General features: G+C 59.5%; 118 protein-coding genes, 1 tRNA gene and 1 riboswitch (2 of these 120 running past the window's edge). Of the genes, 59 read left to right on the plus strand and 60 right to left on the minus strand.

Translation table 11 applies throughout. The features are described from left to right. Positions 1-401, minus strand: partial view of an enoyl-CoA hydratase/isomerase family protein gene (locus tag KUW67_RS01605; protein ID WP_224823807.1) — the 5' portion only. It extends 628 nt beyond the left edge of the window; only the first 401 of its 1,029 coding nucleotides appear in the window; it begins with the start codon at positions 399-401; its stop codon lies beyond the left edge, outside the window. After that, entirely contained in the window at positions 401-1,540 is a 1,140-nt protein-coding gene (locus KUW67_RS01610) for an acyl-CoA dehydrogenase family protein (RefSeq protein ID WP_224823513.1), read from the minus strand. The genes KUW67_RS01605 and KUW67_RS01610 overlap by 1 nt, the downstream gene beginning before the upstream one ends. Positions 1,541-1,647: 107 nt before the next feature. On the opposite strand from KUW67_RS01610, the gene KUW67_RS01615 reads away from it, so the two are divergent. Continuing rightward, complete coding sequence (locus KUW67_RS01615; RefSeq protein WP_224823514.1) at positions 1,648-2,616, plus strand: glycosyltransferase family 2 protein; 969 nt, start codon at positions 1,648-1,650, stop codon at positions 2,614-2,616. Here the strand turns inward: KUW67_RS01615 and KUW67_RS01620 are convergent. Further along, complete coding sequence (locus KUW67_RS01620) at positions 2,606-4,105, minus strand: CoA-acylating methylmalonate-semialdehyde dehydrogenase (protein ID WP_224823515.1); 1,500 nt, start codon at positions 4,103-4,105, stop codon at positions 2,606-2,608. The two genes, KUW67_RS01615 and KUW67_RS01620, sit on opposite strands and share 11 nt — an antisense overlap. A gap of 102 nt (positions 4,106-4,207) precedes the next feature. On the opposite strand from KUW67_RS01620, the gene KUW67_RS01625 reads away from it, so the two are divergent. The 3 genes from KUW67_RS01625 (at position 4,208) to coaD (ending at position 6,169) form a co-directional block, all read left to right on the plus strand. Then, positions 4,208-5,104, plus strand: coding sequence for a LysR family transcriptional regulator (locus tag KUW67_RS01625; RefSeq protein ID WP_224823516.1), 897 nt, complete (start codon positions 4,208-4,210; stop codon positions 5,102-5,104). A gap of 63 nt (positions 5,105-5,167) precedes the next feature. Then, a complete protein-coding gene (locus KUW67_RS01630) occupies positions 5,168-5,602 on the plus strand; it encodes a CBS domain-containing protein (RefSeq protein WP_224823517.1) in 435 nt (144 codons plus the stop codon). Positions 5,603-5,674: 72 nt separating this feature from the next. After that, positions 5,675-6,169 carry a pantetheine-phosphate adenylyltransferase gene (gene coaD, locus KUW67_RS01635; protein WP_224823518.1) on the plus strand — a complete coding sequence of 165 codons (495 nt, stop codon included), beginning with the start codon at positions 5,675-5,677 and terminating at the stop codon, positions 6,167-6,169. On the opposite strand, the gene KUW67_RS01640 is transcribed toward coaD, so the two are convergent. From KUW67_RS01640 to gap (KUW67_RS01675), 8 genes are all read right to left on the minus strand, one after another. Next, positions 6,166-6,330 (minus strand): hypothetical protein, encoded by a 165-nt coding sequence (locus tag KUW67_RS01640; RefSeq protein WP_224823519.1) that lies wholly within the window; start codon positions 6,328-6,330, stop codon positions 6,166-6,168. The genes coaD and KUW67_RS01640 overlap by 4 nt on opposite strands. Positions 6,331-6,484: 154 nt before the next feature. Beyond that, a complete protein-coding gene (locus tag KUW67_RS01645; protein WP_224823808.1) occupies positions 6,485-7,477 on the minus strand; it encodes an iron ABC transporter permease in 993 nt (330 codons plus the stop codon). 69 nt (positions 7,478-7,546) lie between these two features. Beyond that, on the minus strand, positions 7,547-8,482 hold the full coding sequence (locus KUW67_RS01650) for an ABC transporter substrate-binding protein (RefSeq protein ID WP_224823520.1): 936 nt from the start codon (positions 8,480-8,482) through the stop codon (positions 7,547-7,549). Positions 8,483-8,494: 12 nt separating this feature from the next. Beyond that, a complete protein-coding gene (locus tag KUW67_RS01655; protein WP_224823521.1) occupies positions 8,495-9,277 on the minus strand; it encodes an ABC transporter ATP-binding protein in 783 nt (260 codons plus the stop codon). Continuing rightward, entirely contained in the window at positions 9,274-9,681 is a 408-nt protein-coding gene (locus KUW67_RS01660) for a DUF1636 domain-containing protein (RefSeq protein WP_224823522.1), read from the minus strand. Before KUW67_RS01660 ends, KUW67_RS01655 begins: the two co-directional genes overlap by 4 nt. Positions 9,682-9,784: 103 nt before the next feature. Further along, a riboswitch (cobalamin riboswitch) is annotated at positions 9,785-10,003 on the minus strand. A gap of 53 nt (positions 10,004-10,056) precedes the next feature. Continuing rightward, the gene (gene gap / locus KUW67_RS01665) at positions 10,057-11,058 is read right to left on the minus strand and encodes a type I glyceraldehyde-3-phosphate dehydrogenase (RefSeq protein ID WP_224823523.1); all 1,002 of its coding nucleotides are present in this window, start codon (positions 11,056-11,058) and stop codon (positions 10,057-10,059) included. Positions 11,059-11,156: 98 nt separating this feature from the next. Then, entirely contained in the window at positions 11,157-11,300 is a 144-nt protein-coding gene (locus KUW67_RS01670; protein WP_224823524.1) for a hypothetical protein, read from the minus strand. A gap of 63 nt (positions 11,301-11,363) precedes the next feature. After that, a complete protein-coding gene (gene gap, locus KUW67_RS01675) occupies positions 11,364-12,368 on the minus strand; it encodes a type I glyceraldehyde-3-phosphate dehydrogenase (RefSeq protein ID WP_224823809.1) in 1,005 nt (334 codons plus the stop codon). Between the two features lie 253 nt (positions 12,369-12,621). Here gap (KUW67_RS01675) and KUW67_RS01680 point away from each other — a divergent pair, with 253 nt between their 5' ends. Together KUW67_RS01680 and KUW67_RS01685 are read left to right on the plus strand one after the other, a co-directional pair. Next, entirely contained in the window at positions 12,622-13,578 is a 957-nt protein-coding gene (locus KUW67_RS01680; protein ID WP_224823525.1) for a DUF808 domain-containing protein, read from the plus strand. 100 nt (positions 13,579-13,678) lie between these two features. After that, positions 13,679-14,158, plus strand: a complete 480-nt coding sequence (locus KUW67_RS01685) for a hypothetical protein (RefSeq protein ID WP_224823526.1) — start codon at positions 13,679-13,681, stop codon at positions 14,156-14,158. A gap of 141 nt (positions 14,159-14,299) precedes the next feature. Here the strand turns inward: KUW67_RS01685 and tkt are convergent, their stop codons facing one another. After that, positions 14,300-16,321 carry a transketolase gene (tkt, locus tag KUW67_RS01690; RefSeq protein WP_224823527.1) on the minus strand — a complete coding sequence of 674 codons (2,022 nt, stop codon included), beginning with the start codon at positions 16,319-16,321 and terminating at the stop codon, positions 14,300-14,302. A gap of 228 nt (positions 16,322-16,549) precedes the next feature. On the opposite strand from tkt, the gene KUW67_RS01695 reads away from it, so the two are divergent. Both KUW67_RS01695 and KUW67_RS01700 read left to right on the plus strand, forming a co-directional pair. Then, on the plus strand, positions 16,550-17,038 hold the full coding sequence (locus KUW67_RS01695; RefSeq protein WP_224823528.1) for a hypothetical protein: 489 nt from the start codon (positions 16,550-16,552) through the stop codon (positions 17,036-17,038). Further along, complete coding sequence (locus KUW67_RS01700) at positions 17,038-17,451, plus strand: cell division protein ZapA (protein WP_224823529.1); 414 nt, start codon at positions 17,038-17,040, stop codon at positions 17,449-17,451. Before KUW67_RS01695 ends, KUW67_RS01700 begins: the two co-directional genes overlap by 1 nt. A 21-nt stretch (positions 17,452-17,472) precedes the next feature. Here KUW67_RS01700 and KUW67_RS01705 read toward each other — a convergent pair whose 3' ends face one another. The 5 genes from KUW67_RS01705 to purL all read right to left on the minus strand — a co-directional run bounded on the left by KUW67_RS01705 (position 17,473) and on the right by purL (position 21,084). Next, entirely contained in the window at positions 17,473-17,781 is a 309-nt protein-coding gene (locus KUW67_RS01705; RefSeq protein WP_224823530.1) for a pentapeptide repeat-containing protein, read from the minus strand. Between the two features lie 232 nt (positions 17,782-18,013). Further along, entirely contained in the window at positions 18,014-18,376 is a 363-nt protein-coding gene (grxD, locus tag KUW67_RS01710; RefSeq protein WP_224823531.1) for a Grx4 family monothiol glutaredoxin, read from the minus strand. Beyond that, complete coding sequence (locus KUW67_RS01715; RefSeq protein ID WP_224823532.1) at positions 18,373-18,597, minus strand: hypothetical protein; 225 nt, start codon at positions 18,595-18,597, stop codon at positions 18,373-18,375. Before KUW67_RS01715 ends, grxD begins: the two co-directional genes overlap by 4 nt. Positions 18,598-18,624: 27 nt before the next feature. After that, positions 18,625-18,861 (minus strand): BolA/IbaG family iron-sulfur metabolism protein, encoded by a 237-nt coding sequence (locus tag KUW67_RS01720; protein WP_224823533.1) that lies wholly within the window; start codon positions 18,859-18,861, stop codon positions 18,625-18,627. A gap of 63 nt (positions 18,862-18,924) precedes the next feature. Next, positions 18,925-21,084: a phosphoribosylformylglycinamidine synthase subunit PurL gene (gene purL / locus KUW67_RS01725; RefSeq protein ID WP_224823534.1), complete on the minus strand. Its 2,160-nt coding sequence runs from the start codon at positions 21,082-21,084 to the stop codon at positions 18,925-18,927. Between the two features lie 125 nt (positions 21,085-21,209). On the opposite strand from purL, the gene KUW67_RS01730 reads away from it, so the two are divergent. Then, entirely contained in the window at positions 21,210-21,470 is a 261-nt protein-coding gene (locus KUW67_RS01730; RefSeq protein ID WP_224823535.1) for a hypothetical protein, read from the plus strand. A 167-nt stretch (positions 21,471-21,637) separates the two neighbouring features. Continuing rightward, entirely contained in the window at positions 21,638-21,811 is a 174-nt protein-coding gene (locus tag KUW67_RS01735) for a hypothetical protein (RefSeq protein ID WP_224823536.1), read from the plus strand. 57 nt (positions 21,812-21,868) lie between these two features. On the opposite strand, the gene KUW67_RS01740 is transcribed toward KUW67_RS01735, so the two are convergent. Beyond that, complete coding sequence (locus KUW67_RS01740) at positions 21,869-22,081, minus strand: hypothetical protein (protein WP_224823537.1); 213 nt, start codon at positions 22,079-22,081, stop codon at positions 21,869-21,871. Between the two features lie 176 nt (positions 22,082-22,257). Here KUW67_RS01740 and KUW67_RS01745 point away from each other — a divergent pair, with 176 nt between their 5' ends. The 4 genes from KUW67_RS01745 (at position 22,258) to KUW67_RS01760 (ending at position 24,500) form a co-directional block, all read left to right on the plus strand. Then, positions 22,258-23,247, plus strand: a complete 990-nt coding sequence (locus tag KUW67_RS01745) for a sensor histidine kinase (protein WP_224823538.1) — start codon at positions 22,258-22,260, stop codon at positions 23,245-23,247. Between the two features lie 254 nt (positions 23,248-23,501). Beyond that, positions 23,502-23,876: a hypothetical protein gene (locus tag KUW67_RS01750; RefSeq protein WP_224823539.1), complete on the plus strand. Its 375-nt coding sequence runs from the start codon at positions 23,502-23,504 to the stop codon at positions 23,874-23,876. Further along, entirely contained in the window at positions 23,857-24,210 is a 354-nt protein-coding gene (locus tag KUW67_RS01755; RefSeq protein WP_224823540.1) for an XRE family transcriptional regulator, read from the plus strand. The genes KUW67_RS01750 and KUW67_RS01755 overlap by 20 nt, the downstream gene beginning before the upstream one ends. Then, entirely contained in the window at positions 24,210-24,500 is a 291-nt protein-coding gene (locus tag KUW67_RS01760) for a hypothetical protein (protein WP_224823541.1), read from the plus strand. Before KUW67_RS01755 ends, KUW67_RS01760 begins: the two co-directional genes overlap by 1 nt. A gap of 74 nt (positions 24,501-24,574) precedes the next feature. Here KUW67_RS01760 and KUW67_RS01765 read toward each other — a convergent pair whose 3' ends face one another. After that, on the minus strand, positions 24,575-24,709 hold the full coding sequence (locus KUW67_RS01765; protein WP_224823542.1) for an entericidin A/B family lipoprotein: 135 nt from the start codon (positions 24,707-24,709) through the stop codon (positions 24,575-24,577). Between the two features lie 102 nt (positions 24,710-24,811). Then, positions 24,812-25,717: a LysR family transcriptional regulator gene (locus KUW67_RS01770; protein WP_224823543.1), complete on the minus strand. Its 906-nt coding sequence runs from the start codon at positions 25,715-25,717 to the stop codon at positions 24,812-24,814. Positions 25,718-25,856: 139 nt separating this feature from the next. Here KUW67_RS01770 and KUW67_RS01775 point away from each other — a divergent pair, with 139 nt between their 5' ends. The 12 genes from KUW67_RS01775 to KUW67_RS01830 all read left to right on the plus strand — a co-directional run bounded on the left by KUW67_RS01775 (position 25,857) and on the right by KUW67_RS01830 (position 37,761). Beyond that, a complete protein-coding gene (locus KUW67_RS01775; protein WP_224823544.1) occupies positions 25,857-29,264 on the plus strand; it encodes an indolepyruvate ferredoxin oxidoreductase family protein in 3,408 nt (1,135 codons plus the stop codon). Positions 29,265-29,322: 58 nt separating this feature from the next. Then, positions 29,323-30,198 (plus strand): lysophospholipid acyltransferase family protein, encoded by an 876-nt coding sequence (locus KUW67_RS01780; protein ID WP_224823545.1) that lies wholly within the window; start codon positions 29,323-29,325, stop codon positions 30,196-30,198. 9 nt (positions 30,199-30,207) lie between these two features. Next, the gene (locus KUW67_RS01785; protein ID WP_224823546.1) at positions 30,208-31,020 is read left to right on the plus strand and encodes a glutamate racemase; all 813 of its coding nucleotides are present in this window, start codon (positions 30,208-30,210) and stop codon (positions 31,018-31,020) included. Positions 31,021-31,070: 50 nt separating this feature from the next. Next, positions 31,071-32,099: an N-acetyl-gamma-glutamyl-phosphate reductase gene (gene argC / locus KUW67_RS01790; protein WP_224823547.1), complete on the plus strand. Its 1,029-nt coding sequence runs from the start codon at positions 31,071-31,073 to the stop codon at positions 32,097-32,099. A 6-nt stretch (positions 32,100-32,105) separates the two neighbouring features. Next, positions 32,106-32,564: a cytochrome c maturation protein CcmE gene (gene ccmE / locus KUW67_RS01795; RefSeq protein ID WP_224823548.1), complete on the plus strand. Its 459-nt coding sequence runs from the start codon at positions 32,106-32,108 to the stop codon at positions 32,562-32,564. 44 nt (positions 32,565-32,608) lie between these two features. Continuing rightward, on the plus strand, positions 32,609-33,220 hold the full coding sequence (locus KUW67_RS01800) for a holin-associated N-acetylmuramidase (RefSeq protein ID WP_224823549.1): 612 nt from the start codon (positions 32,609-32,611) through the stop codon (positions 33,218-33,220). Beyond that, the gene (locus KUW67_RS01805; RefSeq protein ID WP_224823550.1) at positions 33,211-33,789 is read left to right on the plus strand and encodes a holin family protein; all 579 of its coding nucleotides are present in this window, start codon (positions 33,211-33,213) and stop codon (positions 33,787-33,789) included. Before KUW67_RS01800 ends, KUW67_RS01805 begins: the two co-directional genes overlap by 10 nt. Positions 33,790-33,814: 25 nt before the next feature. After that, the gene (locus tag KUW67_RS01810) at positions 33,815-34,021 is read left to right on the plus strand and encodes a hemolysin XhlA family protein (protein ID WP_224823551.1); all 207 of its coding nucleotides are present in this window, start codon (positions 33,815-33,817) and stop codon (positions 34,019-34,021) included. Then, positions 34,014-34,412 (plus strand): hypothetical protein, encoded by a 399-nt coding sequence (locus tag KUW67_RS01815; RefSeq protein ID WP_224823552.1) that lies wholly within the window; start codon positions 34,014-34,016, stop codon positions 34,410-34,412. The genes KUW67_RS01810 and KUW67_RS01815 overlap by 8 nt, the downstream gene beginning before the upstream one ends. A gap of 83 nt (positions 34,413-34,495) precedes the next feature. Beyond that, positions 34,496-36,469, plus strand: a complete 1,974-nt coding sequence (locus KUW67_RS01820; RefSeq protein ID WP_224823553.1) for a heme lyase CcmF/NrfE family subunit — start codon at positions 34,496-34,498, stop codon at positions 36,467-36,469. Beyond that, positions 36,466-36,918 (plus strand): cytochrome c-type biogenesis protein, encoded by a 453-nt coding sequence (locus KUW67_RS01825; RefSeq protein WP_224823554.1) that lies wholly within the window; start codon positions 36,466-36,468, stop codon positions 36,916-36,918. Before KUW67_RS01820 ends, KUW67_RS01825 begins: the two co-directional genes overlap by 4 nt. A 66-nt stretch (positions 36,919-36,984) precedes the next feature. Continuing rightward, positions 36,985-37,761, plus strand: a complete 777-nt coding sequence (locus KUW67_RS01830) for an enoyl-CoA hydratase-related protein (protein WP_224823555.1) — start codon at positions 36,985-36,987, stop codon at positions 37,759-37,761. Between the two features lie 101 nt (positions 37,762-37,862). Here KUW67_RS01830 and gltA read toward each other — a convergent pair whose 3' ends face one another. Next, a complete protein-coding gene (gene gltA / locus KUW67_RS01835; RefSeq protein ID WP_224823556.1) occupies positions 37,863-39,158 on the minus strand; it encodes a citrate synthase in 1,296 nt (431 codons plus the stop codon). Between the two features lie 94 nt (positions 39,159-39,252). Then, positions 39,253-40,662, minus strand: a complete 1,410-nt coding sequence (gene gltX, locus KUW67_RS01840) for a glutamate--tRNA ligase (protein ID WP_224823557.1) — start codon at positions 40,660-40,662, stop codon at positions 39,253-39,255. Positions 40,663-40,730: 68 nt separating this feature from the next. Here gltX and KUW67_RS01845 point away from each other — a divergent pair, with 68 nt between their 5' ends. Beyond that, positions 40,731-42,827, plus strand: coding sequence for a ComEC/Rec2 family competence protein (locus KUW67_RS01845; protein WP_224823558.1), 2,097 nt, complete (start codon positions 40,731-40,733; stop codon positions 42,825-42,827). Here KUW67_RS01845 and lexA read toward each other — a convergent pair. The 6 genes from lexA to KUW67_RS01875 all read right to left on the minus strand — a co-directional run bounded on the left by lexA (position 42,821) and on the right by KUW67_RS01875 (position 47,664). Further along, positions 42,821-43,513, minus strand: coding sequence for a transcriptional repressor LexA (gene lexA / locus KUW67_RS01850; RefSeq protein WP_224823559.1), 693 nt, complete (start codon positions 43,511-43,513; stop codon positions 42,821-42,823). The genes KUW67_RS01845 and lexA overlap by 7 nt on opposite strands. 94 nt (positions 43,514-43,607) lie before the next feature. Then, positions 43,608-44,780: a gephyrin-like molybdotransferase Glp gene (gene glp / locus KUW67_RS01855; protein ID WP_224823560.1), complete on the minus strand. Its 1,173-nt coding sequence runs from the start codon at positions 44,778-44,780 to the stop codon at positions 43,608-43,610. After that, positions 44,777-45,250: a cyclic pyranopterin monophosphate synthase MoaC gene (gene moaC, locus KUW67_RS01860; protein ID WP_224823561.1), complete on the minus strand. Its 474-nt coding sequence runs from the start codon at positions 45,248-45,250 to the stop codon at positions 44,777-44,779. The genes glp and moaC overlap by 4 nt, the downstream gene beginning before the upstream one ends. A gap of 1 nt (position 45,251) precedes the next feature. Beyond that, a complete protein-coding gene (trpC, locus tag KUW67_RS01865; protein ID WP_224823562.1) occupies positions 45,252-46,070 on the minus strand; it encodes an indole-3-glycerol phosphate synthase TrpC in 819 nt (272 codons plus the stop codon). After that, on the minus strand, positions 46,067-47,086 hold the full coding sequence (trpD, locus tag KUW67_RS01870; protein WP_224823563.1) for an anthranilate phosphoribosyltransferase: 1,020 nt from the start codon (positions 47,084-47,086) through the stop codon (positions 46,067-46,069). Before trpD ends, trpC begins: the two co-directional genes overlap by 4 nt. Continuing rightward, entirely contained in the window at positions 47,083-47,664 is a 582-nt protein-coding gene (locus KUW67_RS01875) for an aminodeoxychorismate/anthranilate synthase component II (protein ID WP_224823564.1), read from the minus strand. The genes trpD and KUW67_RS01875 overlap by 4 nt, the downstream gene beginning before the upstream one ends. A 149-nt stretch (positions 47,665-47,813) precedes the next feature. On the opposite strand from KUW67_RS01875, the gene KUW67_RS01880 reads away from it, so the two are divergent. Further along, positions 47,814-49,316 carry a divergent polysaccharide deacetylase family protein gene (locus tag KUW67_RS01880; RefSeq protein ID WP_224823565.1) on the plus strand — a complete coding sequence of 501 codons (1,503 nt, stop codon included), beginning with the start codon at positions 47,814-47,816 and terminating at the stop codon, positions 49,314-49,316. Between the two features lie 57 nt (positions 49,317-49,373). Beyond that, positions 49,374-49,634, plus strand: coding sequence for a Rho termination factor (locus KUW67_RS01885; protein ID WP_224823566.1), 261 nt, complete (start codon positions 49,374-49,376; stop codon positions 49,632-49,634). A 186-nt stretch (positions 49,635-49,820) separates the two neighbouring features. Here the strand turns inward: KUW67_RS01885 and trpE are convergent, their stop codons facing one another. Genes trpE through fabI form a run of 6 tightly spaced genes read right to left on the minus strand, consistent with a single transcriptional unit; the run spans position 49,821 to position 56,337 of the window. Further along, positions 49,821-51,326, minus strand: coding sequence for an anthranilate synthase component I (gene trpE, locus KUW67_RS01890; RefSeq protein ID WP_224823567.1), 1,506 nt, complete (start codon positions 51,324-51,326; stop codon positions 49,821-49,823). Between the two features lie 14 nt (positions 51,327-51,340). Beyond that, a complete protein-coding gene (locus KUW67_RS01895; RefSeq protein WP_224823568.1) occupies positions 51,341-53,200 on the minus strand; it encodes a peptidylprolyl isomerase in 1,860 nt (619 codons plus the stop codon). Between the two features lie 29 nt (positions 53,201-53,229). Beyond that, the gene (locus KUW67_RS01900; RefSeq protein ID WP_224823569.1) at positions 53,230-54,405 is read right to left on the minus strand and encodes an aminotransferase; all 1,176 of its coding nucleotides are present in this window, start codon (positions 54,403-54,405) and stop codon (positions 53,230-53,232) included. Then, the gene (gene gpt / locus KUW67_RS01905) at positions 54,402-54,908 is read right to left on the minus strand and encodes a xanthine phosphoribosyltransferase (RefSeq protein WP_224823570.1); all 507 of its coding nucleotides are present in this window, start codon (positions 54,906-54,908) and stop codon (positions 54,402-54,404) included. Before gpt ends, KUW67_RS01900 begins: the two co-directional genes overlap by 4 nt. Before the next feature lie 11 nt (positions 54,909-54,919). Further along, positions 54,920-55,534: a LysE family transporter gene (locus tag KUW67_RS01910; RefSeq protein ID WP_224823571.1), complete on the minus strand. Its 615-nt coding sequence runs from the start codon at positions 55,532-55,534 to the stop codon at positions 54,920-54,922. Then, a complete protein-coding gene (fabI, locus tag KUW67_RS01915; protein WP_224823572.1) occupies positions 55,531-56,337 on the minus strand; it encodes an enoyl-ACP reductase FabI in 807 nt (268 codons plus the stop codon). Before fabI ends, KUW67_RS01910 begins: the two co-directional genes overlap by 4 nt. A gap of 162 nt (positions 56,338-56,499) precedes the next feature. Here fabI and pdxH point away from each other — a divergent pair, with 162 nt between their 5' ends. The 4 genes from pdxH (at position 56,500) to KUW67_RS01935 (ending at position 58,343) form a co-directional block, all read left to right on the plus strand. Then, a complete protein-coding gene (gene pdxH / locus KUW67_RS01920) occupies positions 56,500-57,114 on the plus strand; it encodes a pyridoxamine 5'-phosphate oxidase (protein WP_224823573.1) in 615 nt (204 codons plus the stop codon). Positions 57,115-57,217: 103 nt separating this feature from the next. Beyond that, complete coding sequence (locus tag KUW67_RS01925; RefSeq protein WP_370634869.1) at positions 57,218-57,757, plus strand: cold-shock protein; 540 nt, start codon at positions 57,218-57,220, stop codon at positions 57,755-57,757. Further along, positions 57,733-58,212: a DUF192 domain-containing protein gene (locus KUW67_RS01930; RefSeq protein WP_224823575.1), complete on the plus strand. Its 480-nt coding sequence runs from the start codon at positions 57,733-57,735 to the stop codon at positions 58,210-58,212. The genes KUW67_RS01925 and KUW67_RS01930 overlap by 25 nt, the downstream gene beginning before the upstream one ends. Positions 58,213-58,266: 54 nt before the next feature. After that, positions 58,267-58,343, plus strand: a tRNA-Pro gene (locus KUW67_RS01935). Positions 58,344-58,421: 78 nt separating this feature from the next. Here the strand turns inward: KUW67_RS01935 and KUW67_RS01940 are convergent. Next, the gene (locus tag KUW67_RS01940; RefSeq protein ID WP_224823576.1) at positions 58,422-58,691 is read right to left on the minus strand and encodes a glycine zipper 2TM domain-containing protein; all 270 of its coding nucleotides are present in this window, start codon (positions 58,689-58,691) and stop codon (positions 58,422-58,424) included. 74 nt (positions 58,692-58,765) lie between these two features. Beyond that, complete coding sequence (locus tag KUW67_RS01945) at positions 58,766-59,239, minus strand: hypothetical protein (protein WP_224823577.1); 474 nt, start codon at positions 59,237-59,239, stop codon at positions 58,766-58,768. Positions 59,240-59,799: 560 nt separating this feature from the next. Here KUW67_RS01945 and KUW67_RS01950 point away from each other — a divergent pair. Both KUW67_RS01950 and KUW67_RS01955 read left to right on the plus strand, forming a co-directional pair. After that, on the plus strand, positions 59,800-63,480 hold the full coding sequence (locus tag KUW67_RS01950; protein ID WP_224823578.1) for a vitamin B12-dependent ribonucleotide reductase: 3,681 nt from the start codon (positions 59,800-59,802) through the stop codon (positions 63,478-63,480). Positions 63,481-63,492: 12 nt separating this feature from the next. Next, a complete protein-coding gene (locus KUW67_RS01955; RefSeq protein WP_224823579.1) occupies positions 63,493-64,026 on the plus strand; it encodes an ImmA/IrrE family metallo-endopeptidase in 534 nt (177 codons plus the stop codon). A 332-nt stretch (positions 64,027-64,358) separates the two neighbouring features. Here KUW67_RS01955 and KUW67_RS01960 read toward each other — a convergent pair whose 3' ends face one another. Beyond that, complete coding sequence (locus tag KUW67_RS01960) at positions 64,359-65,858, minus strand: malonyl-CoA synthase (protein ID WP_224823580.1); 1,500 nt, start codon at positions 65,856-65,858, stop codon at positions 64,359-64,361. Between the two features lie 63 nt (positions 65,859-65,921). Then, positions 65,922-66,431, minus strand: coding sequence for an RNA polymerase sigma factor (locus KUW67_RS01965; RefSeq protein ID WP_224823581.1), 510 nt, complete (start codon positions 66,429-66,431; stop codon positions 65,922-65,924). Positions 66,432-66,696: 265 nt separating this feature from the next. Between KUW67_RS01965 and KUW67_RS01970 the strand changes: the two genes are divergently transcribed. Then, on the plus strand, positions 66,697-66,942 hold the full coding sequence (locus KUW67_RS01970) for an EF-hand domain-containing protein (protein ID WP_224823582.1): 246 nt from the start codon (positions 66,697-66,699) through the stop codon (positions 66,940-66,942). 160 nt (positions 66,943-67,102) lie between these two features. Then, complete coding sequence (locus KUW67_RS01975; RefSeq protein WP_224823583.1) at positions 67,103-67,285, plus strand: hypothetical protein; 183 nt, start codon at positions 67,103-67,105, stop codon at positions 67,283-67,285. 18 nt (positions 67,286-67,303) lie between these two features. On the opposite strand, the gene ilvN is transcribed toward KUW67_RS01975, so the two are convergent. The 6 genes from ilvN to KUW67_RS02005 all read right to left on the minus strand — a co-directional run bounded on the left by ilvN (position 67,304) and on the right by KUW67_RS02005 (position 74,153). Next, positions 67,304-67,867, minus strand: a complete 564-nt coding sequence (ilvN, locus tag KUW67_RS01980; protein WP_224823584.1) for an acetolactate synthase small subunit — start codon at positions 67,865-67,867, stop codon at positions 67,304-67,306. A 60-nt stretch (positions 67,868-67,927) separates the two neighbouring features. Further along, the gene (locus tag KUW67_RS01985) at positions 67,928-69,679 is read right to left on the minus strand and encodes an acetolactate synthase 3 large subunit (protein WP_224823585.1); all 1,752 of its coding nucleotides are present in this window, start codon (positions 69,677-69,679) and stop codon (positions 67,928-67,930) included. A gap of 457 nt (positions 69,680-70,136) precedes the next feature. After that, positions 70,137-71,426: an MFS transporter gene (locus tag KUW67_RS01990; RefSeq protein WP_224823586.1), complete on the minus strand. Its 1,290-nt coding sequence runs from the start codon at positions 71,424-71,426 to the stop codon at positions 70,137-70,139. 211 nt (positions 71,427-71,637) lie between these two features. Beyond that, positions 71,638-71,943, minus strand: coding sequence for a YciI family protein (locus KUW67_RS01995; protein WP_224823587.1), 306 nt, complete (start codon positions 71,941-71,943; stop codon positions 71,638-71,640). Between the two features lie 165 nt (positions 71,944-72,108). Next, on the minus strand, positions 72,109-72,753 hold the full coding sequence (locus KUW67_RS02000) for a response regulator transcription factor (RefSeq protein WP_224823588.1): 645 nt from the start codon (positions 72,751-72,753) through the stop codon (positions 72,109-72,111). Then, positions 72,750-74,153: a cache domain-containing protein gene (locus tag KUW67_RS02005; RefSeq protein WP_224823589.1), complete on the minus strand. Its 1,404-nt coding sequence runs from the start codon at positions 74,151-74,153 to the stop codon at positions 72,750-72,752. The genes KUW67_RS02000 and KUW67_RS02005 overlap by 4 nt, the downstream gene beginning before the upstream one ends. A 260-nt stretch (positions 74,154-74,413) precedes the next feature. Between KUW67_RS02005 and KUW67_RS02010 the strand changes: the two genes are divergently transcribed. The 3 genes from KUW67_RS02010 to KUW67_RS02020 all read left to right on the plus strand — a co-directional run bounded on the left by KUW67_RS02010 (position 74,414) and on the right by KUW67_RS02020 (position 78,878). Continuing rightward, on the plus strand, positions 74,414-75,499 hold the full coding sequence (locus KUW67_RS02010) for a TRAP transporter substrate-binding protein (protein ID WP_224823590.1): 1,086 nt from the start codon (positions 74,414-74,416) through the stop codon (positions 75,497-75,499). A 116-nt stretch (positions 75,500-75,615) separates the two neighbouring features. Beyond that, positions 75,616-76,506 carry a TRAP transporter small permease subunit gene (locus KUW67_RS02015; RefSeq protein WP_224823591.1) on the plus strand — a complete coding sequence of 297 codons (891 nt, stop codon included), beginning with the start codon at positions 75,616-75,618 and terminating at the stop codon, positions 76,504-76,506. A gap of 17 nt (positions 76,507-76,523) precedes the next feature. After that, complete coding sequence (locus KUW67_RS02020; protein ID WP_224823592.1) at positions 76,524-78,878, plus strand: TRAP transporter large permease subunit; 2,355 nt, start codon at positions 76,524-76,526, stop codon at positions 78,876-78,878. Positions 78,879-78,979: 101 nt separating this feature from the next. On the opposite strand, the gene soxR is transcribed toward KUW67_RS02020, so the two are convergent. Continuing rightward, a complete protein-coding gene (gene soxR / locus KUW67_RS02025) occupies positions 78,980-79,411 on the minus strand; it encodes a redox-sensitive transcriptional activator SoxR (protein ID WP_224823593.1) in 432 nt (143 codons plus the stop codon). 77 nt (positions 79,412-79,488) lie between these two features. Between soxR and KUW67_RS02030 the strand changes: the two genes are divergently transcribed. Next, positions 79,489-79,641 (plus strand): hypothetical protein, encoded by a 153-nt coding sequence (locus tag KUW67_RS02030; protein ID WP_224823594.1) that lies wholly within the window; start codon positions 79,489-79,491, stop codon positions 79,639-79,641. 174 nt (positions 79,642-79,815) lie between these two features. Beyond that, complete coding sequence (locus tag KUW67_RS02035) at positions 79,816-79,971, plus strand: hypothetical protein (RefSeq protein WP_224823595.1); 156 nt, start codon at positions 79,816-79,818, stop codon at positions 79,969-79,971. Between the two features lie 156 nt (positions 79,972-80,127). Here KUW67_RS02035 and KUW67_RS02040 read toward each other — a convergent pair whose 3' ends face one another. From KUW67_RS02040 to KUW67_RS02055, 4 genes are all read right to left on the minus strand, one after another. After that, positions 80,128-80,961 (minus strand): arginyltransferase, encoded by an 834-nt coding sequence (locus KUW67_RS02040; RefSeq protein ID WP_224823596.1) that lies wholly within the window; start codon positions 80,959-80,961, stop codon positions 80,128-80,130. 85 nt (positions 80,962-81,046) lie between these two features. Then, positions 81,047-81,478: an RDD family protein gene (locus KUW67_RS02045; protein WP_224823597.1), complete on the minus strand. Its 432-nt coding sequence runs from the start codon at positions 81,476-81,478 to the stop codon at positions 81,047-81,049. A gap of 82 nt (positions 81,479-81,560) precedes the next feature. Then, on the minus strand, positions 81,561-81,971 hold the full coding sequence (locus tag KUW67_RS02050) for a DUF2852 domain-containing protein (protein ID WP_224823598.1): 411 nt from the start codon (positions 81,969-81,971) through the stop codon (positions 81,561-81,563). A gap of 107 nt (positions 81,972-82,078) precedes the next feature. Further along, on the minus strand, positions 82,079-82,546 hold the full coding sequence (locus KUW67_RS02055; RefSeq protein ID WP_224823599.1) for a YbaK/EbsC family protein: 468 nt from the start codon (positions 82,544-82,546) through the stop codon (positions 82,079-82,081). A gap of 48 nt (positions 82,547-82,594) precedes the next feature. On the opposite strand from KUW67_RS02055, the gene KUW67_RS02060 reads away from it, so the two are divergent. Next, positions 82,595-85,351 carry a glutamine-synthetase adenylyltransferase gene (locus KUW67_RS02060; protein ID WP_224823600.1) on the plus strand — a complete coding sequence of 919 codons (2,757 nt, stop codon included), beginning with the start codon at positions 82,595-82,597 and terminating at the stop codon, positions 85,349-85,351. After that, a complete protein-coding gene (locus tag KUW67_RS02065) occupies positions 85,351-85,620 on the plus strand; it encodes a hypothetical protein (RefSeq protein WP_224823601.1) in 270 nt (89 codons plus the stop codon). The genes KUW67_RS02060 and KUW67_RS02065 overlap by 1 nt, the downstream gene beginning before the upstream one ends. Positions 85,621-85,712: 92 nt before the next feature. Here KUW67_RS02065 and KUW67_RS02070 read toward each other — a convergent pair whose 3' ends face one another. Both KUW67_RS02070 and edd read right to left on the minus strand, forming a co-directional pair. Next, positions 85,713-86,357, minus strand: a complete 645-nt coding sequence (locus KUW67_RS02070; RefSeq protein ID WP_304522387.1) for a bifunctional 4-hydroxy-2-oxoglutarate aldolase/2-dehydro-3-deoxy-phosphogluconate aldolase — start codon at positions 86,355-86,357, stop codon at positions 85,713-85,715. A gap of 34 nt (positions 86,358-86,391) precedes the next feature. Further along, positions 86,392-88,197, minus strand: coding sequence for a phosphogluconate dehydratase (gene edd, locus KUW67_RS02075; RefSeq protein ID WP_224823602.1), 1,806 nt, complete (start codon positions 88,195-88,197; stop codon positions 86,392-86,394). 209 nt (positions 88,198-88,406) lie between these two features. Here edd and KUW67_RS02080 point away from each other — a divergent pair, with 209 nt between their 5' ends. The 4 genes from KUW67_RS02080 (at position 88,407) to KUW67_RS02095 (ending at position 91,169) form a co-directional block, all read left to right on the plus strand. Continuing rightward, positions 88,407-88,568, plus strand: a complete 162-nt coding sequence (locus KUW67_RS02080; RefSeq protein ID WP_224823603.1) for an RSP_7527 family protein — start codon at positions 88,407-88,409, stop codon at positions 88,566-88,568. 199 nt (positions 88,569-88,767) lie between these two features. Next, a complete protein-coding gene (locus KUW67_RS02085) occupies positions 88,768-89,379 on the plus strand; it encodes a DUF6778 family protein (protein ID WP_224823604.1) in 612 nt (203 codons plus the stop codon). A gap of 39 nt (positions 89,380-89,418) precedes the next feature. Beyond that, positions 89,419-90,618: an RSP_2647 family RNA methyltransferase gene (locus tag KUW67_RS02090; RefSeq protein ID WP_224823605.1), complete on the plus strand. Its 1,200-nt coding sequence runs from the start codon at positions 89,419-89,421 to the stop codon at positions 90,616-90,618. Beyond that, on the plus strand, positions 90,615-91,169 hold the full coding sequence (locus tag KUW67_RS02095; protein ID WP_224823606.1) for an RSP_2648 family PIN domain-containing protein: 555 nt from the start codon (positions 90,615-90,617) through the stop codon (positions 91,167-91,169). The genes KUW67_RS02090 and KUW67_RS02095 overlap by 4 nt, the downstream gene beginning before the upstream one ends. Positions 91,170-91,190: 21 nt before the next feature. Here KUW67_RS02095 and KUW67_RS02100 read toward each other — a convergent pair whose 3' ends face one another. Genes KUW67_RS02100 through KUW67_RS02120 form a run of 5 tightly spaced genes read right to left on the minus strand, consistent with a single transcriptional unit; the run spans position 91,191 to position 95,353 of the window. Then, positions 91,191-91,880, minus strand: coding sequence for a M48 family metallopeptidase (locus tag KUW67_RS02100; protein ID WP_224823607.1), 690 nt, complete (start codon positions 91,878-91,880; stop codon positions 91,191-91,193). Positions 91,881-91,926: 46 nt separating this feature from the next. Further along, positions 91,927-92,610, minus strand: coding sequence for a phosphotransferase (locus KUW67_RS18450; RefSeq protein ID WP_224823608.1), 684 nt, complete (start codon positions 92,608-92,610; stop codon positions 91,927-91,929). Beyond that, positions 92,607-93,791 carry a VWA domain-containing protein gene (locus KUW67_RS02110; RefSeq protein ID WP_224823609.1) on the minus strand — a complete coding sequence of 395 codons (1,185 nt, stop codon included), beginning with the start codon at positions 93,789-93,791 and terminating at the stop codon, positions 92,607-92,609. Before KUW67_RS02110 ends, KUW67_RS18450 begins: the two co-directional genes overlap by 4 nt. Before the next feature lie 5 nt (positions 93,792-93,796). Further along, positions 93,797-93,979, minus strand: coding sequence for a hypothetical protein (locus KUW67_RS02115; protein WP_224823610.1), 183 nt, complete (start codon positions 93,977-93,979; stop codon positions 93,797-93,799). 3 nt (positions 93,980-93,982) lie between these two features. Next, positions 93,983-95,353 (minus strand): DUF2927 domain-containing protein, encoded by a 1,371-nt coding sequence (locus KUW67_RS02120; protein WP_224823611.1) that lies wholly within the window; start codon positions 95,351-95,353, stop codon positions 93,983-93,985. A 542-nt stretch (positions 95,354-95,895) separates the two neighbouring features. Between KUW67_RS02120 and KUW67_RS02125 the strand changes: the two genes are divergently transcribed. After that, positions 95,896-97,860 carry an alpha/beta hydrolase gene (locus KUW67_RS02125; RefSeq protein WP_224823612.1) on the plus strand — a complete coding sequence of 655 codons (1,965 nt, stop codon included), beginning with the start codon at positions 95,896-95,898 and terminating at the stop codon, positions 97,858-97,860. A 140-nt stretch (positions 97,861-98,000) separates the two neighbouring features. On the opposite strand, the gene KUW67_RS02130 is transcribed toward KUW67_RS02125, so the two are convergent. Then, a complete protein-coding gene (locus KUW67_RS02130) occupies positions 98,001-98,840 on the minus strand; it encodes a MoxR family ATPase (protein ID WP_224823811.1) in 840 nt (279 codons plus the stop codon). Positions 98,841-99,016: 176 nt separating this feature from the next. Between KUW67_RS02130 and dksA the strand changes: the two genes are divergently transcribed. Together dksA and KUW67_RS02140 are read left to right on the plus strand one after the other, a co-directional pair. Further along, on the plus strand, positions 99,017-99,439 hold the full coding sequence (gene dksA, locus KUW67_RS02135) for an RNA polymerase-binding protein DksA (RefSeq protein ID WP_224823613.1): 423 nt from the start codon (positions 99,017-99,019) through the stop codon (positions 99,437-99,439). 72 nt (positions 99,440-99,511) lie between these two features. Beyond that, positions 99,512-100,675, plus strand: a complete 1,164-nt coding sequence (locus KUW67_RS02140; protein WP_224823614.1) for an FAD-dependent monooxygenase — start codon at positions 99,512-99,514, stop codon at positions 100,673-100,675. On the opposite strand, the gene KUW67_RS02145 is transcribed toward KUW67_RS02140, so the two are convergent. Next, a complete protein-coding gene (locus KUW67_RS02145) occupies positions 100,662-101,498 on the minus strand; it encodes a glycosyltransferase family 2 protein (RefSeq protein WP_224823615.1) in 837 nt (278 codons plus the stop codon). The two genes, KUW67_RS02140 and KUW67_RS02145, sit on opposite strands and share 14 nt — an antisense overlap. Next, a complete protein-coding gene (xth, locus tag KUW67_RS02150) occupies positions 101,498-102,277 on the minus strand; it encodes an exodeoxyribonuclease III (protein WP_224823616.1) in 780 nt (259 codons plus the stop codon). The genes KUW67_RS02145 and xth overlap by 1 nt, the downstream gene beginning before the upstream one ends. A 154-nt stretch (positions 102,278-102,431) precedes the next feature. Between xth and KUW67_RS02155 the strand changes: the two genes are divergently transcribed. Next, a complete protein-coding gene (locus KUW67_RS02155; protein ID WP_224823617.1) occupies positions 102,432-102,773 on the plus strand; it encodes a hypothetical protein in 342 nt (113 codons plus the stop codon). An 8-nt stretch (positions 102,774-102,781) separates the two neighbouring features. Here the strand turns inward: KUW67_RS02155 and KUW67_RS02160 are convergent, their stop codons facing one another. Next, positions 102,782-103,108 carry an iron-sulfur cluster assembly accessory protein gene (locus tag KUW67_RS02160; protein WP_224823618.1) on the minus strand — a complete coding sequence of 109 codons (327 nt, stop codon included), beginning with the start codon at positions 103,106-103,108 and terminating at the stop codon, positions 102,782-102,784. A 72-nt stretch (positions 103,109-103,180) separates the two neighbouring features. Here KUW67_RS02160 and KUW67_RS02165 point away from each other — a divergent pair, with 72 nt between their 5' ends. From KUW67_RS02165 to scpB, 7 genes are all read left to right on the plus strand, one after another. Continuing rightward, positions 103,181-104,341, plus strand: coding sequence for a deoxyguanosinetriphosphate triphosphohydrolase (locus tag KUW67_RS02165; RefSeq protein WP_224823619.1), 1,161 nt, complete (start codon positions 103,181-103,183; stop codon positions 104,339-104,341). Beyond that, positions 104,338-105,117, plus strand: coding sequence for a polysaccharide lyase (locus KUW67_RS02170; RefSeq protein ID WP_224823620.1), 780 nt, complete (start codon positions 104,338-104,340; stop codon positions 105,115-105,117). Before KUW67_RS02165 ends, KUW67_RS02170 begins: the two co-directional genes overlap by 4 nt. Positions 105,118-105,170: 53 nt before the next feature. Next, the gene (gene argS, locus KUW67_RS02175) at positions 105,171-106,916 is read left to right on the plus strand and encodes an arginine--tRNA ligase (RefSeq protein WP_224823621.1); all 1,746 of its coding nucleotides are present in this window, start codon (positions 105,171-105,173) and stop codon (positions 106,914-106,916) included. Between the two features lie 85 nt (positions 106,917-107,001). Then, positions 107,002-107,940, plus strand: a complete 939-nt coding sequence (locus KUW67_RS02180) for an SPOR domain-containing protein (RefSeq protein ID WP_224823622.1) — start codon at positions 107,002-107,004, stop codon at positions 107,938-107,940. Then, a complete protein-coding gene (locus KUW67_RS02185; RefSeq protein WP_224823623.1) occupies positions 107,941-108,942 on the plus strand; it encodes a glycoside hydrolase family 3 N-terminal domain-containing protein in 1,002 nt (333 codons plus the stop codon). It begins immediately after the preceding gene. Beyond that, positions 108,935-109,723, plus strand: coding sequence for a ScpA family protein (locus KUW67_RS02190; protein ID WP_224823624.1), 789 nt, complete (start codon positions 108,935-108,937; stop codon positions 109,721-109,723). The genes KUW67_RS02185 and KUW67_RS02190 overlap by 8 nt, the downstream gene beginning before the upstream one ends. Then, positions 109,716-109,890, plus strand: partial view of an SMC-Scp complex subunit ScpB gene (gene scpB / locus KUW67_RS02195; RefSeq protein WP_224823625.1) — the 5' portion only. 467 nt of this gene lie beyond the right edge of the window; only the first 175 of its 642 coding nucleotides appear in the window; the start codon lies at positions 109,716-109,718; its stop codon lies off the right edge, out of view. Before KUW67_RS02190 ends, scpB begins: the two co-directional genes overlap by 8 nt.

A 109,890-nucleotide genomic window follows, 5' to 3' on the forward strand; every position in this document is an offset into this window, starting at 1 on the left:
ATTGCGATCTGGCTACTTTCGCACACAATCCGATGCGATGCGTGGCAGCCGACCCCCACGCCGCCGCCCATCGTGAAGCCTTGCAGGAAGCTGACAACCGGTTTCGGGAACCGAAACAGCTTTGCATTCATGCGGTATTCGTCGCGCCAGAATTGACGTCCATAGCTGAAATCGCCCGCCGTTCCGGTCGCATATATTTCAGCGATATCGCCCCCCGCGCAGAAGGCTTTTTCGCCGACAGCGTCGATGATGAGCATCAAGACCGCCGGGTCCATGGCCCATTGGTCGAGCGCTTTCTCGATCTCCAGGCACATCTCATAGGTTAACGCATTCAGCGCTTTGGGACGGTTTAATGTGATCCAACCGACCACACCGTCTTTACGAATATGAAGATCGTCTATCATTTCGTTAACATCTGACGGGCGACGATCAGGCGCATGATCTCGTTCGTTCCTTCCAGGATTTGGTGAACACGCAGGTCTCGGACCAGTTTTTCGATCCCGTAATCCGCCAGATATCCATAGCCGCCATGCAGTTGCAGGCACTGATCTACAACTTCGCTTCCCGTCTCGGTCACCAGCTTTTTCGCCATCGCACAAAACTGCGTCGTATCCGGTGCGCCAGTATCGTATTTCCATGCTGCCTGTCGCAGGAAAGTGCGGGCGGCCTGGAGGTTGATCTCCATATCGGCGAGGCGGAATTGCAGGGCTTGAAATTGGTCAATGGGTTTGCCGAATGCCTTGCGCTCGGCCATGTAATCCAGCGTCGCCGAGAGCGCTTGTTGAGCCGCCCCAAGCGAGCAGGCGGCAATATTCAGGCGGCCCCCATCAAGCCCAGCCATCGCATACTTAAATCCATCACCTTCGGAACCAAGTAACTGATCTGCATGGATTTTACATGCATCCATCTGCACCTGTCGCGTTGGTTGTGATCGCCACCCCATCTTGTCTTCGAGGCCGCCGAAAGACAGCCCTTCGGCACCGTCTTCGATGATCAGGGCAGACACACCTTTCGGGCCGTCTTCGCCTGTGCGCGCCATCACGATATAGGCGTCCGAATAGCCGCCGCCCGAGATAAACGCTTTTGTGCCAGTCACCTCGAACCCGTCATTTGTGCGGGTCGCTTGGGTCTTCAACGCCGCCGCGTCAGAGCCTGATCCGGGCTCTGTCAGGCAGTAGGAAAAGACAGTTTCCATGCTGATTGCTTTTGGTAGGTAGTTTGCCTTCAGGGCGTCACTGCCAAAGCGGTCGATCATTGCGGCGCACATATTGTGGATCGACAGAAACGCAGCGACGGACGGGCAGGCCATCGACAGGGCTTCAAAGACTAAGGTGGCGTCAAGACGTGTTAATCCCGCGCCGCCGCTCTCTTCCGAGACATATAGCCCACCGAACCCAAATTCGGCCAGTTGTGGCCAAAGTTCTTTGGGTATTGTGCCGTCCTGCTCCCACTGGCGCGCATGGGGTGCGATATGTTCTTGGCCAAAAGCGCGCGCCATATCGAAGATTGCGGTTTGCTCTTCGCTCAGTGCGAAATCCATGTGGGCTCCTCCCAAAGCGCTTGATCAAAAGGTTTCGTAATTGATCGCTCGTTTAATTTCTTCTTTTCGGTTGCCTTTTGCAATGGGCGCGGTAAGCCGTGGAGCCCATGGAAACGCTGAAGATTGCCGTTGGTGTGATCACCAAAGACCGCGCTGAGATGCTGCGCACGCTGCTGGCATCTTACAAAGCGATGGCGCGTCCGGCGCAGTCTTCGGTCACGTTCATTATCGTTGAGAACGACAGCACGCCCAATGTGCAGACCGTTGTTGATGCGTTCGCTGCGGGTGTTGCAGAGCCCGTTCTCTACGCGACAGAGCCCGAGCCTGGCATCCCGTTTGCGCGCAACCGCGTGCTTGATATGGCGCTGGAGCAGGGCGCTGACATCCTGACCTTCGTGGATGATGACGAACGGGTTGCCGCCGATTGGCTGGTCCTGCTGACAGCTGGTCTTATGGGGCGCGAACTCGATCTTGTCGGCGGTCCGTTGAAGATCGAAGCGGCCGAGCCGACGGTCAATCGCGGACAAGAGGCGGTGCTGGCCTACCTGCAAGAACGCGCTGAAAAGAACCGCCGTAATCGGACCGCGATCACGGCGCAGGGTGCGGATCATGCGCTGGATGCCTACACCAACAATTGGGCGTTGCGCCTTGATTTTGCACGACAAACAGGCTTGCGCTTTGATACTGGACTTCGATTCACTGGCGGTTCTGATACCGCGTTCAGCAAAGCGGTGCGCGGCGCTGGGGGGCGCAATGGTTATGTGCCCGATGCGATTGTGCATGACCGTATTCCGCTGCACCGACTGACACTGCGCTACTTCTACCGGCGCACGCGAGATCAGGCGCGCAATGGTGTACAGATTCATCAAAAATCAGTCCTCAAAGTGATGTCACTTGTACTGCCGCGCTTGTTGGAGGCGCTTGTTCTCGCGCTCTCTAGCCCCATCACGGGGCGGCGATCCCTCGTCAAAGCTGTCTACAAGGTCGGCCTGACCGACGGGCGTATCCGCGGAGTGTTGGGCCTGAAAAGCAAGCTCTACGCCCCCGCGGATCAAACCGATCACTCTACTCCATAACAGGAATAGAGAATTCACCACCTTCTTTGATGCCTGAAGGCCACCGTGCGGTGACAGTCTTCGTGCGGGTGTAGAATTTGAATGCATCAGGCCCGTGCTGGTTCAGGTCGCCAAAGACCGATTTCTTCCAACCGCCGAACGTGTGGTAGGCCAGCGGTACTGGGATCGGGACGTTGATGCCCACCATCCCCACATTGATCCGGTTGGCAAAATCACGCGCCGCATCGCCGTCGCGCGTGAAGATCGCGGTGCCGTTGCCGTATTCATGATCCATCGCGAGGCCCACAGCCTCTTCATAGCTTTGGGCGCGCACCGTGGACAGGACCGGGCCGAAAATCTCCTTCGTGTAGATGTCCATATCCGGTGTCACGTTATCGAACAGATGCGGGCCGACAAAAAAGCCGTCCTCATAGCCTTGCAGATTGAAATCGCGCCCATCAACGACCAGCGTTGCCCCTTGATCTACGCCGCTTTGTACGAGGCCAAGGATGTTTTGCTTGGCGGCTGCGGTCACGACCGGGCCGTAATCCACGTCATTTCCAGAGGTGTAGGGGCCGACTTTCAGGGCCTCGACCCGGGGCACCAGCTTTTCGATTAGCCGGTCCGCCGTCTCGTCGCCTACTGGCACCGCGACCGAGATCGCCATGCAGCGCTCGCCCGCCGCGCCATAACCCGCACCGATCAGCGCGTCCGCGGCCTGATCCATGTCTGCATCGGGCATGATGATCATGTGGTTCTTTGCACCGCCAAAGCACTGCACGCGCTTGCCGTTGCTGCAGCCTCGACCATAGATGTATTCGGCAATCGGGGTCGAGCCGACAAAGCCGATCGACTGGATCACCTCGTGATCAAGGATCGCATCGACGGCTTCTTTATCGCCATTGATGACCTGCAAGACACCCTTGGGCAGCCCGGCTTCTTCCATCAGTTCGGCCAACATCAGCGGCACGGAGGGATCCCGCTCGGACGGTTTCAAGATGAATGCGTTGCCGCAGGCCAAGGCCGGGGCGAACATCCACATCGGGATCATGGCAGGGAAGTTGAACGGGGTAATTCCTGCTGTAACCCCAAGGGCTTGGCGCATGGAATACATGTCGATGCCGGGGCCTGCGCTGTCGGTGAAATCACCCTTCAGCATCTGTGGCGCACCGATGCAGTATTCGACCACTTCAAGCCCGCGCTGCACATCGCCCGCTGCGTCAGGCAGCGTCTTGCCATGCTCGCGGCTCAACGCTTCGGCGAGTTTGTCCATATCGCGGTTCAGCAGGTCGACGAACTTCATCAACACGCGTGCGCGACGTTGGGGGTTGGTGGCGGCCCAGGCAGGTTGCGCAGCCTCAGCATAGGCCACCGCCTGTGCCAGCTCATCAGCCGAGGCCAGCGGCACTTTGGCCTGAACCTCACCCGTAGCGGGGTTGTAGACATCGGCAAAACGCCCGGATGTGCCTTTGACATGGGCGCCATTCAGGTAGTGGGTCAGATCCTGCATTCTCTTGCTCCTCCAGCTTTGCCGGTAGGATAGAATTGCAAAAACACAGATAAAAGAGGAAAGATAGCAAAAGAGTTTTGCATTATTGCAAAGGATGGCCTGATGAGCCTCAATTGGAATGATATGCGCGTCTTTCTCGCTGTGGCGCGCACAGAAAGCCTGTCCGGTGCAGGGCGCGTGTTGCAGGTTGATCCCGCAACTGTGGGCCGCCGGATCGGTCGGCTTGAACAGACCCTCGGCACGCCGCTTTTTGCCAAATCCCCGCAAGGTTATGCACTGACCGACGCAGGTCAGCGCCTTCAAACCCATGCGGAGCGCGCCGAACAGGCGATGCAAGGCGCGCAGGACGCGCTGACCGGCACAACCGCGACACTTGCAGGGCAAATCCGCATCGGCGCGCCGGATGGCGTGGCGAATTTCCTGCTGCCGCAGGTCTGCGCCGCAATCGGAGCGGAAAATCCCGACCTCGACATCCAGATCGTCGCCTTGCCGCGTGTCTTTAACCTGTCGCGGCGCGAAGCCGATATGGCTGTCACGGTCAGCCCGCCAACGGCCGGCCGCCTGACCGTGCAAAAGATCACCGATTACCGCCTGCATCTCGCCGCAGCGGACAGCTATCTTGCGCAAAGCTCCACTCTTACAAGCCGCGCCGATCTGGGCGCCCATCGCATCATCGGCTACATCCCTGACATGATTTTTGACAAGGAGTTGGACTATCTGTCCGAGCTGGGTGCTCCGCGTGTGACTTTGGCCTCCAACTCCGTGTCGGTGCAGCTTAACGCGATCCGGCAAGGGGCAGGGGTCGGCATCGTGCACGACTTTTCCTTGCCTGCCGCGCCGGGGGTGACCCGCATCCTGACCGATCAGATCAGCCTCACGCGCAGCTTTTATCTGGTGCGCCACGCGGATGACCGGCGGCTGGATCGGCTCAATCGCTTTGCCACCGCATTGATCGCGGGCTTGCGCCAAGAGGTCGCGCGTTTGGAGTCCTTGGCTTGACGGGACAGGGCCTTCCGGGTCTCAATGGTCTGTACACCAGGGTCGACAGCAAGGGAGGATGCCATGACCGTTCAACGCATATTGAAGTCCAAGGCGACAGATGATGTCATTACCATCACACCGGAGGTCTCGGTGGCAGATGCGGCAGGGGTTTTGTCGAACAAGCGGATCGGCTCTTTGGTGGTGACGGCAGACGGCAAAATCCCCTTGGGCATCCTGTCGGAGCGCGACATCGTGCGCGAGCTGGGCAAGCGCGGGCCGACTTGCATGAATGACAAGGTCGAAGACATGATGACCAAGAAGGTCCAGACCTGCGAGAAGTCCGAACGCGCAGATGACGTATTGGCTCGCATGACCGAAGGTCGCTTCCGCCACATGCCCGTGATGGAGAACGGCGAAATGGTGGGTCTGATTACGCTCGGCGATGTGGTCAAAGCCCGCCTGAGCGAGCTTTCCATGGAAAAAGAAGCTCTTACCGGGATGATTATGGGCAACTGAGGCAACCCGCCGCTTGCAATCGGAGGTGCAATATTGTTGCGTGGCCTCCACTATTGACGACGGAGCAGCCTCATGCGCATCGGCCTTTATCCCGGCACTTTCGACCCGATCACATTGGGCCATATGGACATCATCCGGCGCGCTAGTGCACTGGTCGACAGACTGGTCATCGGGGTTGCGATCAATCGCGATAAGGGTCCGCTTTTTGATCTTGAAGAACGCGTTGAAATGATCGAAGCGGAATGTGCCGCCCTGTCAGAGCAAACCGGCACAGAAATTGTCGCCCATCCGTTTGAAAACCTGCTGATAGACTGCGCGCAAGACGTGGGCGCAAGCTTGATCGTGCGCGGCCTGCGGGCGGTTGCCGATTTCGAGTATGAATATCAGATGGTCGGTATGAACCGGGTGCTCAATGACGAGATTGAGACAGTGTTCCTGATGGCAGAGGCGCGCCACCAGGCCATTGCCTCAAAACTCGTCAAAGAGATCGCGCGGCTTGGCGGGGACGTATCGCATTTCGTACCCGCCCCCGTGAATGCCGCTTTGATCGAAAAGTTTCGCGGTTAGCGACCGTAGACGGCCTGTGTGGCAATTTTCGGGATATCGCCTGAGTAGATATCCAAATCGAGGCGCGTATCCAGCGGCAGGCTTTCCAGTTCGGCTACGGTGCGGTGGTAGGCCACGCGCTTTTGCATTGCTGTGTTCAGTCGGTTGAAGAGGGTGCTCATTTTTGGCTCCTTTCGAGTGTCTCATGGTAGCGCTAACCGCTACATGACAGGAGATAGGGAATGCTGCGCTGCAGAACAACTGACAGGAACGCGAAGCTGCTATGCGTTTTTTGCAAAGCGGTAAGTTTCCAAATTTTGTCTTGGTAAAAGAGCTTTAGCCGATCCGCCGACGCAGAAGCCAAACAAAGAAAACCCCACCAATCAGGCCGGTGACAATCCCTATGGGCATATCATCTGGTGCCATGATCGTCCGTGCGATGATATCCGCCCACAGCAGAAAGATCGCGCCAACAAGGGCCGAGGCGGGCAAGACCCGTGCGTAATCGCCCCCAACGATCATCCGAACGATATGGGGGACCATCAGCCCGACGAACCCGATGACGCCTGAAAAAGCGACCATCACCCCGGTGATCAGCGCACCGATGACAAAGATCGACAATCGGAACCGTGCCACTGGCAAACCCAGCGTCGCAGCGGTTTCATCCCCGATGGTCATTGCGTTGAGATTGCGTGCGTTCAGCCACAGGTAAATGCCGCAAACAATCAGGATGCTCAGCGGGTAAAGCAATTGGCTCCACTGCGCGAGGCCAAGCCCACCGAGCATCCAGAAGACCACCGTATGGGTCGCGCGCGGATCGCCCAGAAAGATCAGCATATTCGCCAGTGCCATCACGATAAACGACACTGCAACGCCCGCCAGCACCAGCCGGTCCGCACTGGTGGCAGAGGCAAACTGCGATACTGCCAGCACAAGCAGCGTGGCGGCGAGCGCGCCGAAAAACGCCAGTAGCGGTACGGTCAGCGACCCGATGAAAAGCCCCGTATGCAGCAGCGCCAGGATCGCACCAAAGGCACTCCCCGCCGAGATGCCCAACAAATGCGGGTCGGCGAGCGGGTTGCGCGTGACCGCTTGCAGGCTTGCGCCAACCATAGCCAGCCCCGCACCCACAAAACACGCCAGCAAGGCGCGTGGAAAGCGGATGTCCCAGACGATAGCCTCCCGGCCCGCCGACCAGTCGACGGCCACCGCATCGGGCGACAGCTTGTTCGCCAGAACGCCCCAGACCGTGCCCATGGGAACCGCGATGGCCCCGACGCTCACCGCGATTGAGATGGAAAGGACCAGCGCCAACACACCGATGCCCATCGCCACCGGAAAAAACCCGGCACGGGCGTGGGTGGGGGCGGTTTGTGTGACGGTCCTCTCCATTTTTGCTTACTCCGCCCGGAAGGCTTCAGCGAGCGTCTTGACCGCCTGAATATTGCGCGGCCCTGGTGTTGCCTCGACATATTCCAGCGTCACGAAGCGATCATTTTTGACCGCATCCAGATCGGCAAAGGCCGGGTTTGACATCATGAAGGCGCGCTTTTCCTCAGCGGTAACGTTGCCGTAGTTCACGATTATGATGACTTCCGGGTTGCGCTCGACCACGGCTTCCCAGCCCACGGTCCCCCAACTTTTCTCGAAGTCGTTCATGATATTGGTGCCACCTGCGGCTTCGATCAACGCGTTGGGCATGGCGTAGCGCCCGGCGGTAAAAGGCACGTCCTCGCCGCTGTCATAGACAAAAACACGCGGCGCGCGCTCCAGCGGGGTCAGCCCATTCGTGAACGTCTCAAGCTCAGCCTTATAGCCTGCCACCAGCTCTTCGGCCTTGGCCATTTCACCAAAGATTGCGCCCAGATTCAGCAGGTCATTATACATATCATCCATACTGGCGACGTCTTTGTCACCGATATGGATGCAGCTTTCGGTCAGCTCGTAAACTTGGATGCCGAACGGTTCTAGCGTCTCAGGCGTGACCTCGCCGCCAACCTTCATGCCGTAATTCCACCCCGCGAAGAAGAAATCCGCATCCGCGCCGATCAGGACCTCTTTGCTGGGGTATTTCTCGGACAGTTCGGGCAACTCGGTCAGGCCCGCGCGCATCTCTTCATCAAGCTTGTTCCAACCGTTGATGCCTGTGAACCCGACCATGCGGTCGGTCAGGCCGAGCACTAGCATCATCTCGGTCAGATTCACATCGTTTGAAATCGCGGCTTGCGGCGGCGCATCAAACGTCACCTCGCGGTCGCAGCTTTGCACCGTGGTCTGTGCGATTGCGCTGGTCGCTGTCATCAGGGCGGCGAGCGTTGTCAGATATCGTTTCATGAGCATGTCCCGTCAGTTGGGTAGATGGAAAGAAAAGTGAGTGTCTTCGCTGGGGCTGAGCCGTTCACGTCGCGCGTCCACGCGGAACGCCCCTGAGACCAGGGTTTCGGTCAGAATGTGATCGGGTGCGCCAAAGCCCAGCAGATGGCCGCGCTCCAACACCAGCACGGTGTCGCAAACCTCGGCGGCCATGTTCAGATCGTGCAGCGAGACGATAATCGTCAGATCCAGATCACGGATCAGCGCCAGCACTTCTAATTGGTTGCGGATGTCCAAGTGATTGGTCGGCTCGTCCAGCACCAGCACCTGCGGTTCCTGTGCCAGCGCGCGGGCAACCATGACGCGCTGCCGCTCGCCCCCCGACAGCGTCACCAGATCGCGATGCGCCAGACCTTGCAGATCAAGCCGGGCGAGGGCGGCCTCGACGATATCGGCGTCGTGCGCGCCAGCGGTCGAAAAGCCGAGCCGATGCGGCGTGCGCCCCAGCGTGACGATCTCGCGGACAGTCAATCCGAACGACGAGGGTTGCTCTTGCAGCACCGCAGCCACTTTGCGTGCGGCAGCACGCGGTGGCATCGCCCAGATATCCTCGCCTCCGATGCGGACCGATCCGGTCAAGGGAGCCTGATATCGGTAGAGCATGCGCAGCAAGGTGGACTTGCCCGCACCATTCGGCCCGACAACGCCCATAATTTGACCAGCCTCAACGCTGAAGCTCGTGGGGTGCACCAACGGTGCCTCCCCTTTGCGCGGCGACCAGCTGATGCTTTCGGCGACCAGATCGGCGGCCCTCATGACGCACGCTCGGTTGTGTCTTCCATCGCGATGATCGCGGCGGGCACACGGGCGAGCGTAGACTTACGCAGCCTGCTGGGGCGATCCACCGATGAACACCAGCCATCGCCCAAGACCGCGTATTGCCTGGCGAAGGCCACCAGATCGTCAATGTCGCTGTCCGCTTCGATATCACCGAACAGATACGTAGCTTTGCGCGTGCCGTGATAGGCGACAGTGCAAGGGCGGTCACAGCCCGCCATACAGGCAACGCCCGAGATTTCGAAATCTTCCGAGACCGCATCGCCCGCAGCCTCAATCGCCTTGCGCAATCGCGCGATCAGCTCATAGCCGGGGCGACAATCCCTGCCTTTATGCCGGCAGGATGTGCAGACAGTAATTCTATGTGTGGTGGTCTGGCCCATTTCGCCCTCCGCGAAGATGCGGGGCGGGAAAAAAGCCATGTCAGTTGCAACGCAGCGCGTTGTTCATCCATCATGATCTCCTGTCCGGACACCCCGTCCGGGTTGAGGTTTCATTCATGATGGCAGGTCTCCTGACTTGCGGGTCTGGGCTTCCCCGATCCTTCCCACGCTCGGCGCGCAGTGGTGATCTTCGGGGTGGCTCGCCGCTTACAGTTGCGGGGGCAGTTACGGAGTTGGCGCCGATTTGGCTCTTCCTCACCGTATTCCCTTTTCATTCCGGCCACGCCTTTTGGCACCGGAAACCATCACGAGTGTTGTCAGAGAGAATCCGCATCCCGTCAAGAGAAGTTGACAGCATGCGGCAAGAAAGACCGGTTAAAGCAGCTTGCCCATGGCAACCGCGGTATCGGCCATGCGATTGGAAAAGCCCCATTCATTGTCATACCAGCTTAGGATCCGGCACATCGTGCCCTCCATGACCTTGGTCTGATCGGTCGCAAAGATCGAAGAATGTGGGTCGTGATTGAAATCCATGCTGACCAGCTTTTCGTCCGTGACGCCCAACACGCCTTTCAAGGGCCCGTCCGCTGCGGCCTGAATCGCCGCGTTGATTTCTTCGACACTGGTCTCACGGCTTGCCTCAAACGTCATATCAACGACCGACACATTTGGTGTTGGCACACGCACGGCCACGCCATCAAGCTTGCCGTCCAGCTCTGGCAGAACGAGGCCCACGGCCTTCGCGGCACCCGTGGACGTTGGGATCATGCTCAACGCAGCTGCCCGCGCGCGATACAAATCCTTGTGCATCGTATCCAGCGTCGGCTGATCGCCGGTATAGCTGTGAATTGTCGTCATGAAGCCTTTGGTAATCCCGACGCTGTCATTCAAAACCTTGGCCACAGGCGCCAGACAGTTCGTCGTGCAGGACGCGTTCGATACGATGACATCATCGCCTGTCAGCATGTCATGGTTCACACCGTAAACGATTGTTTTATCGGCATCCTTCCCAGGGGCTGAAATCAGAACGCGGCTCGCCCCATTGTCCAGATGCGCCTGACACGCCTCTTTCGAGGTGAAAATCCCGGTGCATTCCAGCACGATATCCACATCCGCCCAGGGCAGGTCCGCCGGGTTGCGCAGTGCTGTTACAGCCATCGGCCCGCGGCCTACGTCGATGCTTGTCTCAGTGACCGTGACCTCTGCAGGAAAGCGGCCATGCACGCTGTCATAGCGCAGCAGATGCGCGTTCGTCTCGACGGGGCCCAGATCATTGATCGCAACGACCTCGATATCGGTACGCCCGCTTTCGATAATCGCGCGGAGCACGTTGCGGCCGATGCGGCCAAATCCGTTAATGGCAACTTTGACGGTCATCACTGCCCCCTTTGAAAGCTGATTGGACGCGTGACTCGCGCCGTTACCGCTAACATGCGCATTCCAGCGCAAAGGTCAACCGGCAGGCCTGTGCTGGCCTAACGCCAGAAGGCGAGGTATTCGATAAGAAGAAACATCTCTTTGCCCATGAAGATGGAGGCTTGGGCGTCGTTCAGAAACACATCAGCAGCCAGCGCGCCGACAACGGCGACGGCCAATCCCAAGGCAATACTGTTCGTCATGGGCGCTGTCTCAAATCTGGTTCTGCCGGTCGCTTATGCACAACGCGGCACAGGTTGACCAGCTTAGTGCAGCAATCGGCCCATCGCGCCAGCGACATCAGCCATGCGGCACGAGAAGCCCCATTCGTTGTCATACCAGGCCAGCACGCGCACCGTGCGACCGCCGACAACCTTTGTCTGGTCCGGCGCAAAGATCGAGCTGTGTGGCGTGTGGTTGAAATCAATGGAGACCTTCGGCGCGTCGTCATAGGACAGCACAGCACCCATATGCCCCGCCGCCGCTTCGGCCACGACTGCATTCACATCGGCCACAGTCACGTCTTTGGACGCCTCAAAGGTCAGGTCAACCGCGCTGACATTCGGGGTCGGGACCCGCATCGCAGTGCCGTCTAGCTTACCGTCCAACTCAGGCAGTACTTCACCCAAAGCCTTCGCCGCCCCGGTTGAGGTTGGGATCATCGCCATCGCTGCCGCCCGCGCGCGGTAAAGGTCCTTGTGGCGACGGTCCAGCGTCGGCTGATCGCCGGTATAGCTGTGGATCGTTGTCATGATTCCGCGCTCGATGCCAATCGCGTCGTTCAGCACTTTGGCCAGCGGCGCCAGACAGTTCGTCGTGCAGGACCCGTTCGAGACCATCGTCTCCCCGCGCTGCAGATCGCGGTGGTTCACGCCGTAGACAACCGTGCGCTGTACGTTGCTGGCAGGGGCCGAGATCAGAACCGACTTCGCCCCGCGCTCAAGATGCACGGCAGACTTGCCGCCATCGTTGAAATTGCCCGTGCATTCCAGAACTACGTCACAACCCGACCAATCCAGTTCTGCGGGCTCATAGGTCGAAAACATCTCCATCGGGCCACGGCCCAGATCCATCGTGTTGCCCTCAACCCGAACCTCGCCGGGAAAGCGCCCATGGACGCTGTCGAACCGAAGCAGATGCGCGCTGGTCTCAAGCGGGCCGGTCGCGTTGATCTTCACGACCTGCACATCATTGCGCCCACTTTCGGCGATATGGGCCAAAGTGCAGCGACCGATCCGGCCAAATCCGTTAATCCCGACTGTGACGGTCATCATGCACGCTCCTGCGATCCGGTATGCCTTGGTATTCCTTGCGGTCGATATAGGGGCAAGGGCGATCCCAACAAAGGGAAAAACGCAGAACACTCAATATGTTAGCGATAAACGTGACAGGGCGGCACATGGTTGCGCTAACGAAGTGCGGAACCCTTGCGTGATCGACACGTTAACCTCGGTTATATCGGCATAAGCGGTCGATTCGACACACAGCACAGACCGCACAACAAAACGGGTGAGGGCAGGTATCATGAGTGGACTTCTGGCGCTTTTGGATGATGTGGCGGGGATCGCAAAGGTCGCGGCGGCATCTGTCGACGATGTGGCGGCGCAAGCACTAAAGTCAGGCTCCAAAGCGGCTGGGGCCGTGATTGACGATGCTGCCGTCACGCCAAAATACGTGCAAGGCTTCGATCCTGCCCGAGAGTTGCCAATCATCTGGAAAATCGCGCGCGCCTCGCTTTTCAACAAGCTCGTTTTTCTCTTGCCTGCTGGTATGGCGCTGAACACCTTTGCCCCTTGGGCGATCCCAATCCTGCTGATCCTTGGTGGCGCTTACTTGTGTTTCGAGGGCGCCGAGAAAGTGCATCACTGGCTCTTTCCTCATGACGAATTGGACCACGGCGTCGAAGACGTGGGCGACCCGGCGCATCTGGAAGAAGAGAAGGTCAAAGGAGCGATCAAGACCGATTTCATCCTCTCGGCCGAGATCATGACCATTGCCCTTGCGGCAATCCCCGCCAGCACCTTCTGGTTCGAAGCGGCGACGCTCGCCACCGTGGCCATTGGTATCACGCTGGCTGTCTATGGCTCTGTCGCATTGATCGTCAAAGCCGATGATCTGGGCCTGCTGATGAGCGCCGAAGGGCGGCTTGGCCTGACCCGCAAGATTGGACGCGGTATCGTTAAGGGGATGCCGAAGGTTCTGAAATTGCTGATGATTATTGGGACGGCGGCCATGCTCTGGGTGGGGGGCAATATTATCGTGCATTCCCTCGCGGTTCTGGGTCTTGATGGGATCGAGACTGTCATCAAAGGCGCTGCAAAAGCGGTTGCCGCAGGGGTGGACGGCGCAAAAGGTTTCGTCAACTGGCTGGTCGTCGCTACGCTGGACGGGCTGCTTGGGTTGGCCATTGGCTTTGGCCTGATCCCGCTGGTAACCAATTTGATCGTGCCGCTTTGGGCTCGCATCGCTTCGCGTGCTTAAAAAAGGGCATTTAAAGATCAGTTCGGAACTTTGCATCGAATGGTTCGTTAATCGTCACATGTCTCGCATCTGCGGGGCTTAGACGAAAAGGAATGACGTTATGAAAAAGATGATGCTGACGACCGCCGCAATTCTTTCCCTCTCTGCAGCGACAGCTGGTGCTGCGACGATGGTGAGTGACGTGAACGTAGAGGCCGACTTGACAGCGATCCAGGACCTTGATGCGGCTGCGCATTTGGCAACCCTGACGCAGGACCTGGAGACAGCTATCATTGAACGCTTGGTCAACCGTATCGCCGAAGACGGTGCCACGATCAGCGTCGACATCGATGAGCTGGAACTGGCCAACATGTTCGAGACACAGGTCGATATCGACAGCTCGAAATTGGTTGGTGACGTGGATATCGATGTCGAGGGTAACTACGGCGACATGGACTACACTTTGAGTGTTTCCGCACGTCAGATTGAGCCCATGTTGGCGGGCGAAGATGTGCAATATCGTATGACGAGCAGCGAAGAGTTTTATACGTTGATGATCAACGCGTTCGCTGACAATGTCGTCGAGAAGCTTGACAGCTAAAACAGTCTTCAAAGCATGACGTAAAACCGCGCCTTGGAAAGAGGTGCGGTTTTTTTTGTCCAAGAAACACGTTAGAATCGAGCAACAAAAAGGGCCAACGCGGGATGCGTCGGCCCTATTCTGCTCGCCACAAGATGCGATTTACCTGATCAGGGACTTAGCCTTATCAGCGACCGCCTGTGCAGTGATGCCGAACTGCTCGTAAAGCACCTCTGCCGGAGCGGATGCACCAAAATCATGCATGCCAACGAAGCCTGATTTCTCGCGCTTGCCGCGCTCACCGTAAAGCCAGCGATCCCAGCCAAATCGAATGGCTGCCTCGACCGCCACACGCACCGGACCACCGGGCAACACGCGCTTGCGATAGCTTTCGTCCTGCTCCTCGAACAGCTCCCAGCAGGGCATCGACACGACCCGCGTGCCGATCCCTTCGGCTTGCAGGATATCCCGCGCGGCCATCGCGATCTCGACTTCGGACCCGGTCGCCATCAAAAGCGCCTGACGTTTGCCTTCGGCATCGGCCAGCACATAGGCCCCCTGGGCGACCATGTTCTTGGTCTTATGCTCGGTCCGCAGCGTCGGCAGGCCCTGACGGGTCAGCGACAGCACTGACGGAGTTTCTTTGGACGTGAAAGCCAGCTCCCAGGCCTCGGCTGTTTCGACCGTGTCGCAAGGGCGGAACACGTTCATGTTGGGCGTCGCGCGCAGCATCGCCAGATGCTCGACCGGCTGGTGGGTTGGGCCATCTTCGCCCAGACCGATGCTGTCATGTGTCATCACATAAACCGTCGGCACTTTCATCAACGCGGACAGGCGCATCGCAGGGCGTGCGTAGTCAGTAAAGCACATGAATGTGCCTGAGTAGGGGCGCATCCCGCCATGCAGCACCATGCCATTCATTGCCGCCGCCATGCCATGCTCACGGATGCCGTAATGCACGAAGCGCCCACCACGGTTTTCGGGATCAAACACACCCAGATCAGCCGTTTTGGTGTTGTTCGATCCGGTCAGGTCGGCCGAGCCGCCCACGGTTTCCGGCAGGATCGGGTTGATTACTTCCAGCACCATTTCCGAGGACTTGCGCGTCGCGACCTTCGGAGCGCTCTCGCTCACCTGCTTTTTCAGCGCTTTGACCACAGCGCTCAGTTTCTTCGGCGTGTCCAGCGCATAAGCGCGTTCGAACTGCTCGCGCTTGCTTTTGGAGATACCAGCCAGGCGGTCCTCCCAAGCTGCGCGATCCTCAGCGCCTCGCGACCCAATCGCTTCCCAAGCCGTCTTCGTCTCTGCCGGAACTTCGAACGGGCCGGTGGTCCAGCCATAGGCGTCCTTCGCATCGGCGATCAGTTTTTCATCGGTCAGCGCGCCATGCCCTTTGGAGGTGTCCTGCGCAGATGAGCCCAGAGCGATATGCGTTTTGCACGCAATCATCGTGGGCTTGCGGCCCGACTTCTTGGCCTTAGTGATGGCGTCGTCGATCTCAACGGGATCATGCCCGTCAATCTCGATCACGTTCCAGCCGGACGCTTTGAAGCGCATCACCTGATCGGTGCGATCCGACAGCTCAACCGTGCCGTCGATTGTGATGTTGTTGTTGTCCCAGAACACAATCAGCTTGCTCAGCTCCTGGCGCCCGGCCAACGCGATGGCTTCCTGGCTGACACCTTCCATCAGGCAGCCGTCACCGGCGATGCAGTAGGTGTAGTGATCCACGATCTTCTTGCCATACATCGCGCGCTGAATCTCTTCGGCCATGGCAAAGCCGACCGAATTGGCGATGCCTTGACCCAGCGGGCCGGTCGTCGTCTCGACACCCTTGGCGTGGCCATATTCCGGGTGACCTGCTGTGATCGCGCCCCACTGGCGAAAGTTCTTGATCTGGTCGAGCGTCATGTCCTCGTAGCCGGTCAGATGCAGCAAGGAATAGATCAACATCGAGCCGTGGCCAGCGGATAGAATGAACCGGTCGCGGTCTGGCCAGTCAGGAGCCTTAGCGTCAAATTTCAGATGTTTTTCAAAGAGAACCGTCGCGACATCGGCCATGCCCATGGGCATGCCGGAATGGCCGGAATTGGCCGCGTGAATGGCATCCAGCGTCAGCGCGCGGATTGCGGCAGCTTTGGACCAATGATCGGGGTGCGCGGCGCGCAGGGCAGAAATGTCCACGGGTGGGATGTCCTTTGGCGACAGTAACAGATGCACGGGGTTTACCAGCCAAGCGGCGAAGTTCAAGCCGTGACGGCTGGCACTTTAATGCCGTCCCGTAAGCCCTTGTTCGCAAAGGATGGGCAAAATCGCGTGCGGTGCGTTACACTTGGATAACAACCGGAACGGGTTTGATTCGGCCAACGCGCCGACGACGTATGAGGACCAGAGCAGAAGGGGCCTGACACCATGAGCGACCTTGCCGAATACGAGCGCCGCATCAGTGCGGCACTTGAGAAGATAGGAGCGGGGGTTGAGGCTTTGTCCAAGCCCTCCGCAGCACCAGAGACTAGTGGCCTGGAGGCCGAGCTTGCGGGACTGCGCGCTCAGCTTGAGGACGAGAAAACCGCCAACGCCCAATTGGAAGAGCGTATTCGCACATTGAAAGACCGTCAGGACGGCGAAGTGGCTGGACAAAGTGAGGCCCTCGCTGCACAGGCAGAGAAAATTTCGAAAATTGACAAGGAGTTACATCACCTTCGTCAAGTAAACGGTCAGCTGCGTGATGCGGTTGCCAAGCTGCGCGAGGCCAATGCCGAAGGGCTGGCCGAGCCGCATTTGATCAACAAGGCGATGCTGACGGAACTTGAAGCGCTGCGCGCCGTGCAAGCCGCAGACGCCGCTGAGGTGGATGTTATTCTGGACGAATTGGCACCGCTGATGAAGGAGGGCGCGTGATGGCTTCTGTCGATGTGGAAATCGGAGGGCGCAGCTTCAATGTCGCCTGTCAGGACGGTGAAGAGGCTTACCTGAAATCCGCCGCAAAATTGCTTGATATTGAGGCATCGGTGCTGACCAGCCAGATCGGACGTATGCCGGAAAGCCAGATGCTGCTGATGGCGGGGCTGATGCTGGCCGACAAGACCGCCGGGCTGGAAGATCAGGCGCACGGGTTTGGTGCCGAAAAGGAAGAGCTGGAGACCCGCGTCGCGGCCTTGGAAAAGCAGCTGTCAGAGGCGCTGAACCGTCCGGCGCCAGAGCCTGAGAAGATCGAAGTTCCCGTTATCCCGCCTCAGGTCGAAGAAACAATGGCCGAGTTGGCCGCGCGTGCCGAAGCGGTTGCGGCGTCGGTGAACGAAAAGCTGGGGTAGCCGTCTTCGACGCCGCAGAGCTTACCCCTCGCGGGCCTTTTCCCGACGATAGGCATCCTGCAGGTCCTGCAGCGGGATGCCGTCGAGCAGGACGCCCTTCAGATTGCAATCGGTGATGTGAAGCCCTGAGAGGTTCGCATCACGCAAGACCGCGCCGGAGAGGTTCACGTCATGGACGAGAATGCCGGACATGTTGCTGTTATTGATCCGAATGCCGGAGAACTCAATCTGGTTAAAGGTGCAGCCAGACAGATTGGCGTTGTTGAAACGGGATGCGGAGAGATCTGCGTCGTTGACATCCAGTTGTTCGGTCACGCGGTGTAACTTCATCGGACTGTCCTTGATCTGTGAGAGGCAGCGAGGAGCTTATCACAGATTTTTGGCCGGGAGGCGGTATCTTGCTGGCAGTTTGGTGGGTTGTTTTTCAACCGGGCCGGCGCCCCGGACATGATCCGGGGCCTCTTCGCGGGAGGCACGTTGCCTCTTTCGGCGAGGTCCCGGGTCAAGCCCGGGACGTGGGGTTCTATTGGAAAGAGGTCCCGGGTCGAGCCCGGGATGACGCTTAAGCGTTGGCTTCGCGGATCTTGTCAGCCGCGTCTTTGTCGAAGCCGACGCCGTTTTCCGCAAAAAGCGTGTCCAGCTCGCCCGAGAGCGTCATCTCGGTGATGATATCGCAGCCACCGACGAACTCGCCTTTGACATAAAGCTGCGGGATCGTGGGCCAGTCGGAGTAGTCTTTGATGCCTTGGCGCAGGTTATCATCGGCAAGCACGTTCACATCGGCATAATCAACGCCCATGAAGTTCAGCACACCGGCCACGCGGCTGGAAAATCCGCATTGCGGCATCGACTTGGTGCCTTTCATGAAGAGCACCACGTCATTGGCGGTCACGGTCTCTTTGATCTGGGTGGCGGCGTCGCTCATGATTTTTCCTTGGGTTTTCTGTCCTGCGGGACAAAGGTTTTTGCGTATTCCTGCGGGTCGCGGGGGACGCGAATCTGGCTTTGCTGTCCTCCGAGGCCGGAGGAATAATTCACGTCTATGATATGATCTCCGTCGCCGGGTTCAAGGCCGCGGTCTGCGGCATTATCGGCGCGAATGGCGCGTGCGGCGGTGATACCGGTGACGATCACGATGGCGATCAAAAGGCCTATGATGACCGCCAGGTCCATTTAATCGGGGGCCTTTGTGGTAAGCGCCAAGGCGTGCAGTTCGCCGTTATTGCCATCCATCTTGCCCTTGAGCGCTGCGTAGACCGCGCGTTGCTGTTGCACGCGGTTTTGGCCTTTGAAGGAGGCGTCGATCACCTCGGCGGCGTAATGCGCACCGTCATCGCCCTGCACGGTGATTTGCGCGTCAGGGAAGCTCTCCCGAAGAAGGGTTTCGATCTCGTGGGCGGTGATGGGCATGGATGGCTCCGGATCGTTGGTGATAACAGAAAACTAGGGCGCGCGCCGGGATGGCGCAAGCGCTCAGGCGACGGCGACGGCGAAGGACGTTCGGAAAAGCTGGCTCAGCTCGGCCAGCGGGGCCTCGGAATTGCCGATTTTTACACTGTCTCCGGTAAAGCGCCCGACAGAGGTGACGGGGACGCCGACTTGCGCCGCGTTTATCATCAGGGCCTCGGCTTGGTCGAAATTACACGCGATCAGGTAGCGGGCTTGGTCTTCACCGAACAGGGTCGGTGTATCAGCGGCGTCAAGTTGGACGCCCACACCTGCTTCCTCGGCCAGCTCAAACGCGGCCAGCGCAAGGCCGCCATCGGCCAGATCGGTGCATGCCTTGATCAGATCGCGATTGGCGCGGATAAAGTCCCCGTTGCGCTTTTCCGCGTCCAGATCGACATGGGGCGCGTCGCCGTCCTCGCGGTTGAACACCTCGGCCAGGAGGGCGGATTGGCCCAGATGGCCTGTTGTGTCGCCGATCAGCAGGGCAACATGGCCGTCGCGGACGGTGTCGCAGATCATCTCGGCCTCATTGGCCAGAAGGCCCACGGCGCCGATGGTGGGGGTGGGCAGGATACCTTTGCCGTCGGTTTCATTGTAAAGCGAGACGTTGCCGGAGACGATGGGCATATCGAGGGCTGCGACGGCTTCGCCGATGCCTTTGATCGCACCCACAAACTGGCCCATGATTTCGGGCTTTTCGGGGTTGCCGAAGTTGAGGTTGTCGGTCGTGGCGAGGGGGGTCGCGCCCACGGCGGTGAGATTGCGGTATGCTTCGGCTACGGCCTGCTTGCCGCCCTCGAACGGGTTGGCTTTGACGTAGCGCGGGGTGACGTCGGACGTGAAGGCCAACGCTTTTTCGGTGCCGTGGACGCGCACGATGCCCGAGCCGAAGCCCGGCGCGCGGGCGGTGTCGGCCATGACCATGTGGTCGTATTGCTCATAAACCCATTGCTTGGCTGCATAGTTGGGCGAGGATAGCAGCACTTTGAGGCCGTCGATGGGGTCGATTTCCGGGATATCGCCCAGCGAATCGGCTTGCGGGGCTTCAACCCATGGGCGGTCATATTCGGGCGCGGTGCCGGAGAGTGCCTTGAGGGGCAGGTCAGCTTTCATTTCGCCGTCATGCATAATGATAAAGCGATCCTCGGCGATGGTTTCGCCGACAATAGCGAAGTCGAGGTCCCACTTGTCGAAGACGGCTTTAGCTTCGGCCTCAAGCTCGGGTTTGAGAACCATAAGCATGCGTTCTTGCGATTCCGAGAGCATCATCTCGTAGGCCGTCATCGCGTCTTCGCGGACGGGGACGTCGTTGAGGTTCAGCCGGACGCCAAGGTTGCCCTTGTCGCCCATTTCCACGGCAGAGCAGGTGAGGCCCGCCGCGCCCATGTCTTGGATCGAGATCACGGCACCGGTTTGCATCAGCTCAAGCGTGGCCTCCATCAGGCGCTTTTCGGTGAAGGGGTCACCGACTTGAACGGTGGGGCGTTTTGCTTCGATCGTGTCGTCGAACTCGGCAGAGGCCATGGTTGCGCCGCCGACGCCGTCACGGCCGGTTTTGGCACCCAGATAGACGACAGGCATGCCGACGCCGGAAGCCGCGGAGTAGAAAATCTTGTCTGCATCTGCGAGGCCCGCGGCGAAGGCGTTGACGAGGCAGTTGCCGTTATAGGCGGCGTGAAAGCGAACCTCGCCGCCGACATTGGGGACGCCGAAACAATTGCCGTAGCCGCCGATGCCCTCGACCACGCCGTTCACAAGCTGGCGGGTCTTTGGGTGATCCGGTTCGCCAAAAGACAAGGCATTCATCGCCGCGATGGGCCGCGCGCCCATGGTGAAGACGTCGCGTAGGATGCCACCGACGCCGGTGGCCGCCCCTTGGTAGGGTTCGATGTAGGAGGGGTGGTTGTGGCTTTCCATCTTGAAGACCACGGCCTGACCATCGCCGATATCGACAACGCCCGCATTCTCACCTGGACCGCAGATTACTTGGGGGCCGTCTGTGGGCAGGGTGCGCAGCCATTTCTTGGAGGACTTATAAGAGCAATGCTCGTTCCACATGGCGGAGAAGATACCAAGCTCCGTAAATGAAGGCTCTCGTCCGATGATCTCAAGGATGCGGTCATACTCATCGGGGCTCAGCCCGTGAGCAGCGATGAGATCGGGCGAGATGGCAGGCTCTTGCATGGTGGATTCCCCAAGGTCGGCAGTTGCGAAGGTTCTTAGGGCAAGGGCGCGCGCGGGGGAAGGGGGGGCAGCATTGCGATGCCGCGCCGCGCGGTGCTAGGCTATGACGTGGAGGAGAGCGCCTGATGGCTGCAGATCAAGACACTATGCTTGTGCCTTTGGCGCGCCGGTGCCGACGCGTGGCGGCGGCCCTGATCGGTGCGCTCTGGCCGGGCAAAACCGGAGCCAGGGTGGAGGAAGACATAGCCCACCTGTCAGCGCGCGCTCAGATCGCCGTTGTGGGCGGTGTGCTGGCGCTTTTGTTCTTACTAAGCCTCTTTGCCGCGCAGTTCGGCATTGTTGGTCTGGCTGCATTATTCGTTACGATCATCGTCGTGATGCGCTGACATGATCGTTGGCTAACCCAGCGTCATCTTTACCAAATTTGCGATAGACGCTGTGGTATACGTAAGTATGCCATTGAAAATAAAAGAAATTCCTGAAAATTCTTTGATCTGCTTTCTGGAAACTCGCGTATCCCTGTCATTACCACATCAGCACGAAAGGAAATGACATGGACTTCGGACTTGGACTACTGACTTTCGGCACTTTGGGTTTTGTGGCCGTCTTCGGCTATATCAACGCCCGCGAGACGGAGAAGCGTCGCAAGCAGGGTGGGCCGAAATCGGCTTTGTCGCGAGACGGCGCATTGGAACGATTGGCGCGGATGCAGACACCGGCGGAGTAAGCGCCTTACCTAATTTCGATTAAAACGGGATCTGCGCAGCGCAGGTCCTGTTTTTTGTCAGGCCCGACAGGCTTGGATCAGCACAAGCCACAGGCCCAAGGGAACGGTTAGTGTCAGTAATTGCCCCGCAGTTATTGCGCCGGTTCGCTTGTAGCCGCGCATGCCGATGGCGGCTCGAACCGTCTCTTTAATTGAAAAGTTGTTGGCGCGCCGGATCATCAGAATAGTCACGAGGGCGCCCAGCCAGAAAAGGCTGAAAGGCAGGATCATGGTAGATTCGACGCAACTGTCCATGCACGCGACTTATGGCGTTTCACGGTTCTTCAAAAGGCCCTGCCAGAATTTTTTCCATGCTATGTCATAGGACATACCTACGTCACTGACGGTTGCTGTATGCTGACCCGGGCTTTAGAAAAGCGCTTAATGCTGCGGTTCTGGGAGCGGGGATGTCGCAAGATCAAGATTTGAATTACGGACATCTGTCCCCGTCCGAGATGGAAGTGGGCTTGCAGGTGGCGCGCGTGGGTCTGGGAAAGGTTGATTACCGGGCCGACACCGTCCGGCTTGATGCGCTTTCGGCTGATATCTTTGGCTTTACCGCAGGCGAGGACATCCCGCGCGCTGAGTTTCATTCCCGTATTCATCCCGATGATTGGAGCGGGATCGCCCATGAGCTTGATGATCTGCTGGCACCCGAGCATGCGAATGTCATGGATCTGACGCACCGTATTCTGCGTCCCGACGGGGCGCTGCGCTGGCTCAACGCCCGCAAGCAAGTGAGCTTTGAAGGCGATGCGCCAGTCTCCGGTATTTTCGCAGTTGTCGATATCACTGCTGCGAAGATTGCAGAGCAGCAGAACGATGTGCTGATCGGCGAGTTGAACCATCGGACCAAGAACCTGATCGCAGTGATTGCCGGGATTGCCCGCCAAATGAAGCGTCACTGCCCGCCAGAAGAGTTTGCCGACAAGCTGAACGAACGTCTGATGGTGTTGGCGCGCAATCAGGATGCGGTCGTCGAGGGGCGGGGATCTGTCTTTGATCTGGCTGGAATTGTACGCGAGCAAAGCAAGCCGTTTCAGTCGGTAACCGGCAAACGGCTGACCGTGAGCGGACCGGAGTTAGAGTTGTCTCAAAGCGCGGGACAGGTTTTTGGGATGGTGCTGCACGAGCTTTTGACGAACGCTGTAAAATATGGGGCCCTTTCAACCCGTGACGGACGCATCGCTTTGGAGTGGCGCGTCGCGGACGGGCAGGTCGATCTGGCTTGGCAAGAAAGCGGTGGCCCCGCTGTGACTCCGCCGGAGCGGTCTGGATTTGGGGGCGAGGTTCTAAGCTCTCTGCCGCGGATGTCGTTGGAGGCTGAGGTGACCATGGATTATGCGTCTGATGGCTTGCGCTATGCGTTGCATTTGCCGAAATCGGCTCTTGGCTGACCGAGCTTAAGGCGCATACTCAAAAAAAAAGGCCGAGCATAAGCTCGGCCGAAGTCCAACAGGGAGGTATGAAAGCGCTCAATTGTGCGCCTTCGATGCTGCATTTAGGGGCGGTTTGTGAATCGGGCAAGAGCGGGTTGCCCAGAATCGAGGCATAGCCGGTATGCGCTAGACGCATGGATGATAGGGGTATACCCTTGAAGTTATATGCCGCAAATGGTATATAAGCTATGTGATCGGGAAGAGGCTTCGGCGTGAGACGTGCTGTGGAACCTGTTGCGGCCTATCTTGCAGAGGTCCTGGCGGAGTTCGATGCGCCGTCCACGCAATGTATGCTGGGTGTGGATTTGCTGCTCGAAGAGCTTGAGCTGAACGACCCTGATCTGACCGAGCGGTGCGGATTGTTAGCAGATCGCTATGAAATCTATGCGATTGAAATCCCGCGCTGTGCGCATTTGAGGCTGGCTGTGTCGCTTCAGATTGCAAAAGACCCGCCTTGGCCTTGCATCGTGCATGGCCTGGTACGCAGCAAAGACCACCCGTGCGAGGCAGCGCGGCGCAAGGCCGAGAGACATCTCGGACTGATACATCCAAGTTGGGAGGCAGCCCATGGCGACGACAAGTTTTAGGAACCGGGTGCGCAGCCGCCGCCCTGACGTAGTGGCAGGCGGTGAGACGCATGAGTTCAAACGCAAGCTGGCGTTGGCGCTGCGCGCATTGCGCAAGGAAAAGCAGCTGACGCAAAAGGATATCGAGGCCCGATCAACCCTGACGCAGCCGATGATCTCGCGGTTGGAAGCGCCTACGGGCGGTTTGCCCAACTGGGATACGGTGATGCGCTATGTACAGGCCTGTGACGGGCATATGTTGCTTGGCTTTTCAGGCTCGGAATTCGATGAGACTGCTTTTGTAAGCGCGTCGTCCGGTGCATCTGAAGATGTGGTGTCGGCTGTCGCTGTGTGATGACCCCGCAAGAGGCGCATTGGTGGCTCAATCTGATGACCTTGCTGGGCATCGCGGTTTTGGCAGTGCCGGTCTGGTCGCTGAACAACCGCCGCAAGCGCCTGAAGGAAGTGCGCGATCTATTGGCTGAGACGCCCGATAGTTTTAAGCAAAAGGTGCGTGAGATTGTCGTCGACAAACAAGATCGCGATGTGAGCGATTGGCGGCGGATTGACGAGCTGTGCCTTGTTATCGGCTATGGGGCACTGCTGGGTAGTGCGGTATTGCGATTGTTCGTGCCGATAATTTGAAAGCCGTACAGTATTACAAACGCAAAGGCCGAGAACAGCCTTTACGCCTGTTAAAACTTATATCCTAAATAAGATCAGAACTGAGACTGCACTTCGCGGCTTTCCTGCGAGATAACGTCGCCCGCAGTAGAGATGTCTTGTCCAGCGCCTTCGACGGTTTCACAGGCGGCCAAGGCACAGACGGCGAAGAGCAGGGATGCGATACGCATGGCATATCCTTTCACGTTGTTGATCCTCACACGTGAAACCTTCGGCGGCGCGATTGGTTCCGATACGGATGTGCCGGTTTGCGCGGATCTTTGCCAGACCGGCTATTCTCCGCGCGCCGCACGCATCCTTTTGCGGTGGGCAAAAATCTCGTCCTGCACAAAGTCGCGGAAGGCGGCAATCCGTTGCGATTGGCGCAACTCCTCGGGATAGGCAAGAAAGACCGGCACGTCTGCGCTTTCCAGCTCTGGCAGAACCGGGACCAGATCCGGGAAATCCTCGGTCACGTAATCCGGCAGCACACCAATGCCGAGATTGTGCAGCACACCCTGGAGCGCACCGAAATAATTGTTCACGGTCAGCAGCGACGGAATGTCATAGGTCATCAGATGTTGTACCAGCGTGGCACCCGCTGCCACTTGAGCAGAGGAGGGCGATTGGCAAATCAGCCGGTGCTGGGCAATATCTTCGATCTTCTCTGGCGCAGGTCGTGTGGAGAGGTATTCGGGCGATGCAAAGAGCTTCATTTTTACCGTCATCAGCTTCTTGCGGATCAGGTCGGCCTGGGATGGCTCTTTCATCCGTATCGCCACATCGGCCTCGCGCATGGGCAGATCGAGAACATGTTCTTCCAGCATCAGATCTATCTTGAGATCAGGATATTTCTCAAACAAGGCGGGTAGGCGCGGGGCCAACCAAAGCGAACCGAAGCCGGTGGTGGTGGTCACTTTCAGCTCACCGAAAACTTCTTCCTCGCTGTCTTTGATCCGGGCAGAGGCCGCATCAAGACGCTTGGACATGGCGGCGGTCGCATCGAACAGCAACTCGCCTTGCTCGGTCAGAATCAGGCCGCGGGCATGACGGTGAAAAAGCGTCGTATTCAGCGATTCTTCCAACGCGCGGATCTGGCGGCTGACGGCGGATTGCGACAGATGCAGCGTGTCGCCTGCATGGGTCAGCGATCCGGCATCCGCAACTGCGTGGAAAATCCTGAGCTTGTCCCAATCCATCTTTGATCTTCCCCTGCGGCTGTTGGCGCTAACTTATCTTTTCTGCACTGCAGAGGGGAAGGGGGAAAAAGAGGGTTTAAAGGTCAGGGTTTTTGACCTATATTAAAGAGAGCCACTTATCTCGTCTGGGAGGATCGACATGAGTAAGCAAGATATCAGCCTGCACGACAAATACGATCTGGAGAAATCGCCGGTCCTGTTGAACGGGACGCAAGCGTTGGTGCGTTTGATGATGATGCAGCATCTGCGCGACAAGGCCGCCGGGCTGAATACGGCCGGCTATGTCACAGGCTATCGCGGATCTCCGCTTGGGGCGGTCGACATGCAGATGATGCGCGCGGAAAAGGACTTGGCCGAGCATCAGGTCACCTTTCAGTTGGGCTTGAACGAGGATCTGGCGGCGACTGCGCTTTGGGGATCGCAACAGGCAGAGCTGCGAGGTGAAGGGAAGTATGACGGGGTCTTCGGACTTTGGTATGGCAAAGGCCCCGGCGTGGATCGGTCTGGCGATGTGATGCGCCACGCCAACATGGCGGGCTCGTCCCCTCATGGTGGTGTGCTGATGGCGATGGGGGACGACCATACCGGCGAAAGCTCGACCACCTGTCATCAAAGCGATTGGGCGATGGTCGACGCCTATATTCCGGTACTGTCGCCCGCAGGCGTTCAGGAAATTCTCGACTACGGGCTTTACGGGTTCCAACTGTCGCGCTTTGCCGGTGTTTGGGCTGGGTTGAAGCTGATGAAGGACACGGTGGAGGTTACATCCGTGGTCGATGGCCGCGCGGATCGGATGTCGTTTGTGACACCTCAGTTCGAGATGCCCGAGGGTGGTTTGAACATCCGCCTCGGCGATCACTGGGTCCCGCAAGAGCAGCGCATGATCAACTACAAGCGTTTCGCGGCAGAGGCGTTCAGCCATGCCAACAAGATCGACAAGCGGGTCTGGGGCAAGCCGGGGGCCAAGATCGGGTTTGTGGCCGCAGGTAAGAACTGGCTCGATCTGGTGCATGCGTTCTCGCTGCTCAACATTGATGAGGCCGAGGCCGAACGGCTCGGGCTGACCTCCTATAAAATCGGTCAAACCTTCCCGATGGATCGCAAGGGCTTTCACGATTGGGCCGAAGGGCTCGATCTGATTGTGGTGGTCGAGGAAAAGCGCAAGCTGATCGAAGTGCAGGTCAAGGAGGCGATCTTTGACGACCGGCGCGGGCGGCGCGTTTACGGCTGGTACAAGGGCGGACAGAGCGAAGAGCTGTTTCCGACCCACGGCGCGCTTGATCCCATTCTGATTGCCGAGAAAATTGGCGACATCCTGTTGGAAGAAGGCCGCGAGACGGATGGTATCCGCGCGGGGCTGGCCCGTCTGGATGAGGCGCGCCGCGCGGATAACGCTGACGAGTTGGCAACCCGGCTGCCATATTTCTGTTCGGGTTGTCCGCATAACACTTCGACAAAGGTGCCGGAGGGGAGCCGCGCCTCTGCCGGGATCGGGTGTCATATCATGGCGCTTTGGATGGATCGGGACACGTCGGGCTTTACGCATATGGGCGGCGAGGGCGTGAACTGGGTGGGCGAGGCACCGTTTTCAAACCGGGAGCATATTTTCCAGAACCTCGGAGACGGCACGTATAACCATTCCGGCGTGCAGGCGATCCGGGCCGCGTTAATGGCCGGCACCACGATCACCTACAAGATCCTTTACAATGACGCGGTGGCCATGACCGGCGGGCAGGGCAATGACGGTGACCTGACCGCGCCGCAGATCGTGCGCGAAGTGCTGGCGATGGGTGTCACGGATGTCGCCGTCGTCTATGACGAGAAAGAGGATGTGGACCTCAAAGCCTTTCCGTCCGGTGTCGCGTTCCACGAGCGCGCCGCGCTGGGCGAGGTGCAAGAGGCCTTCAGCAAGATCAAAGGCGTGTCGGTGATCGTTTACGTGCAGACCTGCGCTGCAGAGAAGCGCCGTCGCCGCAAACGCGGCACCTTTCCGGACCCCGACAAGCGCGTCTTTATCAACACCGATGTTTGCGAGGGTTGCGGAGATTGCGGGGTGCAGTCGAACTGCGTGTCGATTGTGCCGGTCGAGACAGAACTGGGCCGCAAGCGGGCAATTGATCAGTCTTCTTGCAACAAGGATTTCAGCTGTGTGAACGGGTTCTGCCCATCGTTCGTCACGGTCGAAGGCGCAACTGTGAAAAAAGAAGCCGCCGCCGAGTTCAATTTGCCCGATCTGCCAGACCCGACGCTGCCTGCGATCAATGGAACCCATAACATCGTCATGACAGGGGTCGGCGGCACGGGTGTTGTGACCATCGGTGCTGTGCTGGCGATGGCCGCGCATCTGGATGGCAAGGGCGCGGGCATGATCGAGATGGCAGGCCTCGCACAGAAAGGTGGGGCGGTGCATATCCATCTGCGGCTTGCCAACCGGCCCGAGGATATCAGCGCGATCCGTGTCTCAACCGGGGAATGCGATACGCTGATCGGGGGCGATCTGGTGGTGAGTGCCGGAGCCAAAACCATCGGTCTGTTGCGCAGCGGCAAGACCGGTGCTGTGGTTAACAGCCACGAGATTATCACCGGCGATTTCACGCGCGATACGGAGTTTCGCATCCCGACCGATGATCTGTCCCTCGCATTGGAGCGGCGTTTGAAAGATGATCTGACGCTCTTTGACGCGTCGGACCTGTCCAAGGTGCTGCTGGGGGATTCCATCTTTTCGAACATGATGGTGCTGGGTGCATGTTGGCAGCGCGGATTGATCCCCGTCGCCCATGACGCAATCACCCGTGCGATTGAACTGAACGGGGCAGCGGCTGAACGCAACAAGCGCGCCTTTGAAATGGGGCGCTGGGCGGTGGTGCACCCGGAAGAGGCTGCGCGGATGACCGCGCCGTCTGTGCTGGAACTGCCCAAGACGCTGGACGAGCAGATCGCCTTCCGCGCCGATCATCTGGTGGCCTATCAGGGCAAGCGCTTGGCAAAACGCTACCGGAAGCTGGTGGGTCAATTCGATGATCCAGCGCTGAAGGAGGCCGTCGCGAAGGGCTATCACAAGTTGCTGGCCTATAAGGATGAATATGAGGTCGCGCGACTGCTCCGGTCTTCTGAAGATAAGGCGCGCGCGCAGTTCGACGGCGACTTGCGTTTTACCTATCATCTTGCGCCACCGCTTCTGAGCCGGACTGGTCCTGATGGTCGTCCCAAGAAACGCGCCTTCGGGCCTTGGATTTCAAAGGCATATGGGCCGCTCTCCAAGCTGAAATGGCTGCGCGGCACTCCGTTTGATCTTTTTGGCTACACTGCCGAGCGCAAGATGGAACGACGTTTGATCAAAGACTATGAGCGTGACATGAAACGGCTCTTGGCTGGGCTATCGGAAAGTAATCGCGACATCGCCGTGCAAATCGCAGAGCTGCCCTTGTCGATCCGGGGTTTCGGCCCGATCAAAGAGGTCAATGCACATAAGGCGGCCAAAACGCGCGAGGCCCTTCTTGCCGCATTTGATGCGGGTCCGCAAAGCACGCCTATCGCTGCGGAATAAGGTCGCGCTGGAAAAGCTGGATTGGGACGGTTGGCCTGCGTATATAGCCCTCATGAGCATGAGGCAGGCCACACGCGAAATCAGCTATGCCAGTTCGGCGCGAACACGCGGCGGACGCACGGTCATCCGTATGATGGAGAATGTGACAGGCCGCATGCGTTTGATTAAACGCGCCGAAGGCTACGAAAATGAGGTCGCTGCCGGAAAGGACTTCTGGGCGGTGATGGTTGAGCGGTATGGCCTCAGCCTTGAGGTGACCGGCGGCGCCCTGGAGACCATTCCCAAGCACGGCCCGCTGATCCTGATCGCCAATCATCCCTACGGCATTCTTGATGGTCTCATGATGGGCCATATCCTGAGCCAAGTGCGCGGTGATTTTCGAATTCTCGCCAACAATGTCTTCAAGAAGGCCGAAGAGTTGAACCGCATCGTGCTTCCCGTCAGCTTTGATGGGGACAGGGAAGCGCTGGCGCTCAACCTTAAGACCCGCAAGATTGCGCTGGAGTATTTGGCAGGTGGCGGTGCCATTGGCGTCTTTCCCGGTGGTACGGTTTCGACCGCGGCCAAGCCCTTTGCGGCGCCGATGGACCCCGGATGGAGGTCCTTCACAGCCAAGATGGTAGCCAAATCCAACGCCACCGTGGTGCCGATTTTCTTTGAAGGGCACACCTCGCGCCTCTTTCAGATCGCCAGCCATATGCACAACACGCTGCGGTTGGGCCTGCTGATCAAAGAGTTCAAAGCGCGGGTTGATGAACCGGTGAAACTGGTGGTCGGCAAGCCCTTGCCGGCAGAGGCGCTGAAGGCGCGCCGAAAAGACCCCAAAGCGATGATGGATTATCTGCGCAAAGCCACGTATGAGTTGTCGCCGACGCCGATCAACCCGCTTGCGCGCGGGTTCGAGTTTGAAGCGCGGTATAAGGCACAAGGATAGGCAACTCCAATGGCGGTTGGAATTTTCGATAGTGGTCTGGGCGGGTTGACCGTACTGGATGCGGTGGCCGAGCGGCTGCCCGATGTGCCGCTTGTCTATTTCGGCGACAGCGCCCATGCGCCTTACGGGGTGCGCGATGCCGACGATATCTTCAATCTGACCACTGCCGCGGTCGAGCGGCTCTGGGACGAAGGCTGCAACCTTGTCATTCTGGCGTGCAATACCGCGTCGGCGGCTGCATTACGGCGGATGCAGGAAAGCTGGATTCCGTCCGACAAGCGCGTGCTTGGTGTTTTTGTGCCGCTGATCGAGGCGCTGACGGAACGTCAATGGGGCGACAACTCTCCGCCGCGCGAAGTGGCTGTCAAACATGTGGCCTTGTTTGCCACGCCTGCGACAGTTTCAAGCCGCGCGTTTCAGCGCGAGTTGGCTTTCCGGGCGATTGGCGTCGACGTTGAGGCGCAAGCCTGTGGTGGTGTGGTCGATGCGATTGAAGATGGCGATATGATCCTTGCGGACGCCTTGGTGCGCAGCCATGTGGACGCGCTCAAACGCAAGATGCCGGTGCCCGAGGCGGCTATTTTGGGCTGCACGCATTATCCGCTGATGCAGCAGGTCTTTCAGGATGCGCTGGGCGCAGATGTGAATGTCTATTCGCAAGCCAGTCTGGTTGCTGAAAGCCTTGCGGATTATCTTGACCGGCATCCGAACATGTTGGGCTCTGGCACGCGGTCGTGCTTTTTGACGACCGGAGACCCCGCGCGCGTTTCGACCCGTGCGACGCAGTTCTTGCGACGAAAGATCGAGTTTGAAGCCGCCTGATTGCGGCACATCGAAACTTTGTCTAAATCGCCCGCAAGAAAGGGTTTATCATGAGCCATAATGTCATCATTTTAGGAGCCAGCGGTTATACCGGGGCTGAATTGGTCCGGCTGATCGCCACCCATCCGTCGCTAAACATCGTTGCGATGTCGGCAGACCGTAAGGCTGGCATGGCGATGGGGGACGTGTTCCCGCATCTCCGCCATCTGGACCTGCCCAAGCTGCAAAAGATCGACGAGATCGACTTTAATCGCGCCAATTTGGTGTTTTGCGCACTGCCCCATGCGACCTCGCAAGCGGTCATCCGGACGCTGCCGGGTGATATAAAGGTCGTGGACCTGTCCGCCGACTTCCGGCTGCGCGATCCAGAGGAATATGCCCGCTGGTATGGAAAAGACCATGCTGCGCTCGATTTGCAATCAGAGGCCGTCTATGGGTTGACCGAGTTTTACCGCGACCAGGTCGAGACCGCTCGGCTGGTAGCGGGCACGGGCTGCAACGCCGCGACGGGGCAATATGCGCTGCGGCCCTTGATTGAAGCAAAAGTGATCGACCTCGACGAGATCATCATTGACCTGAAAACCGGCGTCAGCGGGGCGGGGCGGTCTTTGAAGGAAAACCTGCTTCATGCCGAACTGTCCGAGGGTGGCCATGCTTATGCCGTTGGCGGAACACACCGTCATCTTGCAGAATTTGATCAAGAATTCAGTGCGTTGGCGGGCCGGCCAGTCAAGGTTCAGTTCACGCCGCACCTAATCCCAGCCAATCGCGGCATCCTCGCGACAGTCTATGTCAAAGGCGATGCACAGGTCATTCACGAGACCTTGCAGGCCGCCTATAACGACGAGCCCTTCATCGAGGTGCTTCCTTTTGGCGCGCACCCCTCGACGCGGCACGTGAGAGGGTCTAATTTCTGTCATGTTGGTGTGACGGGTGACCGGATCGAAGGCCGTGCGATTGTTATCGCGGCGTTGGATAACTTGACGAAAGGATCGTCAGGGCAGGCGCTTCAGAATGCCAATTTGATGTTGGGAGAGGAAGAGACGGCGGGGTTGATGTTGGCTCCGGTGTTTCCATAAAGGCTTATGCGCGGACTTAAAAAACAACGACGCATTCAGGTGATTGTTCTGGCTTTTGTGGCGCTCATCGGCGCCACGGGCATGATGTGGTATGCCAGTCAGGACGCGTTCCAGTTCTTCCGCACGCCGACTGAAGTGGCCGAAGCGCCGCCACCCCCCAATGAGGTCTTCCGCATCGGTGGGCTTGTCGAGGAAGGCACGCTGCTGCGCGGTGAGGGTGAGACGATCACGTTTATGGTTACCGACACGAACGAATCCGTCCCCGTCGCCTTTACCGGCGTACTGCCTGACCTTTTTGGTGAGGGCGAAGGCATGGTCGGCACTGGCTCATTCGTTGACGGCACCTTTCAGGCGACCGAAATTCTGGCCCGCCATGACGAGACCTATATGCCCAAAGAGGTCACCGATGCGCTGAAAGAGCAGGGCATGTATGTGGCACCGGACGGTGAGGTCGTCACGAATTAACCAATTGCCATGAGGTTTGTCCCAGCAAGACGAGGGGGCACATCATGCAATCGGTTCAAGACATCGCGACAGAGATTGTCGCCCGCGAGGGCGGCTATGTTAACGACCCGGACGATCCCGGCGGGGCGACAAATTTTGGCGTGACCATTCACACCATGCGCCGCCTTGGGCTGGATCTGGATGGTGACGGGTCGATCACGACGGCAGACGTGAAACAGCTCAGCCGTGACCAAGCCATCGGGATTTTCGTAGAGCATTACTTCATCCGCCCGCAGATCGCGCAATTGCCCGAGACCCTCCATTCGAGCGTCTTCGACATGTATGTCAACGCAGGCGCCAATGCGGTGAAAATCCTGCAGCGTCTTCTGGGCCAGATGGGCTTTCCGGTCGCCGTCGATGGCGTGCTGGGGCCGAAATCGCTTGAGGCGGCAGCCCGTGCGGCCAAGGCTGCCCCGCACCACCTAGCAGATGCTTACGGCATCGCACGGCGCAATTACTATTACGCATTGGCCGACCGTCGCCGTGCCAGCCGCAAATATGCGCGCCGGCGGGATGGTGGCAAGGGCGGCTGGATCACCCGGGCCGAGGAATTCATGGCCCCGCAATATCACTTCAGCGCAGCACAGCATCGCGAAAGGGTTTCCGCATGGGATTGATCGACCGTCTATTCGGTCTGGTCTTCGGATCAGGCAATGTCGTGCGGGAAACCGCAGAAGTGTTTCGCGAAAACGCCGAGAAATCGGCGCAACGGGGCGCAGACCTGCGCGAAGCCGCGATGGCGCAATTCGGTGCGGAATTTACCGTTGCGCGCCAAGGCCGGTTCGATCGCCTTGTTGACGGTCTCAACCGTTTGCCGCGCCCGGCTTTGGCCTTTGGTACGTTGGGTCTTTTCGTGGCCGCGATGATCGACCCGATCTGGTTCGCCTCGCGGATGACCGGCATCGCATTGGTCCCAGAACCGCTTTGGTGGCTATTGGGCGCGATTGTGTCGTTTTACTTCGGTGCGCGGCATCAGGTCAAAGGCCACGCCTTTCAGCGCAGCATCGCCGCCACGTTGGCCCAAGTGCCAGCGGTGATCGAGACACAGGCGAAGCTGGCCAAGCTGAGCGACCGCACCCCCGGCAGCGCCGCTACCGGATCAGACGCTTCGGTTGCGTTATCTGCGCTGTCACCCACGCATAACGCCGCCTTAGAGCACTGGCGGATTCAACGTCGCGCACCATAACGCTCTTCGCGAAAAGGAGGTCCGAATGGATCCTGAAATTCTACGCGCCATAGATGCGCGTCTGCATGCTCTTGAGACCAAAGGCGCTGTCGATGAGGTGCATCGTATCAATGTCGAAACCCGTCTGAGCGGGATCGAAGATACTCAGAAATGGCTGGTCCGTCTTATCCTGGGCGCTTGGATCATGTCCGCCGTAGCTTACGCGATTAAGGGAGGGTTCGTCCTTGGTTAAGATACTCGTCATATCATTATTCCTCAGCGTCGCGGTCTTTTTGCGCAGCGTCGGCGGCTATGTGGAGGGATATCTCTTTCCGGTCGTGACACCCGGGCAGATTGAACGGATCGACTTTGTAGACGGGATCAGCGTTCGCATCTGGGGGAATTCTGCACGGCTGCGCCAATGCCAATTCAACCGTCTCGAATGGCGGTTGGGGGATCGGCACGCTTATTCGGTCGTCGATCTGGCCTTTGAAGAGTCTGCAAAGGTGCGTGCGAGTGGCGATTTTTCGTTCGGCCCATGGCGTTTGCACCTGACGCAAAAGCAACTGCGCGAGCGTTCCTATGCGTGGGTCTATCACCGATGTCACTGGCTGTGGCTGACCCGGTCCCGCTTTTACGGCTAACTCCACATTTTTTTGAGCGCCCTGCGACAGTATTGCGGGGCGTTTGTCGTTGCGCTGCCGCGTGCGGGCTCTAAATTCAGGTCATGATTACAGAGCTTGGTCACTTCGCCCTCGTCCTGGCTTTCGCGGTTGCGATTGTCCAGATGATCGTTCCTTTGGTCGGCGCCCAAAAGGGCTGGCGAAGTTGGATGGCTGTGGCAGAGCCTGCGGCGACAGCGCAGTTCCTGCTGACGGCATTCGCCTTTGCCGCTTTGACCTATGCCTTTGTCGTTTCGGATTTCTCGCTCAGGCTGGTCTTTCTGAACTCCCATACTGACAAACCGATGCTTTACAAAGTCACCGGTGTCTGGGGAAATCATGAAGGGTCGCTGCTGCTTTGGGTCGTGATCCTGACGCTTTTCGGCGCCATGGCCGCATGGTTTGGTGGCAATTTGCCCCCCACATTGCGCGCTCGCGTGCTTGCCGTGCAATCGTCGGTCGCGGTGGCCTTCTTTGCGTTCATGATCTTCACATCGAACCCGTTTTTGCGCCTCGCCGTGCCACCCTTTGACGGGCAAGACCTGAACCCGCTCTTGCAAGATCCCGGTTTGGCCTTCCACCCGCCGTTCCTCTATCTCGGCTATGTCGGCCTCTCTATGAGCTTTTCCTTCGCCGTCGCCGCCTTGATCGAAGGCCGCGTAGATGCCGCCTGGGGCCGCTGGGTGCGCCCATGGGCGCTGGCGGCGTGGCTTTTCCTGACCATCGGCATCGGCCTTGGATCCTGGTGGGCCTATTACGAGCTTGGCTGGGGTGGCTTCTGGTTCTGGGACCCGGTCGAGAACGCATCGTTTATGCCTTGGCTGATCGCCGCTGCCCTGCTGCATTCCGCTATCGTGGTTGAGAAACGTGAAGCGCTGAAAAGCTGGACGATCCTTCTGGCGATCCTCGCGTTTGGCTTCTCGCTGATCGGGACTTTCATTGTGCGCTCGGGCGTGCTGACATCCGTTCACGCTTTCGCCAATGACCCGGAACGAGGCGTCTGGATCCTGCTGATCCTCGGCATTTTCATGGGCGGTGCGCTGACGCTTTATGCCTTCCGGGCAGGAACGATGGAAGCGAAGGGCGTCTTCTCCCTCGTCTCTCGCGAAAGCGCTTTGGTGATGAATAATCTGCTGCTGGCGGTGGGCTGTTTCGTGGTCTTCATCGGCACGATCTGGCCTCTTGTGGCCGAGCTGTTCCTCGATCGAACGCTCTCTGTCGGCCCGCCTTTCTTCGAGATGGCGTTTACCCCGTTCATGGTCGTGCTGGCCGCGATTTTACCGCTGGGCTCGGTGCTGCCTTGGAAGCGGGCCAAACTGGGCAAGCAAGCGAAAGCCCTCTGGCCGGTTTTCTTCGTGGCCCTCGCGCTGGCCGCACTGGCATGGGCGATGCAAACGGGGCGCTCCGCCCTTGGCCCGGTCGGCGTCTTTCTTGGCGCTTGGCTCGTCTTCGGCGCGATTGCTGAACTCTGGACCCGCTCGGGCAAAGGGGAAGCGCGCTTGCGTCGCCTTAAGAACCTGCCGCGCGCGGATTGGGGCAAGGCCGTCGCCCATGCGGGTTTCGGCATCACCTGCCTCGGCATCGCAGGCCTGATGGCGTGGGAGGTCGAGGACATCCGCGTCGCGCAAATCGGAGAGACCTATACAGTCGGCAATATCGAAGTGACCTTGCAAGACGTCCAGCAAGTCCAGGGGCCGAACTATATCTCGACCATGGGCTTTGTCGCCTTTGGCCGTGACGGCGAACAGTTCAGTCAGGTGACACCCGAAAAACGCATCTATCCCGTGGCCTCCATGCCCACGACGGAGGCCGGCATCGCCAATGGCTTCCTGCGCGATGTCTATGTCGTGCTGGGCGATCCGCAAAGCAGCGGCGGTTGGGCCGTGCGCACCTATATCAAGCCGCTGGCCAACTGGATTTGGGCGGGCTGTATCATCATGTCGCTCGGTGGTGCGCTCAGCCTGACCGATCGCCGCTTCCGCGTCGCTGCTGGCGCACGGCGGACACGTCGCACCCCTGACGCCGTGCCTGCCGAATGATCCGCGCGTTGCTCATCTGGGTGCTGCTGGCCACACCTGTCTTGGCTCTGGACCCAAGCGAGCTGTTGCAGGACCCAGTCCTGGAAGACCGCGCGCGCGAAATCTCCAAAGGGCTGCGCTGCCCGGTCTGCCAGAACGAGTCCATCGACGAAAGCAACGCGACGGTCGCTCAAGACCTGCGCGCGCTGGTGCGCGAGCGCCTCTTGGCGGGCGACAGCAATACAGAAGTCGTGGACTTCGTTGTGGATCGCTACGGTGAATACGTCCTGCTGAACCCGCAAACCACCGGTGCGAACCTTGCTCTTTGGCTTGCCGGCCCCGCCATGCTGCTGCTCGGCGCGGGCGTTGCCGGTGTCTATATCCGCCGCCGGGACGCGCAGCCGAAAGAGCAAGCGGGCGTGCTCAGCAAGGAAGAAGCCGCGCGCCTTTCGAAAATTCTCGACGACTGACGCACGGTTTCGCTTTCGCGTTCTGAACTGGTCCGTATGGTTCTTCCAAGAAATGAGGAGCCCGACATGGACTATACCGCCATCACCTACACTGTCCGCGATGATATCGCGGTTCTGACCTTGAACCGTCCGGACGTGATGAACGCGCTGAACAGCCAAATGCGCGCCGAGATCACCCATGCGGTCAAAGCCGCCGCTGATGAGTCCCGCGTTTTGGTGATGACCGGCAGCGGCACATCCTTCTGCTCCGGCCAGGATCTGGGCGACAGTGGCTCTGCGGCGAATCTTGATCTGGAGCGCACCTTGCGCGACGAATACGTCCCAATGCTGCGCGCGATCTTCGACAGCCCCATCCCTACGATCTGTGCGGTCAACGGTGCGGCTGCCGGGGCAGGGGCCAACCTTGCACTGGCCGCCGATGTGGTCATCGCAACCGAAAGCGCCTTCTTCTTGCAAGCCTTCACCCGCATCGGCCTGATCCCCGACGCAGGTGGCACCTATTGGCTCCCCCGCCAGATGGGCGCGGCAAAAGCGATGGGCGCGGCCTTGTTTGCCGATAAGATCACCGCCAGCGAGGCCAGCCAAATGGGCATGATCTATGAGGCGATCCCCGACGCGACGTTCGAGGCTCATTGGAAAGCCCGCGCGGCCAAGCTCGCCCAAGGGCCGACCGTTGCCTACCAACATCTCAAAACTGCGATCCGTGGCTCCTTTGAGAACTCGCTCGATGATCAACTTGCGCTTGAAGCCAAACTGCAAGGCGCTTGTGGCAAAACCCGCGACTTCCAGGAAGGCGTTATGGCATTTCTGGAAAAACGCCCGGCCAATTACGAAGGCCGCTGACGTTCTTTTGTCCTTAAATACCTCCGCCGGAGGCAAAAAGGGCACCCACCGGGTGCCCTTTTTCAATCAATAAAAGACATGCGCGTCAGCGCACTTTTAAATCACCGGTTCTCGATATCGGTATAGTCGCGCAAGGTCTCGCCTTGATACAATTGACGCGGGCGCCCGATTTTCATCTGCGGGTCCGAGATCATCTCTTTCCACTGCGAAATCCAGCCCACTGTGCGGCTTAGCGCAAAGATCGGCGTGAACATCGAAGTGGGGAAGCCCATCGCTTCCAGGATGATCCCCGAATAGAAGTCCACATTCGGGAACAGCTTCTTGTCCGCGAAATACGGATCGGCCAACGCCGCCGCTTCCAGTTCCTTGGCGACTTGAAGAACAGGATTATTCTCAACCCCCAGCAGGTCCAGCACTTCGTCGGCGGACTGTTTCATCACCTTCGCGCGCGGATCAAAGTTCTTGTAGACGCGGTGGCCGAAGCCCATCAGGCGGAACGGGTCGTCCTTGTCTTTGGCGCGGGCGATATATTCCGGAATACGGTCAACCGAGCCGATTTCCTGAAGCATCTCAAGGCAAGCCTGGTTTGCACCACCATGGGCCGGTCCCCAAAGGCACGCAACACCGGCGGCGATACAAGCAAACGGGTTCGCGCCGGACGAGGACGCCAGACGCACGGTCGAGGTTGATGCGTTCTGCTCGTGATCCGCATGCAGCGTAAAGATGCGGTCCATCGCACGGCTCAGGATCGGATTGACCTGATAATCCTCGGCCGGCACCGCAAAGCACATGCGCAGGAAGTTGGACGCATAGTCGATGTCATTGCGCGGATAAACGAAGGGCTGACCGATCGTGTATTTATAGGCCATTGCTGCAATCGTCGGCATCTTCGCGATGAGCCGGATCGAAGCCACTTCGCGCTGCCACGGGTCCGAGATGTCGGTGCTGTCGTGATAGAACGCAGACATAGCGCCAACCACGCCGACCATGACGGCCATCGGGTGCGCATCGCGACGGAAGCCACGGAAGAAATTCATCATCTGCTCGTGCAGCATCGTGTGATTGGTCACACGGCTTTCAAAATCCTCCAACTGCTCGGGGGAGGGCAGTTCGCCATAAAGCAGCAGATAGCACACTTCGAGATAGTGCGATTTGCCCGCCAGCTGATCAATCGGGTAACCGCGATGCAACAACTCCCCTTTGCCGCCGTCAATATAGGTGATGGTGCTGTCGCAAGCCGCCGTCGATGTGAAGCCCGGATCATAGGTGAACAAACCCGTCTCGCCATAAAGCTTGCGGATGTCGATCACATCGGGGCCAACGGAGCCTGAATAAATCGGCAAATCATAGGATTGACCGTCAATCGTGAGCGTTGCGGTTTTTGTGCTTTCGGCCATATCTGTCCCTCTATCTCATGGCGCGGGGCGGATGCCTCGCGCGCGGCGTTGTGCTGCCTGACTGGGGTTAGACCGAACTGGTTAACGCTTTATGTCAGGTGCTTGCGTCCGTGAGACGCGCGAGTGTTTCGTCCCGCCCGATCACAAGCATCATATCGAAGACGCTGGGGGTGACGGAGCGTCCAGCCAGAGCTGCGCGCAGGGGTCCCGCGAGCTTGCCCAGCTTGGTGCCATGCGCCTCTGCGACGGCAGCAACAGCCTCCTCCAGCGTGTCTCGGGACCAGCTAGCATTTTGCAGATGCGGCGTCAATTCTGACAGTATACCACGGGATACATCGTCGAGCAGCTTCGCCGCCTTCTCATCGGGCTCAAAGGGGCGTGATCCCAGAACAAAGTAAGCTTTTTCAAGAAGTTCCGGAAATGTCCGCGCGCGCTCCTTGAGGCAATACATCGCATCTCCCAATCCCGTCATCTGCGTTTCCGTAAGGGCAGGTTGCCCACTTGCGGCCAGATAAGACGCGATTTCTTGCTGCAACGCGGCATCATCGGTAACGGCGATATGCTGACCGCTGAGATTCTCCAGCTTTTTGAAGTCAAACCGGGCGGCGGATTTACCAATCCCGTCCGTGCCGAACCACTCGATGGCCTGCGCATCGGTGAAGAACTCGTCATCCCCATGGCTCCAGCCCAGCCGCGCCAGATAGTTGCGCATGCCCGCCGCAGAGTAACCCATGGCCTGATATTCCTCGACCCCCAGCGCGCCATGACGCTTGGACAGTTTCTTGCCGTCGGGGCCGTGGATTAGCGGGATATGAGCGTAAACGGGCAGGGGCCAACCCATCGCTTTATAGATCAGTGATTGACGCGCGGCATTGGCCAGATGGTCGTCCCCGCGAATAACATGGGTGACACCCATATCGTAGTCGTCCACGACTACAGCAAGCATATAGACCGGTGACCCGTCCGAGCGCAGCAACACCATGTCGTCGAGTTGATCGTTCTGCCACGTCACAGTGCCTTGCACTTCATCCTCAATCACCGTCGCCCCCTCGCGCGGCGCTTTCAGACGCACGACGAAAGGCGCATCCGGGTGTTCGGACGGATCCACATCGCGCCATGGCGAGCGGAAGAGCGTGGACTTGCCATCAGCCTTGGCCGCTTCGCGAAAGGCCGTAATCTCTTCGGGGGTTGAGAAGCACTTATACGCATTGCCCTCGGCCAGCATCTGATGCGCCACTTCTGCATGACGGTCCCGCCGTCCCCACTGGCTGACCGCATCACCATCATGATCCAACCCGAGCCAAGCCATACCGCGCAAGATCGCGTCGGTCGCCTCAGGGGTCGAGCGTGCGCGGTCCGTATCCTCAATGCGCAGCAAAAATTTCCCGCCGCGTCCGCGTGCATAAAGCCAATTGAACAGCGCCGTGCGTGCGCCGCCAATATGCAGATACCCGGTCGGAGAGGGGGCAAAGCGGGTCACAACAGGCGGGGTGGAAGCGGACATGGTTAACCTTTCGGTAAGGCGGATTTGGTTAAAGGGGGATTAACGGCAGGTGAAAGGGATCACAAGGCATGAGCCTCCCCATGGGCTTTCTGGCTACAGCACGGATCAAAGCAGCGCTGGAAGCGCAGCGCGGGCATCTGTTTTGCTGGGCGCCTGTTGCAATGGCATTGGGCATCGGTGGCTATTTCGCGATCCCGTTTGAGCCCGGTGGCGCGATGCTGACTGCGGCGGCTCTGACCGTTGGGGCAGGTGCGTCGATCTACTGGCGCTCGCGTGAAAGTTGGGGCGTTTTCGCGCTGGCCCTTGCCTTGGTCGCTTTGGGCCTCTTGCTGGCCGCCTTGCGCGCCCATTCAGTCACCGCCCCGGTACTGAGCTACCGCTACTACGGCCCTGTTGAGGGGCGGATCATCGCCATCGACCGCTCTGTCTCTGACAAGGTGCGCGTTATGCTGGACCGTGTGGTGCTGGCGCGCATGTCGCCTGTGCGCACACCTGAGAAAGTGCGCATCTCGCTCCACTGGCCGGACCCGGTCATCGTGCCTGAACCTGGGATGCGCGTGGCGGCCACGGCGCACCTGTCGCCGCCCCAAGGCCCGGTGGAACCCGGTGGCTTCACCTTCCAGCGTATGGCGTGGTTCAAGGGTCTGGGTGCGGTTGGCTATGCGCGCACTCCGCTTTTGGCAATGCCCGGTGGCGGGGCGCAGGCGGACCTTTGGATTTACCGCCAGCGCATGGCCCTGTCGCAAGAGGTGCGGGACCGCATGGGAGGCCCGGAGGGGGGCGTGGCCGCTGCCATCGTCTCGGGCGACCGCTCTGGTATCCAAGCAGACACATTAACCAATTTGCGCGCCTCTAATCTGGCGCATCTGTTGGCTATTTCCGGACTTCATATGGGGTTGCTCACAGGTGTGGTCTTTGCCCTGTTGCGCTTCGGGCTGGCCCTGAACGCCCATGCCGCAAACCACTGGAACACAAAGAAAATAGCAGCGATCGGCGCGCTGATTGCAGGCGCAGGCTATCTGGCACTCTCCGGCGGCTCTGTCGCGACAGAGCGCGCCTTCATCATGGTCTCGGTCATGTTCGTCGCAATCTTGCTCAACCGCCGCGCATTAACCTTGCGCGCCGTGGCTATGGCGGCTGTAATCGTTCTGGTTCTGACGCCCGAGGCGCTGATCGGACCCGGATTTCAGATGTCTTTCGCTGCGACAACCGCGCTGGTCGCCGTCTTCGGAGCGCTTCGAGGGCGCTCATGGCGCCAAATTCCAAAGCCAGTGCAAAAGGTCGGCGCGGTGGTGCTGTCATCCTTCGTGGCAGGGTTGGCGACTGCGCCGTTCGCGGCCGCTCATTTTAACCAGATTGCCCATTACGGCTTGCTCGCCAATATCCTCAGCGTGCCGATGATGGGGGCGGTCGTGATGCCCGCCGCCGTGCTCGCCGCGATCCTTTGGCCGCTTGGATTGAGCGGGGTTGGTCTTTGGATCATGGGCCTCGGCCTGCGCTGGATTTTAACTGTCGCCGATTGGGTGGCAGGGCTTGAGGGTGCCGTTGGCAAAATTCTGACACCTGTGCCCTCTGTCATCCCGTTGATTGCGCTTGGCGCGCTTTTCACGATCCTGTGGCGCGGTCGGGGCCGCGTGCTTGGCGTCGTCCCGATGCTGGTTGCGGCTATCCTGTGGGCCGCTACAGACCGTCCGACCATGCTCATCTCTGACAGCGGCGCGTTGTTGGGCGTCATGACTGCCGAGGGGCGCAGCGTCTCCAAAGCGCGCGGTGAAAGTTTTGTGGCTGGAAGCTGGTTGGAAAATGATGGCGATCCCGCAGATCAGCAGACCGCCTATGCGCGCTCCGCCGCTTGGGAACAGCGCTTGCGTCAGTTCGATGTGGCGGGCCAGCGCATTCATCACGCCACCGGGAAACGTGCAACAGAAGGTCTGCCCGATTGCACTGGCGGCGTCTGGTTGGTCAGCAATCAGCCTATCGCGCGGGATGGCGATTGCCGCATTCTGGATCCGGTCGCATTGCGTCAAACCGGCTCCATCGCGCTTTATGCCGATGGCCGCGTTGTGACAGCCTATGCGCAAAGTGGTGACCGGCTCTGGACCCCGAAACGCAAAACGGCGCGGAGAACCCGCGCCGCACAAACTGCGTCAAATCTGGATCAATAAGTGCGGATCAGCCCAACCAGACGACCCTGCACTTTGACCTGATCATCGCGAAAAACGCGCGTTTCATAGGCCGGGTTCGCAGCCTCCAGCGCGATGGCAGTGCCATTGCGGCGATAGCGCTTGAGCGTTGCTTCATGATCCTCGACCAATGCCACGACAATATCGCCATTATCCGCGGTCGAGGTCTCGCGAATGACGACGACGTCACCGTCATTGATCCCGGCCTCAATCATCGAATCGCCTTTGACTTCAAGCGCATAGTGATCGCCCTTACCGCTGAGCATGGTGCCGGGAACAGCAACGGAATGGCTGACCTGGTTGATGGCTTCAATCGGAACACCCGCAGCAATGCGGCCCATCAAGGGCAGTTCTACAGCGGTGTTAGAGACCTCCATCGCGCGGGCAGGTGGCGGCGTATCGGGCCTATCGCCATCAATCACGCGAGGCGTAAATCCGGCAGGCTCACCCATCGCGTCAGGCAGCTTCACGATTTCAATCGCGCGGGCGCGATGCGCCAGACGGCGGATGAAGCCGCGCTCTTCCAGAGCGGTAATTAAACGGTGGATCCCTGATTTCGACCGCAGGTCCAGCGCTTCCTTCATTTCGTCAAAAGAAGGGGGAACCCCGTCGCGCTGCACGCGCCTATTGATAAATTGCAGCAATTCCAATTGCTTCTTCGTCAACATCTGCTCGCCTCCGGTCCAAGTGGACGGCGCGGATGACCGCACCCTATCTGTTTTGTTCTAGAGATGTTCTTGTTTTGTGTCAATATGTTCCGTTTTAGAGCGGAAGATACGAGACATCCTCACCGATAGCGCGCGCAGGATCATCTATCGGGCGTACGATGAGGGCATTGGCATCGGCTAAGACAGTCAGTAAAGAGCTGTCCTGCCGGTCAAAAGCTGCAATACCATCAGCGGTCAATCGAGCGCGCATATAGTGTTCGCGCGATCCATTCTGGCTGAGCGGAGCGGTCAGTTTGGCATGTTTCAGAACTGGATCAGGCGTTGGCAAACCAAGCATCTTGCGGATCATTGGCAACATGAATAACTGCCCGCAAACCATTGCTGAAACAGGATTTCCCGGAAGGCCGAGCATTGCCACACCACCCAAGTGACCCGCCATCAGTGGCTTTCCGGGTCGCATGGCAATCTTGTAGAAAGCACGCTCCAAACCAAGTTCCGCTGCGACTTGGCCAACAAGATCGTGATCGCCGACAGATGCGCCCCCGATAGTCACGATCAGATCGCAACCTTGTGCCATCTCAAACGCCATCCGCAGGGAGCTTTCAGTATCCCGCGCGATTGGAAGCAGCCGGGGCAGACCCCCCGCAGCGGTGATCATGGCATGCAGCCCGAAGCAGTTTGATGCAATGATCTGATCGTCTGCCGGCGCATCGCCCGGCATGACCAGTTCGTCCCCTGTTGCAATGATCGCGACGCTTGGTTTGCAAGTGACAGGCACCTCTGCGAGGTTCATGGATGCCAGCAAGGCCAAGTCTGCCGGGCTAAGAACACGTGGGGCGGACAGAGTGTCACCGACAGCAAAATCGCCACCCGCAGCGCGGATAAAGTGATTTTTTTCCAGTCTATTAGAGAGCGTAATTGAAGTTCCGTTTGCGGTGACGTCTTCTTGGATCACCACGCGCGTCGCGCCCTCTGGTATCGGTGCACCGGTAAAGATGCGTGCGGCTTGGCCGGATGCGACAACACCGTCAAACGCATGGCCCGCCGCGGCTTCGCCGATCACAGTCAGCACGGCGCCCGGCTGTGCATCTTCAGCGCGCACCGCATAGCCATCCATCGCCGAGGCAGCGAAAGGGGGTTGGGCCCGTTTGGCGACGGCATCTGTTGCCAGAACCCGGCCAGACGCTTCAGTCAGGGGGACGATCTCAACACCTTTGGGCGCGACCAAAGCCAGAGTTTTCGCGCGCGCCTCGGCGACCGAAATCATGGGGCTGTATAGCGGCCCGATTTGCCGCCATCTTTGAACTGCAACGCGATGCCGCCGATTTCCATATCCTTTTGGACGGCCTTAACCATGTCATAGACTGTCAGCGCGGCGGTCGAGACTGCCGTGAGCGCCTCCATCTCGACGCCTGTCTGGCCGGTGGTTTTAACGGTCGCCTCGATGCGAATGCCGGGCAGGTCCGTATCAGGGGTCAGTTCCACCGCGACCTTGGTCACGGGCAGCGGATGACAGAGCGGGATCAGGTCAGCCGTGCGCTTGGCGCCGATGATCCCGGCAAGTCGCGCAACGCCCAAAACATCGCCCTTCTTTGCAGATCCTTTGGTAATTATATCAAGGGTTTCCGAGGTCATCTTAATGTGACCGACAGCGATTGCAGTGCGCGATGTAACTTCTTTTTCGGACACATCGACCATATGTGCATCGCCCTTGCCGTCAAAATGCGTCAACGCCATTCTACATCCCCCCGCCAGCCGAGGTCAGCGGTTCCGAGATCAAGGCGCGCGTGGCGGCTGCGACATCCTCCTGCCGCATCAGGCTTTCGCCGATCAGAAAGACCCGGGCACCGTACATGGCCATCTCCGCCAGCTCTTCGGGCGTGTTCAGCCCGCTTTCGCAGACAATCGTGCGGTCCGCGGGGACGAGTTTTGACAACCTCTTGGTCACTTCAAGAGAGGTCTCGAACGTCTTGAGATTACGATTATTTATCCCCATGAGGGGTGACTTCAAATGAGCTGCACGGGCCAGCTCAGCCTCGTCATGGACTTCCAGCAAAACATCCATATCGAGCGCCATGGCGGCGTCTTCCAACTCTGCAGCTTGAGCATCCGACACCGATGCCATGATGATCAAAATACAATCGGCATGCAGCGCGCGGGCTTCGACGACCTGATAGGGATCGTACATGAAATCCTTGCGCAGTGCGGGCAGACCGACTGCGCTACGCGCCTCGGTCAGAAACCGATCGGCCCCTTGGAAGGACGGTATGTCGGTCAGCACCGACAAGCAGGTCGCCCCGCCATCCTCATAGGCTTTTGCAAGCGCCTCGGGGTCGAAATCCTCACGGATCAAGCCTTTGGACGGCGAGGCTTTCTTGATCTCGGCGATCAGCCCATATCCCTCGCGTGACGCTTCTTGCAACGCTCGGGCAAAGCCACGGGGAACGGGGGCGTCATCCGCCAGTTTCTGCACATCTTCCAGCGACGTTTCGGCCTTGCGCGCGGCAACTTCTTCCAGCTTATAGGCTTTGATCTTATCGAGGATAGTCTCGGTCATGCCGCCTCCGATGTGAGTTTCGCCAGCGCCGCAACTTTTGATTTCGCCATCCCGCTGTCGATAGAACTTGACGCTAATTCAACCCCTTGCGGCAAAGAGCTCACCTTATCAGCGATCATCAAAGCGGCTGCCGCGTTCAGTAAAACCGCATCCCGGTAGGCGGATTTTTCGCCGTCAAGCAGCGCGCGGAACGCTACGGCGTTTTCTTCCGGCGAGCCACCTAGAAGGTCTTCGAACGAATGCACCGGCAAGCCGGCGTCCTCTGGATGTATTTCCCGTTCGGTCACAGTGCCATTTTCGAGGGCCGCCACATAGGAGACACCCGCGACTGAAAGCTCATCCGTGCCGTCGCCACCATGGACGAGCCAGGCTTTCTCGGCACCCAAAGCCGCCAATGTCTCGGCCATCGGGCGGATCAGATCGCGGCTGAACGCACCGGTCAATTGGCGTTTGACGCCTGCGGGGTTTGTCAAAGGGCCGAGGATGTTGAAGATCGTGCGTGTTCCCAATTCCGCGCGGGTCGGCATCACATGGCCGATAGCGGGGTGGTGCATCGGCGCCATCATGAAGCCGATCCCGATCTCGTTGATCGCGCGGCTGGCAACATCTGCGCCGACCATCACCTCGATGCCCATTTGACCCAGCGCGTCAGCCGCGCCTGATTTCGAGCTGAGATTGCGGTTACCGTGCTTGGCAACCGTGACGCCAGCGCCCGCCACGACAAACGCCGTCGCAGTGGAGATGTTCAAAGTGCCTTTACCATCGCCTCCTGTGCCAACGATATCCATCGCGCCGCTTGGTGCTTCAACAGGTGTGCATTTCGCGCGCATCACAGCAGCGGCTGCGGCGTATTCCTCGACGGTTTCGCCGCGTGTGCGCAGCGCCATCAGCAACCCGCCGATCTGGCTGGGCGTGGCGGCCCCGTCAAAGAGAATGGCGAACGCCTCTTCGGCTTCGGCTTTGCTCAAGGGACGGTCTGCAGCCGCCCCGATCAGAGGTTTCAACGCGTCGCTCATGCAGGTTCGCTCACGGTTTTCAGGAAGTTATTCAACAGCTTATGCCCATGTTCCGAGGCAATGGATTCGGGGTGAAACTGCACGCCGTGGATCGGCAGGTCGCGGTGTTGCAACCCCATGATTGTGCCATCCTCCAACTCTGCCGTGATCTCAAGACTGTCGGGCAGGGTCGCGCGATCCACCACAAGCGAGTGATAACGCGTCGCGTCAAACGGGCTGGGCAGCCCTTCAAATAACCCTGTGCCGGTGTGGCGCATCTGGCCCATCTTGCCATGCACAATCTCATGGCAACGTACCACTTGGCCGCCAAAGGCTTGCCCGATGGTCTGATGCCCCAGACATACCCCCATCAGTGGGGTGCGCGTTTCGGCGGCAGCCTCGGTCAAGGCCAGACAGATGCCCGCTTGCGATGGATCACACGGGCCCGGCGACAGCAAAATGGCGTCAGGCCGCATCCCCATCGCGTCCTGCACATCCAGCGCGTCATTGCGTTTGACGACCACATCTGCCCCCAACTCGCCCAGATAGTGGACAAGATTATAGGTAAAACTGTCATAGTTATCGATCAGCAGAAGCATCGCACACGGCTTTCGGGATTTGGGGCTGGGCAGCCCCGTCAAGGTCGCGGTATACATGCGGGAAGCAGCGCGGGAAGGTCAAGGCCAGACCGCGTCGCCGGGCGAAGGAAGAACCTTTGCTCGCGAGAGGACGACGAGGAGCGGCAGCCTTGGGACGCGGGATATTCTTTGGTTTCATCTGGGGCGGACTGGTGTCGGTGCTGGGCCTGTCTGTGGCCTCAATCGTTGGTGAAGGTCCGACAGAGCGGGCGACGGCCACAGAGCCTGCGACTCAGCAAGAGGTCCCACCGAAAAGCGCTGAACCGCCCGCAACCGCCCCTGCGCCCGAGCCGATGGGCGTCGATCAGCCGGAAGCGCCCGTCGCCGACACCAGCCCCGCAGCCTTGCCCGAAACAGGTGGCACGGTGGCAGAGCCGGACACACCCGAGGTTGTCGATGACGTCGTCGGCGATGTGACGGGGGAAGAGCCGGTCCTGCCCAGCCCGCAAGCCATGGCCCCTCAGGTCAGCGATGGCGAAGAGGCGCCTGAGGTCGTCACAGAAACCCCGGCCGAGACCCCGATTGAGACCCCTACTGAGCAGGAGACGTCTTCAGAAGAGCCGACCGAAGGGGAGACATCCGAGGATGCAGCGCCCGTCGTGATTTCTGAAGCTCCTCAAGCGCCCGTCGCGCCACAGCAAGACAGCGTTGAGACCACTCAGCCCGATCTGGAAGCTGGCAGCGAGGCCGCGTCAGAGCAGCCCGCGGAAGACGCGTCCGACATGGCCGAAGACCCGACAGCCCAAGAGGGCGCCCCGGCACCGCGGATCGCGTTGCAAGGGGAGCAGGGCAGTTCTGTCGGGCAGCCTGTTGGTACCTTGAGCGACCGCGCCGAGAATGTTGAGACCGGGCGCTTGCCGACCATTACCGCCGACACGCCCGACGCGTCTGCGACTGACGACGCCGCCACAGCTGACGCGGCTGAGACGCCCACCGCCGATCCCGATGCCCCCCCGCTTGAGCGCTTCGCCGCCGCGTGGGACAACCCCGAAAGCCGTCCGCTCATGTCGATCCTTCTGATTGACGATGGCTCCAGCCCGATCGGGGCCGATGCGTTGCGCTCTTTTCCCTATCCGATCACTTTCGCGGTGCCTGCTACGGCCCCTGATGCCGCCCAAATGATGGCGAAGTACCGCGCCGAAGGCTTTGAAGTGCTCGCTCTTGCCGATCTGCCCGAAGGTGCTGCGCCCAGTGATATTGAAGTTGCGCTGGATGCGTCGCTCTCGGCCGTGCCGGAAGCTGCGGGCGTGCTGATCGCCCAAGACGTGCCCGGTGGCCGCCAAGGCACCGAGCAGATCATCGACCGTCTGGGCCGATCTGGCCACGGTTTGGTAACAGCCAGCACTGGCCTCAATTCTACCGCACAACTGGCCGACAGCACAGGCTTTCCGGCGGCCAACATCTTTGACGACATGGACAGCGAAGGGCAGACGCCCACGGTGATCCGCCGCTTTCTGGACAACGCGGCTTTCCGCGCCGCCCAAGGCGAAGAGGTGATCATGATGGGCCGCATTCGGCCCGACACGATCTCGGCGCTTCTGCTCTGGGGGCTCAGCGACCGGGCAGGGCGCGTGGCGCTTGTGCCGGTCTCTGCCGTGCTGACGGCTGACTAGCCAAGGAACCAAACGAAGGGCGAGGCGTTGAACACGCTCTTGTTCAAGGAGCCCGCAATGGCAAAATCCCACGGTTCATCCATCAAAGACGACGACACCTACGAAGCACTGCGCGACAAAGGCTATGACAAGTCCAAAGCGGCCGCGATCGCCAATGCCCAAGCCAATGACGAGATGTCCCCATCAAAGAAAGGCGGTAAGGCTCCCCCCTATGAAGAATGGACAAAAGACGAGCTGATCGCGCGCGCAGGCGAGCTTGATATCGAAGGCCGCTGGGACATGACGAAGGCCGAGTTGATCAAAGCCCTTCGCGACTGAAAATATAGTGATATCGCATCCCACCGGCGCCGCATCACCCTTTCGCTTTTTCAAAATATCCTGGGGGTCCGGGGGCAAAGCCCCCGGCTACCGCGCTTTGGCAAAGCCAATGCGCCCACAGCTTTCCACTGCATAATCCGCCAATCGCATGACCGGCTTTCAATCTCAGAAACGCGCGAACAGTCTTTAGCTGTTTGATCCCGTAAACCGCGTCGCCCCGGCCGCTGCCTTGCGGATCGCCTGAGATTTATGGACCGTTTCCATATACTCCGCCTCAGGATCGCTGTCATAGACAACCCCGCCGCCTGCCTGAATATAGAGCTTTTCGTCCTTCACCAGTGCGGTGCGCAGGGCGATGCACATATCCATGTCGCCATTGGCTGCGAAATACCCGCAACCACCGCCATAAACGCCGCGCTTTTCGGGCTCCAGCTCGTCAATAATCTCCATCGCGCGGACCTTCGGTGCGCCAGATACCGTGCCTGCGGGCAAGCCAGACAGCAATGCGGACAAAGCATCCTGATCCTCCGACAACTCGCCCACAACATTCGAAACGATATGCATCACGTGGCTATATCGCTCGACGATGAATTGCTCTGTCGGGCGAACAGTCCCGATCTTGGACACTTTCGCCGTGTCATTCCGGCCCAGATCCAGCAGCATCAAGTGCTCGGCCAGCTCTTTCTGATCTGCCATCAGGTCGGCCTCCAGTGCGCGATCCTCATCGGGCGTCGCTCCGCGCGGGCGCGTGCCGGCGATGGGGCGGATCGTGACCTCATTGCCAAAGACGCGCACCAGGATTTCGGGGCTTGCCCCGATCACCTGAAAGCCGCCAAAATTGAAGTAGAACATGAAAGGCGACGGGTTCGTGCGCCGCAAAGACCGATAGAGCGCAAAGGGCGGCTGCTTGTAGCTTTGCGTCCAGCGCTGCGAGGGAACCACCTGAAAGATATCGCCCGCGCGAATGTACTCCTTGGCGGCCTCAACGGCATCTTTATAGCCGTCGCGCGTGAAGTTCGACACCGACTCCGGATCGTCTTGCGCCTCGCCCAAAGAGCGATCCAGCGGCACCGGGCGCTCCATCTCGCGGACGGCGTCCATCACACGCTCTGCCGCTTGCGCATACGCCGCTTTGGCCGATTGCCCTTCGGTGACCCAGGCAGGGGAGACGACCGTCACTTCGCCTTTCACACCGTCCAGAACGGCCACGACCGTGGGGCGCAGCAAAATGGCATCCGGCACACCCAGCGGGTCGGGGTTCACATTTGGCAAATGCTCTACCAGGCGGATCATGTCATAGCCCAGATAGCCAAAAAGCCCTGCCGCCGAGGCGGGCAAGTCGTCCGGCATCTCGATCCGGCTTTCCGCGATCACCGCGCGAAGCGTATCCAGCGGATGACCTTCCAGCGTTTCAAACGCATCTGCGTCGATCTTGGCGGTGCGGTTCAGCCGACTGGTCTTGCCATCGCAGGCCCAGATCAGATCGGGCTTCATCCCGACAATCGAATAGCGCCCGCGCACCTCGCCTCCCGTGACGCTTTCCAGCATGAAGCTGTCCTTGCGGGCCCCTGCGAGCTTGAGCATCAGCGACACGGGCGTGTCCAGATCAGCAGCAAGCCGCGTGTAGACCACTTGCGGTTTGCCCGCAGCATAGCCCGCCTCAAACGCGGCAAAATCAGGGGTCAGTGTCACTGAGCGCGCACCTTCTACATTCCGCCGCGGCCAGCGCTGAAGCTGGCATTGACGGCATCCAGCGCGCGCTGGTCAATCTCGATCCCGGCACGCGACTGCACGTCCACAGCAAAGGCACCCAAAATATCGCGTCCGATGCCATCTTCCAGCTGCCGCTCCAGTGAACGGCTCAACAGATCTCCATCCTCTGCCTCGGGATCTGGCGGGGCGATGCGGTCAAGACGCACCAGATAAACCTGCGGACCCGCGCTGATGACCGAGCGTTCGCCAAGCTCCAGCTCGAACACCGACTCGATAAAGCGGCGCGGCAGCCCTTCGATGAAATCCTGCCGGGTGATGTCCGTCTCTATCGTGGCGGTCAGCCCTTCGGTGGCCAAATCGCCCACCTCGCTCAGACGTTCGGCAATCTCATTGGCCTGTTCGCGCAACATGCGGTTCACGGTCCGCTCGCGCCACAGCGCGATCACCTCGCCCCGCACGTCGTCCAAGGGCTGCAGGGTAGGCGGGATCACCTCGTCGAGACGCAAGGCGACAATGCCGCCATCTTCCAGCGGGATCACTTCGGGGAAGTCATCGGCTGTCACCGCCTCGGCTGCTGCGCGGAACCCTTCATAGGCCGCTGTCGCCTCTGTGCTTTCGTCGCTGAAATTCATCTGGTTCAGCGTCATTTCCGTGTCATTGGCCACGTCTTCCAATGTCGCACCGGCGGCAAGCATATCGTCGATCTCTTGCGCCTGAACTTCGATCAGGCGCCGTGCGCGGTCCAGCGCCAGTTCCGTGCCCAGATCGTCGCGCGCCTCTTCAAACGAGGTTTCCTGCGCGGCCAAAATGGCGTTCATCCGGAACAAGGCAGGGCCCAGATCGCTGGGCAGGGGGCCGACAACGCCGGGTTCCTCCAACGCGAAAACCGCGTCCGAGGCGTCACCAAGTGCGCCTTCGACCACGTCGCTCAGATCAATATCGGTGAGGGTCAGGCCACGCTCGGCCACCAGTTCTGAAAAACTGATCGAGCCACTGTCAAGCCGCGCCTTCGCCGCCTCTGCATCCTCTTGGCTGCCAAAGACCAAGCGTTCGACCAAGCGCCGCTCAGGGCGATTGAACTCTGCCTGACGCTCATCGTAAAGCGCGCGTAGGGCGTCGTCGCTGATCTCGACCGTATCGAGAAGCATGTCTGGGGTCAGCAGAGTGTAGGTGATCGCCTTGGACGCTGGTGCCGTGAACGCATCGGGGTTGTCGTCATAGATGCCTTCTATATCCGCTTGCGTGGGTGTCGGCACGGGAGTGGTCAGATCATCCTCGGTCAACAAAGCCCAAGTAAAGCTGCGTCGCTCACCGTAGAAATTGGCCAGCGCACGTCCGTAGGAGGCCGGAAGCCGCACGGCGCCCGCCATGCCGGTCTGCAGCAAGGTGCGCGCACTGTCATCACGCAGGCTTTCCTCGAACTCAGCCTCGTTCAGGCCCGAACGGTCCAGCGTGAATGCATAAGCTTCGCGGTCGAACTGACCGTTTACGCCCTGAAAGGCCGGGATCTGCATCAGCTGATTGCGCACTTCGGCGTCGCCCACCGAAAGACCCATGATCCGGGCCTCGTGATCGACAGCGGCTTGGCTAACCAGACGCGACAGAACCGATTGGGTCAAACCAAACTGCTCGGCCTGCTCGAACGTTATCGGCTGACCGGTCTGCGCCTGCAAGGCACGCAGTTCTGATTGAACCTCATTGACGTAATTGTTCACCGTGATCGGTTCTTCGCCGACCTTGCCCACCGTGCGGATTGTTCCGCTGAGGTTGGTGGCTCCGAAGCCCGCCAGACCGATGATCAGCAGGACCAGAATGATCCAGACGAAAATGTTTGATGACTTGCCTTTGGCCATGAGGCCCTCCCTACCGCTCGCAGGCTTGTTTAGGCGGTTGGGCGGTGGGCGGCAAGCCTGTCAAACAGGGTCGTGATGCCGTCCGCGTCGATATTTGCAAAGGCGATGCGCAGTTGCGCTTTTCCGGCCTCTGATCCTTCCGGTTGGAACATGGTTCCGGGCAGGCACAGGATGCCGGATTGCCGGACCAAATCTTGCGCCAACGCGTCCGAGGGCTGGTCGAATGGATGCTGGATATAGGCGAAATACGCGCCCACACCGAGCAGGGCCCAACCTTGCGCTGTCAGCTTGGGCATGTTCGCTTCAATCGCCGCGCGCCTCATCAGGATTTCGCGGCGTTCCCCGGCAAGCCAATCGCCCAGATTGCGCATTCCCCAAAGAGCGGCGCGTTGGCCCAGCTGGTTCGGGCAGATCGTGACCGTGTCGAGGAACTTTTCGACCTCGGCCAGACGGTTTGGGCTGGTCAGGATCGCCCCCACACGGTGCCCGGTCAGCCGGTAGGCCTTGGAAAAGCTGTAAAGCTGGATCAGCGTGTCGTCCCATCCGGCATCCTGAAACAGCGTATGCGGTGCGCCGCTCTGGCTGTGAAAGTCGCGATAGGTTTCATCGACGATCAGCGCAATGCCGTGCGCCCGCGCCAAATCGCGGAAAGCTGTCATCAACGCTGCGGGGTATTCAACGCCTGCGGGATTGTTCGGCGTGACCAGCGCAATCGCTTTGGTGCGCGGTGTGATCAGCGCTTCCGCAGCCTCTGGGTCGGGCAGCAAATCCGGGCCGGTTTCCAGTGGGACGGCTTTGACGCCCGCCATATCCAGCCACATTTTGTGATTGAAATACCATGGGGTTGGAAGAAGAACTTCATCTTCTTCAGCGCAAAGCGTTGCAATTGCTGCGGCAAAAGCCTGATTGCAGCCCGACGTGATCGCGACATTCTCCGCCCGGATCGCACCGCCATAGCTCTCAGAAAATTGCGCGGCGACCTCGCCCCGTAGGTCAGACAACCCCAAAACCGGACCATAAAGATGCGCGGCCGGATCGCTCAGCACGATCTGGGCCATCGCCTCCAACATCGGCGGGGGCGGTGGATCAACCGGGGCCGCTTGGCTGACGTTCAGCAGCGGTTGATTGTCGGGAAAGCTCACCCCTTCAAGCCAGCGCCGCGCCTCCATCACGGGGGGCGAGAAGGTGGCTTCGGTGCGGCTCATGCATCCGTGCCGCGATAAGGCTCCACATATTGCAGGGCCATGTCCCACGGGAAGAAAATCCATGTATCCTGCGACACTTCGGTGATGAAGGTATCCACCATCGGCACGCCTTTCGGCTTGGCATAAACGGTGGCGAAATGTGCGTTTGGATAATGCTTGCGCACCAGTTCCAGCGTCTTGCCGCTATCGACCAGATCATCGAGGATCAGAATGCCCGTGCCGTCGCCCATCAGATCGGAATCCGGCGCTTTTAGAACGACCGCATCGGTCTGCTCTTGATTATTGTAGCTCTTCACGCTGATCGTATCGACAACGCGGACATCCAGCTCCCGTGCCACAATCATGGCCGGTGCCATACCGCCCCGCGTGATTGCAACAATCGCGCGCCACGCGCCGTCATCAGGTCCGCGCCCATCCAGCCGCCACGCCAAAGCGCGGCTGTCGCGGTGAATTTGGTCCCAGGCGATGTGAAAACCCTTCTCATGGGGCAAGCGGTCGGTCATGGCAGCGATCCTTACGTCAGAGCGATTTTAAGGCCGAAAAACGCGATCAAACCGCCGAACAGACGGTCGATAGAGGCTTTCAGGCGCATATAGGCAGCGCGGGCCTGCGTGATTGAAAACGCGCGGGCCACGAAAATATACCAGAGAGTTTCATTGATGAAGATCAGCGCGAGCAAGGCGATCAGCGTCGGCAGGGGCGTGCCAGAAGGCACCAGCCCGATAAACACGGCCCCGAAAAAGATGGCGGGTTTCGGGTTCGCCAGCTGGGTCATAAGCCCCAAGCGGATGGCAGAGGCCATCGAGCGGGGCGGGGCGTCTGCCTCGACCTCGGCCAAAGGCTCGGCTGCGTGGCGCCACATCATCAAGGCGATGAAGCACAAGAACAAACCCCCGCCGACTTTCAAAACGGTCAAAAGAACCGGTGCAATCTCGAACAGCAAAGCCAGACCCGCCAGCGCGGCGATGGCCCAGATCGTGGCTCCAAGACCTAAGCCGACAGCCAGCGCCGAGGCCACCTTGAACCCTTCGGACGCCGCCGTTTTGACACAGACCACAAAAGACGGCCCCGGGCTCATCGCTGCGGCCAAATGGATCAGAACGACCGAAAGGAATGCCGCCGCCGTCACGACTTGGACATATCCGGCGCGTCCACGGCTTTCATGCCGACCACATGATAGCCCGCATCCACATGCAGGTTCTCGCCCGTCACACCCGATCCCAGATCGGACAGCAGATAGAGCGCCGATTTGCCAACATCATCGGTGGTCACATTGCGGCGCAGCGGCGAGTTATATTCGTTCCACTTCATGATATAGCGGAAATCGCCAATGCCCGATGCTGCCAGTGTCTTGATCGGCCCGGCAGAGATCGCATTCACCCGAATGCCGTCCTTGCCCAGATCTTCGGCCAGATAGCGCACTGAAGCCTCCAAAGCGGCCTTGGCGACACCCATTACATTATAATGCGGCATCACACGTTCGGCCCCGTAGTAAGTGAGCGTCAGGCAAGACCCGCCTTCGTTCATCAGCTTTTCGGCCCGCTGCACCACTGCGGTGAAGGAGTAGACCGAGATGTCCATAGACATGGCGAAGTTGTCGCGCGACGTGTCCACATAGCGCCCGCGTAGCTCGTTCTTGTCAGAGAACCCGATGGCGTGGACCAGAAAGTCCAGCTTGCCCCATTTCTCTTCCAGCGATGCAAACAACTCATCTATCGACGCTTCATCCGAAACATCGCAGGGCAGCACCGTATCGCTGCCCAATGACGCGGCCAGCGGCTCGACCCGTTTTTTCAGCGCGTCGCCTTGATACGAGAAGGCCAATTCGGCGCCCGCATCGGCGCAGGCTTTCGCGATACCCCACGCAATGGATTTGTCATTGGCGAGCCCCATGATCAGCCCGCGTTTTCCTTGCATGAGATTTGTCGACATCCCGTGTCCCTTTGATCTTTTGTTATGTGCAAACCGTTTAGGCCAAGCGGTGGGCTGCATCAAGGCTCTGCTTGGCGCGGGGTCATCGGCTGTTTTTCGCTGGGGTGGGGTTGCCTTGGCAAGCCAGACACGTATCCCTGCGGTCAGAGAATGAGGGAAACAATGTCGGACACTAGCAAACGTACCGGTATATTCGCCGGTGATGATCCGTTCGCGCTGGCGCAAAGCTGGCTGAATGAGGCCGAAAAGACCGAACCCAATGACCCCAATGCGATCGCGCTGGCCACTGTCGACCCTGACGGTTTGCCGAATGTGCGCATGGTGCTGCTGAAGGAAATTGAAGCGGATGCTTTCGTTTTCTACACCAACTACAATGGCAGGAAAGCACAAGAGATCGACGCTTCAGGCAAAGCCGCGTTCGTGCTGCATTCCAAAACACAGCATCGCCAGATACGCGTTCGTGGGATCGTTGAGAAAGAAGACGGCCCCAAGGCCGATGAGTACTACGCCTCGCGCTCGCTCAAGTCGCGGCTCGGGGCCTGGGCCTCGCGCCAGTCAGAGCCGTTGTCCTCGCGCAGCGCGCTGATGGCCGAAGTTGCGAAGGTCACCGCGCAACACGGAACCGCGCCATCGCGGCCTCCGTTTTGGGGGGGCTTTCGGATTTTTCCGTTAGAGATCGAGTTCTGGGCGGATGGCGAGTTTCGGTTGCATGACCGCTTCCGATGGTGCCGTCCTACGGTTGAAAACCCGTGGAATATTACACGTTTAAACCCGTAAATTTCACGTCACACGAATGACAGGCCTATGAATTTCCATTGTTTTTGGCCTTGAACAGGTCCATGCTTAGCGCATAGACATTAATATAGCACACTTGCCAGGAATGGCCTCAATGTCAGATCAACGCGAAGACGCCACACCCGTGGTGCAAGGTGTTGTTAAGTGGTTTGATCCTGCAAAGGGATTTGGTTTCATTCTTTCAGATGCCGGTGGTCCGGATATTCTGATCCACGCCAACGTTCTTCGGAACTATGGACAAAGCTCGGTTGCCGATGGCTCCGAAATAGAAGTGCATGTCCAGCACACAGACCGCGGGGTGCAGGCCACCGAGGTCATCACGATCCGTGCCCCCGAAGGCACGGTCAAAGCGCCGCTGGAGGATTTCCAGCATTTCAATGAGGCTGAGCTCAAGGATATTCCTTGGCAGCCCGCGCGCGTCAAATGGTTCGACAAAGCCAAGGGCTTTGGGTTTGCAAATGCCTTCGGCAGCGCCGAAGATGTGTTTGTGCATGTCGAGGTCCTGCGTTTGTCCGGGCTGGCCGATTTGCAACCCGGCGAAGCGATTGCGATGCGCGTGGTCGACGGACGCCGTGGCAAGATGGCCGCAGAGGTTGTTGCATGGGACGTCATAAGCCGCTCCTGATCGCTCTTTTTTTCACATTCGTTGCTGGGATGGCCCATGGAGCCTGCCAGAACGACGCTGTGGATTTAAAAGGCGACTGGGGGCAGGCGCGTTTCGTGATCGAAGTGGCTGACGAGCCGGAAGAACGCGGGCGCGGCCTGATGTTTGTCGAAGAGATGCCGATGATGGCGGGAATGCTCTTTGTCTATGAACGCCCGCAGACCGCGTCCTTCTGGATGCGCAATACGCTCATCCCGCTTGATATGATCTTTGCCGATATCAGCGGCACCGTGCAGCATGTTCACGCCAATGCGATCCCCCACGACGAAACGCCGATTCTGGGCGGTGACAACATCTATGCTGTGCTTGAGGTAAACGGGGGTATGGCCGAACGCCTCGGCATTGTTCCCGGGACCGTCATGCGCCACCCTGCTTTTGCTGCTCAAGAGGCCGCGTGGCCTTGTGCTGCCGAATAACGCGCGCTGGGGCTTTTCTTTTCCGATTTGTCCGCTTAGAGACTGCGCAGAGTTCGGGGCGTAGCGCAGCCTGGTAGCGCGACGGTTTTGGGTACCGTAGGTCGCAAGTTCGAATCTTGCCGTCCCGACCATTTCGCCCACAGTCTGATGTCATACGAAAAAACGGCCCGCACAAGGCAGGCCGTTTCGCTCAAACGTATGGATTAAGGTTAGCCGCAGCTGGCTACATAGCGTGTGCCGTCTGCGCGTTGATAGACGCAATCGCCACCTTGGCTGCGGCCTACATATGTTCCGGCGGCAGCACCGGCAGCCGCGCCAACAACACCACCGACAACAGCGCCTTCCAGCCGGTCATCCTCGGCCGACACCGACGAGCCGATAGCGGCACCTGCGGCAGCACCGGCAAGGGCACTTTGTTCAGGCGTTTCACAAGCTGCAAGAGCGGCGATCAGGGGCAGGGCGAGCAATGCTTTCTTCATGGGAACCTCCGTTGATTACGGTGGTTCAACGCGAGGTCTCCCTATCGGTTCCCTAAAAGTACCCGGGCAAGGCGTTACTCCGCCGGCGCTGCGATCATCGTGCCACCCGCTGCCGTGAAAATCTGCCGAATATCGCGCGCGCGACGACGGTCTGGCGTTTTGATACGCAGCTCTCCGCCATCCATTTGCGGCACGCGGATATAAGCCTCGTTGCGCACGATGTAGCCATTCGGACGGGTTTCGGTATCAAAGGCGATCACGTATTTGGGCAGGTCTTCGATTGTGCCGTCATACCCCAGAATCAGCGCGGCAGCAGAAGGCGGGTCCGGCAGAACCTCGCAACGTAATGTGCCGGGGTCTTCCCGCACCAGGACGTCGCCAGGGCCATTACAGGCCTCGCCCGCGGCCGAGAAAAGCAGCGTCGGAAACTCATTGAAGAATGCGACCTGATCCAGATCGCTCTGAACCGTGCCGCCCCCAGATATAGGGGTCTGGCTGCATCCAGCAACAATCAGTGGGAAGGCGAGGAGAAGAGCGAAACGATGCATGATTTCTTCAGTGTCCCTGAGAATCGGTCCCGTTACCAGCGACATCGAAGGTCAGAATCGGCATTCCTGTCACATCCCTGTCATGCGCCGCGCGTAAACGACGCGGCTGGCCGAAAAAGCGTCCGGTTGTCGTCCTGCAGGGTCAGCAAAGGGCCTAAACCTTTGGTGTTTCACAGGCATTTGCTTTTATGCACAGAGATGCCCCGATCCTTATCCCCAGAAGGTTTACGTTGAGTGAATCACTTTGCCCTTGGGGGAGGGGCAAACATGCTCTGCGTCAACCGGGAAAAAAACCTAAAAACAATAAAAATTCCGTTGACCGTCTAGGGCTAAATACGCCACCTTGTGCTGGCGGGTCAGATAGCCACTACATTTAGTGTCGCCAAGGCACAGCGGCAGACCAGCGAGGGACGGACATCATTCCACACGCGTTCTTTCAGAACGAGGGGCAATCGCGTCAGCGAGGGTCAGGGTCTTACTTTCGCTTTTGGCCCGCGAGGCAACATTGTCGGGCAACGTCCCGGCCACAAAACGCAACACGCTTTACGAGGCACGGACCAATGAAGATTGAACGCAAGTTTACACGCGACACCAACGACGCTTACGCCGATCTGGAGTTTGTGACGACCACGTCCGAAATCCGGAACCCGGACGGCACTGTCGTCTTTCATCTGGCCGATCTGGAAGTGCCCGCAAGCTGGAGCCAAGTGGCCAGTGACGTGATCGCGCAGAAGTATTTCCGCAAGGCAGGCGTCGCCGCCGTCCTCAAGAAGGTCAAGGAAAAGGGTGTGCCCGAGTTCCTGTGGAAATCCGTGCCCGACGACAAAGCCCTCGCCAAACTGCCCGAAGATGCGCGTTTCGTGGGCGAAACCTCCGCCAAGCAGGTGTTCGACCGTCTGGCCGGTGCATGGACATACTGGGGCTGGAAAGGTGGCTACTTTACCTCTGAGTCCGACGCCAAAGCCTATTATGACGAGATGCGCCACATGCTGGCGACCCAGCGTGCCGCGCCGAACTCCCCGCAGTGGTTCAACACTGGCCTGCATTGGGCATATGGCATCGACGGCCCCAGCCAGGGCCACCACTATGTCGACTATAAAACCGGCAAGCTGACGAAATCGGACTCAGCGTACGAGCACCCGCAGCCGCATGCGTGCTTCATCCAGTCCTGCGCCGACGACCTGGTCAACGATGGCGGCATCATGGACCTGTGGGTCCGCGAAGCGCGTCTGTTCAAGTATGGCTCCGGCACTGGCACGAACTTCTCCTCGCTGCGTGCGGCGGGCGAAAGCCTGTCCGGTGGTGGCAAATCCTCGGGCCTCATGGGTTTCCTGAAAATCGGTGACCGCGCAGCCGGTGCGATCAAATCCGGCGGCACCACACGCCGCGCGGCCAAGATGGTGATCGTCGATGCCGACCACCCCGATATCGAAGAGTTCATCAACTGGAAGGTGCTGGAAGAGCAGAAAGTGGCGTCCATCGTCGCGGGCTCCAAGATGCACGAAGAAAAGCTGAACGCGCTGTTTGCCGCGATCAAGGCCTGGGACGGTAAAGAAGAAGACGCCTACGACCCCAAGGTGAACGAGAGCCTGAAAGAGGCTGTCAAGGCGGCGAAAAAAGTCGCGATCCCCGAGACTTACGTCAAGCGCGTGCTGGACTATGCCAAGCAGGGCCACACCAGCATCGAATTCCCGACCTACGATACGGATTGGGATAGCGAAGCCTATAACTCGGTCTCGGGCCAGAACTCCAACAACTCGATCCGCGTCACCGATGCGTTCCTGAAAGCGGTCGAAGAAGACGGCACATGGGACCTCATCAACCGTAAGGACGGCAAGGTCCACAAGACCGTGCAAGCCCGCGATCTGTGGGAGCAGGTCGGCCACGCCGCCTGGGCCTGTGCCGATCCCGGCATCCAGTACCACGATACGGTTAATGCGTGGCACACATGCCCCGAAGACGGCGAGATTCGCGGCTCCAACCCGTGTTCCGAGTATATGTTCCTCGACGATACGGCCTGTAACCTCGCCTCAATGAACCTGCTGACCTTCTATAAGGACGGTGAGTTTGCGGCAGATGACTACATGCACGCCACGCGCCTGTGGACGGTCACGCTGGAAATCTCGGTGATGATGGCGCAGTTCCCGTCCAAGGAAATCGCGCAGCGCTCCTATGACTTCCGCACGCTGGGTCTGGGCTATGCCAACATCGGCGGCCTGCTGATGAATATGGGTCTGGGCTATGACAGCGACGAAGGCCGCGCCATGTGCGGTGCGCTGACAGCGATCATGACGGGCGTGTCTTATGCGACTTCCGCCGAAATCGCAGGTGAGCTGGGCCCGTTCCCGGGCTACAAGAAGAATGCCGATCACATGCTGCGGGTCATCCGCAACCACCGTGCGGCCGCCTATTCTTCGGACAGCTACGAAGACCTCGCGATCAAGCCGCTGCCGCTGGATCACGCCAACTGCCCCGACGCGCGCCTGGTCGATCTGGCCAAGCAAAGCTGGGACGAGGCACTGGAGCTGGGCGAAAAGCACGGCTACCGCAACGCCCAAGCCACGGTCATCGCACCCACCGGCACCATCGGTCTGGTCATGGATTGCGACACCACGGGTATCGAGCCTGACTTCGCGCTGGTGAAGTTCAAAAAGCTGGCCGGTGGCGGTTACTTCAAGATCATCAACCGCTCGGTCCCCGGCGCGCTTGAAAAGCTGGGTTATTCCTCCAGCCAGATCGAAGAGATCGTCAGCTATGCCGTTGGTCACGCCTCCTTGGGCAACGCACCCGGCATCAACCACACCTCGCTGGTCGGTCACGGGTTTGGCCCCAATGAGCTGGCGAAAGTGGACGGCGCTCTGGCCTCGGCCTTCGACATCCGCTTTGTCTTCAACCAGTGGACGCTGGGTGAAGAGTTCTGCACCAACGTCCTTGGCATCCCCGCCGAGAAGCTGAACGACCCGACCTTTGACCTGCTGCGTCACCTTGGCTTCTCGAAAGCCGATATCGACGCCGCCAACGATCACGTCTGTGGGACCATGACGCTGGAAGGTGCCCCGCACCTGAAAGAAGAGCATTACGTGGTCTTCGATTGTGCCAATCCGTGCGGCAAGAAGGGCAAGCGGTTCCTGTCTGTCGACAGCCACATCTACATGATGGCCGCCGCGCAGTCGTTCATCTCGGGCGCGATCTCCAAGACGATCAACATGCCCAATGATGCCACGATCGAGGACTGCCAGAAGGCCTATGAGCTGAGCTGGTCGCTGGGTGTGAAGGCCAACGCGCTTTATCGTGACGGCTCGAAACTCTCGCAGCCTCTGGCCGCCGCCCTCGTGGAAGACGACGAAGACGCAGCTGAGGTTCTCGAAAGCGGCTCGATCACCGAAAAGGCTACTGTTTTGGCCGAGAAGATCGTCGAGAAGGTCGTCGTCAAAGAGATCATCAAATCGCACCGCGAGAAGATGCCAGAGCGCCGCAAAGGCTACACTCAGAAAGCCATCGTCGGTGGCCATAAGGTCTATCTGCGCACGGGCGAGTATGAGGACGGCCAGTTGGGCGAGATCTTCATCGATATGCACAAGGAAGGTGCGGGCTTCCGCGCGATGATGAACAACTTCGCCATCGCCGTGTCCGTCGGTCTTCAATACGGTGTGCCGCTGGAAGAGTTCGTGGATGCCTTCACCTTCACCAAGTTTGAGCCAGCGGGCATGGTGCAGGGCAATGACAGCATCAAGAACGCAACCTCGATCCTCGACTATATCTTCCGCGAGTTGGCCGTGTCCTATCTGGACCGCACCGATCTGGCCCATGTGAAGCCCGAAGGCGCGTCCTTCGACGATCTGGGCCGCGGCGAGGAAGAGCGCAACATCGCAGAAGTCAGCGATACCGCAGCGTCCAAGTCCCTCGAGGTGCTGAAACAAATCAGCTCCACCGGCTACCTGCGCAAGCGCGTCCCGCAAGAGCTGGTTGTCCTGCAGGGCGGGGCCGCGGGGGCCGTGGCGCTGGACGGATCGGTCGATCCGGTTGCGACGCTGCAAACACTGGTGCCGGAAGTGGCCCAGTCGGTAACGACCACGACGACGGCCATTTCGTCGGGCACCGTCCAGATGGACGCGCGCGCGAAGGCCAAGATGCAGGGCTATGAGGGGGACCCGTGCGGCGAGTGCGGCAACTACACCCTCGTGCGCAACGGCACCTGCATGAAGTGCAATACCTGCGGCGCCACCTCCGGGTGTAGCTAAGGAGCTAAAAACATGAGAACTTTTAAACAGCTCTTTGCCACCGTTAGGGAACGAGCAAATGGTGATCAAAGAAAGGCAATGAGAGACTTTAACTTCTCTCAGCGCCTTGATGGCAAAGCTAAATCAGTGAAGGAACTTGCTGAGAATCTTGGCTTTTCTGTAACGCTAGTGTCTCTACGTCGAGGTATCTCTGGACGGTTGGTACAAGATCCATTCTCGGACAACGGATACGAGATTCAGGTCAACAAAAATCAATCCAAGGAAGCGATGCGATGGACGGTCTTGCACGAAATGGGGCACTTCTTTCTGCACTCTGATCGCTCAGACCCTCTTGCTGACCCACTCTATTTGGATCGGTCTGATGAGGCTTTCTATGTCGATCAGAAACAAGAGGCAGAGGCTAACCACTTCGCTGCTGTCTTGCTTTTCGGCGACGGCAGTTTGGAAGCAGCGGTAAGCCTACATGGAAAAGATATCCGAAAACTCGCGAGGGTTTTTGGCGTATCTGAAAAGACTATTGAGATTGCCTTGAAGCAATTTCTTTAGCATCCGGGGCGGGTGCGCTCGCCCCTGACGACGCTCAGGCCGCAGGCAGAAACCGGGCGGTACACCAGAATGAGCCTGAGTGGCGAGACTTACAGGGGGGCCTTTATGGCTCCCCTTTTTTCTTAGCGTCTCGGTAAAGCCAAAGCGCGTCGGAGCAGCACCCGTCTTGCTGTGCGACGAGATGAGAGCGCATGGCAAATTGCGCGGCTACCTCATGGCAAGCCAACCCGCGCCCCGGATTTGATCCGGGGCCTTGTGCCAGTTCTGGGAGGTCCCGGATCAGGTTCGGGACGGGGCCACCGCTCGGATCAGGAGCGCGGTCAAACCTTGCCTCAGGACTTGGTGTAAATCTCCCGCAGGACATTCTTCTGCACTTTGCCCATCGTATTGCGGGGCAGGGCGTCCACCAGGACAATCTCGCGCGGGTGTTTGAACCGGGCCAACCGGTCTACGCAAACCGCATTCAGCGCCTCAACATCCAGCCGACCGTCGGCTACCACCACCGCTAGCACACGTTCTCCGAAATCGGCATCCGGCACGCCGATCACTGCGCTCTCCACAACACCGGGCTGCGCGTCCAGCACCTGTTCGATCTCTTTGGGGTAAATGTTGTAGCCGCCCGAGATGATCAGATCCTTATTACGCCCGACGATCTGCACATAGCCCTGCGTATCAATCAGCCCCAGATCGCCCGTGATGAAGAACCCATCCGCGCGCAGCTCCTCCGCCGTCTTCTCGGGCATCTGCCAATATCCCATAAAGACGTTCGGCCCGCGCACTTCGATCTGACCGATCTCGCCCTCCGGCAGCGTGTCACCCGTCGCGGGATCGGTGACTTTCAGTTCGACATCCGGCAAGGGCGGGCCCACGGTGCCTGCGATCCGCAGACCCTCATAAGGGTTTGACGTGTTCATATTCGTCTCCGTCATCCCGTAGCGTTCGAGAATACGGTGGCCGGTGCGGGCCTCGAACGCGTCATGGGTGCTGGCCAGAAGCGGGGCGGACCCTGAGATGAACACGCGCATATGCGCGGTCAGATCGCGAGTGAAGGCGGGAGCGTCCAGCAGCCGCGTATAGAAGGTCGGCACGCCCATCATTGCCGTGGCGCGGGGTAGGTGCGCGATCATCGTGTCGGTGTCGAATTTCGGCAGCAGGATCATGGCACCACCGGCAAGAAGGGTGATGTTCGTGGCCACGAAAAGCCCATGGGTGTGGAAGATCGGCAGCGCGTGGAGCAGCACATCGTCCGATGTGAAACGCCACAACTCGGTCAGCGTCTGCGCATTGCTCAGCAAATTGCGCTGGCCCAGCATCGCCCCTTTGGAGCGCCCGGTCGTGCCGGATGTGTAAAGCAGCGCGGCCAGATCATCTTCGGTCCGCGCGACTGTGTCGAATTCGGGGGACTGGTCCGCCGCGAGATCCGCCAGGCGTCCTGTGGCCTCGGCTGAGAGCGTCAAAAGCTGTGCGCCTGCGGCATCGGCCATCGGGGTCAGTATGTCCGCGTTTTTGGGATCACAGACAAAAACCCGCGCGCCGCTGTTTTCCACGAAATAGCCCAGCTCGGTCCCCGTATAGGCGGTGTTGAGCGGCAAGAAGACCGCGCCGGCCTGCACGCAACCTGCATACAGCGCCAGAGCATCCGCCGATTTGGCAACTTGCACGGCGACCCGGTCACCCGGGTCAACACCGTTTTGCACCAGGGCATGGGCGAATTGCGCGGCGCGCGCCACGAACGCCCGATGCGTCCAGATAGCCCCGTCCGGCAAGATCAGAAAAGGGGTCTCGGCATCGGCATGGCGGCCGAAAAGCGCATCGTAAAGCGGGTTCGTCATCGGGCAGGGTCCTTGCGCATCTTGGATGCGTTTTGCGATGCCCGCCTGCGCGCGTAAAGGGGCCTAGCCGTCGCGGGGCGCGATTAACGCGGCCACGGCGGTGCCATCGGGCAAGTCCAACCGATCGCGCAGATGCGCGCGCGCCCGCGCCAGCTTGGACATGACCGTGCCAGCAGGCATGTCCAGCCGTGCCGCAATCCGGGCATAGCTTTCGCCTTCCAAGGCGAATGCCCGCAAGATGCGCGCCTGATCGGCGGGCAGGGCGCTTAACGCGTCCTCTACGTCGCGCAACATCAAACGGTCTTCGGCCTGACCTGGGGCGGCTAGCTCCACCTCGCTTTCCTCGGCTTTCTCGGCCGGCCGCCGCAGCCGGTTGCGCAAAGCCGCGTGTAGATAAGGGCGCAAGTCTTCGATTGGTCCGCGCGCCCGACACCGGCGTAATGTGCTCAGCAGAACGTCCTGCACAACATCTTCGGCCTCTTGCGCGTCGCGTCCGATATGGCGCGCGAGGCGCACGAGATCTGGCGTCAGCGCGGCCATATCCCGTTCGAACTTGGTGTGATGCATATTCATAGCACTCTCCCTTGAGCGGTCTGGAATGCTATAAGTGGCCGTCTGCACCTGCTCTGCAAGCTGGGGGATTCCCGCCAAATCAGGGGAAAACGCCTTTTTGCGCAAGCGCTCGCCCATTGCCATGCAGCAGATCGGCAAGCCCTCGCGCGCAGGCCCCAATCGCTGCAGAGCCTCGGAATAAACATCGCTCCACGCGCTTTATCCCCATGAAGGCGCAACAACACACGCCCTTCATGACCAAGATGCAAACAAAGGAGTTTTGCAGATGAAAACCATGACCCTGACACTGGCCGGCCTGACCGCGCTTGCACTTTCCACCACGGCATTCGCCAACACCGAAATCGACACAGACGGTGACGGCGTGATGAGCATGGAAGAGCTGCAGGCCGCTTATCCGACACTCAGCGAAGACCTCTTTGCGGCGATGGACGCCAACGGCGACGGCTCGATTGATGCCGACGAGTTCAAAGCTGCACAGGACGCTGCCGTGCTTCCCGTGACGGACGGCTAACCCCTCCCCGTCGGACCGGTCCTCGATTGCCTCTTGCGGGGGCCGGTCTTTTCCTTGCGGTTTGATCCACCGCAAAGCGTGCTGCCCCGGCGCGCATTAACGAAGGTTAACAATTGGTAAACGCCGATTGGTAACGAGTTAAATGAAGGGGATAATTTCAATGAAACGTTTTGTTCTGATCGGCTTTTGCGCTCTGAGCCTTCTGGCCGCGCCGGTTTCTGCTGCCGTCATCTTGAGCCTTGAAGTCGGTCTTGCGCAGGCCGAGCATGGTGGCGGATGTCGCAAGCATTCACCGCAAGGCCAGTGCTGCCATGCGGGTTCCAAACCTTATCACTGTCACTAAAACGCCGTTTTGCAGCGCTCACTCGTTTCCACGAGAGAGCGCAGCTACCCCGGTTCGCGCGACTTCCTGTAAGCCCAAAGGCCGCATCAGATCAGCAAACGCGTCGATCTTTTCAGGCGCGCCGGTGATCTCGAACACGAAACTTTCCAACGTGCTGTCCACCACATTGGCACGAAAAATCTCGGCCAGACGCAGCGCCTCGATGCGCTTGTCGCCGGTGCCTGCAACCTTGAACATCGCCAATTCGCGTTCCACTGCGGGGCCTTCGACAGTCAGGTCATTGACCTGATGCACAGATACGATCCGCCCCAACTGCGCCTTGATCTGCTCGATCACCTGAGGCGTCCCGGTCGTCACGATCGTGATGCGCGACAGATGCCCTTCATGATCCACTTCGGCCACGGTCAGGCTTTCGATATTATACCCACGCCCCGAAAACAGCCCGATCACGCGGGCCAGCACCCCGGGTTCGTTTTCCACGATGACGGCGAGCGTATGTCGTTCCTGCACATCGCTAAAAGTGGGGCGTAGGTTATAAGCGGAATGGCTCGTAGAGCCTTTTTTGATCTTGAGTGGGGACATATCCGTCGTCCTAATCAGAGAAAGACCCAAGGCCGGTATCAGCCTTGGGTCGATAGATGGTTACACAAGCACCGAGCCTTTGGCATCAATCGCGCCTTGGGTCTCGGCCTCGCCCAGAAGCATCTCGTTATGGGCTTTGCCCGATGGGATCATCGGGAAGCAGTTTTCATGCTTTTCAACCAGACAATCGAAGATCACCGGACCGTCATAGGCCAGCATTTCCTTGATGGCCTCGTCCAGATCATCGGCATTGTCGCACAGAATCCCCTTGGCGCCGAACGCTTCGGCCAGCTTCACGAAATCGGGCAGGGCCTCGGACCAACTGTGCGAATAGCGCTCCCCATGCAGCAGCTCTTGCCACTGGCGCACCATGCCCAGACGTTCGTTGTTCAGGATGAACTGCTTGACGGGCAGGCGGTATTGCACGGCGGTGCCCATCTCCTGCATGTTCATCAGCCACGATGCCTCACCGGCCACGTTGATCACAAGGCTTTCCGGGTGTGCCACCTGCACCCCGATGGACGCGGGCGTGCCGTAGCCCATCGTGCCCAGACCACCCGAGGTCATCCAGCGGTTCGGGTCCTCAAAGCCCAGATACTGCGCGGCCCACATCTGGTGCTGGCCCACTTCGGTGGTGATATAGCGATCATGATCCTTGGTCAGCGCTTCCAGCCGTGCCAACGCGTGCTGCGGTTTGATCGTCTTGCCGGACTGTTTGAATTTCAGGCAATCGACCTTGCGCCATTCGTTGATCTGCGCCCACCACTTGGCCAAACCCTCTTTCTGGGTCTTGCGGCCCTTGGCTTTCCAGACCCGCAGCACATCCTCCAGAACATGGGCGATATCGCCAAGGATCGGGACATCCACGCGGATCACCTTGTTGATCGAGGATGGATCAATGTCGATATGCACCTTCTTCGACTTGGGCGAGAACGCATCAATGCGGCCCGTGATCCGGTCATCAAACCGGGCGCCGACATTGATCATCAGATCGCAGTCATGCATCGCCATATTGGCTTCATAAAGCCCGTGCATGCCCAACATGCCCAGCCAGTTCTTGCCCGACGCGGGATAACAGCCCAGCCCCATCAGGGTCGAAGTGATCGGAAAATCCGTCGCCGCCACAAGCTCGCGCAGCAGCTGCGTGGCTGCTGGGCCCGAGTTGATGACACCACCGCCGGTATAAAAGACCGGCTTCTTGGCGGTCATCACCAGATCGACCAGCTTCTCGATCTCGGCCATGTCGCCTTTGACCTGCGGATTATAATGCGTCTGCACCTGCTCTGGCGGGGTGTAGCTGCCATTGGCAAACTGCACATCCTTGGGGATGTCGACCAGCACCGGGCCGGGACGGCCCGAGGTCGCCACATGAAACGCCTCGTGAATGACACCGGCGAGGTTGTCGGTCTCTTTCACCAGCCAGTTATGCTTCGTGCAAGGCCGTGTGATGCCGACCGTGTCGGCTTCCTGAAACGCATCTGAGCCGATCATGAATGTCGGCACCTGACCTGTCAGCACGATCATCGGAATGCTGTCCATCAACGCATCCGTCAGCCCCGTCACGGCATTGGTCGCACCGGGACCAGAGGTGACCAGCACAACGCCGGGTTTGCCCGTGGCACGCGCATAGCCTTCGGCGGCATGGGTCGCGCCTTGCTCGTGACGCACCAGAATGTGCTTGATGTCGTTTTGCTGAAAGATCTCGTCATAAATCGGTAGCACAGCGCCGCCGGGATATCCGAATACCGTGTCGACACCCTGATCCTTCAGGGCTTGGACAACCATTTTCGCTCCGGTCATTTGACGTGTCATAGCTTTGTGCTCCGTATCTGACGTCAGTCTCTTTACTCACAAAAAAGCCCCCGAGGGTATCGGAGGCGCATGGGGTCCCATTTGGGTGTCCGTTACCGGCCCATGCGCTTTTTCCCTACTAGTACGACAATGCTCAACATCATCCGCTCCTTTGTGTGAGGCGGACATTAGGTTGGCGTTCTGGGGGCGTCAACAGCCAAAGCTCTGAATAATGTGTCGCTGAGGCATTATTTTGCGAAATTATATGTCGAATGGCCGGCTGACGACAATATAAGCGCAAATTGAGCGGGGCGAATTGCAGCGAATGTTCCATCTCCGTCCCGGGCCTGACCCGGGACCTCGCCGATCAAAGCGATGCGCAAGAGGTAAAAGGCCTCGGAGCAGGTCCAGGGCGCTGTGCGGGATAAGGTCTGGTTTACGCCCAATCAAGCGATCCTGCGCGGCGCGCGAATGTCAGCTACCGGCTTTCTAAGGCCAGCCGATTGAGCAACACCACCGCCAGTATCGCAGCAATGAAAAGAAACGCCGCACCGACAATCCATGCGACAGGTGTGGAGTAAATTTCGGCAACGGCTCCAGCCAACACCAGACCAAATGCGCCTCCCAACTGTTGTATCATCGATCTCAACGACAGCATGGTTGACCGCTGACGATCCTCTACACAGCGATGCAGAATGCTGCTGGCAGGTGTTTCGCTGATACCGAGGATCACGGAATACAGGACAAATACCACCACAAAGCCAGCGATATCGCCTTGCAGCGCCAATGCGATCTGAACGCCTGCCAGGCAGATAAAAACCGCCGCCAGTGTCATGGCGTGCTGCCGGTTGAAAATACGACTGATGTAAGGCGATAGAAATGCGCCGAATGCGATGGAGAAGAAATAGGTCGCGGTCACGATACCAATGACGGTGTTTGCGTAACCCTCGTCCAACATGGGCTTTGCGTGGGTCGGCCAGATCACCTCGACCGGGTTGGTTGCCATCAAGAAGAAGGCCAGAGCTGCCAAGAGGATCGACAATGCCGGGTGCTTCAGGGCGAGAAGGCCCGCGTCTTTGATCACCAACGGGACGTTTGCGAACCCCTGTCTAAGGGCGGTGGGGTTCATCGGCCGTGGATTTTCGGCGATGGCCGACATCGTGAAGACAAACACGCCCAGCATCACGCCAAAGCTTGCGGCATAAGACACATCATAGATGCTGAAACCGATACGTTCCGCGACCGACCCGAAAATATCGGGCAGGAGACCACCCAAGACCGCGCCAATGGCCAACCCTGTGGCATTGGCCCATTGCGCTTTGGCCAGCGCGGGCTGGACATCCACATCAGGTGCTGCGGCCTTGAACGTCTCGACAAACCACGCATCGAGCGTCCCTGACCTAAGCGCGCGCCCAAACCCGATGAATGCAAATGACAACGCAAGAATATAGAAGTCACTCGTCGAGAGAAAAAGCGCGAGTGAAATCAAGCTGGCGACAACGGCTGTCAGAAAGACCGGTTTGCGTCCGATACTGTCCGCCAATCCGCCGAAAGGCAGTTCCAGCGCCATGGTCGTAAGCGAATAAACCCCGAAGAGAAGGGAAATTTGAAAGAGGTCCATGCCTCGGTCGGTTAACGCCAAAGCGACAACTGCAACCGTCAAACCCATCGCAAAACGATCAAGAAACTGGTGTATCTGAAACACGCGGATGTGCTGCCTTGCCGAACTGCTTAGCGCTGCGAAGGAGAACTCTGTTTCCGATGCCATACTTGCAACATCGACGTTGTTGCGGCGGCCTACAATAGCTTAGATGTCATGACCTATCTGGCCTAACACATTGAGGCCGTTTAAACACGCGCAGCGAATTGGTGGTTTGTCCGCTGATTGTCTGATCGATCATCGGTCGATTTCGAGGAGGCAGTGAATGACCAGAATGCCGGCCGCGACCGGTCTAACGGCTGGAGAGAGCCCACCTACCCTAGCTTGAGAGCTGAGAAGCAGTCATCGAAGGGCGAAACTCAGTTATTGAGTAACGCGCTAGTTTCTTCGCATGAAACGGGTCGGCTTCCAAAATTCGTTCAAGTTCGGCAAGGCCTTTCGCCGTGGCGATAATGACGCCACCGGTACGAGGCACCTTTGGCCCTGAGGCAATAAAGCAGCCAGAAGCGTAATTTCGTTCAAGAAATTCAACGTGTGCATCAAGCTCAGGTTCGATTTCTTCAAAATCCACGACGTAGTGAAGATCTACAATGAAGAGGTTTTGTTCTGGAGCGATCAAGGACATTCTTAAGATAACCAACGTGCAAGTTATTCGACTGTCAGTCAAATCGCACTAATACCTTCGAATGGCAACTAAGTCCGCAAAGCCGACCTCGCTCCAATATACATGCTGCGACGTCAGCTTGAGGTTTGGCAGTGCGGTGCGAGGCTAAATCGCCACCCACAGCCCTCACTTCAAATCCACGCCGGTCCCCTGCAACACGCCGTGCTCCAACGCATAGCGGGTTAGACCGGCCGTTGAGGCAATTCCCAGCTTGCGCTTGATGTTCTTGCGGTGCGTTTCGACCGTGCGGACGGAGATATCCAGCGTCGCGGCGACCTCTTTGTTGGATTGGCCTTGCGCCAGTTGCAGCAGGATCGTCTGCTCCCGGTTCGTGAGGGACTCGCGTGCGCCGCCCTCGGTCGGTTCCAGTGATCCCTTGGCTCCTGTGCAGAGATACCGCGCGCCCGTCATCACGGCGTCAATCGCGTCCTTGATCTCTTCGGTGGGGACATCCTTCAGAACATATCCCTTCGCCCCATGGCTCAGCGCGGAATTGATATATTCGGGGCTGTCATGCATCGACAATATCAGGATACGCGTCTCGGGACGGCGCTCCAGAATGATCTCGGTGGCGGTCAGCCCGCTGACCAAAGGCATATTCAGGTCAAGCAGCATGACGTCGGGGGCCAGCATTTCGACTTGATCAATGGCTTCCTGACCGTTGCTCAGCACGCCGACGACCTCGATATCGTCATAGGTCTCAAGGATTGATTGGATACCTTCGGCGACCATCGGGTGGTCGTCCACGATCACGACGCGGGTCTTTTTCATGCGGATACCTTTGTCTTCCCCTCCGGCGGCAACAGATGGCTCAGGGGCACTTGCGCCTCGATCACCGTGCCTGTCTTTGATGACAGGATGCGCAAGGTGCCATCCAATTGCTCGATGCGTTCTTGCATATTGCGCAGCCCCAAACCACTGCGCTCTTGTCGCGCGGCCGTGGCGTCTTCCAGCCCGCGCCCGTCATCCGAGATGCGCAAGGTCGCACCGTCCTTATGGCCGCGCAGATCCAGCGTGACGCGCTCTGCCTCGGCGTGACGCTCGATATTGGTCAGCGCTTCTTGGGCGATCCGGTACAAAGCGATCTTGGCGTCCTGATCCAGCCGGTTACGGAAAACCACCGTCTCGAACGAGGTCTCGATGCCCGTGCGGTCGCTGAAATCCTCGATCAGAGCTTTCAGGGCAGGACCCAGGCCCAGATCATCTAGCACGCCCGGACGCAAATCGCGGCTGATCCGGCGCACTTCGACGATGGCCTCCGATAAGGTCTCGAACCCCTTGTCCAGACTTTCGCCCGCGCGCGCGTCGCCCTTGGCGATCCGTCGCCGCGCCAGATCAAGCGCATAGCGGACCGACACCAAAATTTGGCTAATCGAGTCATGCAGCTCCCGCGCCACGCGCCCGCGTTCTTCCTCCTGCGTGTCGAAAATCCGCTGGGTGAGCGCCTTCAGCTTGGCATCCGCCAGCCGCCGCTCGCGCACGTTCAGGATCAGCCCGGACAAGAACACCAGCAACAACGCCCCGATCGTGATCGCTATGATATAGTAAAACGTCTGGCGCACCCGCGCCTCCACCTCGGCGCGCGAGGTCGCAACGGTGGCCAGAATGTCGTCGATGAAGATGCCGGTGCCAATCGCCCACCGCCAATCCTGCAGACCAATCGTGTAAGTCACGACGCGCGCCGTCTCGCGGGTCGAGGGTTTGAACCAGTCAAACGCGTGATAGCCGCCACCGGTGCGGGCCTGCTCGATCAGGACATCAGTGATCGGGATGCCGTTCACATCCTCCAAACCGGCCCAATTGCGCCCGATCAGATTGGTCTGGCGCGGGGCCACCAGATTGTTGCCCGCATAGTCAAACACATAGAAAAACCCATCCTGCCCATAAAGCATTGACGAAAGGATGCGGCTGACCTCCAACTTGGCCGCCTCGTCATCAGGGGCCGCGCGCCCGTAGATGTTGATGATCGCCGTGCGCGCCAGCGACAGATAGTTTTTCAACTCCTCGCGCTTGGCCGCGATCAGCTCGGTCTGCAGTTGCTGGATTTCCCGCTCGGCCAGTTGTCGTGACTGGTTGGTCACCACGATTGCAATCGCGGCCACCGCCAGCAGCAAGGGCAGGGTGGCCAGCAAAAAGAGTTTCTGTGCATAGGTCAGGGACAACCGAAACATGCGCAAAGCCTGAAAATAGAGCCGATTCGATTCGACCGGGGACGAACCCTATTTAAGCTCAAACGCTTGACCCTGCGCGAGAAATCCTTCGGTTTCGCCTGTTTTTAAAGCGCGGTTGCGTAAAATTCGCTCCGAAAAGCGCCGCTCTACGCATTTGTAGGTATTCCGCTCACGCATACCCGCTATTAGTCTCCGACCACCATTCACGATCCGCCTGCCTTGAGGGGTGGGCCTCAAACATATCTGGGAGGATACATTATATGGATCGTCGTTCTTTTCTGAAAAACTCGGCAATTGGTGGCACGGCTGCGGCTGCAAGCACGGCTCTGGCCGCGCCCGCATACGCCCAAGGCAAGCAGACGCTGACCATGGTCACTAGCTGGGGCCGCGGTCTGGCAGGCGTGTTCGACGCCGCTCAGCGTGTGGCCGACAGCGTCAACGCGATGTCCGACGGCTCACTCACGATTGAGATCAAAGCTGCTGGCGAACTCGTCGGCGCGTTCGAGGTTTTCGACGCCGTGACTGCTGGTCAGGCCGACATGTATCATGCCGCCGACTACTATTTCGTCAACCAGCACCCTGGCTATGCCTTCTTCACCGGCGTGCCCTTTGGTGCGACGGCGCAGGAAACGTCGATCTGGTACAACCACGGCGGTGGCCGCGAACTGCATGACGAACTGGGCCAGATCTTTGGTTTGAAATCCTTCATTGCAGGCAACACCGGCGCGCAGGCTGGCGGTTGGTATCGCAAGGAAATCACCGGCCCCGAGGACTTCCAAGGTCTCAAGTTCCGCATGCCGGGTCTTGGCGGTGCAGCACTTGGCAAGATGGGCGCATCGATTCAGAACCTGCCGGGCTCCGAAGTGTATCAAGCGCTGGCCTCCGGCGCCATCGACGGCACCGAGTGGATTGGCCCCTGGGCTGACGAGAAAGCCGGTTTCCAGGAAATCACCCAGTTTTACTACACCGCTGGTTTCCACGAGCCGGGCGTTGCCCTGTCCGTGGCAACGAACCGTGACGTGTTCGAAAACCTCTCACCGGCCAACCAAAAGATCATCGAGATCGCCTCGCTCGAGACGCACCAGTGGAACTTGTCGCAGTTCGTGTCCAACAACGGCGCGGCCGTTCAGCGCTTGCAGGCAGGCGGCGTGAAGGTTCTCGAATTCCCCGACACCGTCTGGGATGCCTTTGCTGACGCAAGTCGTCAGGTCTTTGACGAGAACATGAGCGATGACCTCTTCAAGAGCATCTATGACAGCTATCAGGCGAGCATCAAAAGCGTCTCCGGCTGGACAGAAATCTCGGAGGCTCCGTTCGTGTCTCAGCGCGCCCGCGTCTTCGGCTAAGGCAACACGCACAATATACCAATACGGGGCCAGCTTTGGCCCCGTATCCTAAGACCTGAAGGCAGACGCCTTCTACCTGAACAAAGAGCCCGACAAACGGGCTGGGGGACCTCAAAATGGACGGCATCGTCTGGTTTTTCCAGAATATCGCGATGGCCTTTTACAACTTCGTCTATGCGATCACGCATCCGGGGTTGTGGCTTGACTGGAGCAACAATGAAGCCCTGATGCGCTTCATCTATTATGGCGGCTCGGTCGAGTTTTTCTTTGTGGTCTTCACCACGTTTCTTGTCTTCACGGCCATCGGTATCTGGCGCAACAGCTTCCTTTGGGGCTGCGTGCGCGCGCTGGAAGGTATGGCAAATACCATCGGACGCGTGGCCGCTTGGGCTGGCCTGCTGATGGTTCTGCAACAGATCATGATCGTGTTCATGCAGCGTATCTTTTCGGCCTCCGAAATTTCGATTGGCTTCGGCAAGGCGCTGACCTTTGATGTCAGTTGGTGGTCCGAAGAGCTGAAGCTCTACAACGCGCTCGTCGTGACGCTCTGCTGCACCTACACCTTCGTGCAAGGCGGCCATGTGCGTGTCGATCTGGTCTATTCCGCCGTCAGTCACCGCGCAAAGCGGTTGATCGACATGGTTGGTTCGCTGATCTTCATGGCCCCGGTGGCGCTGATCACGTGGATGTATGGCTGGTACTTCCTGTGGCGGCATCTTGTCGTGCCCAACCCCTCGGCATCCGACACATTGGAGCGGCTGCTCGCCAAATCGCGCGCCTTGCGCTGGAACGTGGAAACCATTGGTTTCTCGCCCAATGGCTTTAACGCCTATTTCCTCTTCAAGATCCTGCTCGTGACCTTCGCAGCGCTGGTCTTCCTGCAAGCCGTCGCTTTCTTCTGGCGCTCCTATCTGGAGTGGAAAGAGGGCGAAGAGAGCGCGGGCAAATATCTTGATAAAGACAAGCTGGGCGATGAAGACGCCGAGCTGGTCGCGAACATCCACTGATCTAGGGGCACAGAGCAATGCTATTCGGACTTGATGGGGTCGAGATCGGCCTGATTATCGTCTTCCTCTGCCTCTTCGGCGGAATTCTATCCGGCTTTCCGGTGGCCTTTGCCATCGGTGGCGCGGGCGTTATCTCCTTCGCGATCATCGCCGCACTGGATAGTGCAGGCCTGCTGATCCATCAGGCGATTGATACCTCTTCGGCAGAATATGCCGGACTGATTGCAGAAGGGGTCAGGCAAGAGGCGATCTCGATCTTCCGATACCCGGAATTGCCGCGCATCGGCGAACCGGTTTTCGTGCAAGGCTGGGAAACAGCGCTCGACCGCAACGTGTCCTTCGTCGTCAACCGCATCAACGAACGTGTGCTCGCAGGCCAGTCGATCGAGACACTTCTCGCCGTGTTGATGTTCGTTCTGATGGGCATCACGCTGGAGCGCTCAAAGATCGCTAACGACCTGCTGACCACCATGGCGCGCGTCTTTGGCCCGCTGCCCGGCGGTCTGGCTGTATCCGTCGTCGTCGTGGGTGCGTTCCTTGCCGCCTCCACCGGCATCGTCGGCGCGACCGTGGTCACCATGGGCCTGCTGTCGCTGCCCACGATGCTGCGCAACGGCTACTCGCCTGAACTGGCCACCGGCGTCATCGCCGTCTCTGGCACCCTGGGCCAGATCATCCCGCCGTCCATCGTGATTGTGCTTCTAGGCACGCTTGCAGGCGACCTCTATTCTGCAGCACAGGAAGAACGCGCCCAGCTTGTCGGCTGCACCGACGCGCTCACCTATCTTGGCGAGCCTGCCGTCGTCTCCGTCGGCACGCTCTTTCAAGCGGCGCTTCTGCCCGGCATCCTACTGGCCGTGCTTTACGCCGGTTATGCGCTCTTCTACGCGATCATCAACCCGGCCAAAGCCCCACCGGTCGAGCTTGGCTCCACCAACTCCGAAGTCATCACCCGCACCGACGCTTACACCTGGTTCCTCGGCGCGCCCATTGCCATCATCGGTGGCTTGATACTGCTGGGCCAGGTCAATCTGGTCGGCTCTCAGGACATCACCGTCGACAGCTTCTCGGATGCCGGTCAAACCGCCAGCCTGCGCACCAATGTCGGCCCCGAATGCGAGGCCGCCATGCAGATGCTGCACGGTATGGACGCATGGAACGCCGCCGTCGAAGAACAGCGCGTGATCGACGAGGCCGGAGGCGTCGCCCAAAGCGTCGCCCTCACCGAAGAGGAAATCGTCGAGGCGCGCGCCCAGATGATCGCCAATGCAGCCCCCATCGGAACGGGCTTGGCCATCGGTCTGGCGCTCTTTGCGCTGATCCTGACCACAGCCCGCGGCACATCCCCCAGCGGCAATCCCGTTCCGCTGCTGATCGGCGCGCTTGGCGTCCTGCTGGGCTTTGCTGTCGACGTGGCCTTCATCAGCCCCACCACGACCCCCGGCGTGACCGTCCTGCTCATGGCCATCCCCGTCGCAATGGCGCTCTATGGCTGTCGCGCGGCAGTCGGCATGCTGGGCCAAAACGAACTGCTCCGCGTGGTCTTCCCGCCACTGGTGCTGATCGTCGCCGTGCTGGGCTCAATCCTCGGAGGGATCACCAACCCCACACCGGCCGCAGCACTTGGGGCAGGGGGCGCGATCATGCTCGCCGCCTATCGCCGCCTGAAGGACGAAGACAAATCGGGTCGCATCATCATCATGGCGACCTTCTCAATCCTCATCATGATCCTTGTCGGCGTGAACTTCGACCTGCGCGTCAACCAAGACACCGTGACGCTGGAAAACTGGATTGCGTTCCTTGTGGCCGAAGGCACCTACCTCTTCGCGATGTTCGGCATTTTCTACGCCTGCTGGACGCTCTTCCGAACCGGGGTCCTGTCGCCGGTCGTGCGCGAAACCGCCAAAGTCACCAGTATGGTCTTCACCATCCTGATAGGCTCGCAATTGCTGAACCTCGTTGTGATCTCCTTCGGAGGCGAGCATTACATCCAGCAATTCCTGCGCAGCTTTGACAATGAATGGACGGTGTTCCTGATCGTGATGCTGGTGCTGTTTGTGCTGGGCTTCGTGCTCGACTTCCTTGAGATCATCTACATCGTGATCCCCATCGTCGGCCCGGTGATCTATGGCGGCACGATGGATCCCAAATGGGTCACGATCATGATCGCGGTGAACCTGCAAACGTCCTTCCTGACGCCACCCTTTGGCTTCGCGCTCTTCTACCTGCGCGGCGTCGCCCCCCCACAAGTGACCACCGGCCATATCTACCGAGGGATCATCCCCTTCGTCGGCATTCAAGTGTTGGGCCTGATCCTGCTGTCGCTCTTCCCGCAAGTGGTGACGATCGTGCCCAACCTTCTGGGCGGGTAAGCATAGGGAAAGGGGGCCTCCGGGCCCCCTTATTCTTTTGCGTGATCGCGACGCTATTTCACCCCGTCCGGGGCCTGATCCGGGACCTCGCCCCAAGACATTCACCCCACCAGATTGCGCGGCCCCGGTCCCTCTGCCGCTTTGACATCGTCAGGGTTGTAAAGTTTGCATGCCTGCAAAGACAGGCACCCGCAGCCGATGCACCCGTCCAGCGTATCGCGCAGCCGTTCAAGTGCTGCGATGCGCGCGTCGATATCGTGCCGAAAGACCTTGGAAATCCGCGTCCAATCCGCCTTTGAAGGGGCTTTATGCACAGGCAAATGCGCAAGATGCTGCGCGATATCGGCCAGTGGAAAACCCAGCTTCTGCGCGGCCATCACGAACGACAACCGCCGAATATCATGCCGACCGTAGCGCCTGTGACCACCGTCATTGCGCACCGGGTGGACGATGCCGTGCTCTTCGTAAAAGCGGATCGCCGAGACCGCCAATCCGGTCCGCGCAGCAATCTCTCCGATGGTCAAACCTGACATGCAAAAAACTCCTTGATCTCAAGTGCACTTGAGAAATGACAAAGGAGCCATAGCAAAGAATCCAAAGGAGAACCATCATGTCCCCTCGCTATTGCGCCCCGCCCGACGTGATCCGCCTGCTGCAACAAGACGGCGTCGGCTGGGGTCACGACCTTGAATGCGGCAGTTTTCACGGACCGCGCATCGCGCGGCCAAGCCTGCTCCAACGGCTCAAACGCAAGCGGTTCTGACAGGACATAGACCGGCACACCGCCCGCAAAAAGCTCGGGGCGGGTGCGCCCTTTCTGCCCGTTGCCCTGCTTGCGCCCCCGGCTCGACACGCCCACCCGATGTCATTTTAGGTGCGACATTCTGTCAATTCGCTCTACGTTATTAATCAGAAGGGCAACGTCGGAGGACGCATCATGGAATTTCTCGTCTCATTTCTCATCATTCTGAACATCATGCTGGGGACGGCATTGTTCGTTGTCCGGATCGGCCAGCGCGACGCAGCCTACGCGCGGCAAGTCCGGGCGGAGGACGAGGTAAAGCCTTACTTTCGCGGCGAGCGGCAGGACTGATCGTAGGGCTTCACGAGAGCGTAAATGATTAATTTTCCGTTTATAATCAGTGCGCTAACTGCGGCTTCGGTGTTATGTTAAGTCTCGCTTGAGAAAATTGAACAAGATCAATGCGTGCGGCTCAAAATCCGGGTTTCGCATGCGAAACCGAGCCGTCTAGCGATTGGTCGGACGCCCGTCTGGCAGGGTGATCTTGGCCACCTGATCGGCAATCGGATCGACCGACAAGGGATGGGTGTCGGTGCTGTAATCGGTCTCTGGGCGCAAGTCTTCCCATGCCCCATTTCGATATACTTCCAGCCCCGAAAACTTCGCCTTGTATCCCATTTTCGGAGAGCCGGGCACCCAATAGCCCAGATAGACATAAGGCAGCCCCGCATCCCGCGCGATGGCCACATGATCGAGGATCACATAGGTGCCAAGGCTTTGGCGGTCCAGATCAGGATCGTAGAAGGAATAGACCATCGACAGCCCGTCATCGAGCACATCCGTCAGGCACACCGCGCTCAACATCGTTGGCCCGCCATCGGATTCGGGCTGGGAATATTCGATAACCCGACTGCGGATCGGAGTTTCCTCGACCATCGCCGCGAACTCGAAGATGTCCATGTCGGCCATGCCACCATCTGCGTGGCGGCTGTCGAGATATCTGCGAAACAGGTCGAATTGATCCTCTGTCGCCCAAGGGCTTGTCGCTTGGCGTGCCACATGGCGGTTGCGGCGCAGGATGCGGCGCTGGCTTTTCGTCGGCGCAAAGTCCGCCACCCGAATGCGCGCAGACAGACAGGCCGAGCAATCCCCGCAAGAGGGCCGATAAAGCACGTTCTGCGAGCGGCGAAAGCCTTGCTTGCTCAGCGCGTCATTGAGTTTCTCGGAGGTGTCGCCTTGCAACGCCGTGAACAGCTTACGCTCCATCCGGCCTTCCAGATAGGGACAGGGCTGCGGAGCCGTCACATAGAACTGTGGTGCAATCGGGAGGGTGTGGCGCATTTTTCCTCAACAAGTTGGCCAAAGCCTACTCGCGATGGGCATAACCGCCAACCCCCCAATTGTCGCGGGTGAACCGCAGTTTTGGTTAAGCGGCGCGGTTGATTGCGACCGTGCCCAAAACCATGTCCGTCAGCCCCTGACGGCGCTCTGTCGTCAGCATCAACACGATCGAGACAAGCTGCAACAGTGGCATCCCGATCGACACGCTATAGCCCAGCGTGTGCAGGAACGCGGGCAGCAGCGAAAAGCGCGCGCCATCGGCTGTGCGCAGCTCGATCGCGACCAGCCGCATACCCCATGTGGCCGATCCATTGGCCAGCGTGATCACCCGGTAGGCAAAGCCCAGCACCATGAAAATTCCAAAGAACAGAAAGAAGCCGATGCCGAGGGTCAGCAGCGAAACCGCAAAGGTCATCGCGAAGATAACGAAAGCATCCACGATCCACGCGATGAGCCGTTTGACGGGCGTGTCGGCGTAGAACTCGGCTTGGTAATGGGGGTCGGGCAGGGCGGTCATGAGGTCCTCAAGAGGTCTGGTTTCGCGGCGAAACGGCAGCCCCGGGGGACGGGGCTGCCAGTGAAGAGCTGTCAAGTCTCAGTTAAGCGTCATCATCGCTTTTTGAAGGGCGCGCGCGCTCATCCATGAACTGGTCGAACTCGGCCTTGTCTTTGGCGTCACGCAGACGCTTGAGGAAGGCTTCGAAGTTTTCCTGCTCTTCTTCCAGACGGCGCAGCGTATCGGCCTTGTAGGCATCAAACGCGGCGTTGCCGGTCGAAGACATGGCGTGCGAGGCGTGGCGCATCCGGCGGCTGCATCCGCCGCCTGCAAATTTGTTGTTCATGATCATATATCCCAGTACCAGAAGGCCGATGGGCCAGAAGAAGATGAAGCTAAGGACCATAAGGGCGATCCAGGCGGCTTTGCCGCGCTCGTCCAGCCACATCTCGGTCCGTTTGAACCAAGAAAGGCGGGTGGTCGTCGGGGAAGCCGGTGCGGTGGCGAGGGTCATTTAGGTCTCCGTTGTTGAGGTATGTAAATCGTTTTCACATTACAGATATCGGAGCGCAGACCTGCTTGTGCAAGGTTTTATGTGAAGGTTTTTTACATTATTTTAAATTATGACGTAAATTCAGCAACTTGCGCGCCAGTAATTCGCTGCAAAACCGCACTTTTGATGGGAAATACATGGCGCGGAGTGCCGGCGGCGGCGTAGACGACCTCAAATTCCAGCAATCGCGGGTCCAGAAAAGCGCGGATTGGTGACAGATGCCCCACCGGGCTGACCCCGCCAATGGCAAAGCCTGTCTGCGCGCGGATCAGAGCGGCATCGGCCTTGCCCAAAGGCTCCCCCGCGATGGTGGAGGCTTTGGCGTCATCGACCTGATTGCCGCCAGCGGTCAGAAACAGGATCGCCCGGTCGCTTTCCAATCCGCGAAAGATGATCGACTTGGCGATCTGGTCCAGCAAACAGCCCGCCGCATCGGCGGCTTGCTGGGCGGTCCGGCAATCCCCCAGTTCAAGCACTTCCGTCTCAACACCCGCTTCGGCCAGCGCGGTTTTCACCCGTTTTAAGCTCTTGCTCATCTGCATCCCTCTGATTGACCTCGCTCTTTTTGCGGCTCACAAGAAGGAATGACAACTGCCCATTTACCGGTTCCGTTCGACCCTGACCGCGCTGCTGAGATCGCGCCGCTCTATACAGGGGCGCCCACAGATTGGCGCGCTGTGATCGAAGGAGTGGCCGGGTGCAGTCCCTATCTGAAGTCGATCCTAGAACGGCAGTCGGACTGGATGATCCCTGCACTGACGCAGCCCGAAACCGCCATCGCCACCCTTTTCGCCGAGCTCCGGGAGACCCCGCTAGAGGGCCTCCCCAAAGCGTTGCGCATCGCCAAGGCCCGCGTGGCGGGCGTGCTGGGGCTGCTGGATGCAGGTAATCACTGGCCGCTTGAGAAAATCACCGGCACGCTGACCGATTTTGCGGACCTGTCGGTGGATGTCGCCATCAAGGGGCTGCTGGCACCAGAGATCGCGCGCGGCAAACTGCCGGGTATGGAGCCGAACGATGTGTCTACAGCCGCAGGCATGTGCGTGCTGGCGATGGGCAAGATGGGCGCGCATGAGCTGAACTACAGCTCGGATATCGACCTGATTTGCCTTTTTGACGAGTCCCGCTTTGACCCAGACACCTATCACGATGCCCGTGCGGTCTTTATAAAAGTAACCCGCAAGATGTGCGCGATGCTGTCGGACAATACGGCTGATGGTTATGTCTTTCGCACCGATCTGCGGCTGCGCCCGGATGCGTCGGTCACGCCTGTGTGCCTGTCGATGGAGGCCGCCGAGCGCTATTATGAAAGCGTGGGCCGCACATGGGAACGCGCGGCCTATATAAAGGCGCGGCCTTGCGCTGGTGATCTGGCCGCAGGGGAGCGGTTCCTGAAAGCGCTGCGCCCGTTTGTTTGGCGCAAACATCTGGATTTTGCGGCTATTCAAGACGCCCACGACATGCGCCTGCGCATTCGCGCGCATAAGGGCCTGGGCGGGCCGATCACATTGCCCGGTCATAATATGAAGCTGGGCCGGGGCGGTATTCGCGAGATCGAGTTTTTTACCCAGACCCGCCAATTGATCGCAGGCGGGCGCGACCGCGACTTGCGCCAGCGCGGCACGGTTGAGGGTCTGCGCGCTTTGGTGGCCAAAGGGTGGGTGCCCGAGGCGGATGCGGACACGCTGATCGCGATTTACCGCGAGCATCGCAAGGTCGAGCATCGCTTGCAGATGATCGCTGATGGCCAGACCCATGACTTGCCCAATACGGAGGATGGTTTTGCCCGGCTGGCTGCGTTTCTTGGTCAGGACGTGGCAGAGCTCAAAGCGCTCCTCGAAGAGCGTTTTTCCACGGTCCACACCCTTACAGAGGGCTTTTTCGCGCCCAAGGAAGCCGCGACCGAGGTTGACCCGGATTTCGGCAAAGCGATCACGGCGCGGTGGCCGACATATCCTGCGCTGCGCTCGGAACGCGGGGTCGAGATTTTCGAGCGCCTGCGCCCGGATATTCTGCGCCGCCTGCAAGACGCCGCGCGCCCCGAAGAGGCGCTGAATTCCTTCGATGGGTTTCTTGCGGGGCTTCCGGCTGGTGTGCAGCTTTTCTCGCTGTTTGAGGCGAACCCGCAACTGATTGACCTGTTGATTGACGTGGCCGCCACCTCGCCTGCGCTGGCGAAATACCTGTCGCGCAACTCTGCCGTTTTCGATGCGGTGATCGGGGGCGCGTTCTTTGCCGATTGGCCGGGCTGCGACGCGTTGGCCACTGATCTGAGCGACCAGATCGCTGCACAACCAGATTATGAAGCGCAACTGAACACCGCCCGGCTTTGGCAGCGCGAATGGCGCTTTCGCATCGGGGTGCATCACTTGCGCGGATTGATTTCAGCCCAGGAGACGGGCGGGCAATATGCTGATCTGGCGGATGCGTGTCTCAAGGCGGTCTGGCCTGCTGTCGTGGCGCAGTTTGAGGCCAAGCATGGGGCTGCGCCGGGGCGGGGGGCTGTTGTGCTGGGCATGGGATCGCTGGGCGCGCGGCAATTGCAGGCGCAGTCTGATCTGGATCTGATCGTGATTTATGATGCCGCGGGGGTCGAGGCCTCGGACGGGCGCAGGCCTTTGGCGGCGCGACCCTACTATGCGCGTTTGACGCAGGCTTTGGTCACGGCGATGACAGCACCCATGGCCGATGGGCGGCTTTATGAGGTTGATATGCGGTTGCGGCCTTCGGGGCGACAAGGGCCCGTGGCGACCGGGTTCGCCGCTTTCAAAGCGTATCAACGTGACGAAGCCTGGACGTGGGAGCATTTGGCGCTGACCCGCGCCCGTGCCATTGCAGGCCGTGCTGATCTGCAGACCGAGATCGAGGCGTTCCGCGCGCAGCTTCTGGGTGATGTGGGCGGACGCGCGACGGTCAAGGCGGATGTGCAGGACATGCGCGCCCGCATCGCTGACGCCAAAACCCCCAGCGGGCCGTTCGAGGCCAAGCTGGGGGCAGGCCGCATGCAGGATATCGAGTTGACCGCACAGGCTGCGGCTTTGGTCGCTGGCTCCACCGCGCGCGAAACGGCGGCGCAATTGGCCTGCGGTGTCGCAATCGGTTGGTGGACGGACGCGGATGTTGCGGATTTATGCGACAGCTATGGGCTTTGCTGGTCGGTGCAGGCGGCCTCCAAACTGGTGGTCGAAGGTGCGTTCGATCCGCAGATGTCGGGCGAGGGTGCCCGCCGTTTTGTGCTGCGGGAGGCAGGCGCTGCGGATATGGACGCGTTGGAAACGGAATTGACGGTCAAGGCGGCGCAGGCAGCGGCGCGGATAGACGCCACATTGGAGGCAAAGTGATGGATTTGAGCATGATTGACCGCAAGAACCTGCTGGCGGACAGCTATGCAATCGATGGGATCAGCGCGCCGGAATGCCGGTCGATCTTCCTGGATTGGGCGTTGAGCTTACCTGCCGGGGTGGACCCCAAGGCCGCGATTGACGTCGCTCTTGGCGCTTATGAAGCGGCGTATCCGGAGCATCCGATGACGGTGACCTTGCGTGAGGGTCTGCTTGAGGCGCGCGCGCCCAAGCGGCGCGGCGGGCGTGCGGCGCGGGTGCCGGACTAGGGCGGTGGCGCCCTCGGGCCTGACCTGTGGGTCCTTTTGGGTGAGAGATCCCTGGTCAAGCCGGGGATAACGGGTGCTTGTGCGACGGCTGTTTATGAGCGCGGCAGAGCGGCGGCCTCTTTGGCGAGCTGTTCGACGCGCGCCCAGTCTTGCGCCGCAATCGCGTCTTTCGGGGCGACCCAGCTGCCGCCAACACAGAGCGTGTTGGACAAAGCAAGGTAATCCGGTGCGTTTTTCAGGGACACTCCGCCCGTCGGGCAGAACGAGACCTGCGGGATCGGCGCGCCGATTGCTTTGAGAGCGGGAACGCCACCATTGGCTTCTGCCGGGAAGAACTTTTGCACCGCATAGCCGCGCTCCAGCAGGGCCATGGCCTCCGACGCAGTGGCGGCACCGGGCAAAAGAGGGAGGTCGTGATCCTCGCAGGCGGCGAGCAGATGATCGGTCGCGCCGGGGGAGACGCCAAATTGCGCGCCGGCCTCTTTGGCGGCTTTTACGTCATCGGGGGTCAGCAAGGTGCCAGCCCCCACAACGCCGCCTTCAACCTCGGCCATCGCGCGGATCGCGTCGAGGGCGGCAGGCGTGCGCAAGGTCACTTCCAGCGCGGGCAAGCCGCCAGCCACAAGCGCTTTGGCGAGCTCTTGGGCGGTGGCTGCGTCTTCCAGCACCAGCACCGGGATCACCGGGGCGAGGGCGCAGATTTCAGCGCTGCGGCGGCTGGCATCCATCGGGGTCATGGGAACATCCTTTTTGGCTCGCGCATCCGCGCGTTTAAATCACAACGCCTGCGCCGTGGCTGGCGGGGCCTGCGGTCTGGCGGAAAATCTCGAACAGCTCGCGGCCGACACCGTGGCCATTGTTGCTGAGGTCTGGCGTCGCAGCGGGGCGATCGGCCACGCCTTCAGTCAGCACCGACAGTTCGCCTTTGACCGCATCGACGCGGATCAAATCACCATCCTGAACATGGGCCAAAAGCCCCCCATCCAGCGCTTCAGGAGAGACATGGATCGCCGATGGCACCTTGCCAGAGGCGCCCGACATGCGCCCGTCCGTGACCAAAGCCACCTTCAAGCCGCGATCCTGCAAGACCGCCAGCAGCGGCGTCAGGCTATGCAATTCTGGCATCCCATTGGCCTTTGGGCCTTGGAAACGCACGACGACGATGGTGTCTTCGGTAAACTCGCCGGCCTTGAAGGCGGCTTTCACGGCTTCCTGGCTTTCGAACACACGAGCCGGGGCTTCGATCACGTGCCGTTCAGGGGCGACGGCAGAAACCTTCATCACGCCGAGGCCCAGATTGCCGGTCAGTTGTTTCATCCCGCCGGTGGGCTGGAACGGGTCATTGGTCGGGCGCAGGATCTTGGCGTTGAGTGTCTCACCTGCGCCGGGCTCCCACACGACGCCTGCATCGGACAGCTTCGGTTCAGAGCGATACTCTGCCATCGTGTCCCCGGCGACGCTTTTGGTGTCGTCATGGAGCAATCCGGCATCCAGAAGATCACCGATCATGAAGCCCAAGCCCCCGGCTGCGTGGAAATGGTTCACGTCTGCCAATCCGCTTGGATAGACCTTGGCCATCAGCGGCGTGGCCTCTGACAGCGCCTCAAAATCCGACATCTCCAACAACACGCCCGCAGCTTTCGCCATGGCGGGCAGGTGGATCAGAAGATTGGTGGAGCCACCCGTGGCCATCAGTCCGACAATGCCGTTCACAAACGCCTTCTCGTCCAGAATATCGCTGACGGGGCGGTAATCATTGCCAAGCGCAGTCATGGAGAGCGCCTTTTCCGTGCCCGCACGGGTCAATGCCTCGCGCAGGGGCGTGCCGGGATTGACGAAGCTGGCACCGGGCAGGTGGAGCCCCATGAACTCCATCAGCATCTGATTGGAATTGGCCGTGCCGTAAAACGTGCAGGTGCCGGGGCCGTGATATGAGGCCATCTCGGCCTCCATCAGCTTGTCGCGGCCAATCTCGCCTGCAGCAAACTGCTGGCGCACGCGCGCTTTCTCATCATTGGGCAATCCGCTGACCATGGGACCTGCGGGCATGAAGATGCCGGGGATATAGCCGAAGGTGGCCGCGGCGATGACCAGGCCGGGCACGATCTTGTCGCAGACACCCAGATAAACGGCGGCATCATAGGTGTTGTGGCTAAGTGAGACACCCGCAGCCAAAGCGATCACATCGCGCGAGAAAAGCGACAGCTCCATCCCGACCTGACCTTGGGTGACGCCGTCGCACATCGCAGGCACACCACCGGCCACTTGGGCGGTGCCACCAGCGGCGCGGGCGGCGTCGCGGATGATGTCGGGGTATTTCTCAAACGGCTGATGGGCGGAGAGCATGTCGTTATACGCCGTCACGATCCCGATATTGGGCGCGCGGTCACCCACAAGGCTGTCCTTGTCACCGCCCATGGCCGCATAGGCATGGGCCTGATTGCCGCAAGACAGATGCGCACGGCGGGGGCCATCCTCGGCAGCGCGGCGCATCCGGTCGAGATAGACCTCGCGCGCAGAGCGGCTGCGTTCGATGATTGTTTGGGTCACGGTGTGAACGGTCGCGTTAAGAGGCATGTGTCACGAATCCTTGCAAGGCGCGATGCGGCGAGGGCTTTTCTGAACAATAGCTTGTTAGCGCTAACAGTTCCAGTACTAATCCCACTCAGCACTGCATATGCTGCATAGCGGCTTTTCCGAATTGTTGGTTTTCGATCGGTCAGCAATGCTTACCTTGGTTATGCGGGAGGACATAACATACTCAATACAGCGAAGGTATGACCGCTATGAAACAAGATATCTACACAACCGATGGCGCTCTCGACATGCAGGCAATCGAACTTCGGGCCCGCCAGTTGCGCGCGGATGCAACCCGCAACGCCGTGCTTGCCCTGATCGCATGGTTCAAGCCAAAATCGGGCGTTGCCAAAGGCACGCAAAGCGCCTGAATCAGACATAGATCGCGGCAAAAAGCTGCTGTGAACGTCTTAAGAAGACCGCGCGCTCGTCGCGCGGTTTTCTCATTTTAGACAAATTTGAGAGGCAATTTTCCTATCGCAGGCGTGACCTGCCGACCAGAACGGTCGTCCCAAATTGGGCTGAGCCCAGAGGTGAGATATGAAATTTGTGCGCTCCCTAGTGCTTCTCATGGTTGGTGTAACCCTTTCGGCTTGTGCGACCGTAGACACGGCGTCGCGTAACGCGCCACTGGGCACCAGCCCGATTGAGACCGCTGCCGTTCAGCAAGTGGTCAAACCTTCTTTTGATGTGCAAAGCGTGTCGGTCGTCGTGCCGAAAACGCTGAAAGTGTCCGAGGCCAATCTTTATTACCCTGTCGGTGATATTGTCTGGCGCGAAGATCGCGGTGGCGATCGCCATGCACAGGTCAGTGCGATCGTCTCGCAAGCCGCCGGTCTTGCGACCGCAGGCATGAAAGGTCGCCAGCCCGTGATAGTCGATATTCAGGTCGACCGGTTCCATTCACTGTCCGAAAAGGCGCGGTATTCCGTGGGCGGGGTGCATAACGTTGTGTTCCGCATGGCTGTGCGCGATGCACAGACCAAAGCCTTTATCGTGAAGCCCTACCGGATAAACACCGATCTGCGCGGCTATGGCGGTGCAAGGGCAATCGAGGCCGAGCGCGAAGGCCAGACCCAGAAGGTGCGCATCATCGGCCATCTGAGCCAGGTCATTGCGCAGGAGCTGTCCAAGCCGATCCCGGTCACTCCGGATTTGTTGCTCTCGCAATTGGCGCGCTAAGCGCTTTCCCCCACGCAGAACTCACAGTAAGAGGGCGCCATGACAGCGCCCTCTTTTCCCGTGATCCGCCTGAAACCCAAAGCCAACCCGCGCCCCGTACGGTTTGGCGCGCCTTGGGTTTACGCCGATGATATCGTCACCGACCGCCGCACCAAGGCGCTTGAGCCGGGCAGTTTTGCGCATCTTGAGGATGCCAATCGCACCTATCTGGCGACGGTGACGGTCAACCCGGCTTCCAAGATTTTCGCCCGCGTGATGGCGCGGGATGCGGATGTGGTGATTGACGCAGATTGGATTGAGGCGCGCGTGGCCGCGGCGCTGGCCCATCGGGAGCGGCTATATGATACGCCATTCTACCGTTTGATCCATGCGGAGGCCGACGGCTTTCCCGGCGTTATCGTGGACCGCTTCGGCGACACGCTGGTTCTGCAACCCAACGCGGCTTGGGCGGATGCGATGGCGGACAGTCTGGCCGCCGCATTGGCGAAGGTTAGCGGCTGCACGACTGTGTTGAAGAATGCCAGCGGACGCACGCGCAGCCTTGAAGGGCTGGACGATGTGGATACGGTTTTGATCGGGCAGGCGCCTACCGCCCCGCTGCAGGTTCCGATGAATGGCGCGACCTATATGGCGGATGTCACGGGCGGCCAGAAGACCGGGCTTTTCTTCGATCAACGCCCCAACCACGCGTTTGTCCAACGGCTGAGCGACGGGGCGGATGTGCTGGACGTTTTCTCTCATGTGGGTGGGTTTTCGTTGGCGGCGCTGGCCGCTGGTGCGCGCAGTGCGACCGCCGTTGACGGCTCCGCCGCAGCGCTTGAACTGGCCGATCAAGGCGCGCAGGCGATGGGTGTAGCTGACCGCTATACGACCCGCAAAGGCGATGCGTTCGACACACTGGCTGCGCTGCAGTCCGAGGGGGCGCAGTTTGACGTGGTGGTTTGCGATCCGCCTGCTTTCGCCCCTTCGAAATCGGCGCTGGATCGTGGTCTGCGCGCCTATGACCGCGTGGCGCGCCTGGCGTCGCTTTTGGTGAAGCCGGGCGGCTATCTGGTGCTCTGCTCATGCAGCCATGCCGCTGATCTGGACGCGTTCCGGGCTGCGTGTACCCGTGGCATTGGCAAGGCCGGGCGGGTCGGGCAGCTGATTTACACGGGGTTTGCCGGGGCTGATCATCCGCAACTGCCGAGCCTTGCGGAAAGCGGCTATCTGAAAGCGCTGGCCTACCGGTTGACATGAAGGTTCTGCTGGACGCCTGCGTGATCTACCCCACGGTGATGCGCGAGATGCTGATCGGGGCGGCGCGTGCTGGGCTTTACCAGCCGCTCTGGTCCGCGCGCATTCTTGAGGAATGGGCGCGCGCGGCCAGCAAACTTGGCCCGGAGGGCGAGTCGGTGGCGCGCGGCGAGATCGCGCTTCTGCAAGTAGGATTTCCCCGCGCCGAGATTGCACCGCACCAAGGGCTTGAGCAACGTCTCTGGCTGCCGGATCCCAATGATATACATGTTTTGGCCGCCGCCATCGCAGGCTCTGCCGATCTGATCGTGACCAGTAACGCCAAGGACTTTCCGCGTGGGTTACTTGCCGAAGAAGGGCTGAGCCGCGCCGATCCGGACGGCTTTCTGTTGGGTTTTCTGGAGGCCAACCCGGAGATTATGACAGGCATCGCAGAGGCTGTCCGCCGCGAGGCAGAACGGCTGTCAGGAGAGGCTTGGACAATCCGCCGCCTTATGAAAAAGGCCAGGCTATCCCGGCTTGGCAAAGCGCTGGAGGCGCGGGGCGGGATTTAGGTATTTTGAGACAAAAGAAGCCTAGGTCTGCGCCTGCCATTTCGCCTCAAGCGCTTCAATCGCGCGGATGCGTTCGTGGGTTTTGGGGTGGCTCATCAGCCAGGCAGGGACCGCGCCGGCGCGCGATTGGGTCAGCTCTTCAAGCTTTTCAAAGAGCGATTTCTGGGCAGCTGTGCCGATGCCGGTTTTGACAAGCAAAGCGCTGGCATACGCGTCGGCTTCATACTCGTCAGAGCGTGAGAGCCGCGCGGTCAGAAGGGTTGTCATACCGTTTGCAATCCACACGCCGATACCGGGCAGAAAGCGGCTCAGCACCATGGCGAGCACTGTGCGCAGGGCGTTTTGACCTGAGAAGTCGATCATCCGGCGGCGCGAATGGCCTAAGGCGACATGGCCCAGCTCATGCGCGATGACAGACGCCATTTCTTCGCCCGACACCACGCCTTGCTGGTACTTGCGAAAGAACCCACGGGTGATGAAAATGCGCCCATCGGGCGCGGCGAGGCCGTTGACGGGGTCGATCTCATAGATGTGGACCTTGATGCGGTCCAGATCGAGGGCGGCGGCCATCCGGTCGGTCAGCTTTTTAAGACGCGGGTCGGCCAGTTCGGTCGACTTCGCGTCAAGCTCCTTGGCGGTGCGCCAAGCGGAAAAGCGATAGAGGATCAGTCCGTAGAGAACGGCCAGAATGATGGGTGCGATTTTCAACATGACCTAGATATGGGGCGCGGGCAGGGGGCTGACAATGACCTCTGCGTTATTGCAACAGGGATTTCGCAAGCTCTGTGGCGCGCGCAGGTTCGATCTGCCAGCAGGTGGCCACCTCAAAGCCCAGGCGCGCGCGGCGTTGTTCAGGTGTCAACCGCGTTGGGGGCAGATCGAAGACAAGCGCATCGACGCGGGCCTCGTCCCAATCCAGCAGGCAGATGCGGCCATCTGTGCACCTGATGAGATTGCTGGCGGTCAGATCGCCATGAACAACGGCAACGGGCATGTCGGCCAGTATCGCCCAAGCGTTTCGACAGGCATGAACCAGCTCGGCAGGCATCAGGCTAAGGTCGATATCGCCGCTGGTGTCGTTCTGGCAGAGCGCGAAGGCCGAGCAGAAACCGGGGCGCTGTGGCGCGTCTAAAACGGGGAGCTGGATGGCGCCTGCGTCATAGGCCGACACCGGTATGCCCTCGACGAAGGGCTCGCATGTCCAACCCTGTTCAATCAAGCGACCCGACAGGCTTGGCTTGAGGAGTGGCGCGCAAAGGGCCGGTGGAAGCTGCGCAAAGACGCCCTTCAGCCATGCCAGCGCTTTTGCAGAGCGCCGTGTTGATTTGAAGACAAGATCGCCTTGGGTCCGGCGCAACCGCAACACTTGATTCCTGTGACCGCCTTCAAGCGGCTCCAGCGCGCCCTCCACGCCCCAAAGATGGAGCGGCGGGCCGTTCACCTTGTCAGCGCTTTCATCCCGCGCGCGATGCCGTCCAGCGTCATCGGCACCATGCGGTCGGGGAAAATCTCTTGAATCATGGCGATAGACTGGGTGTAGCTCCAGTATTTCTCAGGCACCGGGTTGATCCAGAGGTGATCGGGCCACTGATCGCAGGCGCGCTGCAGCCATGTGGATCCGGCCTCGGCGTTCCAGTGTTCGTTTGCACCGCCGGGATAGGCGACCTCGTAGGGGGACATCGACGCGTCGCCGACGAAGATGCATTTGTAGTCCGAGCCGTAGGTGCGCAAGACGTCCCATGTGGGGGTTTGGGCATCCCAGCGGCGGCGATTGTCGCGCCATACACCTTCATAAAGGCAGTTGTGGAAGTAGAAATGTTCGAGATGTTTGAACTCTGCGCGGGCGGCGGAGAACAGCTCTTCCAGCACCCGGATATGCGGGTCCATTGAGCCGCCGACATCGAAGAAAAGCAGCACTTTGACGGCGTTGCGGCGTTCGGGGCGGGTTTTGACGTCGAGATAGCCGTGTTCGGCCGTGGCGCGGATAGTGCCGTCGAGGTCAAGCTCATCCGCCGCCCCGTCGCGGGCCCAGCGACGCAGGCGTTTAAGCGCGACCTTGATGTTGCGTGTGCCAAGTTCAACTGTGTCGTCCAAGTCCTTGAATTCGCGCTTGTCCCAGACCTTGACCGCACGCTGGTGGCGGCTTTCCTTCTGGCCGATCCGCATGCCTTCGGGGTTGTAGCCATAGGCACCGAAGGGCGAGGTGCCGGCGGTGCCGATCCACTTATTGCCGCCCTGATGGCGGCCTTCCTGTTCTTTGAGCCGCTCCTTGAGTGTCTCCATCAGCTTGTCGAAGCCACCTAATGCTTGGATCTCGGCTTTTTCTTCCTCGGAGAGGTGCTTTTCGGCCATCTTTTCCAGCCAGTCAGCGGGGATATCAACGGCCTCGATCACCTGCTCGAAACTGATTTGGTCGAGCCCTTCAAAGGCGGTGGCAAAAGCCCGGTCGAACTTGTCGATATTGCGCTCGTCTTTAACCATGGAGGTGCGGGCGAGGTAGTAGAACGCCTCGATGTCGTAGGTCGCAAGGCCCGCTTTCATGCCTTCCAGAAAGCTGAGATATTCGCGCAAGGAGACGGGAACGCCGCCCTTTCGAAGTGTCTCGAAGAAGGGCAGAAACATCGCCGTTACCCCAGCCGGATATAGATCACGAGCGCCAGCACCGTGACGACGAACCCGATCACGCCGTAAACCAGCGCGAAATGTGCGATATCAAAGCGCGAGCCTTTGCGGGCGCGCGCTCTGAAGGCACCGACGCTTGCACCGACCAGTAAACCCGCAATAAGGATGGTCAGCACTTGGGGCGTCATGGGTTATCCTCCGCTGTGCCCCAACATCGGTGTCAGGGCAGTTATCTCGCTCAGGCGGGTGCGCACATCCCGCTCGGAGCCGAAGCCGTAACGCGCCCAGCCAAGACTGTCCAGACGCACCGCCTGCGCTTCGGCGCGGCGCCCTTCGATCTCAAGCGCTTCGGCTTTGAGCATCAGGAGCGTGGCCAGAAGGTTCGCGTTTTCCGAGCGGCGCACGACGGGCAGGTGGGAGTTGATCATGGTGATCGCCTCCAGCCCTTCGCCAGCGCTGATCTTATAGGCAATCAGGTTAACGGCCACATGAGCGGCATGCAGGCGCGTCTTGGGATCGGCGCGGTAATAGCTGTCGGCGGCCAGATAATTGGACAGGGCATAGTCACTGTCTGCTGCCGTGGCGAGACGGGCGACAAGGAAATGGCTGTAGCCGCGCCGCGGGCCGGTCCAGCCCGAGTTTTGTGCAATCGCAAGCGCTTTTGAAGCATGGGCGCGACGCTGCCCCATCGACGCGCGCGGTCCAAGCGCGCCTTCGATTGCTTCAATCCAGCTGCGGGCCGTAATCGGACGCGGGTCTGACGCGCGGCCCACACCGCCCGGATTGATCCGGGCCAGCACTTGCGGCAGCACGCGCGCCACGCCTTCGCGGGTCATGCCGTTGCGCAATTCCGGCGCGTAATAGGCGCGCAGGATCATCATATCGAACCCGGTTAGAACCGTGTGGATATTGTCATCGTTAAATATGCTATCGGGCAGGCGGTAGAGGTCATTCAGCGGGCCGAGGGCTTGGGCCAGCTCCTCGTGCAGGCAATCGCGGATTTCCTGCGGGCTGACATCGCCGGGCATGAAAATCCCGACCTTGTCGCGCTTTTTCAAACGTGCCCAATCAACCGACGCCGTGCGGCGCAGCTTGCGAAACTCGGTCCAGCTTTGCACATGGGGCACCACGAAACAGGCCGCGGCAGGCACCGAACCTTGCAGCGTCTTGCGGGTGATAACGTTGACGGTGATGTTGGCATCCGCCCGCGTGGTCTGGCGAATGTCGATCTGCGCCTCATTGCGGAGCCGCGCGAGCAGTTTCGTCAGGTCATGTTGCAGGCTGGACGGAGCCTCGCCTGCGACACGCACGGTGATCGGACCTTCAAAGCGGGTCATGTACGGCAAAAGCCGCCCGCTTTCCATCCGGAAGGTCAGGTCAAGAAAGTCGCGACCGATATCCTGATTGGAGCGTTGCGGGGCCGTGACTGGCGCGCTGGCAAAGGTTTTCATCGGCGGCAGGCTGTCGGGCAGGGCCGATGCGCGCGAAGTATACTCCATCGAGCCGCTTGGCATGCAGGCGGTCAAGAACATGATGGAAAGCGGAAAAAGTCTACGGAACATGGCTACCTTGCTGTCGACAGGATGTGGGGGAAGGGCCAATCAGAGGATGATCTTGTCAGGCATACATGTTGTCGGAAGCCAAAAGACCCCATCGCGCCCCACACGCAGAAAAGGTCAAAAAACGGCTTTAGAGTCAGGTGGTTGCCCAAAAAAAATCGTCCCAAAGATTGGTGCGTTGGCGGCAACATTCCAATGCAAGCAAGATCATTTGTAGACGAAATTGAATTAAGAGCATGGCAAATTTTAGATGCTTTGCCACAAAGTTGCAGAAAGGACTCAGGTGGGGGAAGGGGCTTGAATATCTTGGGGAAGCAGCGCGTTTGAGACCCACATATTGTCCCCGTCCCGGACCTGATCCGGAACGGGGACAATTGGCCATAATGTGTTAGTGATAAATGGCTGTCTGGCGCCCGTCGCATGACTGACGGATGTCCGCCTTCAAAGTGCTGTTGCCAAGCGCGTGAACCGGGCCATCTCTTGTATCATTAGGCGTCTCGCTTCGGGGACAATCGCCACAGAAACCAACATTTTCCGGAGACATCATGGATTTGACTGAGATTTTAGCCCTGATCGCAAGCCTTTCAGGAGAGCCTGAGATCCCAGATCAGTTCGCGCCCTATTTCGAAGGTGGGGCGGCTTCTGCCTATCCGATCACTGTTGTGCCCTGCCCACTGCCGTTGGCTCGTAACGAGATTGAGGGCGACACCGTCATTTGTGGCACCGTCAACGTGCCTGAGCGCCATGAGATGCCCGACGGGAAGCGGATCGATCTTTACTTTACGGTCATGCGTGCGCATTCGGCAGTGCCTGAGCCGGATCCGGTGCTCCATCTTCATGGTGGGCCGGGGGGCGGCGCTGTGACGAGTATCGAAATGTATGCCGGGATTTTCGAGCCCCTCCGGCGCACCCGCGACATCGTCATGTTCGACCAGCGCGCCGCAGTGCTGTCTTCCCAATCCACGACCTGCCGCGCGGCGCTGGATCAGTCTATTGGCAACGCCATCGACGGCACGTTCTCTTTCGTTGACGTCACTTCCGAGGACGGCTCACTCACTGCTGCCGATTTGCTGACCGAATGTGTGGCCGAGATCGAGGCCACGGGCACCGATCTTGCTGCCTACAATACCGTTGAAAACGCCAATGATGCTGTCGCCCTCATGGAGGCGCTTGGCTATGACAGCTACAATGTCCACGGGATATCCTACGGCACACGTCTGACCCTCGAAATCCTGCGCTCGCATCCCGAGAATGTGCGCTCGGCGGTGATTGACGGCGTCGCGCCGCTTCAGGTTGCGCTTTATGACACGCTGGCGCTGCCGGCTTCTGAAGCGATGGATATTCTGATTGATCAATGTGCCGCGGATGAGGCCTGCAACGCCGCCTTCCCGGATTTTCGGGAGGTTCTGACGGACACATTGAACCGCGCGATCGACGGTGAGCTGTTGTTGGCGGACGGCACGCCGGTTCCAATGGATTCGGTGATTATGCCCATGTATCTGCGCAACGGGACCTATCCCGATCCAAGCGATGCGACATCCACTTATCCTGCCTACATCTACGAGCTTGCACGCCTCGATGAGGGCGGCCCGACGCCCGTTTTGGATATGATCGAAGAGACGGAAGGCTATCCGCGCCGCCCGTCACCCCTTGAAGGGGTGCGGGACGGCTTGCTGGATGCCGAGGTGGCCGCTGTCGATGACGCCGAAGCCAGCGCAGAGATCGCGGCCCAAGCCAATATGGCGCTTGAGGGGGCGGTTGATGCGCTCAGGCAGCGGCGTGTGGAAATTAACGTGCCGCTCGCGCGGATTTTCGATGATGAGATGATCCAATTGGCTGGCGATGTTCTGGAGGATGACGACAAACGTCGCGCCGCCCTGTTGGGATATGCGCAACTTCGCGAAGGCCCGCCGAGCGCGGATGCGTTGCGCGGCTACGTCACCGACACCTTCCCCGCTGACAGCCAGCCGCGCCTTCTTGGCCTTGTCGATGCCATGTCAGACGCCGAGATCGCGGCGATTTTTGCAGATGTGCAGCGCGGCGTGCGCGACACCCTGTCGGCGGTGACCGGCGATTTGCATCTTTGGATCTATGCGTGTCAGGAAAGCATCCCGCATAACAGCATCGAAGGCTACAGGGAAACGTCAGCCGCGCTGTCGTGGCCACAATTCGGTTTGTTGTACGATGAAGCGGCAGAGACTTTCTTTGCCGCCTGCGAGGCGTTCACACCCCTGGAAATCCCCGATTTTCACGATCCGGTCGTGTCTGATATCCCGGTTCTGTCGCTTGGCAGCGCATGGGATGTGCAAACGGCCCCAAGCTGGCCCGCACTCGCGGCGGAGACACTGTCGAATGCGCAGGTCTTCCTGATCCCCGAAGCCGGACATGGCGCAATTGCGTATCAGGACTGTGTCGGTGATTTGACCCAGGCCTTTTTGACCGATCCGATGCGCAGCTTGCCAGACACTTGCGAGCAGGGCTCGCTCCCTCATTTCTATGTCCCAGAGTGACACAGCTCTGGCAGCGATTGCGCGGACGGGTATCGCCCAAGAAATTTAGCCGCGCGGCGCTTCACGCTGTCATCAACACGCAGCCAACAAACGCCGCTGCGTCCGAGACCCTGACATCCGCGCGCTGAATGTGGCCAAGTTTACCGCTGCCCGCGCGCCATGAATGCCAGGCGTTCAAACAGATGCACGTCCTGTTCGTTTTTCAGCAGCGCGCCATGCAGCTTTGGAAGCGCATTCGCACCATCCCGGCGCAGGTCTTCTGCGCTCAGATCTTCGGCCAAAAGCAACTTGAGCCAGTCGAGCACCTCGGATGTCGATGGTTTTTTCTTCAGCCCCGCCGTGTCGCGCAGTTCGTAAAACTGGGTGAGCGCGGTGGTCAGAAGGGCATCCTTGATGCCGGGGTGATGCACATCGACAATCTTCTTCATCACCTCCATATCCGGGAATTGGATATAGTGGAAAAAGCAGCGCCGCAGAAAGGCGTCAGGCAGCTCTTTTTCATTGTTCGATGTGATGATGACGACCGGGCGCTGGCGCGCTTTGACGGTCTCACCGGTCTCGTAGACGTGGAATTCCATCCGGTCGAGTTCCTGCAGCAGGTCGTTGGGAAACTCGATATCGGCCTTATCGATCTCGTCGATCAGCAAGACCGATTTGCCCTCGGCCTCGAACGCCTGCCACAGTTTGCCCTTGCGGATGTAGTTGGCCACGTCGTTGACCTTCGGATCGCCCAACTGGCTGTCGCGCAACCGGCTGACCGCGTCATATTCGTAAAGGCCCTGCTGCGCCTTGGTCGTCGATTTGATGTGCCACTCGATCATCGGCAAACCGAGAGAGGCCGCAACCTGCCGCGCCAGCTCGGTTTTTCCGGTGCCGGGCTCTCCTTTGACCAATAAGGGCCGTTCCAGCGTGACGGCGGCGTTCACGGCGATGGTCAGATCGTCGGTGGCCACATAACTCTCGGTTGAAGTGAATCGCATCGGCGCGCCTTTCTCACTGGTCGTGAGGCTGACATAGCTTGGCGCCGGAGCCGCATCAACTGTGACGTTTAGGGGCGTGACAACCCATGTGACCTGCGGTAGACGCTGCGCCAGAGGGAACCGGTAGAGGACATTTAGCCATGACATCAGCTGCCGGTCTGCAGAAGGGAGCAGACATGAAAGCCGAGGTTTTTTTGCCCGACGACTATCGTCCGGCGGAAGACGAGCCATTTATGAACGAGCGCCAGGTGGAGTATTTCCGGCGCAAGCTCATGGATTGGAAAAACGAGTTGCTGGCCGATAGCAAAGACACCATTGAGGGTCTGCAGGACGGCAGCCGTAACATCCCCGACATCGCGGATCGCGCGTCTGAAGAGACGGACCGCGCGCTTGAGCTTCGCACCCGTGACCGTCAGCGCAAGCTGGTCGCCAAGATCGAGCAGGCCCTGCGCCGCATCGACGAAGGCGAGTACGGATATTGCGAGGCGACAGGCGAGCCGATTTCGCTAAAACGTCTTGATGCGCGCCCCATCGCCACGCTCAGCCTTGAGGCGCAAGAGCGCCATGAGCGTCGTGAAAAAGTGCACCGTGACGATTGACGTGATCGCACAGATGTCTGGTATTTTGACATTTGAACGCCGGGGCCGTGGCTCCGGCGTTTTGCTTTGCGGATGAGCCTGATCGGGCAAAAGGTCACCGTTCTTGGTGGCGGCATCGGCGGTCTGGCTGCTGCGCGCGCTTTGGCGCTGCGGGGGGCAGAAGTGCGGGTGCTGGAGCAGGCCGCAAAGATTGCCGAGGTTGGGGCAGGGCTGCAAATCAGTCCCAACGGGATCGCCGTGCTGCGCGGGCTCGGGCTGGAAGAGGCCGTCACGGCCTGCGCCCGTCGCGCTGAAGCCATCCAATTGCGTAATTATCGAGGTGCCCCGGTGTTACGCATGGCCCTGCCGCAAGGCGATGCGCGCGGCTATTACCTGATGCATCGCGCCGATTTGATTGATCTGCTTGCCAAAGGCGCGCGCGATGCCGGGGTCGAGATCGTGCTGGGCGCCAAGGTCACCGAAATCACCCTGGACCCGACGGTTCTGCGCTTTGAAGACCGACAGACTGAAACCCCTGATCTGCTTATCGGCGCCGATGGCATCAACTCTGTCCTGCGCCCTGCGCTGAATGGCGCGGCCAAGCCGTTTTTCACTGGTCAGGTCGCCTGGCGTGCGCTGGTGCCGACACAGGTGGAGCACCCGCCTATCGCGTCACTTTATATGGGGCCGGGCTGCCATCTGGTCACGTATCCCTTGCGCGACCGCAAACTGATGAACATCGTCGCGGTGCAAGAGCGCGATGAATGGGCCGCCGAAGGTTGGGCCAACCCGGATGATCCCGCAAATCTGCGCGCCGCTTTCAGCGAATTTGCGCCCGAGGTTCAAGCCCTGCTCGCCCGCGTCGAGAGCGTCAAGATCTGGGGCCTCTTTCGGCATCCCGTCGCGTCGACCTGGCACAATGATAATGCCGCGCTGCTGGGCGACGCCGCCCATCCGACGCTGCCCTTCATGGCCCAAGGCGCCAATATGGCGCTTGAGGATGCGTGGGTCTTGGCCGATGCGCTTGCGGGCAGCGCCGACACTGATGCTGGTCTCATGGTATATCAGGCGCGCCGCCACCTGCGCGCCGCCAAGGTCATCGCCGCGGCCAACGCCAACGCCCGCAACTACCACCTGAGCTTTCCACCGCTGCGCGCCATCGCACATACGATCTTGCGCACCAGTGGTCGGCTTGCGCCGCAGGCGGCCCTGAAACGCTTTGACTGGATTTATCAGGAAGACGTTACGAAAGCCTGAAAGTCTTTTTGATCCGCGCAATCTCGGCCGGGTCTTCGAGCGCATGCTCTTCGGCATAGCTTAGCTTGCCGCCCAAATTGCCGCGCCGCTCGATCATGTTTTGACCGTGGTTTACAAGATAAAGACCCGCAGGAAAGTGGATCGGCTCCATCTCAAATCCATAGGTGGCCATTCGTGAAATGATCCGTTTATGTGATTTAAGTTCGTTGAGTAACGCTCTGAAATGTCTGGATTTACGAAAATCGAAATACGCAGCGGTAGAAGAGCCGCAGACGGTCCAGAACTCCGCCGTTTCCGGCCCCAAAGGCGCCAATAGATCTCGTCCCACATCGCGCAGATATCCGCGCTGCACATAATAGCCGGCGCCGTTATGATCGCGACAGATATGCGCAACAAGCTCTGGATGGAGCAGATCATCAGCATCGAGCTGGAAGTAATACCCGTCGGTTTTCAGCGTCCGCGCCATATGCGCAATGATCTGACGCCGCTTGTCGCCCTTGTCATAGAACTTGTCAGATACGGTTGATTTAAGGAATTGAATCTGATCGTCCGTCACAAGATCTGCGGGCATATTTTGACCACATATCAATGCCTTCCAAGACGAACTTGATTGTGATTTAAGCGCTGCTAGCGTGGCGTTCAAGTTGCGGCACACAATGTCCCAGTCCGGTGCGCGGCGTTTTGAGACCAACGGGATCGCGAAGACCACGATTGGTGTGTCTGATGGCGGCTGTATCGGCGTCATCCGCCGCCAGATCGACGCCTTCAGGCGCAATTGCCACGGCAGTTTGCCGCGAATGAAGTTCTTGAATCCGTGCGCCATCAGGCGGCCAGATCGACCCAGACAGGCACATGATCCGACGGCTTTTCACGCCCACGCACATGGGCATCAATCTGACAATCGCGCAGCAAGTCGGCGCATGAGGGCGACAGCAGGAAATGGTCGATGCGAATGCCGTCGTTTTTATCCCAGGCTCCGGCCTGATAATCCCAGAAACTGTAGTGATCGGGGCCGTGGACGCGGGCGCGGAACGCCTCGGTAAAGCCGAGGTTCAGAATCTTGCGAAACGCTGCGCGTGATTGCGGACGAAAAAGCGCATCCTCGCGCCAGGCATCGGGGCGCTTTGCATCCTCAGTTTGGGGAATTATGTTGTAATCTCCGGCCATTAGAAACGGTTCTTCAAGTTCTAAAAGTGCTTGGGCGCGTTCATAAAGACGCTCCATCCAAGCCAGTTTATAGTCGTATTTTGGCCCCGGTGCCGGGTTGCCATTGGGCAAATACAGCCCGCAAACCCGCACTGCCTGATCGCCCACAACCGTGGCCTCGATCCAGCGCGCCTGCTCGTCTTCATCGTCACCGGGCAAGCCGCGCGTCACATCCTCCAAGGGCAATTTTGACAGGATCGCAACGCCATTAAAGGATTTCTGCCCATGGGTTTCGACGTTAAGGCCGCGCTCTTCGAAAATCTCGCGCGGGAAGGCCTCGTCGACCGATTTGATCTCTTGCAAAAGCGCCACATCGGGCTGCGCTTCGTCCAGCCATTCGGGCAGCGCATTGATGCGCGCCTTGATGCCGTTGATGTTGAATGTCGCGATTTTCATGGCACCTCTTTCGCTGGTTGCCGTTTTTTTGACCGATGCGCGGGCAAGGCGCAAGCAATCGCGCGTCAAAGCGTCAGGTTTTTAGATTTTCCCCTGCAAGCGCGCTTCGAAATCCCTAGTTTATAGGGGGCATCACATATTGCGGGGGATCATCATGTTTAAGTTTCTGTTTGGCAAAAAGGCCGAAGAGGCCGTCGTCGTTGAAACGCAACGCGAGACATTCGAACGTCTTATCAATGAGTTGAACAACGCTCTTGATGTTCTGGACGCCAAGCCGACGATCACTGTGAACCCTGAGACCGGCCATGTCGGTCTGGTTTTGCCAGAGCATTTGCCGGACGAAGCGCTGTCGCTTCCCGCGCCTGCGCCGGAAGAAAAGCCGGTCGAAGTGACCTCGGACGAGGTTAAATCCACGGATGCGGGCGCTGCAGAACCCGATACGGTGATCGAAGACGAGCCCGCAAAAGAACCGATCAAGGAAGAAAAAGCCGCCTAAAAGGGTGCCTACATCGAAAAGCTGGTGCCGCAGCCACATGAACTGGTGGCATTCGGGTTGTTGATCACGAACCGCGCGCCGATCAGCTCTTCCGAGAAATCAATCTCGGCATCCGCCAGAAAGGGCAGGGAGACGGCGTCGATTACAACCTTTTCGCCGTCTTGTTCCAGCACGAGGTCATCGTCTTTGGCCTCGTCGAGCTCGATCTCATATTGAAATCCGGAACATCCGCCGCCTTCAACGGCCACGCGCAGGACTTTTCCCTGGTCGGACGCGCCGATCTCGGCCAAGCGCTCGAACGCGCGGGAGGTCACTTTGGGGGGCAGGGTCAGCATGATCTGTCGCCTTGGAGTTTCGTGTTGAACATGAATATATGGCCTTGGGACAGATGCCACAAGGATGCGCCGATGAATGCGCCTTATGCCTCCAATCCGCGCCAGGCCAGGGGACGGCTCAAAGCAGAGGAGGAAAGCAATTTTCGCTCGTGTTATCAACGCGATCGCGACCGGATTATCCATTCCAGCGCCTTCCGGCGGCTCAAGCACAAGACGCAGGTCTTTGTGGAGCATGAGGGCGATTACTTTCGCACGCGTCTGACCCATTCGATTGAGGTCGCGCAAGTTGCGCGGACGATTGCGGGTGCGCTGCAGCTGAATTCAGAGCTGACAGAGGCCGTCGCACTGGCCCATGATCTGGGCCACCCGCCGTTCGGGCATACCGGCGAGGACGCGCTGAATGCCCTCATGGTGCCTTATGGCGGGTTCGATCACAATGCCCAAGCGGTGAAAATTGTCACCTCGCTTGAGCGGCATTATGCAGAGTTTGATGGGCTGAATCTCACCTGGGACACGTTGGAGGGGATTGCCAAGCATAACGGTCCGGTCACCGGTGATTTGCCGTTTGCCTTGGCCGATTACTCGGCCCGACACGATCTAGAATTGCACACCCACGCGAGTGCCGAGGCGCAGGTGGCTGCCCTTTCCGATGACGTGGCCTACAACAATCACGATCTGCATGACGGGTTGCGTGCTCGGCTTTTCACCGATCAGGACATCGCGGAGTTACCGATCATCGGGTCCGCTTATGCGGCGGTCGACAGGCAATACCCTGAGCTTGGTGCTTACAGGCGGCGGCACGAAGCGCTGCGCCGTGTCTTTGGTGTGATGGTGGGCGATGTTATTGAAACATCGCGGAAAAATCTGGCGGGGTCCGGTGCGCAAGATGTCAGTGACATCCGCCATCTGGGCCGCCCCGTGATCCGCTTTTCGGACGCGCTTTGGCGCGATCTGCAACAGATCCGCGCGTTCCTTTTCACACGGATGTATCGCGCACCTAAAGTGGTGGAGATGCGCAGCGAGGTGACGGCGGTGGTCGAGGATCTGTTCCCGCTTTTCATGGCAGACCCTGCGCATTTGCCCCGCGAATGGCGCGAGGATATCGCAGCGGTACAAGACGAGACTGGACTGGCGCGGATCGTTGCGGATTATATTGCGGGCATGACAGATCGCTTTGCTTTGCAAGAGCATAAGCGGCTCTGCGGGGGTAAAACCGGGGAAGGGCATTTATGAAACGAGTTTTGATGGCGGCGCTTGCTGCTGTGATCGGATTGGGCGGGACGGCCTATGCCGCCGACACCCAAGGGCTGCAGCTGAAAGACGCAAATTCCAAGAACAAGATGAAGACAATCTCGGCGGATAAGTTTCCGGTGCGCCATGGCAAAAGCGGGTTGGTCTTTCAGGTCAGGGACGGCCAGTGCAAAGGCAACCGAACCTATGATGATTGCAAAGGCGGTCGAGAGCGCAGCGAGGTGCAAGACACTAAAGCCATCAAGACCGATACCGAGACATGGTATGCGTTCTCGTTGATGATCCCCAACAGCACGCCCCATATCGAGCCGTCAGGCACCATCCTTGCACAGTTTCAGGATACCAAGGGATCAGGTGAGATCACGCTGGGCTTCGAGATGTGGGGCGACGGGCTTTACATAGTCCAGGATGACCCGCGCACCCAGCAGGTCGACGATATGGACCCGCCCAAGCCGATGGTGAACAAGCGTTTGGTCTCGAACGGGCAGCTGCGTGGGCGCTGGCATGACATCAAAGTGCAGGCGGTTTGGTCGGTCCAGGAAAGTGGCTTGCTGCGGGTCTGGCTGAATGACCGTCTTGTGCACGAGCATCGGGGCCGGAACCTGAACCGGAACGTGGCGCCTGCGTTCAAATTCGGGGTCTATCGCAGTGGCCTCAACAAATACCGCGCGCAAAAAGGGGCGGTGCCGACCCAGACGGTCTTTTTCGACAGCGTCGCGCGTGGGCCAAGTCAAGCATCGGTGACGATCACCGATTGATTGACGCGGGGCGGCCCTGTGCTAAACCGCGCGGGCTGACTGAGGGCTGAGATATGAACCTGTTTACCGAGCTGCGCGCCACCGTTCTGGAGGCGCTGACATCGCTGCAATCCGAGGGTGTTCTGCCCGAAGGTCTCGACTTTGCCAACGTGGCGGTCGAGCCGCCGCGCGATGCGGCCCATGGGGACATGGCGACCAACGCCGCGATGGTGCTGGCCAAGCCCGCCAAGATGAAGCCACGCGACATTGCTGACGCGCTTGCCCAGAAGTTGACAGCTGTCAACTTCATTAACGTGGCCGAGGTGGCGGGGCCGGGGTTCCTGAACCTGCGGCTGGCGCCAGATATGTGGCAAGGTGTTGTAAAGAATGCACTTTCAGACGGCATGGCCTTTGGTCGCTCGACCTTGGGGAAAGACCAGAAGGTTAACGTGGAATACGTCTCCGCCAATCCGACGGGGCCTTTGCATGTGGGTCACACGCGCGGCGCGGTCTTTGGCGACGCGCTCGCCAGCTTGCTGGATTACGCCGGTTTTGACGTCACGCGGGAATACTACATCAACGATGGCGGTGCGCAGGTCGATGTCCTCGCCCGGTCGGTCTATCTGCGGTATCTTGAGGCGCATGGCCAAGAGGTGGCGTTTGAGGATGGCACCTATCCCGGCGATTATCTGATCGAGGTCGGCGAGGCGCTGAAAGCCAAAGTCGGAGACGCGTTTGTCGATAAGGGCGAGCAGTTCTGGCTGGAAGAGGTGCGGGACTTCTCGACCGACGCGATGATGGCGCTGATCCGGGAGGACCTGGCAGCGCTCGGCGTCGAGATGGATGTCTTTTACAGCGAAAAGTCGCTCTATGGCACGGGCCAGATCGAGGCGGCGATTGCCGATCTCGATGAAAAAGGCCTGATCTATGAAGGCACGTTGCCGCCCCCCAAAGGCAAATTGCCCGAGGACTGGGAGGCGCGCGAGCAGACGCTTTTCAAGTCGACGGATCATGGCGACGATGTGGACCGGCCTGTCAAGAAATCCGATGGGTCCTGGACCTATTTCGCGCCGGATATCGCCTATCATTATGATAAGGTTTCCAGAGGCTTCGACGCCCTAATTGATGTGTTTGGCGCCGATCACGGCGGCTATGTCAAACGGATGAAAGCGGCCGTGTCGGCGCTGTCGGATGGTAAGGTGTCGCTGGATATCAAGCTCACGCAACTGGTGAAGCTTTATAAAAACGGCGAGCCGTTCAAGATGTCGAAGCGGGCAGGCACGTTCGTGACGCTGCGCGATGTGGTGGATCAGGTCGGCGCGGACGTGACGCGGTTCGTGATGCTGACCCGCAAGAACGACGCGCCGCTGGATTTCGATTTCGACAAAGTGCTGGAGCAGTCGAAAGACAACCCGGTTTTCTATGTCCAATACGCCCATGCGCGGGTCTGCTCGGTGCTGCGCAAGGCGGCAGAGGCGGGGATTGCGGCGGATGACGCCACGCTCGCCGCCGCTGATCTGTCGGGCATGGCTCATGAGGCCGAGCTGCAATTGGCCAAGAAAATCGCCGAATGGCCCCGGCTGGTCGAGATTGCTGCGCGCAACAATGAGCCGCATCGGGTGGCGTTTTACCTTTATGAGCTGGCATCGGACCTGCATGCCCTGTGGAACCGGGGCAATGACGATGTGTCATTGCGGTTCTTGCAAGAAGGCAACACTGCCACATCTCAGGCGAAAATCGCGCTGATTCGGGCCGCAGCGATTGTTATTTCCAGCGGTTTGGGTATCTTGGGCATCAAGCCGGCAGAGGAAATGCGCTAACAAAACAAGCGCCCCAGCCCGGCAGAGGCAGTAGGTAAAACCGATTTGCGGGAAAAACCGCAAGCGGCAAGCAGTAGAGGCGCATATGGCAGATATGGAATTCGCCGGGGATTATGGCCGTGCTCCGCGCACGCATAAGGCCCATTTCGGACATCTTGTGAACTGGGCCGGGGCCGCCATGTCGGTGGCGCTGCTCGCAGGGATTGGCGTCTGGGGCTACAAGCTAATGGTGCGAGACGTAAATGGCATCCCGGTGGTTGCGGCGGTCGATGGCCCGATGCGGGTTCAGCCCGACAATCCAGGCGGCTTGCAGGCCGCGCATCAAGGATTGGCTGTGAACCACGTCAAAGCCGATGGTGGCGCTCAAGCGCCCGCGGACACGCTGCGTCTGGCGCCACGGCCTGTGGATGTGACCGAAACCGATGAGCCGGGTTTGGCCGCACCCGTCGAGCCTTCTGTGCAGAGCATGGCAGAGGCAGAGGATGCGTCCTTGGCCGCTGTTGAAGCGGCGGCACAGCCAGTGGCCATGACCGGCGCGCAAACGCCTGCTTTGCAGGTCCCTGATGTGCAGGCTGCTGCTGACGCGGTGGTGGCGCAGCTTTTGGAGGAGACGCCCGCCTTGACCGAACTGGCTCCGAAAGAGGGGCCCGGACTGGCGCGCTCGGACCGACCAAGTGCAAGACCCGCCCGTGCAGCAGTTCAGGTGGCCAGCGCAGACGCGACGACGCCTGTGTTGCCCGCCAGCATCGACGTGGATGCGGCTTCGGTCCCATCTGGCACGCGATTGGTGCAGTTGGGGGCCTTTGACAGCCCCGAGACCGCGCGGTCCGAATGGGACCGGATCACGACCCGGTTTGAGGGCTATCTGGACGGCAAGCAGCGCGTCATCCAGCGCGCCGAAAGCGGTGGGCGCACGTTCTACCGCCTGCGGGCCATGGGCTTTGCCGATCTGTCGGACGCGCGGCGGTTCTGCTCGGCCCTGGTGGCCGAGAACGCGGCCTGTATCCCGGTGGTGGTCCGCTAAGTGGCTCAGGGCGCTTGCATTTTCGGATGCGAGGGCCTGTCCCTTTCCGCAGATGAGCTCGCGTTTTACCGCGATTTTGATCCGTTCGGCTTCATTCTGTTTGCCCGTAATATCGACACGCCCGATCAGGTGCGCGCGCTGACCGCGCAGCTTCGGGAGGCTGTCGGGCGCGAGGCACAAGTGCTTGTCGATCAGGAAGGGGGCCGGGTGCAGCGGCTCCGTGCGCCGGAGTGGCGTGAGTGGGTGCCACCTTTGGACGAGGTTGCGCGCGCCTCCGATCCGCAGCGCGCCATGTTTCTGCGTTATGCGCTGATCGGGGCGGAGTTGCGGTCCGTAGGGATCGACGCAAATTGCGCGCCGATGCTGGACGTGGCCGAAGCTGAGACCCATCCGTTTTTGCTGAACCGCTGTTATTCAGACGATCCTGTCGCAGTCGCGAAAGTGGGGCGTGCTGTTGCGGACGGCTTGCTGACAGCAGGCGTCTTGCCGGTCATCAAGCACATTCCCGGCCATGGGCGCGGGCAGGTGGACAGCCATAAAGGCCTGCCGCGCGTGGGTGCAGACCGCGCCGCGCTGGAGCGGGATTTTGCGCCGTTCCGCGCGCTCCATGACCTCCAGATGGGAATGAGCGCCCATGTGGTTTACGAGGCAATTGATGCAGAGGCACCGGCGACGACATCCCCGGTGATGGTCTCGCTGATCCGCGAGGAGATCGGCTTTGGCGGTTTGCTGATGACGGATGATCTGTCGATGCAAGCGCTCAGCGGCACTGTGGCAGAACGCGCGACCGCATCATTGGCCGCCGGGATCGACGTAATTTTGCACTGCAACGGTGATCTGGACGAGATGCGCGCGGTAGCGGAGGCGTCTGGGGCGATGGGTGCCACAGCGCAGGCGCGCGCGGACGCTGCGATTGCAGCGCGGCCCGCGCCAACACAGATTGACATTTCCGCACTTGAGGCGGAGTTTTCGGGCTTAACCCGTGGACCGACCCATGTCTGATCTGAGTGACTCTGTTGAACCGATTGCCGTTGCCGACCGCCTTGCAGCGGAAGCGCTGATTGTCGATGTGGACGGCTTCGAAGGGCCGCTTGATCTGCTTCTGACGCTGTCGCGGACGCAAAAGGTCGACTTGCGGAAAATCTCTGTGCTGGAGCTGGCCCGGCAATATCTTGCGTTTATCGAGAAGGCGAAAGAGCTGCGGATCGAGCTGGCCGCCGATTATCTGGTCATGGCGGCGTGGCTGGCTTTCCTGAAATCACGGCTATTGCTGCCCCCCGACCCGACAGAGGAAGGCCCCTCGGGCGAGGAACTGGCTGCGCATCTTGCGTTCCAGTTGGAGCGGTTGCAGGCGATGCGCAAGGCCTCGGCCGAGCTTATGGCGCGCAACCAGTTGAACCGGGATTTCTTCGCGCGCGGGATCACGCAAGACGTCACGCGGGTGCGGCGGGTGACCTATACCGCCACGCTGCTGGACCTGATGCAGGCCTATGCGCGCACCCGCACGAAGGATGAGTTCCGCCCGTTTGTCTATGACCGCGAGAGCGTCTTCACAATGGAGCAGGCGCTGGACCGCATGCGCGGGCTGATCGGCTATGCGGGGGAGTGGACGGACCTGCTGTCCTATCTGCCCGAAGGCTGGGAGACGGACCCGAAAAAGCGCCGCTCTGCCACGGCGGCGAATTTTGCGGCCTCGCTGGAATTGGCGAAGGCCGGTCAGATCGAATTGCGCCAAGGCGAGACCTTTGCGCCCATTCAGATACGGAAGAAACACGATGGATGAGGTGAACGAGAGCCTCTTTGAAGCGCCGCCCATGGCGGAGCAGGAGCGGATGGTGGAGGCGATCCTGTTCGCCACCGCCGAGCCCGTGACCGTGCGCGATTTGCAGGGGCGCATGCCGCACGGATGTGACGCCGCCGAGGCGTTGGTGCATTTGCGCAAGCGCTATG

This window comes from Cognatishimia sp. MH4019, assembly GCF_020177595.1.
In the GTDB taxonomy this organism is placed as follows: Bacteria; Pseudomonadota; Alphaproteobacteria; order Rhodobacterales; family Rhodobacteraceae; genus JAHTBL01.

What these genes read in the sequence shown, in the direction of transcription:
- KUW67_RS02155 (WP_224823617.1), top strand. Translation starts at nt 102,432, where the DNA reads ATGTTTAAGTTTCTGTTTGGCAAAAAGGCCGAAGAGGCCGTCGTCGTT.
- lexA (WP_224823559.1), bottom strand. Translation starts at nt 43,513, where the DNA reads ATGTTGACGAAGAAGCAATTGGAATTGCTGCAATTTATCAATAGGCGC.
- KUW67_RS01780 (WP_224823545.1), top strand. Translation starts at nt 29,323, where the DNA reads ATGAGGCAGGCCACACGCGAAATCAGCTATGCCAGTTCGGCGCGAACA.
- KUW67_RS02035 (WP_224823595.1), top strand. Translation starts at nt 79,816, where the DNA reads ATGGAATTTCTCGTCTCATTTCTCATCATTCTGAACATCATGCTGGGG.
- KUW67_RS02045 (WP_224823597.1), bottom strand. Translation starts at nt 81,478, where the DNA reads ATGACCGCCCTGCCCGACCCCCATTACCAAGCCGAGTTCTACGCCGAC.
- gltA (WP_224823556.1), bottom strand. Translation starts at nt 39,158, where the DNA reads ATGGCCGAAAGCACAAAAACCGCAACGCTCACGATTGACGGTCAATCC.
- edd (WP_224823602.1), bottom strand. Translation starts at nt 88,197, where the DNA reads ATGCCTCTTAACGCGACCGTTCACACCGTGACCCAAACAATCATCGAA.
- soxR (WP_224823593.1), bottom strand. Translation starts at nt 79,411, where the DNA reads ATGTCAGGTTTGACCATCGGAGAGATTGCTGCGCGGACCGGATTGGCG.
- gap (WP_224823523.1), bottom strand. Translation starts at nt 11,058, where the DNA reads ATGACCGTCAAAGTTGCCATTAACGGATTTGGCCGCATCGGCCGCAAC.
- KUW67_RS01885 (WP_224823566.1), top strand. Translation starts at nt 49,374, where the DNA reads ATGGCAAAATCCCACGGTTCATCCATCAAAGACGACGACACCTACGAA.
- KUW67_RS01700 (WP_224823529.1), top strand. Translation starts at nt 17,038, where the DNA reads ATGGCTTCTGTCGATGTGGAAATCGGAGGGCGCAGCTTCAATGTCGCC.
- KUW67_RS01670 (WP_224823524.1), bottom strand. Translation starts at nt 11,300, where the DNA reads ATGACGAACAGTATTGCCTTGGGATTGGCCGTCGCCGTTGTCGGCGCG.
- KUW67_RS01975 (WP_224823583.1), top strand. Translation starts at nt 67,103, where the DNA reads ATGAAACGTTTTGTTCTGATCGGCTTTTGCGCTCTGAGCCTTCTGGCC.
- KUW67_RS01775 (WP_224823544.1), top strand. Translation starts at nt 25,857, where the DNA reads ATGAGTAAGCAAGATATCAGCCTGCACGACAAATACGATCTGGAGAAA.
- KUW67_RS01845 (WP_224823558.1), top strand. Translation starts at nt 40,731, where the DNA reads ATGAGCCTCCCCATGGGCTTTCTGGCTACAGCACGGATCAAAGCAGCG.
- KUW67_RS02190 (WP_224823624.1), top strand. Translation starts at nt 108,935, where the DNA reads ATGTCTGATCTGAGTGACTCTGTTGAACCGATTGCCGTTGCCGACCGC.
- KUW67_RS02140 (WP_224823614.1), top strand. Translation starts at nt 99,512, where the DNA reads ATGAGCCTGATCGGGCAAAAGGTCACCGTTCTTGGTGGCGGCATCGGC.
- xth (WP_224823616.1), bottom strand. Translation starts at nt 102,277, where the DNA reads ATGAAAATCGCGACATTCAACATCAACGGCATCAAGGCGCGCATCAAT.
- KUW67_RS01680 (WP_224823525.1), top strand. Translation starts at nt 12,622, where the DNA reads ATGAGTGGACTTCTGGCGCTTTTGGATGATGTGGCGGGGATCGCAAAG.
- KUW67_RS01650 (WP_224823520.1), bottom strand. Translation starts at nt 8,482, where the DNA reads ATGAAACGATATCTGACAACGCTCGCCGCCCTGATGACAGCGACCAGC.
- purL (WP_224823534.1), bottom strand. Translation starts at nt 21,084, where the DNA reads ATGCAAGAGCCTGCCATCTCGCCCGATCTCATCGCTGCTCACGGGCTG.
- KUW67_RS02095 (WP_224823606.1), top strand. Translation starts at nt 90,615, where the DNA reads ATGAAGGTTCTGCTGGACGCCTGCGTGATCTACCCCACGGTGATGCGC.
- KUW67_RS01825 (WP_224823554.1), top strand. Translation starts at nt 36,466, where the DNA reads ATGATCCGCGCGTTGCTCATCTGGGTGCTGCTGGCCACACCTGTCTTG.
- KUW67_RS02030 (WP_224823594.1), top strand. Translation starts at nt 79,489, where the DNA reads ATGTCCCCTCGCTATTGCGCCCCGCCCGACGTGATCCGCCTGCTGCAA.
- KUW67_RS01940 (WP_224823576.1), bottom strand. Translation starts at nt 58,691, where the DNA reads ATGAAGAAAGCATTGCTCGCCCTGCCCCTGATCGCCGCTCTTGCAGCT.
- KUW67_RS01945 (WP_224823577.1), bottom strand. Translation starts at nt 59,239, where the DNA reads ATGCATCGTTTCGCTCTTCTCCTCGCCTTCCCACTGATTGTTGCTGGA.
- pdxH (WP_224823573.1), top strand. Translation starts at nt 56,500, where the DNA reads ATGTCGGACACTAGCAAACGTACCGGTATATTCGCCGGTGATGATCCG.
- KUW67_RS02080 (WP_224823603.1), top strand. Translation starts at nt 88,407, where the DNA reads ATGAAACAAGATATCTACACAACCGATGGCGCTCTCGACATGCAGGCA.
- KUW67_RS01640 (WP_224823519.1), bottom strand. Translation starts at nt 6,330, where the DNA reads ATGAGCACCCTCTTCAACCGACTGAACACAGCAATGCAAAAGCGCGTG.
- KUW67_RS01800 (WP_224823549.1), top strand. Translation starts at nt 32,609, where the DNA reads ATGCAATCGGTTCAAGACATCGCGACAGAGATTGTCGCCCGCGAGGGC.
- KUW67_RS01930 (WP_224823575.1), top strand. Translation starts at nt 57,733, where the DNA reads ATGGGACGTCATAAGCCGCTCCTGATCGCTCTTTTTTTCACATTCGTT.
- moaC (WP_224823561.1), bottom strand. Translation starts at nt 45,250, where the DNA reads ATGGCGTTGACGCATTTTGACGGCAAGGGCGATGCACATATGGTCGAT.
- KUW67_RS01685 (WP_224823526.1), top strand. Translation starts at nt 13,679, where the DNA reads ATGAAAAAGATGATGCTGACGACCGCCGCAATTCTTTCCCTCTCTGCA.
- KUW67_RS02010 (WP_224823590.1), top strand. Translation starts at nt 74,414, where the DNA reads ATGGATCGTCGTTCTTTTCTGAAAAACTCGGCAATTGGTGGCACGGCT.
- KUW67_RS02100 (WP_224823607.1), bottom strand. Translation starts at nt 91,880, where the DNA reads ATGTTGAAAATCGCACCCATCATTCTGGCCGTTCTCTACGGACTGATC.
- KUW67_RS01810 (WP_224823551.1), top strand. Translation starts at nt 33,815, where the DNA reads ATGGATCCTGAAATTCTACGCGCCATAGATGCGCGTCTGCATGCTCTT.
- KUW67_RS01785 (WP_224823546.1), top strand. Translation starts at nt 30,208, where the DNA reads ATGGCGGTTGGAATTTTCGATAGTGGTCTGGGCGGGTTGACCGTACTG.
- KUW67_RS02005 (WP_224823589.1), bottom strand. Translation starts at nt 74,153, where the DNA reads ATGTTTCGGTTGTCCCTGACCTATGCACAGAAACTCTTTTTGCTGGCC.
- KUW67_RS01955 (WP_224823579.1), top strand. Translation starts at nt 63,493, where the DNA reads ATGAGAACTTTTAAACAGCTCTTTGCCACCGTTAGGGAACGAGCAAAT.
- KUW67_RS01830 (WP_224823555.1), top strand. Translation starts at nt 36,985, where the DNA reads ATGGACTATACCGCCATCACCTACACTGTCCGCGATGATATCGCGGTT.
- KUW67_RS01745 (WP_224823538.1), top strand. Translation starts at nt 22,258, where the DNA reads ATGTCGCAAGATCAAGATTTGAATTACGGACATCTGTCCCCGTCCGAG.
- KUW67_RS02020 (WP_224823592.1), top strand. Translation starts at nt 76,524, where the DNA reads ATGCTATTCGGACTTGATGGGGTCGAGATCGGCCTGATTATCGTCTTC.
- KUW67_RS01735 (WP_224823536.1), top strand. Translation starts at nt 21,638, where the DNA reads ATGGACTTCGGACTTGGACTACTGACTTTCGGCACTTTGGGTTTTGTG.
- gap (WP_224823809.1), bottom strand. Translation starts at nt 12,368, where the DNA reads ATGACCGTCACAGTCGGGATTAACGGATTTGGCCGGATCGGTCGCTGC.
- KUW67_RS02145 (WP_224823615.1), bottom strand. Translation starts at nt 101,498, where the DNA reads ATGGCGCACGGATTCAAGAACTTCATTCGCGGCAAACTGCCGTGGCAA.
- KUW67_RS01805 (WP_224823550.1), top strand. Translation starts at nt 33,211, where the DNA reads ATGGGATTGATCGACCGTCTATTCGGTCTGGTCTTCGGATCAGGCAAT.
- gpt (WP_224823570.1), bottom strand. Translation starts at nt 54,908, where the DNA reads ATGACCGACCGCTTGCCCCATGAGAAGGGTTTTCACATCGCCTGGGAC.
- ccmE (WP_224823548.1), top strand. Translation starts at nt 32,106, where the DNA reads ATGCGCGGACTTAAAAAACAACGACGCATTCAGGTGATTGTTCTGGCT.
- gltX (WP_224823557.1), bottom strand. Translation starts at nt 40,662, where the DNA reads ATGTCCGCTTCCACCCCGCCTGTTGTGACCCGCTTTGCCCCCTCTCCG.
- KUW67_RS02065 (WP_224823601.1), top strand. Translation starts at nt 85,351, where the DNA reads ATGGATTTGAGCATGATTGACCGCAAGAACCTGCTGGCGGACAGCTAT.
- KUW67_RS01950 (WP_224823578.1), top strand. Translation starts at nt 59,800, where the DNA reads ATGAAGATTGAACGCAAGTTTACACGCGACACCAACGACGCTTACGCC.
- KUW67_RS01760 (WP_224823541.1), top strand. Translation starts at nt 24,210, where the DNA reads ATGACCCCGCAAGAGGCGCATTGGTGGCTCAATCTGATGACCTTGCTG.
- KUW67_RS01900 (WP_224823569.1), bottom strand. Translation starts at nt 54,405, where the DNA reads ATGAGCCGCACCGAAGCCACCTTCTCGCCCCCCGTGATGGAGGCGCGG.
- KUW67_RS01990 (WP_224823586.1), bottom strand. Translation starts at nt 71,426, where the DNA reads ATGGCATCGGAAACAGAGTTCTCCTTCGCAGCGCTAAGCAGTTCGGCA.
- KUW67_RS01970 (WP_224823582.1), top strand. Translation starts at nt 66,697, where the DNA reads ATGAAAACCATGACCCTGACACTGGCCGGCCTGACCGCGCTTGCACTT.
- coaD (WP_224823518.1), top strand. Translation starts at nt 5,675, where the DNA reads ATGCGCATCGGCCTTTATCCCGGCACTTTCGACCCGATCACATTGGGC.
- KUW67_RS01925 (WP_370634869.1), top strand. Translation starts at nt 57,218, where the DNA reads ATGGCCTCAATGTCAGATCAACGCGAAGACGCCACACCCGTGGTGCAA.
- dksA (WP_224823613.1), top strand. Translation starts at nt 99,017, where the DNA reads ATGAAAGCCGAGGTTTTTTTGCCCGACGACTATCGTCCGGCGGAAGAC.
- KUW67_RS01660 (WP_224823522.1), bottom strand. Translation starts at nt 9,681, where the DNA reads ATGGGCCAGACCACCACACATAGAATTACTGTCTGCACATCCTGCCGG.
- KUW67_RS01620 (WP_224823515.1), bottom strand. Translation starts at nt 4,105, where the DNA reads ATGCAGGATCTGACCCACTACCTGAATGGCGCCCATGTCAAAGGCACA.
- KUW67_RS02055 (WP_224823599.1), bottom strand. Translation starts at nt 82,546, where the DNA reads ATGAGCAAGAGCTTAAAACGGGTGAAAACCGCGCTGGCCGAAGCGGGT.
- KUW67_RS01645 (WP_224823808.1), bottom strand. Translation starts at nt 7,477, where the DNA reads ATGGGCATCGGTGTGTTGGCGCTGGTCCTTTCCATCTCAATCGCGGTG.
- KUW67_RS02085 (WP_224823604.1), top strand. Translation starts at nt 88,768, where the DNA reads ATGGTTGGTGTAACCCTTTCGGCTTGTGCGACCGTAGACACGGCGTCG.
- argC (WP_224823547.1), top strand. Translation starts at nt 31,071, where the DNA reads ATGAGCCATAATGTCATCATTTTAGGAGCCAGCGGTTATACCGGGGCT.
- KUW67_RS01765 (WP_224823542.1), bottom strand. Translation starts at nt 24,709, where the DNA reads ATGCGTATCGCATCCCTGCTCTTCGCCGTCTGTGCCTTGGCCGCCTGT.
- KUW67_RS01730 (WP_224823535.1), top strand. Translation starts at nt 21,210, where the DNA reads ATGGCTGCAGATCAAGACACTATGCTTGTGCCTTTGGCGCGCCGGTGC.
- KUW67_RS01610 (WP_224823513.1), bottom strand. Translation starts at nt 1,540, where the DNA reads ATGGATTTCGCACTGAGCGAAGAGCAAACCGCAATCTTCGATATGGCG.
- KUW67_RS01740 (WP_224823537.1), bottom strand. Translation starts at nt 22,081, where the DNA reads ATGATCCTGCCTTTCAGCCTTTTCTGGCTGGGCGCCCTCGTGACTATT.
- KUW67_RS01985 (WP_224823585.1), bottom strand. Translation starts at nt 69,679, where the DNA reads ATGACACGTCAAATGACCGGAGCGAAAATGGTTGTCCAAGCCCTGAAG.
- KUW67_RS02125 (WP_224823612.1), top strand. Translation starts at nt 95,896, where the DNA reads ATGGATTTGACTGAGATTTTAGCCCTGATCGCAAGCCTTTCAGGAGAG.
- KUW67_RS02165 (WP_224823619.1), top strand. Translation starts at nt 103,181, where the DNA reads ATGAATGCGCCTTATGCCTCCAATCCGCGCCAGGCCAGGGGACGGCTC.
- KUW67_RS02070 (WP_304522387.1), bottom strand. Translation starts at nt 86,357, where the DNA reads ATGACCCCGATGGATGCCAGCCGCCGCAGCGCTGAAATCTGCGCCCTC.
- KUW67_RS02115 (WP_224823610.1), bottom strand. Translation starts at nt 93,979, where the DNA reads ATGACGCCCCAAGTGCTGACCATCCTTATTGCGGGTTTACTGGTCGGT.
- KUW67_RS02060 (WP_224823600.1), top strand. Translation starts at nt 82,595, where the DNA reads ATGACAACTGCCCATTTACCGGTTCCGTTCGACCCTGACCGCGCTGCT.
- KUW67_RS01630 (WP_224823517.1), top strand. Translation starts at nt 5,168, where the DNA reads ATGACCGTTCAACGCATATTGAAGTCCAAGGCGACAGATGATGTCATT.
- KUW67_RS01615 (WP_224823514.1), top strand. Translation starts at nt 1,648, where the DNA reads ATGGAAACGCTGAAGATTGCCGTTGGTGTGATCACCAAAGACCGCGCT.
- grxD (WP_224823531.1), bottom strand. Translation starts at nt 18,376, where the DNA reads ATGAGCGACGCCGCCACCCAGATCAAAGAGACCGTGACCGCCAATGAC.
- ilvN (WP_224823584.1), bottom strand. Translation starts at nt 67,867, where the DNA reads ATGTCCCCACTCAAGATCAAAAAAGGCTCTACGAGCCATTCCGCTTAT.
- KUW67_RS01995 (WP_224823587.1), bottom strand. Translation starts at nt 71,943, where the DNA reads ATGTCCTTGATCGCTCCAGAACAAAACCTCTTCATTGTAGATCTTCAC.
- KUW67_RS01820 (WP_224823553.1), top strand. Translation starts at nt 34,496, where the DNA reads ATGATTACAGAGCTTGGTCACTTCGCCCTCGTCCTGGCTTTCGCGGTT.
- KUW67_RS02000 (WP_224823588.1), bottom strand. Translation starts at nt 72,753, where the DNA reads ATGAAAAAGACCCGCGTCGTGATCGTGGACGACCACCCGATGGTCGCC.
- KUW67_RS01770 (WP_224823543.1), bottom strand. Translation starts at nt 25,717, where the DNA reads ATGGATTGGGACAAGCTCAGGATTTTCCACGCAGTTGCGGATGCCGGA.
- KUW67_RS01655 (WP_224823521.1), bottom strand. Translation starts at nt 9,277, where the DNA reads ATGAGGGCCGCCGATCTGGTCGCCGAAAGCATCAGCTGGTCGCCGCGC.
- trpD (WP_224823563.1), bottom strand. Translation starts at nt 47,086, where the DNA reads ATGAGCGACGCGTTGAAACCTCTGATCGGGGCGGCTGCAGACCGTCCC.
- KUW67_RS02050 (WP_224823598.1), bottom strand. Translation starts at nt 81,971, where the DNA reads ATGACCCTCGCCACCGCACCGGCTTCCCCGACGACCACCCGCCTTTCT.
- KUW67_RS02120 (WP_224823611.1), bottom strand. Translation starts at nt 95,353, where the DNA reads ATGTTCCGTAGACTTTTTCCGCTTTCCATCATGTTCTTGACCGCCTGC.
- KUW67_RS02110 (WP_224823609.1), bottom strand. Translation starts at nt 93,791, where the DNA reads ATGTTTCTGCCCTTCTTCGAGACACTTCGAAAGGGCGGCGTTCCCGTC.
- KUW67_RS01965 (WP_224823581.1), bottom strand. Translation starts at nt 66,431, where the DNA reads ATGAATATGCATCACACCAAGTTCGAACGGGATATGGCCGCGCTGACG.
- KUW67_RS01705 (WP_224823530.1), bottom strand. Translation starts at nt 17,781, where the DNA reads ATGAAGTTACACCGCGTGACCGAACAACTGGATGTCAACGACGCAGAT.
- KUW67_RS02180 (WP_224823622.1), top strand. Translation starts at nt 107,002, where the DNA reads ATGGCAGATATGGAATTCGCCGGGGATTATGGCCGTGCTCCGCGCACG.
- trpC (WP_224823562.1), bottom strand. Translation starts at nt 46,070, where the DNA reads ATGACCGAGACTATCCTCGATAAGATCAAAGCCTATAAGCTGGAAGAA.
- KUW67_RS01755 (WP_224823540.1), top strand. Translation starts at nt 23,857, where the DNA reads ATGGCGACGACAAGTTTTAGGAACCGGGTGCGCAGCCGCCGCCCTGAC.
- KUW67_RS01960 (WP_224823580.1), bottom strand. Translation starts at nt 65,858, where the DNA reads ATGACGAACCCGCTTTACGATGCGCTTTTCGGCCGCCATGCCGATGCC.
- KUW67_RS01625 (WP_224823516.1), top strand. Translation starts at nt 4,208, where the DNA reads ATGAGCCTCAATTGGAATGATATGCGCGTCTTTCTCGCTGTGGCGCGC.
- KUW67_RS02015 (WP_224823591.1), top strand. Translation starts at nt 75,616, where the DNA reads ATGGACGGCATCGTCTGGTTTTTCCAGAATATCGCGATGGCCTTTTAC.
- KUW67_RS02130 (WP_224823811.1), bottom strand. Translation starts at nt 98,840, where the DNA reads ATGCGATTCACTTCAACCGAGAGTTATGTGGCCACCGACGATCTGACC.
- KUW67_RS01695 (WP_224823528.1), top strand. Translation starts at nt 16,550, where the DNA reads ATGAGCGACCTTGCCGAATACGAGCGCCGCATCAGTGCGGCACTTGAG.
- KUW67_RS02160 (WP_224823618.1), bottom strand. Translation starts at nt 103,108, where the DNA reads ATGCTGACCCTGCCCCCCAAAGTGACCTCCCGCGCGTTCGAGCGCTTG.
- KUW67_RS01875 (WP_224823564.1), bottom strand. Translation starts at nt 47,664, where the DNA reads ATGCTTCTGCTGATCGATAACTATGACAGTTTTACCTATAATCTTGTC.
- KUW67_RS02040 (WP_224823596.1), bottom strand. Translation starts at nt 80,961, where the DNA reads ATGCGCCACACCCTCCCGATTGCACCACAGTTCTATGTGACGGCTCCG.
- fabI (WP_224823572.1), bottom strand. Translation starts at nt 56,337, where the DNA reads ATGTCGACAAATCTCATGCAAGGAAAACGCGGGCTGATCATGGGGCTC.
- KUW67_RS01720 (WP_224823533.1), bottom strand. Translation starts at nt 18,861, where the DNA reads ATGCCCATCACCGCCCACGAGATCGAAACCCTTCTTCGGGAGAGCTTC.
- argS (WP_224823621.1), top strand. Translation starts at nt 105,171, where the DNA reads ATGAACCTGTTTACCGAGCTGCGCGCCACCGTTCTGGAGGCGCTGACA.
- glp (WP_224823560.1), bottom strand. Translation starts at nt 44,780, where the DNA reads ATGATTTCGGTCGCCGAGGCGCGCGCGAAAACTCTGGCTTTGGTCGCG.
- KUW67_RS02090 (WP_224823605.1), top strand. Translation starts at nt 89,419, where the DNA reads ATGACAGCGCCCTCTTTTCCCGTGATCCGCCTGAAACCCAAAGCCAAC.
- KUW67_RS02170 (WP_224823620.1), top strand. Translation starts at nt 104,338, where the DNA reads ATGAAACGAGTTTTGATGGCGGCGCTTGCTGCTGTGATCGGATTGGGC.
- KUW67_RS01895 (WP_224823568.1), bottom strand. Translation starts at nt 53,200, where the DNA reads ATGGCCAAAGGCAAGTCATCAAACATTTTCGTCTGGATCATTCTGGTC.